Here is a 109,297-nt window from a genome sequence, read left to right on the forward strand (position 1 = left end):
CTCCCGGTCGACGCACCCGCCGCGGGCGACCTCCCCTCGCTTTCGGACCTCGTCGGGACTGGGGCCGCCGAGTCCCCCCGCACCCCCGACGACCGCGGCGTCCTCCCCTTCGACGGCGGTGAGACGGCCGCGTTCGATCGCGTGGAGTCGTACATCTGGACGGGCGACCTCCTCCGCGAGTACAAGGAGACGCGAAACGGACTGCTCGGGGCCGACTACTCCTCGAAGCTCTCACCGTGGCTGAACGAGGGCTGTCTCTCGCCGCGGTACGTCAAGGCCGAGGTGGACCGCTACGAGGACCGACGGGTCGAAAACGACTCGACGTACTGGCTCGTCTTCGAACTCCGCTGGCGCGACTTCTTCCAGTTCCAGTTCGCCAAACACGGGAGCGACTTCTTCCGCCGCGGGGGCATCCGCGAGCGGACCGACATCGACTGGCGGGCGGACGAGACGCAGTTCGAGCGCTGGGCGGCGGGCGAGACGGGTATTCCTTTCGTCGACGCGAACATACGGGAGTTGAACGCGACGGGCTACATGTCGAACCGCGGGCGGCAGAACGCGGCGTCGTTCCTCGCCAACGACCTCCGACTGGACTGGCGACGCGGTGCGGCGTACTTCGAGACGCAGCTCGTCGACTACGACCCCGCGTCGAACTACGGCAACTGGGCCTACATCGCGGGCGTCGGCAACGACTCGCGGGACCGCTCGTTCGACGTGCGCTGGCAGGCGAAGCGCTACGACGAGGACGCCGAGTACGTGAAGACGTGGCTCCCCGAACTCGACGCGTTGCCCGCCGAGTACGCCCACGAACCGTGGGAGCTAAGCGACGAAGAACAGGCGACCTACGGGGTCGAGTTGGGCGTGGACTACCCCGAACCGATGGTCGACCTCGACGGGAGTTAGAGCGGCGACGGCGCTCGGAGTGCGGTCCCGACCGCGGTCACATCCCCCACGCGTCGTCGGCCGACCCGCCGAGGCGGGCGGCGGCGAGCGCGAGGACCGTCACGAGCGCGAACCCGATGAACGCGAGTCGCGGAATGGTCAGGATGCCGCCGAGCATGGGATATTGGATGGACGTACACGGGCCGCCGACGGTACAGGTCGCGCCCGGTGCGACCTGCAGGTACGAGTGGTAGCCCGAGAGGGCGAGCCCTCCCAGCGAGAGGGGAAGCACCGTCTTCCAGACGCCGGGTCGGTCCTCGACCGCAGCGACTCCGAGCACCACGACGAGCGGGTACATCAGGATGCGCTGGTACCAACAGAGGTCGCAGGGCGTGAGTCCGAGACCGAGGCTGAAATAGAGGCTCCCGCTCGTCGCGGCGAGGGCGACGAGCGTTCCGGCGGCGAGCGCGGCGCGCGTCGTGTCCGACACGGTCAGACGCTCCCGAGATCGTTTCTCGCCCGGTTCGGCTTCGGGGCCGACTGTTGTCGCTTCGCGTGCGGTTCGCCACGGTCTCGTCGGGTCGGGTCGCGTATCATCGCTCGGTGGACGTAGAGCCACGATAGACGCCGGCGAACCTCAAGCCATCGGCTTCGCAGTCGAGCCGTCGGCGCGGACGGGGGTGGTCGGACGAATCGGGGTACTCAGACGAGCGCAGTCGCTCGGGAGGGTGGATACGCGGAGTGACCCTCGCCCGTCGGGGGACGACCGACGGGCGAATCTTCGTGGGTCGCTCGGTCACGGGATACGCGCCGAACCAGTGCGATTTGATTGCCGCGGCACGGTGCTATCAATGTTGTGTCGCTGACTGTTGTGTCGGTTCGGTAATTCCGCGTGCGCGTGTCTCCGTGCCGCCCGCCTTACGGGCGAAAGACGACGATAGCGACGCCGGCGACGCCCGCCGCCACGAGGAGCGCGCTCCGCCGGGCGACCGGCCCGAGGAGTTCGCGGTCGACGCTCGCCGCGAGAGCCACCTTGACCGCGATGCTCGCGGCGGTTCCGGCGAGGACGCCGACGACGGCGGTCGTCCCGTCGATGTTGCCGCCGCCGTAGAGCGTGACGGCGGTCGTGACGACCGACCCGCTCGACACCAGTCCGCCGAGGAAGCTCGTTACGACGAACCCGGTCGCGCCGAAGTACTCCTGTGCCGCCGCGGAGGCGAGCAACACGAGGAGGAAGAAGACGCCGAACCGGAGGGCGCTTTCGAGGCTGAACGGCGACTCGAACGCGACGTCGAGGTCGACGCCCCACTCGCGGGAGTGAAGCGCGTAGCCCACCCCAACGAGCGCGACGAGTCCGAGGGGAACCCCCACTTGGACCGCGAGCTCCGGGACGAACACGACGACGAGAGAGAGGTTCCGGAGCGCCATCGCCGCGTCGGCCATCAGAATTGCGCCGGCCGCGAGCGGTCGAATCGACGGATTTCGGCTGGTTCGACCGGCTATCTCGCCGATAACGGCCGTCGAGTTCACCAGCCCGCCGAAAAACCCCGTGATGGCGATGCCGCGCTCGCCGTACCGCCGGATGATGACGTAGTTGACGAAGCCGATTGCGCTCACCGCGACGACGAGCAACCAGACGGTTCGGGGACTGACGGCGTCCCACGGCCCGATTCGCCCCTCGGGGAGCAACGGATAGACGACGAACGCGATGATGGCGAACTCGACGGCGCTTCGAGCCTCGTCGGTCGTCAGCCGCCGGGCGAACCCGTGGAGTTCACGCCGCAGGACCAACAGCAGCGACGACGTGAGCGCGACGACGACGCCCTCGATGACGAAGCCGCTCACGACAGCCGCGCCGACCGCGTAGGCGACCAGAAGCGACGTGGACGTGGTGAGCGAGAGGCTCACGCCGAGGTCGTCCAACCGTGCGGCTCTGGCGTCGTCGAGGCGGGCTTCCCCGGAGTCGGAATCTGAATCGACGTCGAAATCCGCGTCGGAGTCGGGTTGCGGGTCGTCGTGGCTGTCGGTGTCCCGGGCGTCCAACTGGTGCTCGACTAACCCACGGCTCCCGAGCAACACCGCCTGCACAACCACCAGTAACCCGCCGACCGCGAGGAGGATGTCGCTCCCGACCGCAACGGCGACACCACCGAGAAGGCTCGTCAGCGTGAACGTCCGCACGCCGGCGCTCTTTTTCGACCGCTCGCGCTCCAAGCCGAGGAACATCCCCAGCGCCGCCGCGACAAACAGGCGGACGACGACGGGGTCAACCTGCGAGACGAACTCTTCGAGCATCATCGAACTCCCGTCCCGGGACGCTCGTGCTCCATGCTATGTGTCTATTTAATTGCTATCGTTAAAAACGTGTAAGCTAACTACTGTGGGCGCGAGTCGAGTCGGTCGGTGACCAAGAGACGCGGAAGTCTCTCGGAGGGTTGTGTTCGACAGAAGTGCTCGGTCAGGGATTTGAACCCTGGTCCTCGGCTCGAAAGGCCAAGATGATTGGCCGGACTACACCAACCGAGCGTCTGCATTCACGAGTGGTCGTTGGACTATTTTAAGCGTTGCGTTCCATCGTGGGTGAGTGAGAGGAACCCTCCCACGGCTTCGACTTATTCGCCCGTGAACTCGGGGTCGCGGTCGCTCGTGAAGGCGGCGATGCCCTCCATCAGGTCCGAGGTGGTAAACAGCAGGCCGAACGCCTGCGCTTCGACTTCCAGCCCCGAATCGGTGTCTTCCCAGCCGTTGTGCATGGCGCGCTTGGTGTAGCGCTGGGCGACCGGCGGGCCCTGTGCGAACCGCTTCGCGTACTCGAAGGCCCGTTCTTCGAAGCCGTCGTTCTCGACGACCTCGTTGATGAAGCCGTAGTCGGCCATCGTCTCGGCGTCGTAGCGGTCGGCGCTGAAGATAATCTCCTTCGCGCGGCCGGTGCCGACGATGCGCTGGAGACGGACCGTGCCGCCCCAGCCGGGGAGGAGCCCGAGGTTGTGCTCCGGCTGGCCGAGTTCGGAGCGCTCCGTGGCGATGCGGAGGTCGGCGCACATGGCGAGTTCCATCCCGCCGCCGAGACAGAAGCCGTCGATGCCGGCGATGACCGGCTTGTCGAATTCCTCGAGCTTTCCGAACGTCTGTTGGCCCTTCCGGGAGATTTCGACGCCCGAGACGGCGTCGCCGCCGCCCGCGGCGATGCTCGTCACGTCGGCCCCGGCGGAGAACGCGCGGTCGCCGGCCCCCGTGAGGAGCACGGCGCGGACCTCGTCGTCCTCGGCGAAGGCGTCGACTGCCTCGGAGAGTTCGTCCATCAGTTCGATGCTGATGGTGTTGAGTCGGTGCGGGCGGTCGAGGGTGATGTGACCGATGCCGTCGCGCACCTCGATGGAGATGTCGTCGAACGCGGGAGCCTCGTCGGATTCCTCCTCGCCGCCGTAGAAGCCCTCGCCGGACTGGGCGAGGTCGCGGAGGTACTGCACGGCCTCGTAGCGCTCCTCACCGGTTTCGTCGTGGAGGTTGTCGAGCGCGCCGACGAGGGTCGCGATGCCGGCGCTGTCGGCCATCTTCGCCGGGCCGTCGGGGAAGCGTCCGCCGAGTTTGACCGCGCGGTCGATGGCGGCCGGGTCGGCCACGTCGTTGCCGACGAGGCCGGCGACCTCGTTCGCCATGACGCCGAGGAGTCGGTTCTTGACCGCTTCGCTCCCTTTGTCGTGGGGAACTTCTGCGCCCTCGCCGTCCTCGTAGTCGTAGAATCCCGTGCCGGTCTTCTGGCCGAGGTCGCCCTCTTCGACCTTTCCGGAGAGGAGCGGGCACGGCTCGTAGGCGTCGCCGAGCACCTCGTGCATGTATTCGAGGACGTGATAGCCCACGTCGATGCCGACGTAGTCGGCGAGTTCGAAGCTCCCCATCGGGAGGCCCATGTCGTACTTCGTCGTGGAGTCCACTTCGGCCATCGTCGCGTCGCCGGCGTGGACGATCCACGCGGCCTCGTTCATCAGCGGGACGAGGATGCGGTTCACGATGAAGCCGGGGCTGTCCTTGCGGACGCGGACGGGCGTCTTGCCCATCTCTTCGGCGAGGTCCTCGACGAGTTCGAGCGTCTCGTCGGCGGTGTGCGCGCCGGAGATGACCTCGACGAGGTCCATGCGGACCGGCGGGTTGAAAAAGTGCATTCCGCAGAAGCGCTCGGGTCGCTCCGTCACTTCGGAGAGTTCGGTGATGGAGAGACTGGAGGTGTTGGTGGCGAACACCGTGTGGTCGGGAGCGTGTTCCTCCAACTCGGTGTACACCTCCTTTTTGATGGACATCTTCTCGGGGACAGCCTCGATGACCACGTCGGCGTCGACGACGGCCTCGCCGAGGTCCACCGCCGTCGAGACGCGGGCGAGCGCGGCGTCGGCGTCGTCCTGCGACAGTCGGCCCTTCTCGGCGAGTTTGTTCAGCGACCACTCGATCTGGTCGTAGCCCTTCTGGACGAACTCGTCTTTGATGTCGCGCAGTACGACGTCGTAGCCGGCGAGAGCCGCGACCTCCGCGATGCCGTGGCCCATGTTGCCCGCTCCGAGAACGGTGATACTGTTGACGTCATCTACGTTCATGGACGAACGTTATAGTGCGCGGCGGTTTCAACGTTTCCCTCGCGTGAAATGTAAACGTAACAGTCGTTTATTCTCTCGATCGGAGAAGCCACCGCAGTCTGTCGATTATTCGACTCACTCTAGCTTTCCACCCGTTCGAAGTTAGTCCACACACCGCCAGAGATACCGGCTGGCGTAGCTTCGATAGGGGGCCCAGCGCTCGGCGCGCTCGCGCATCTCGCCGCGGGAGACGGCGTCGGGTTCGAACCCGAAGACGCGTTCCATGCCGCGTCGAATCCCGAGGTCCTCGACCGGGAACACGTCCTCGCGGGCGAGCACGAAGATGAGGAACATCTTCGCGGTCCAGTCGCCGACGCCGCGAATCTCGGTGAGCGCCGCGACGACCTCGTCGTCGTCCATCTCCCGGAGGGATTCGGCCGACAGGCCGTCTCGGAACGCGTCGGCGACGTTGCGGACGTAGCCGACCTTCTGATTCGAGAGGCCGCAGTCGCGCAGGACGGCCTCGTCGGCGGCCAGTATCCCCTCGGGTGTGACCTCGACGCGGTCGAACAGGCGGTCCCGAATCGTCGCCGCCGCGGTCGTCGAGAGCTGTTGGTTGACAATCGAGACGACCAGTCGCTCGAAGGGGTCGTCGGCGGGGTCGAGCGAGAGCGGGCCGTGTTCCTCAACCACGTCGCCGAGGTGCGGGTCCGCCCGGAGTTCGCGGTAGGCGTCGTCGCTCATCGGCCAGTGGTTGGGTCGTCGAAGAGAAAAGTGCGCGTGTCTCGGGCGCGGTCGTCGGTCGTCGCGCCGATGGCGAGCGCGCCGATGGCCGTGGCGTGGCGGGCCGACTTACTCTTCGAGGAGTTCCTCTTCCTCGTCGTCGCTGTCGTTGCGGTCGGCGTTGGCGCGGCGGCGCACGTCCACGCGGTAGTGTTCGAGGATGTCGCGGCCGAGCAGCAGCGGGTAGTCCATGTGCGAGCGGTCCTCGACGCTGGCGGTCACGGTGTGCTGGGTGCCGCCGATACCGATGACGAGGTCGACCACGGGGCGGGCCTTCCCGCCCTTGAGGCTCCCGGACTTCACGCGCGTCATGCTCTTGATGGGCCCCGCGCCGATTTCGGCGGCGAGGCTCGTGTCGATGCTCGTCCGGGTCGCCCCGGTGTCGGACTTCGCGAGGGTCTGCTGGGAGCCGCTGGTCCCGTTGACGACGACCTCCTCGATGTAGCCGATGATGGGCGCTTCGCCGTCGATGATGGGCGACTCGTTGGGGGCACACGAGGGGACGGAGTCGTCGAGCGTCGCGGACAGTTCCTCGACGCGTGCCTCGTCGACCTCGCCGCCCGCGCGCTCGATTGCGAGCTTCGCGATGTGCGGTGCGGGGCTCTTGCCCGTCGCCTGATAGAGGCCCTTGAAGCCGGCGGTCGGGTTGGCTTCGAGGACGAACCAGCCGTCTTCGCCCTCGACGAGGTCGACGCCGACGTAGTCCATCTCCATCACTTCGGCCGTGTAGAGCGCAGTTTCCCGCGCTTCCTCGGGCATCTCGTCGGTCGCGTTGAGCACGTCGCCGCCGAGGGCGACGTTGGTCCGCCAGTCGCCCTCCGGGGCGTAGCGGTACATCGCACCGATGATTTCGCCGTCGACGATGTAGACGCGCAGGTCGCGGTGGCGGTCGCCGTCACGGTCGATGAGCTTCTGCAGGAACGCCTGTCGGTTGCCGACCTTCGGGTTCACGGGCTCGGTCAGGTCGACCTTCCACGTCCCGCCGCCGTGGGTGCCGATGGCGGACTTGTAGACGCCGACGTCGCCGAAGCGCTCGCGGCCCTTGTTCAGCCGGTCGTTCGAGAGCGCGAGGAGCGCGTCCGGCACCTTGATATTCCAGTTAGCGAGCGTCGCGGCCGTGGCGAACTTGTGGATGGCCGCGAGGACCGCGTCGGGCTCGTTGAGCATCGGTCGGATGCGGTTGAACGTCGTCGCCAGCCCGAGCAGTTCCGCGGGTTCCTCGGTGTTCGAGAGGAGTAGCCGATTCGCGATGATGTCCACCTCAGGCTCGACCGTCACCTCGCCGTCTTCGATGCTGACCGCCGCGTTCTCCCGACGGAGCCACACCGGCTCGTGACCGAGGTCTTCGACCGCGTTGAGGATTGCCTTCGTCTCCTTGCTGTTGTGCAGAGAAAGCACGCCGACACGCACGGCGTCGTCTGTGGTGGACATACTCAGTTGATACCCTCCCGGTTTCAAAGACATGACGGTCGAGAGCCGGCCGCCCGCGGTTCGCAGCCGCGAGGTCGGCGTCGGGCGGTCCGTCGCGACCGTTTATAACCCCGGCCCTCCCATCGCATCACATGGCCGACAACGAGGCCTTCACCTACAACGGCGGGAAGGTCGAGCCGGGCGAGACACAGGACATCCGGTACGGCATCTCCGAGACGTATCTCGGCGACCCGGTTCGTATCCCCGTCACCATCATCAACGGGGAGCGGTCGGGGCCGACCGTGTTCCTCTCCGCCGCCGCCCACGGCGACGAACTGAACGGTATCGAGGTCGTCCGCGAGGTGGCCTACGAGTGGGACCTCTCGGACCTCGCGGGCACGCTCGTCTGTATGCCGGTGATGAACGTCCCCGCGTTCCTCGCCCAACAGCGGTACCTCCCCATCTACGACCGCGACCTGAACCGGTCGTTCCCGGGCTCCGAGACCTCCACGGGAGCAAAGCGGATGGCCCACCGCATCTACCAGAACTTCATCGCTCCCTGCGACCTCGGCATCGACTTCCACACCTCCACGCGGGGGCGAACTAACATGCTCCACGTCCGGGCGGACATGTCCGACCCCCCGGTTGCGCGCCTCGCCAACGCCTTCGGCTCGCACGTCATCATCGACAGTTCGGGGTCCAGCGGAATGCTCCGAACCGAGTCGTCGGCGAGCGGGACGCCGGCCATCACCGTCGAGATGGGCGAGGCCCACCGCTTCCAGCGCGAACTCATCGACGAGGCGCTCGCGGGCGTCGAGAGCGTCTTCGCCGAGTACGGCCTCCGAGAGACCTCGACGGTCAACTGGCCGGGCTGGCGGACCGTCATCTCGGACGAAAACGAGAAGACGTGGCTCCGCGCCGACGCGGGCGGCATCGTCGACATGCACCACGACCGCGGCGCGCTCGTCCACGAGGGCGACCGCATCTGCACGATTACGAACCCGTTCAAGGACGACAACGTCACCGTCGTCGCCCCCTTTACGGGCCTGCTCGTCGGCGTCCTCGAGAATCCGGTCGTCTACCCCGGGAACCCGCTTTGCCACCTCGTCGAACTGAAGGACAAGGTGCGGCGCGTCGTCGAGCGCGAGCAGTCCGGCACCCCCGAGCCGACGCGCTGAGACCGGCCGCCCCGCCCCGAGATATTCGGGGTCCGGCGACTTTTGCCAACCCTCACGAAACTCCATACACGTAAGTTCTATACCCTCCCCTTCCCGACACTCACAAGAGCATGAGTCAGTCTTACAATCGGGGCCTCATCGAGGACTTCAGCAGATGGCGGGAGTTCTCGGCCGGCATGTGGGCCTGGATATTCCACAAGTTCACCGGCTGGGTGCTTGTGGGTTATCTCTTTACCCACATCGCCGTGTTGTCGACGGCCCTCTCGGGCGCGGCGGCGTACACGAACACGATTCAGGCGCTGGAGAGTCTCTTGGTCGTGCGTATTCTGGAAGTCGGGCTGCTCGCGGTGGCGGTGTTTCACATCCTCAACGGACTGCGGCTGCTGTTCGTCGACCTGGGCGTCGGGCTGGAAGCGCAGGACAAGAGCTTCTACGCGTCGCTCATCCTGACGGGTGTCATCGTCGTTGCGAGCGTTCCCACGTTCCTCTCGGGGGTGAGCATCTAATGGCAGAACGATACACGTCCTTCGAGCCCGGCGGCCGGCGGTGGCTCTGGCAGCGGCTGACCGCCGCCTTCCTCGTCGTGGTGCTGGCGTTCCACTTCTTCCTGCTCCACTTCGTCAACCACGCCGACGAAGTGACGTTCGCCCTCTCGCAGGCGCGCATGGAGCAGTTGACGTACTTCTCGCTGATGATCCTGTTCCTCGTCACCGCGACGTTCCACGGGGTCAACGGCGTCTACAACGCCCTCGTCAACCAGGGCCTCTCTGGCACCCGGAAGACGGCGGTTAAGGCGATTCTCGGTCTCGCGAGCGTCCTGCTCATCGTGCAGGGCGTCCGCACGGCCCTCGCGTGGGCCGGAGGTGTTCCCATCTAATGAGCACGCAAGTTCCCGAATCAGTCGAAGAGGAATCGGCCACGGAGACGGCGTCTGCCGGCAAGCAGAAGCGCGACGCGAAAAAGCGCGAGCGCGCCGAGCGAGTCCAAGAGCAGCGCGAGGCCGAGGCGGCCGAGAAGGCGCGCTCCGCGGACGACACCTTCCACCTCAAGGTCTTCCGCTACGACCCCGAGGTGCCGGAGAAACAGGAGCCCCGCTTCGACGACTTCCACGTCCCGTACAAGCAAGGGATGACGGTCCTCGACGCGCTCATGTGGGCGCGGGACCACTACGACTCTTCTCTCACCTTCCGGCACTCCTGCCGGCAGGCCATCTGCGGATCCGACGCGCTGTTCGTCAACGGGTCGCAGCGACTCGGCTGTAAGACCCAGCTTTCGGACCTCTCGGAGCCGGTTCGGATCGAACCGCTCCCGCACGCCGACGTGGTCAAGGACCTCGTCGTCGACATGGAGCACTTCTACGACCAGATGGAGTCGGTCGAGCCGTACTTCCAGACGAACTCGCTTCCGGACGGCGAACTCGACGAGCAGCGCCAGACGCGCGAGAACCGCGAGAAGGTCAAGATGTCCACCCGCTGCATCTGGTGTAGCGCGTGTATGTCCTCGTGTAACATCGCCGCCGGCGACAACGAGTATCTCGGTCCCGCGGCCATCAACAAGGCCTACCGCTTCGCCATGGACGAACGCGAGGGCGAGGACATGAAGCAGCGCCGCCTCGAAATCCTCGAACAAGAACACGGCGTCTGGCGCTGTCAGACCCAGTTCTCCTGTACCGAGGTGTGCCCGAAGGACATCCCCCTCACGGAGCACATCCAGGAACTCAAGCGCGAGGCGATTAAGAACAACCTGAAGTTCTGGTGAACTTCCCGGTGAAACCGTGAAGTTCGACCAACCCTACGACACACCCAAACACACCATGTACGAACACGACGTTATCGTAGTCGGCGCGGGCGGGGCGGGCCTGCGCGCGGCGATTGCGGCACACGAGGAAGGGGCCGACGTGGCCATCGTGTCGAAGCTCCACCCGGTCCGAAGTCACACGGGCGCGGCGGAGGGCGGCATCAACGCCGCGCTCCGCGAAGGCGACTCGTGGGAGGACCACGCCTACGACACGATGAAGGGCTCGGACTATCTGGCCGACGCGCCGGCGGCCGAGACCCTCTGTAAGGACAGCCCGAAAGAGACCATCAAGCTCGAACACTGGGGGATGGCGTTCTCCCGTGACGACGACGGCCGCGTCAGCCAGCGGCCGTTCGGCGGGCTCTCGTTCCCGCGGACCACCTACGCGGGCGCGGAGACGGGCCACCAGCTGCTCCACACGATGTACGAGCAGCTCGTCAAGCGCGGCATCAAGGTCTACGACGAGTGGCACGTGACCCGACTGGCCGTCTCCGACGAGGAGAAGCCGGAGGACCGGAACTGCCACGGCATCGTCGCCTACGACGTTCAGACCGGACAGGTCGAGGGCTTCCGCGCCCGCAACGGCGTCATCCTCGCCACCGGCGGCCTCGGGCAGGTCTACGACCACACGACCAACGCGGTCGCCAACACCGGCGACGGCGTCGCGATGGCCTACCGCGCCGGCGCGCCGATGGAGGACATGGAGTTCATCCAGTTCCACCCGACGACGCTCCCCTCGACGGGCGTTCTCATCACCGAGGGCGTCCGCGGCGAGGGCGGCATCCTCTACAACGAGAACGGCGAGCGCTTCATGTTCGAGTACGGCTACGCGAACAACCTCGGCGAACTCGCCTCGCGCGACGTGGTCTCCCGAGCCGAACTCACGGAGGTCAACGAGGGCCGCGGCATCGAAGACGAGTACGTCCACCTCGACATGCGCCACCTCGGCGAAGAGCGCATCATCGACCGCCTCGAGAACATCATCCACCTCTCGGAGGACTTCGAGGGCGTCAACCCCCTCGACGCGCCGATGCCGGTCAAGCCCGGCCAGCACTACGCGATGGGCGGCATCGAGACCGACGAGAACGGCGAGACCTGTATCTCCGGTCTCTACGCGGCAGGCGAGTGCGCCTGCGCCTCCGTCCACGGCGGCAACCGCCTCGGCGGCAACGCGCTCCCCGAACTCATCGTCTTCGGCAAGCGCGCCGGCCACCACGCCGCGGGCAAGGACATGGAGGAGGCCAAAATCACGACCGGCAAAGAAGGCGAGTACGAACTCGGCGAGGTCGACTCGCCGGTCGAACTCGGCGAAGCGGGTATCGGTGAGGACGCCGTCGCCGACGGCGGGACGGCGGCGGACGCGGGTGCGACCGTCTCCGGAGCGGACCTCGTCCAGCGCGCCGTCGAAGACGAGCGCGAGACCATCGACACCCTCTTGGAGCGAGAAGACGGCATCCAGCAGGCCGAGATTCGCGAACGCGTCCAGAAGTCGATGACGCGCAACGTGAACGTCTTCCGCGAGGAGTCGGCCCTCAAGGACGCGCTCCGCGACATCCGCGAGGCGCGCGAACTCTACCAGGACGTGTTCGTGGCCGACAAGTCGCGGACGTTCAACACGGACCTGCTCCAGACGCTGGAGACGCGCAACATCCTCGACATCGCCGAGGCCATCACGCTCGGCGCGCTCGCGCGCAACGAGTTCCGCGGTGCCCACTGGCGCAAGGAGTACCAGGAGCGCCGCGACGAGGAGTGGCTCAAGCACACGCTGCTCTCGTGGAACGACGGCCGCCCGGAACTCTGGTACAAGCCGGTCATCCTCGAAGGCGAGGACAAGACGTACGAGCCGAAGGTCCGGAGCTACTGAGCCGACCGCGACTCAAGCGAGTCGCAGACGCCCTTTCTTTCGACGTCGACTCCCGAGCGGTGCCCCGACGCGCCACAGCGCGCCGAACCGCGCGACCGCGACCGGAGCCCACCAACGGCTATTTGCCCGCTCGACCCCTACGCCCGCCCGGAAGGGTGGCTCAGTGGTAGAGCACACCGGCGCGGGCCCTCGCGGTCGGTCCGGTGGTTTTCAATGGCTTCGCGTGGTTCGACTCCCGCCCCTTCCGTCTCGGAACCGCGCGCCGCCGGGCCTCGCCACCCGACGGCCCGCGACCCGTTCCCTTCGACGACAGTCGAAGTCGGCGGCGTCGAACACCGACAATTATCCGATGTACGTTCGTGACGAATACAACGATTCTCTCGAATTCGGGACGTTCGCGGCCTCACCCCCGACCTCGGTTCTTCGACGATTGTTGTAAGAGAGTTTTATTATCGTCGAAGCAAACAGGATGACAACGACCATGCAACAGACGGTTCCGACCATCGAAGTCCCCGGCGAACTCGAATCGCCCTCGGCCAAGCTCGTGTACCTCTATCTCACCACGCACGACGGCGCGTCCATCACCGACCTGCAAAACGGGCTGGAGATGAAGAAGATCGCCCTCTACAGCATCCTCAGTACGCTGTCGAAGCGCGGCTTCGTCCGACAGGACGCCGAACGCTACCACGTCGCTCAGTGACGGCTCGGCGAGTCAGTGATTTCTCGGTGACCGCGCCGCCCGTACCTGTGCGCCGTCGCGGACCATATCCTCGCAGTTCGGGCAGACACGCGGATTCTCCATGCCATCTGGAGTGAAGACTCGGGCGTATGCGGGCGTCACGAACGAACCACAGTTCTGACATTCCGGCATGGTATCTAGTATCCTCCATGAATATCACATAAGTTTTCTCCCTAGACGAGTGCGAGAAGGAGGCCGACGAGGAGGAGCGCGAAGATGAGAAGCGTCACGGCGAACATGAATTGATCGGTCCCGTTCATACCGAACACGACGTTCCGGATAAAGATAAAATCCCGTCTCGACGCCGCGTCCCCGCCGCGTTCGACGGGGTTCTCTGATTTTCGACCGCGATAACGAGGGGGGTAGAACTAAATTCATCGCCCCCGTCGGTCCCGTAACGGTCCTCCAATGGAGTTCGTGTACGCGTTATCTGGGTTGTTCGCCGGGCTCTTTCTCGGAGCGGTGGCTGTCGTCACTGCGCTCACGTACACCCCCTACGGCGCGTCGCTGTTCGACACCGCGATAACGGCGCTGACTGGTGTCACGCTCCAACTGGGAAACCTTCTGTTCATCTCGGCGCTCACCGCCCTCGCGTTCGAGGGGCTCGCGATGAGCGGCATCCGGTATCCGGTCGTCGTCCCCGCGGCGTTCGCGTACGTGCTCACTCACGTCACGGTTTACTACTCGTGCATCCGCATCACCGACCTCCAGTCGGAGCCGCTCGACCCCGACGTTATCATCAAGCATAATCCGTTTCGGGCGCTCGTCCTCGGCGTGCCGGGGTCGCTTCTCCTCATTCGGGTCCGGCCGCCCGCGAGGCGGAACTGAAACCGTATCGACGAACCGCGGGCGCGGCTCCGGCTCGCTGCGACTGAACGCGGGGCCCGCGTGGGCGCAAAAAACGGTCGAACCGGCGAAGGAAGCCAGGAGTGGGATTTGAACCCACGAAGTCTCGATTACAAGTCGAGTGCATGAACCGCCCATGCTCTCCTGGCGCGTCCGTCGATTACCGGTCCTCCTTTGAGTGTGTATCGTTTCGCATCGATTTCTCCAGTTCGACGCGGTGCGGTCGGTAGCCGTGCCGCCGATAAAACCGACGGGCGGCGTCGTTGTCCGCCAGCACGTCCAGCGCGACGGTATCAGCGCCGGCGTCTCCGAGCGCGGTCTCCGCCGCCGCCAGCAGTCGCGCGCCGACCCCGGCGTCTCGGTACGCCGGGCGGACGAACAGGTTCCGAATCATCCCGCGGGTCGCGTCCTGCTCGTACGCCTCCGCCTCGATGTCGAACATGACGAAGCCGACGATATCGCCCGTCTCCGCGCCCTCCGCTTCGTCTCCGTCGTTCCTCTCGGTCCCGTCGGTCCCCTCCTCGCGGGCGACGAGCACGCCGTCGGCGGCGACGTGTCGCGCCAGCGCCTCCCGTATCGGCGTCCGGTTAGCGTCGGCGCGGAGGTGCGACCCGAACGACCGCTGGTCCGCGGCGAGTTCGACCCACAGGTCGGCGAGGTCGTCGAGGTCGGAAAACGCCGCCGAACTGACGCGCATGGGCCCTGTCGGGGCTCTATCCGCTTTTAAGTGTCGGCGATTCGGGCCGAAATCGGGGAATCGCGGCCCTGCGGGGTGCCGAGCGGGGTCAGTAAAGACGACCGATGAAGAAAGATTTATCTATGTTTATCGTCCGCACATATCATGAGGATAGTTATCAATGGGTATTGCCGAAACCTACTCCCGTGGCAGGCAGTTCGCCATCGAGCGTCCGTTCGCGCTCGTCTTGGCGGTCATCGTAGTCGTACTATTCGGTGACTTGCTTCGCGGGTTAGCAACAGGGCAGACGCAGTTTGCCGACATTGGCACGCTGGTCTGGGATGGTCTGATGCGGGGGCTCGTAATCGGCCTCGCGGGCATCGGGTTGTCGATGACGTACAGCATTCTAAACTTCGCTAATTTCTCGCACGGCGACTACATCACAGCCGGGGCCTTCTCGGGGTGGGCAACGACGTACCTCATCGCCGGACTGGGACGCGCCGACATCGGCGCGCTCCTGCTCGTCGGGGCCGGGGGGTCGGTCTACGGCGGGACGCTCGGCATCGGGATGCTCTCGACGCCGCTCGCGGTCGTCGCCGGCATCCTCGTCTCCGGCGCGTTCGCTATCGCGCTGTCGCTCGCGGTCGACCGCACCATCTTCAAACCGATTCGGAACGAGGACGGTATCACCCTCCTCATCACGAGTATCGGCGTCGCGTTCGCGCTGCGCTACCTGATGCAGTTCGTCTTCGGCTCTGACGTGCGCGGCACGACCGCCCAGCCGCCGTCGGTGTCGCTGTACTTCATCGATGGCACGGTCTTCATCAACGCCCACGACATCACGCTTCTCGTGGTCGCCTCGGCCTTGATGCTCGGCGTCCACGTCCTCTTACAGCGGACGAAACTCGGGAAGGCGATGCGCGCGATGGCCGACAACAAGGACCTCGCGCTCATCACCGGTATCTCGACCGAGCGCGTCGTCCGCGCGACGTGGATTATCGGCGGCGGGCTGACCGGCGTCGCGGGGTACATGTTCATCCTCTGGAAAGGGACGCTCGGGTTCAACGACGGGTGGCTCCTCTTGCTTCTCATCTTCGCCGCGGTCATCCTCGGCGGCATCGGCTCCATCTACGGGGCCATCGCCGGCGGCCTCGTCATCGGACTGACGGCGTCGATGTCGGTCCTGTGGATTCCCTCGGCGTTCTCGCGGGCCGCGGCCTTCGTCGTCATGATCGTCATCCTCCTCGTGAAACCGTCCGGGCTGTTCAGCGGGAGGGCGACCGCATGAGCGTCCGCGACGACTTCACCGCCCGCATCCCGGGCGGCGACGCGGGCCTCATCGTACTGGTCCTCCTCGGGACGTACCTCGCGTACGTCCTCGCGGGGGTCGTTCTCGGATACACGCTCCGCGGTCAACTCAACTCCATCGCGACGCTGACGTTCTACATCGGCGTCTTCGCCATGCTGTCGCTCGCGCTCAACCTCCATTGGGGGTACACCGGGCTGTTCAACATCGGCATCGTCGGCTTCATGGCCGTCGGCGTCTACGTCACGGCAATCGTGACGAAGCCGACGTACGTCGCCGGCGGCGCGGCGCAGGTCGGCGGCCTCGGCCTGCCGCTTTGGGTGGGTATCCTCGCCGGCATGACCGCGGCCGCGCTGTTGGGACTCGTGGTCGCGCTTCCGGCGCTTCGGTTGCGGGCCGACTACCTCGCAATCGTCACCATCGCGATGTCGGAAATCGTCCGGTTCAGCTTCCTCTCCGGGGAACTCCAGCAGTTCCAGCTGTTCGGTAACCGCGTCGGATTCGGCGGCGGGTCGGGTCTCATCCTCGACTTCGCCCCGCCGCTGGAGGCGCTGCTTCGTGGCGTCGGCCTCTGGAACGGATACCTCGGCTTCGTCGATGCCTTCCAAGTCCTCGTGCCGAGGAACCCCAAGCCGGTCGTCGACGGTCTCGTCTACGGGCTGTTGCTCCTCGGGTTCGTCGCGGGCTTCTACTGGCTGCTCAAGCGCACCGGCGAATCGCCGTTCGGTCGCGTGCTGAAGGCCATCCGCGAGGACGAGGACGTCGCGAACGCCCTCGGCAAGAACACCGACCGGTTCAAAATCAAGTCGTTCATGCTCGGCTGTGCGCTCATGGGGCTCGCCGGCATCCTCTGGCTCGTTCCACAGGGCGCGGTGACGCCGAACTTCTTCCGGCCGCGCGTGACGTTCTTCATTTGGATCGCGCTCATCATCGGCGGGGCCGGTTCGAACACGGGGAGCGTCCTCGGTGGGGCCGTCTTCGCGGCGGTGCTCTACCAGGGACCGCGGTACTTCCAGAACCTCGTGTCGGCGGTGTTCCCCAACCTCGACTCGCCGTCCGGCTTCGGGCAGGCAATCTCGCCGCTCATCTCGCAGTTCGACCCCGTGCCGTTCCTCCTGTACACGGTCGACAGCATCCGGCAGCTCCAACTGGTCGTGATGGGGCTCGTGCTCATCTGGCTGATGCACAACCGGCCGGAGGGGATGCTCGGCTACCGCAAGGAGACCGCGTCCGTCATCCCGCTGTCGCGGCCGAAGTCGATGGCCGTCGACGGCGGCGACGACGACTCGGTCCGCACCGACGGCGGCGACGACGACTCGGTCCGCACCGACGGCGGCGACGACGACTCGGTCCGCACCNACGACTCGGTCCGCACCGACGGCGGCGACGACGACTCGGTCCGCACCGACGGCGGCGACGACGACTCGGTCCGCACCGACGGCGGCGTCGACGCCGCGGCTCAGGGAGGTGAGACCGATGAGTGACGCCGCGGACCAACCGGTCGAAGACGTGGCGAACAAGGTCGACGAAGGGGCGCTCGGCGCGTTCGCCTCCGGCGTCGACACGTCGGTCGACTACCCGCTCCAAGTCGAAGGTCTGGAGAAGTCCTTCGGCGGCATCACCGCCGTCGACGGGGCGACCTTCGAGGTCGAAGCCGGGTCGCTCACGGGTCTCATCGGCCCGAACGGGGCCGGCAAGTCCACGACGTTCAACCTCATCACGGGCATGCTCAAGCCCGACGCCGGCACGGTCACGTTCAACGGCGAGGATANTCGGCCCGAACGGGGCCGGCAAGTCCACGACGTTCAACCTCATCACGGGCATGCTCAAGCCCGACGCCGGCACGGTCACGTTCAACGGCGAGGATATCACCGGCGAGGAGCCGCACGAAATCGCCAACCGCGGGATGGTTCGGACGTTCCAAATCGCCCGCGAGCTGAGCGAGATGACCGTCCTCGAGAACATGATGCTCGCGCCGAAACACCAGCGCGGCGAGACGCTGTGGCGCTCCGTCATGCCGGGCGTCCGCGACGACGTCCGCGAACAGGAAGAGGAACTCCTCGAACGCGTCTGGGAGGTGCTCGACTTCTTCGACATCGCCCACATCGCAGAGGAGTACGCGGGCAATCTCTCCGGCGGGCAGCGCAAACTCCTCGAGATGGCGCGGGCCCTCCTGACCGACCCCGACATGCTGCTCTTGGACGAGCCGTTCGCCGGGGTCAACCCCACGCTCGAGAAGAAACTGCTCGAACACGTACACGAACTCCGCGAGCAGGGCTACACGTTCCTGCTCGTCGAACACGACATGGACCTCATCATGAACAACTGTGAACACGTCATCGTCCTCCACCAGGGCTCGGTGCTCACGGAGGGGACGCCGGACGAGATTCGGAGCAACGAAGAGGTCATCGAGGCCTACCTCGGGGGTAACGTATGAGCGTCGACGCCAACACCGACGCGACGAGCGGCGCGGGCGTCGAAGGGCGCGACGACGTACTCCTGCGCGTCCGCGACCTCGACGCCGGCTACGGCGACCTCCAGATTCTCACCGACGTCGACATGGACGTGTTCGACGGCGAGTACGTCACCATCGTCGGCCCGAACGGGGCCGGCAAGTCCACGACGNTCCAGATTCTCACCGACGTCGACATGGACGTGTTCGACGGCGAGTACGTCACCATCGTCGGCCCGAACGGGGCCGGCAAGTCCACGACGATGAAGTCCGTCTTCGGCCTGACCGCCCACATGGGTGGGACCGTCCGGTTCAAAGACGAGGACATCACCGGGCGTCGACCCGAGGACATCATCCACGTCGGCATCGGTTACGTCCCGCAGAACGACAACATCTTCCCGACGCTGACGGTCGAAGAGAACCTCGAGATGGGCGCGTACATCCTCGACGAGGTGCCGCAGGACGCCATGGAGGCGGTCTACGAGCGGTTCCCCATCCTCAGAGAGCGGAAAGACCAGAAGGCGGGCACGATGTCCGGCGGGCAACAGCAGATGCTCGCGATGGGTCGCGCGCTCATGCTCGACCCCGACTTGCTGCTTCTCGACGAACCCTCGGCGGGGCTCGCGCCCGACCTCGTCGAGGAGATGTTCGACAAAATCGACGAGATTAACGAGGCCGGCACGGCCGTCCTGATGGTCGAACAGAACGCGAAGGAAGCGCTCCGACGCTGCGACCGCGGTTACGTCTTAGCCAACGGACAGAACCGCTACATGGACACCGGCACGGCGCTCCTCGAAGACGAACAAGTCCGCCAGGACTTCCTCGGCGGGTAGTCCGTCTCGGCGGTCCACGCTCTTTTTCGGCAATCAACTGCAGACGTACTCGAATGACTCGACCGAGAGGTCGCCATCTCCACCGCCGCCTCCGTCGCCGTCGCCTCCGCCGCGACCATTGAGGGTCACCGTCACGTTCGTGTTCCAGCAGTAGCACGCCGCGTAGTCGACCGTTTCGGACCCCGCGGCCGTCTCGATAGTGAGTTCGTACACGTCACCGATGGGAACCTCGAAGCCGACGGTCGATTCGCCGGGCGGGGCAGTCCGGTTCGTCTCCGAGACGTCCGCGCCACCAGAGCCGGTCTCGCCGCCGGCGTCGTCACTAGCGGTGTCCGCGTCGGCGGGTCGAACGAGCGTCAGCGTCAGGTCGCGCTCCGCCTCGCCCTCGTTTTCGACGTGAACCGAGGCCGTCTTGGGCCAGCCAGACCCGACCCGAAGCGAGCCGTCTGCCGCGACGAGCACCGCGAGCGTCGGCCAGCCCCAGTTCTCCGGGATGTCCCACTCGTGGGTCGCGGTGCGGCCGTCTTCGGCCTCCACGACCACCTCGTAGGTCCCGTGGGACGCCACGAGCGCCGGCGTCGAAATCTCGCGGTCGGTCGCCGCGTCGAAGGCGCGTTCGAAAACGCGGCTCCCGTCGTGGTCGATGGCGACGGTGAGCCGAGCGTCGGCGTCGCTCCGATTCCGAATCGTCGCGCCCGGCGGTGCGAAGATGTCTTTCGCACCCGTGACGGTGTACGGGAGATCGGCAGCGTCGAGAGCCGGCCGCACGCGTTGTCGCGGTTCGAGGTCCGCGTCGGACGTGACGACGAGTTCGAGATGGCGCGCCTCGTCGGTGACCGTCCACTCGTAGTCGAGCGTCGCGCCCGCTTCGAGTTCCGCGACGACGCGGACAGTTCTCTCACCGGCGAGGTCGTTCTCGACGCTCCGCCCGCGGCCGGGCCCCGCTCCGATGTCGAGCGACCCGACGAAACGCGTCTCGTCGCCGTCGGTCACACGGACCGACAGCGTGTGCGACTTGTCGTCCTCGTTGACGACCGAGAGGCCGATGCTGGAGTCCGATTCCGACGTGTTCGTCTCGGTCGTCGTCTCGGTCGGCGGGTCGGTCGTCGCCATCGTCGTCTGTGGGTTCACGGGGGTCTCGACCGGTTCGTCCAAGTCGCTGAGACAGCCGGCGGCGAGCCCGAGGGCCGAACCGGCGACCGTCGAGAGGAGGGCGCGGCGCTTCATCGACTCACATCTGTCAGCGGCCGTATGAGTGTCTTGTGTCGGGGAGTCGTGTGCGGCAGTCGAGCGCAACCGCTCGCGTCGGCGGCGACGAAAGAAAAGTCGGGTCTGTCGAGTCGGTCTCAGTTGTCCGGGCCGGAGAGCGCCGTCTCGATGACGGAGGAGTACGACGACTCGCCGATGTTGAACGCGACCTGGTTGTACACTTCGCCGTCGAACGAGTCGCTGAACACGTTCGAGAAGCGCTCCGAGAGCTGCTGGCCGTAGTCGTTGTTGACGTACAGCGTCGAGACCGAACTGACTTCGAGGCGCTCGGCCATGACCTGCGCCATGACGCGGCCCTGCAGGAAGTCGGACGGTGCAGTTCGGAAGATGAAGTCGTTGTCTTCGAGGTTCGAGACGGACAGCGCCGTCGAGGACGGCGAGCACCCGACGATTTCGTTCGGGATGAACGCCTGCTGCGAGACGGGGACGTTCACGCCGGACGACGCGGACCCACAGACGGACGGAACACCCGCGGAGACGAGCGACTGCGCGGCGGAGACACCGGCGTCCGGGGACGTCTGGGTGTCTTCGATTTGGGCGTTGACGGAGAGCCCGGCCGGGTTGGCGTCGTTGACCTGCATGACAGGAATCTGTGCGGCCTGAATCATCGGCGCACCGACGGCAGCGAGGTCGCCGGTTTCGGGCAGCAGGATGCCGACCGACATCTCGCGGTCGGAACCGCCCGGACCGCTGTCCGCGGACGGGCCGTTCCCGTCGGGGTTCTCGCCGGCGAACGACTGCGTCTCGACGCTCGACGTGGCGTTGTTCTCGGCGTCGAACTCCCAGATGGCGTACGCGGCTTCCGCCGGGTCGCCGTTCTCGTCGAAGTTGACGGACGAGGACGCGCCCTGGTAGTCGATGTCTTCACCGTTCGCAGCGGCCTCGATGCCCTCGACGAGGTTGTCCGGTCCGACGGTCATTCCATCGGGGTTCGCCATCCGGCGCATCTGGTCTTTGATGGCCGGGCCGGAGTTCTCCCCGGCGGCGGCGTTCGAGAGCAGTTGAATCGCGACCGAGTCGTAGGTCTGCGACGTGAAGACCCCCGGGGCCGCGCCGTACTCGTCTTCGAACAGTTGGTTGAACGTGTCTTGGTTCGGACCGCCCGCGGCGGGTGCCGTCCCGGTCACGTTCGCCATGTCGTTGCCGACCTGTCCGGGCATCGACCCGGAGCGCATTCCGTCGGGCACGAGTATCTCCTCGCTCCCGTCGGACGCGCTGTAGTAGTCACGGAACAGTTGAATACCACTTTCGGGGTAGCCGATGACGACGAGCCCCTCGGGACCGCCGCCACCGCCGCCGCCACCGATGCATCCGGATAAGCCAGTCAAGCCTGCCGCGCCCGCGGCTCCCACTCCCTTGAGGAAGTCGCGGCGTACGATATCACGTACCATGTGAAAGGCAATGGCAACTCCCGCTTATAAAATTTACTCCCTGCGTTTGAAAAGCCACGATAATTGCGACCGACGGCGGTGCGAGAATCGGCTGTGTGAGAACGTCAGACATCGTGCTTTATATACTCACACGCCGAAGCCGGAGAACCGCTGCGTTCAAACCCGTTCGCGGGCGTCTTTGGGACAATGACTATCCCGTCGTTCGTCATCGGTATCGCGGGGGGGAGCGGTGCCGGCAAGACTACCGTGGCCCGACTCATCACGGAGAACGTCGGCGAGTCCGTGACGCGGATTCCGATTGACAACTACTACAAAGACCAGAGCCACCTCGAGATGACCGAACGCGAGCAGGTGAACTACGACCACCCCTCGGCGTTCGAGTGGGACCTCCTGTACGAACAGCTCTCGGAGCTGCTGGAGGGGAGAGCGGTCGAGATGCCGCAGTACGACTTCGAGATACACAACCGGAAGCCCGAGCGGAACACCGTCGAACCGACCGACGTCATCATCCTCGAGGGGATTCTCGCGCTCTACGACGAGGACGTAAACGAGATGCTCGACCTCCGGCTCTACGTCGAGACCGACGCCGACGTTCGCATCCTCCGGCGCATCCAGCGCGACGCCATCGACCGCGGACGCGACCTTCAGGGCGTCATCGACCAGTACCTCTCGACGGTCAAGCCGATGCACGAGCAGTTCATCGAGCCGACGAAGAAGCACGCGGACCTCATCATTCCCGAGGGGGCCAACAGCGTCGCCGTCACGCTGCTCGAAGAGAAAGTCCAAGCGGAAGTCGAAGGCGACGAGACGCGCACCTGGGAGCGCGACGCTATCGAACGGAAAGTCCAAGAGCGGACCTCGTCCCGCGGCCCCGACAACTAACGCGGCGTCGCGGGTCGAAAACCGGGGCCTCGAAGATTACGCTTTCTTGCCAGTGACGAACTGCGCTGCGCCCTCGTAGAACCAGAAGTCGTTTTCGCGCATCGCCTTGCCGACTGCCTTGTGCAGTTCGACGAAGTCGCCGAACTCCTCGCCTTCGACGTGCTCGAAGATGTCCGCGAGCGAGACGACGCGCTCGTAGTCGAGTCGGATGGGGTGGTCGCCGAACTCCTCGACGAACTCCGCTTTGTTCAGCGGGAAATCCTCGTCTTCGTCGATCTTCTTCGCGATGACCGCCTGGCCGTACTTGCGTCCGCCTTCGCTCCCCTCTTCGCCGTCCGGGTCGTGTGGCCAATCCATACCCGAGTGTTGGCAGGCCGATTCAAAGCCGTTACGCATTTGTGGGAATCTGTCATGCGGAACGCCGCGGTCGAGCTCTGCCCTTCGTGTCGTTTGCTACCGATGAACAAGAAATATACGCGTGGCACGCCATCGTTCTTGGAGTCATGCGAGCGACCGAGCGGCCGACGTTCGAATCCGAGGCCAGCAAGCTGATTTACGAGTACGTCGAGCGGCACGGCACCGCGAAACGGAACGTCCTCCTCGACGTCGCGCCCGTCTCGTCCGACGAGTTCAGAACCGAACTGGAGCGACTGAAATCCCGCGGCTATCTCCAAGAAGACGGCGGCACCCTTCAGTTGGCGCTCGACGTGGGCGCTATCGAGGAACACCAGACTGACGCGGGAATCGTCACCATCCGGCCCGCCCGTCAGCGCGACTTCGAGGGTCTGGTCGACGCCATTCGCGACGTGACGTCCGAAGAGACGTACGTCGTCGCCGAGGCAATCGCCGAACAGCTCCTCTACGACGAGACGGTCACGCGCCACAACCGGGTGGAGTCTCGGGTGTTCTTCGTCGCCACCATCGGCGAGGAGGTCGTCGGCTGGACGCACCTCGACCTCCCGCAGGTGTCGCGCATCCGCGAGACCGCCCAGCAGACCGTCGGCGTCAAGGGAGAGTACCGTGGTTCAGGCATCGGCAGCCTCCTGCTTCGCCGCGGGCTCGACTGGGCCGAAGCCAACGGCTTCCGGAAAGTGTACAACAGCGTTCCGATGACGAACGACCGCGCGCTGGAGTTCCTCGGCGACCACGACTGGGAGACCGAGGCGATTCGCAGGGACCACTACACTATCGGCGACGAGCACGTCGACGAAGTGATGATGGCGTACCGGTTCTGAGCGGGGCGGCGGCAGTGGGTCGGTTTTTGCGGGGTTGTCGGTCGATTCTCTGAGAATGCGGTGGGACTGGGATTTGAACAACGTCGAGACGGTCCCTCGCTCCGCTCGGGCTGCGACTCGTCTCGCTCAAATCCCAGTCCGTCTCCGCGTCACGCGTTCACCGGAGACGCGCAGCTAAACCTGCGCGTCTCGGTTCTCTGAGAATGCGGTGGGACTGGGATTTGAACCCCACTCGCTCCGCTCACACCGTTCGCGTCGCTCCCTGCTTCAAATCCCAGTTGACCGACTCGACGCTCACGCCGGCGAGCACACGCGACGCGGTGCTCGCCGAGTTGTTCGCGTCAGAATGCGGTGGGACTGGGATTTGAACCCAGGATTCCGTGAGGAAACCTGCTTTCAAGGCAGGCGCGTTAGGCCACTCCGCCATCCCACCTTCGCACGACAGTTTTGAGTCGGATACCTAAGTGTTGTCGCTTCGCTCAGTCGCGGACGAGCTCCAACACGCCGTCCGTCGATTCGACCCGAAGCCCCTTTTCGAAGACGAACGTCGTCGTGTGCTCGGGGACGACCCGCTCCGACTCGACCCGCGAGCGGAGCATCGGCACGACCGTGGCGAGGTCCGCGCCCGTTTCGAGGACGGGAAGCATCGGGACGTAGTCGAGGCCGTGGCCCGCGTCGTCGGCGCGCTCGGCGAGCGTTTCGACTTCCGGCTCCGCGTAGGCGTCGGTGAAATCGATGGGGTCGAGGAAGCCCGAGAAGTAGACGCGCCCTTCCGTCGAGGGGCCGAGGACGACGGGCGTGCTCCGGAGCTTCATCGCCGCGCTGTCGATGTGGGTGCGCCCGAGAAGCGGCGCGACCGGGCGGACGATAGCGGCCGAGTGGACCTCCTCCTCGTTGAGGAGATGCGAGACGGTGTTGCCCGCACGGGCGGAGAACGACGAGCCGACCTGCGGTTCGAACCGCACGCCATCGGTGCCGCCGAGGGCGTCGGCGACGACGCTCCGAATCTCGGCTTCCGAGTCGTGGTCCCCGGCGAACTCGTCCGGGAGGTCGTCCTCGGTACGGTAGTTGACGAGGAGGTCGCCGCCGGAGCGCTCGACGGCGATACAGGCGTCTTTGAGCATCGCGGCGTAGAGCTCCGCGGCTTCGGCTTCGGTGAGCGGACTCGTCTCCGCGAGTGCCGAAAGCACCAGCCCCGGCCGCGGCGGTTCGGCGAGTACGGCGATGACCGTCATACCCTCCCCTCGCGCCGGGGAACCCTTGAACCCGCCGCTTGTGGCCCGTCGAATCGGGGGGCCGCGGGGACGGAACGCTCCGCGCGCCGCCCCGTTTCAGCGACTCTGTCGTCCCTTCGTCTGTCGGTAGTCCCGGCCGAACACGGACTCGCGGACGTGTTCGACGAACGCCTCGGCGTCGGCGTCGGTCAATCGCTCCGGCTCCTTCATCGGGACGAGTTCGAAGCCGCGGCCGCGAATGGTCGTCGCGTGCTCCGCGTCGACGTCGAAGCTGTCGGCCGCGCGCGTGGTGTAGTCGAACGCGAGCGCCTCCAGCGCGGCCTGCCCGACGGGGACGATGATGTGCGGGTTTATCATCCGAATCTCCGCGTTCAGGTAGGGCTCGCAGGTCGCGACCTCGTCGTCGGTCGGCCCCCGTTCTGGGTGGCGACAGCGCGTGAGGTACGTGAAAAAGACGTTCTGCACGTCCGGCTCGTCGGCGTCCGGTTCGGACCGGACGAACCCGAGGTCGCCGAGGATGCGCTGGACGCGCGCTCCGGCCTCGTCGCCGGTGAAGGGGACGCCCGTCCGCTCCGCGGCCGCGGTCGGGGCCTCGCCGACGAACAGGAACTCCGCGCCCACGTCGCCGTAGCCGTGGACGACCTGCTCGCGCGTCTCGCAGAGCGCCGAGCAGTTCGTGCAGTCGGTGTCCATCGAGAAGGGGTTCCGGAACTGGCGTTGGTGTGCGTCCACACCCTCGAATTCGGCTCCGGGACCAAAACCCGCCCGGTCCGTGCAGATAGCCGGGCCGTCCCATCCCGCTCCGTCGCTGGCGGGGATCAACCGAGTCGGCGAGTGCGTGGTGAAAGTGAACACGGGGCGAATCGGAGGAGACGCGGGCGAAGACGGCACAGTCGCTCGAATCGCGGCGTCGAGGAAAGCGGAAGTGAACCGAGCGGGGGCGAGCGCGAGTCGGACGGTCGGAGTGATTCGGCGGTCAGAGGTGGTTCAGCGGTCGATGCCGCCCTGCGCCTTGATGTCCATGATGTGGCGGACGTTCAGGTAAATCTCCTCGGGCGAGGTGTCGCCGTCGGGGTCGTAGAGGTCGCTGACGCGGTAGAGGATGGCCGACACCTGCCGGCTCTCGGAGGACTCGCCGTAGATGTCGTCGGCGATGTCGCGGAGGAACGCGACGCGCTCTGGGTCCGCGGGGAAGTCGGCGTCGGAGTCCGGGGCCATCTCCCAGTCGACCTCGTCGGGGTCCGCGTCTGAACTCGCATCCGCATCGGCGTCCCCGCCCGCGTCGGGCCGTCCGTCGTCGCTCATCGCTCGCTGACGGTCCGCCGCTGGACGACGCCGACCATGTCGGCGATGTTCTCGGTCATCACGCGGAACGCGTCGGCGGTCTCGTCGCCGTCTTCGAGGACGATGGGCTTGCCGCCGTCGCCGCCCTCGCGGACGGCCGGGTCGAGCGGGAGCGCCCCGAGGAACGGCAGGTCGTTCGAGGCCGCGAACTCACGGCCGCCGCCCGCGCCGAAGATGTCGTGGCGGTTCCCGCAGTCGGGACACCGGAACGTGCTCATGTTTTCGACGATGCCGAGGACGTTCGTGTCGTGCTTGCCGAACATCCGGAGCCCCTTGTTGGCGTCGTCGAGGGCGACGTTCTGCGGGGTCGTGACGATGACCGCACCCGTGAGCGGGAGCGTCTGAAGGATGGACAGTTGGGTGTCGCCCGTGCCCGGCGGCAGGTCGAGAACGAGGTAGTCGAGGCTGCCCCACTCCACGTCCTCGACGAGCTGCGTGAGAAGCTGGTGGACCATCGGGCCGCGCCAGATGACCGGGTCGTCGTCGCCGACGAGGAACGCCATCGACATGAGCTTCATCCCGTACTTCTCCGGCGGGACGATGGTCTGGTCTTGAGTCGCCTGCGGCGCTTCCTCGGCGGCGACCATCCGCGGGACGTTCGGCCCGTAGATGTCGGCGTCGAACAGGCCAACGCGCGCGCCGAGCTTCGAGAGGCCGGCCGCGAGGTTCACGGCGACCGTCGACTTCCCGACGCCGCCCTTCCCGGAGGCGACGGCGATGATGTTCTTCACGCCGGGGAGGACCTCCTCGTCGGGGTCGCGGTCGCTCGGAATCTTGGCGGTGAGGTCGGCCTCCAGCCCGTCCTCGGCGAGTACCTCGCGGATTCGACGGCCGATGTCCGTCTCCGCCGGAGAGTACGGGGCACCGAGCGCGAGCGAGATGCGGGCGGTGTCGCCGTCGACCTCGACGGCGTTCACCAGCCCGAGCGAGACGATGTCGTCTCCGAGTTCGGGGTCCTCGACCGCACGCAAGCGGTCGCGTACGTCGGCTTCGTCCATGTCCGTCACTCCGGCGGTGCGGCCGATAAGGGTTTTGTAAGGTCCCGTCGCGCAGTGACGGACGCAATTGACGACCCGTCCCACCGCGGGTCGCGCCGGATTCTGGCCGACTGCGGAGCGTCGTCGACCCGTGCGGCTGCGGGGCGTCACTGCCCTGACCGCCACCGGGTTCGGGATGCGGCGGCCGTAACCCAATCCAGTTACGCCGCCCCAGTCATCGACAGCGAATTTATCAACGTACGCTTCCAGGATTCGGTATATGGTGCTGGTGGACGACTTTGGCCGCGAGGTAACCGGCGTTCGAATCTCTCTGACTGACCGGTGTAACTTCGATTGCGTCTACTGCCACAACGAGGGCTTGGGCGACACGCGCGGGCCGATGGACCCCGCCGACGAGGAGATGAGCGCCGACGACGTGGTTCGCTTTCTCGAAGTCGTCGAGGGGTACGGCGTCGAGAAGGTGAAGTTCACCGGGGGCGAGCCGATGCTCCGCTCGGACCTCGAAGAGATTATCCGGCGGACGCCGGACTCGATGGAGACGTCGCTCACCACCAACGGGACGTTCCTCGGCGACCGCGCCGAGGACCTCGTCGCGGCCGGACTCGACCGCGTGAACGTCTCGCAGGACGCTCTCGACCCCGAGGCGTTCGCTCAAATCACGAAGTCCGGCGCGTACGACAAGGTGATGGAGGGCGTCAAAGCCGCGGTCGATGCCGGCCTCACGCCCGTGAAACTCAACATGGTCGTGTTCACGAAGACCGCGGGCCACGTCGAGGAGATGGTCGAGTACGTCGCCGAGAACGAGGGGCTACAGCTCCAACTCATCCAGTACATGCCCGAACTGACGGGCCGCCCGGAGTGGAACATCGACATCGAACGGGTCCACCGCTGGCTGGCCGACCTCGCCGACGAGGTCGAAGTCCGCGACATGCACCACCGCCGCCGCTACTACGTCGGCGAGGGGATGGTCGAAATCGTCGACCCCGTCGAGAACCCCGAGTTCTGCGCCAACTGCCATCGCGTGCGCGTAACACACCAAGGATATCTCAAGGGCTGTCTCAACCGCAACGACGACCTGCGCCCGATGGGCGAGATGACGCGGGAGGAAATCCGCGAGACGTTCGAGGCGGTCGTCGCCAACCGCGTGCCGTACTACGGCGAGTACCTCGTCCGCGACGGCGACGACGGCTGGACCATCAACGAAGAGTACATCGGGGCCTGAGCGGCGACCGTCCCGACGCGCGAGCTTTTCTCCTCCGACGACTTTTCGGAGCCCATGACTGTCACCGTCGAGCGGGTGGTCCTTGCGACGGACGGAAGCGAACCCGCGAGAACGGCCGCGACCCACGCGCTGTTTCTCGCCCGCGTCCTCGACGCGCCGCTCCACGTCGTCTCCGCGACCGGCACGTCGCCGGCCGCCGCCGCCGAGACCGCCGAACCGTCCGTAAGCGCTGCTTTCGAAGCGGAGGAGGCCGTCAGCGCGGTCGTCCGTCGTGCGCTCCTCGCGGACGTCCGAGCGACCTCGGAAGTCGCCGACGGTCCGGCCGCGGCCGTCGTGGAGCGCGCCGTCGGCGAGGGAGACCTGCTCGTCATCGGGCGGCGCGGACAGACCGGTTCCGGTCGGTTTCTCGTCGGGTCGGTCGCGGAGCGGCTTCTCGGCGCGCCGCCGGTCCCGACGCTCGCGGTTCCGGCGGCGGCCACCGACCCGGAGTACCGGACGGTTGCGCTTCTCGCGGACGGCGAGTCGTCGTCGGGGTCGGCTGCGCCGCTTGCCCGCCGCATCGCCGCGGCGACCCGCGCGACGCTCCAACCGCTCAGCATCGTTGACGGCCGCGATGCCGCAGTCGGGTCGCGGGAGACTCTCCGAGCGCTCGAAGCCGAGGCGCGAGCCCGACTGAACGACGTCGTCGCCGCGGCCGCGAGAGACGCCGTCGAATCCGGTGGAACCGTCCGAATCGGCGAGCCCGCGGCCGAACTGCTGGCGCACGTCGAACGGGTGGGAGCCGACGTGGTCGTCGTCGGCGTTGAGAGGTCCGGCCGCGAAATCCGACGATTCCGGCGCACGGAACACCGCGCCGACGGGGTCGTCGCCAGTCGAGTCGTCCGCCACGCGGGAGTTCCGGTCCTCGTCGCCCCGAGCGTGAGAGACAGTGTAAAACGCTGAACTAGTTTTTAGAAGTTCCATTCAATTTATACGTTCCCACTACTCAGGGTAGCGTGTTGATTGTACGTTCAGTCAGCCGGCGTTCGGCGTGGACGTACGACCGCGTTCGTCTCTCCCCCACCCCCACCGGCGGACGCGATTCAACATCCGAACCCCACCACCCCTCTACACTCCATGAAACTCTCACGTGCACTCGTGGTCTTGCTGGTCGTCTTGGTCGCCGTACCGAGCCCAGCGATGGCCGGTATCGTCGGCGAACCGAATCTTCAGGCGTACGCGCCGAGCAACAAACTCGTTCCCGGGCAGGAGACCTCCCTGAACGTCGTCGTGACTAACTACGGCGGCGACAGCGAGTACCGGAAGTTCTCCTCGTCGGAGAGTTCGGGAACGCTGAGCGACCAACAGCGCTCGGCGCTCGAAGCCCAGGTCAAATCGACGCGGAACGTCAGACTCACACTCGAATCCGGTGACGCGCCGGTCGAGGTGAACACCGCGACGCTCCCGGTCGGCGACATCCCGCACGCGACCCAGCGGGACGCCTCGTTCTCCGTCTCAGTCAAGGAGAACGCCACGCCGGGGACCTACGAGATGACGCTCGTCGCGAAGTACGAACACGACTCGTCCGTCCGCGACGACGGTGACGTGAAGAACGAAGAGGAAAAGACCGAGGAGATTCCCGTGACCGTCGTCGTCGAGCAGGCCCCGCGCTTCGAGGTCGTCTCCGTGAACACGACCGCGCAGGTCGGCGGTAGTGGGACCACCACCGTCACGATGCGCAACATCGGGACGCTCCCCGCGTTCGACTCGTCCGTCACCGCGACCTCGCAGAACCCCTCGATAACGTTCGGTCAGTCTGCTTCCGCGACCCGGTACGCCGGCTCGTGGGGCATCAACGAGACGCGCCAGCTCGAATACGAGACGAGCGTCGCGTCCTCCGCCGCCGTCCAGCAGTACGCCCTCTCGCTCGGCGTGAGCTACGAAGACGAAGACGGCGTCGCCAAGCAGTCGAAGAACATCGCCACTGGCGTGAGGCCGGTGGCCGAACAGGAGTTCTCCATCGACGCCGAGCAGTCGACGCTCCGCGTCGGCCGCGAGACCACCGTCAGCGGGACGCTCACGAACGACGGCCCGCAGACGGCCCGTGACGCCGTGCTCACTATCTCCTCGAAGTCGCCGAACACGAACATCAAGGAGACCGAGTACGCGCTCGGTTCCCTCGACGTCGGCGAGTCTTCGGACTTCTCGTTCTCGGTGGAAGTCACCGACTCCGCGGACGCCGGCCAGCGGCAATTGAGCTACACGGTCGAGTACCGCAACTCCGAGGGCGACACCCAGCAGTCGAAGGCCCTCTTGATGAACGCCGAGGTGAAACCCAAGCAGAATCTCTTCGGCGTGACCGCGAAGAACGGGAGCATCGAGGCGGGCGGCTCGCAGACCGTCACGCTCGTCGTGACCAACAACGGCGACGAGACCTACCGCAACATCGACGCGAAGGCCTTCGCCGACAGCCCGCTGACGCTTAACGACGACACCGCGTTCATCCAGGAGCTCGGTCCCGGCGAGTCGACCGAGATTCCCCTCGAACTGAGCGTCGGTTCCTCGGCCAACCCGAAGGCCTACTCCTTCGACATCGACTTCCAGTACGAAAACGAGGACGGCGAACGCAAGCTCTCCGACCAGTATCCGGTCGCCATCGACGTCACCGAAGCGAGTGGCGGCGGCGGCCTCTCGATGCCCCTCGTCGGCGGTCTCATCGTCGTCGGACTCGGCGTCGTCGGCTTCCTCTGGTACCGCCGCTAACCGCCCCACTTTCCCCCCACAATGATAGACTACGAAGTGTACGTCGACCGCCTCGGCGGGTTCATCGTCGAGAACCCCGGGAGAGTCGTGGCGCTGTTCTTCGTGCTGACGCTCGTCTTCGGAGCCGGACTCGGAAACATCTCGACCGACTCCGGCACCTCGCAGTTCACCGAGGACTCGCCCGCACAGGAAGCGCTCGACGACGTCAACCGGGAGTTCTCACCCGCGTTCGAGACGAGTTCGGGGAGCACCCAACTCATCCAACGGGACGACAACGTCCTCTCCAAACCGGCGATGCTCGACATGTTGCGGCTCCAAGAACGCGTCTTGAGCCGGCCCGACCTCCGGGCGACCTCCGCGTCGAGCGTCGCGTCCACGGTCGCCCAGACGCTCGACCCGTCGGCGACGACCATCGACGAACAGATAGGCGCGCTCGAATCGGCCTCGCCGAGCGAGGTCCGCGCCGCGGCCAAGCAGGCGACCGCGAGCCCGCAGGTCTCGTCGCTCCTGAGCGACGACTTCAACCGCCAGTCCGTCGAGGCCTCCGCGACCATCGGCGTCGTCAGCCACGAGGTCCCCGGCCTCTCGTCGAGCGCCGGTACCTCCGGAACCAGCCCGATGACGGGCATCCAAGAGGAAATTCAGACGATGACCGCCGTCTCGAACAGCGATATCCGCGTGTTCGGGAGCGGCATCATCTCCGGCGAGTTAGGCAACGTCATCGCCGACTCGCTCCTGCTCGTGGTTCCGGCGGCGGTGCTCCTCATCTTCGGGTTCCTCGTCGTCGCCTACCGCGACCCCATCGACCTGCTACTCGGCGTCGTCTCGCTCGTCATCGCCGTCGTGTGGACGTTCGGGTTCATGGGCCTCGCGAACATCGCGTTCAGCCAGATGCTCATCGCGGTGCCGCCGCTGTTGCTCGCGGTCGGTATCGACTTCGGGCTCCACGCGGTGAACCGCTACCGCGAAGAGCGCGTCAAAGACCTCGCGCCGGTCCCCTCGATGCGGACCACTATCAAACAGCTCTCGGTCGCGTTCTTCATCGTCACCGGCACGACGGTCCTCGGGTTCCTCGCGAACGCCACGAGCGACCTCGCGCCCATCCGCGACTTCGGTCTCGTCGCGGCAGTCGGTATCATCTTCACGTTCCTCGTCTTCGGGGTGTTCCTTCCGGCGGCGAAGCTCTACGCCGACGAACTCCGCGAGAAGTACAACGTGCCCGAGTTCGCCTCCGAACCCCTCGGGAGCGAGGGTGGCATGCTCGCTCGCGTCCTGTCGGGCGGCGTCGTCATCGGTCGGAAAGCCCCGCGAGCGTTCCTCGTGGTCATCCTGCTCACGACGGTCGTCGCGGGCGCGTACGGGACCGGCGTCGACACGACGTTCTCCCAGGAGGACTTCCTCCCGCCGGAGGACCAACCCGCCTACCTCCAACAGCTTCCCGAGCCGTTCAAGCCCGGCGTCTACACCGTCACGAAGGACCTGAACTACCTCGAAGACAACTTCGAGAGCACGCAGGGTGACAGCGTGACGATATACGTCGAGGGACAGTTACGACAGGACTCGTCCCTCGAGATGATTCACCGCAACGGCGAGGACCCGCCGGAGTCGTTCGTGACGGACGACCGCCGCGCGGAGGCGACGAGCATCGTCACGGTCATCCGGAACTACGCGGAACAGGACCCCGAGTTCGCCGCGCTCGTCGACCGGAACGACGCCAACGGTAACGGCGTCCCCGACGACAACCTCGAGACGATATACGACGAACTCCTCAGTTCGCCGGCCTCCGACCAGGCGTCGTCGTACATCACGGAAGACTACCGGCAGACGCGCATCGTCTACACCGTCGAGGGCGACGCCACCCAAGACGCCATCGTCGCAGACGGGAAACTCGTCGCCGAGCGCCTCCGCATGGACGCCACGGCGACCGGAAGCACCGTCGTGTTCAAAGGCGTCTCCGACACCATCTTGCTGTCGGCCATCGAGAGCCTCACCGTCGCGCTCGCCGCGACCGCGCTGTTCTTGGTGGTCATCTACCAGGTCCTCGAAGGTCAATGGACGCTCGGCGTGGTGAACCTCGTGCCCATCGTCGTCTCCATCGCGCTCCTCGCCGGGACGATGCGCTATCTCGGCATCCCGCTGAACGCGCTGACGGCGACGATTCTCTCCATCGCCATCGGGCTGGGCATCGACTACTCGGCCCACGTGGTCCACCGGTTCGCCGACGAGTACAACGCCGAAGGTCACGACCTCGACGAGGCGCTTCGGCTGACCGTCGGCGGGACCGGTGGCGCGCTCACCGGGAGTATGCTCACCACGACCACGGGCCTCGGCGTCCTCGCCATCGCCATCACGCCCGTCCTCGGACAGTTCGGGGTCGTGACCGCGCTGAGTATCTTCTACTCGTATCTCACCGCGCTCCTCGTCACGCCCTCGGCAATCGTCCTCTGGGAGCGGTTGACCCAGCAGGACACCGCCACCGCGGCACCGACATCCCCCTGACGCATCGCCTTCCCAAATTCAGTTTGCCCCTGCCCCGGCCCCCACGCCCGTATCGCTCGCAGACCAGCCCACACGGACGAACCGCACGCCAAACAGCCCGCGAGGAACCGCGCGTCGAACAGCCCGCGACCCGCCCACGACTCCCACGACACACCACGAACGGAACCCTCATGAGCGAGAATCAATCGAATCCACGTATGTCCGCACTCACGAAGCTCCGTCCCTGGCTCGCCGCGATACTCGGACTGATATTCACCGGGTTCGGCCACATCTACCTGCGTCGCTGGCGACGGGCCGCCATGTGGGTGCTCCTCGTTCTCGCGGTGGCCGCGCTGTTCGTTCCTTCGGGGACGCTCGAGGCGTTGGACGCCGCCGAGACGATGTCTCCCTCGGAGTTCACCTCGGTTCTCACGGAGCTGTTGCCCCTCCTCGCGGTGAGCTTTGCGAGCGTCCTCGACGCGTTCGTCATCGGCCTCCGGCAGGCCGCCGAGGCGCAGGCGGCGCGCTCCGCCGTCGACGACGCCGACGACTCGGTGGCTGCCGTTTCCGACCCCGATTCGGACGCCGTCACGTGCCCCGAATGCGGCCGCGAGGTCGACGCCGACCTCGACTTCTGTCACTGGTGTACCACCCGCCTCGACGAACCAACTGACGACTGAGAATCCCAACGAGACACATCATGGACGACGACCGAATCGACACCGGCCGAAGCGAGACCGAGCAGGCGATTATGGACGCCACGCTCCGGGCGCTCGCGAAACACGGCTACGCTGATCTCTCGATAAAGAACATCGGCACGGAGTTCGAAAAGAGCACCTCGCTTCTGTACTACCACTACGAGAACAAAGACGAGCTGCTCCTCGCGTTCCTCGACTACATCATCGACCTGTTCGTCGAGACCATCGACCCGGAGGCCGACGACCCCGACGCCGAGCTTCGCAACTTCGTCGAGTACGTCCTCCCCCCGGAGGGCGACCTTTCGACCTGTGAGTCGGTCCCTCCCGGCGTTCCGGAGCCGGTCGCGGACAGCGGCAGCGTTGACCCGTTCCAGCGGGCCATCTTCGAACTCCGCACGCAGACCGTCCACGACGAGCAGTACCGAAAGAAGTTCCGGCGCATGGAGACCCACATGGTCGAGACGGTCGCGACGCTCATCGCTCGGGAGATGGAGTCGGGCCACTACCGCGAGATGAACGCCGAGATGATGGCCGAGAATCTGATGGCCTTCCTCTTTCGGAGCCTGGACGTGCGCGTCACCGGGACGCGGCTCGAATCGGCGTACGCGATGCGCGACTCGGTGTACTTCCTCCTCGACAACGTGATGCCGAAAGGGAGCCATCCGGGCGAGGCCGCCGCACGCGACGCCGACGGTAATGACGCGGATTACGACGGGTAACCCGCGTCGCCACCGTGCCGAACGGACTCCTTATCGCTCGTCGTTCTCGACGAAGTCGACGACCGCCTGCGCGCCCTGAAACCCGTCGGCGAGGCGGTCGACGAGTTCGCCGTCCTCGAACAGGAGGAGCGTCGGGACGCTCCGAATCGTGTACCGTTCCGCGACCGACATGTCCGTCTGCGGATTTATCATCGCGACGACCACGTCGGTCGCCTTCGCGACGTTGCCCAGCACCGGCTCGATGCTCTGACACAGCGTGCAGCCCTTGGTGTAGATGTCGAGGAGGACGCGGTCGTGTTCGGCCACGAGGGCGTCGAGCTCTTCGGCGGTCTCGATTCGGACCGGCTTCGTCGCCTCGGTAGCGGACTCTGTCGAACTCATTGAGCGGAATACGTAACCGTAGTTATTATGATTTTGGTGAGATTGTGTAACACCCCACAGTTCGACGGCGAGCGACGGTGACTCGGGCTCTCACGCGAGGCCCCTTTCGTGATGTTTAAGTAATGCCCCCGTCTCGTAACGGATGCAATCGATGTAGGGGAATGTCGTCCCCGAGTCCGGAAGGGCGAAACTAACACGACCGAAGTGTTGCGGTAGCCAAGCCTGGCCCAAGGCGCTGGGTTGCTAACTCAGTGGCGTCAAGCCCCCGGGGTTCGAATCCCCGCCGCAACGCTCACAACACGACTTCCAAAGTCATGAGTGCAGAAGAACCACAGGACGGCTCTCCGGAGGAGGAAGAGGACCTCCGTTACTTCATCCGAATTGGTCAGACCGACCTTGACGGAACGAAGACGGTAGAGCGCAGTCTGTCGGACATGAAGGGTATCGGCAAGCGCACAGCGCGCATCATCGCCGACGCCGCGGAAGTGGACCGAACGGCGCTGTTCGGTAAGCTTCCCGAAGACGAGATCGACGCCGTTGTCGATGTCGTCGAGAACTTTGAGGACCACGCCCCCGAGTGGATGGCAAACCGACGGAAGGACTTCTTCTCCGGTGAGACCGACCACATTACGGGTTCGGACCTCGAAGAAAAGCGGCGGCATGATATCAACCGCATGAAGATGATCAGCTCCTACAAGGGCGTTCGACACCAGCGCGGCCAGAAGGTTCGCGGCCAGCGGACGAAGTCCACTGGACGTACCGAAGGCACCATCGGTGTCAACGTCGAGGAGATCAAGGAGGCGCAGGCTGAAGAATGACGACGGGTAACAACACCAAGTTCTACGAGACCCCGAACCACCCGTTCCAGGGCGAGCGTATCGCGCAGGAATCGGACCTCCTCTCTCGGTACGGTCTCAAGAACAAGGAAGAACTCTGGCGCGCGCAGTCCGAACTGCGCAACCTCCGCCGCGAGGCGCGACGCCTCCTCGGCGAGGCCCAGGGTGACGTCGAAGAGGCCGAGTCGCTCGGTGCCGAGTTCATGGCGCGCATGCGCCGCTACGGCATCCTCTCTGCGGAGGACGACATCTCCCAGACGCTGCGTCTCGACGTGACCGACATCCTCGAACGTCGGTTCCAGACGGTCGCCTACCGCAAGGGGCTCGCACAGACGCCCCAGCAGGCCCGTCAGTTCATCGTCCACGGTCACGTGACCGTCGGCGGTGCTCGGACGACCGTCCCCTCCCGAAAGGTCGAGGTCGACGAAGAGGACACCGTGGCGTTCGACGAGACGTCGAAGCTCGCGGACGAACTGCACCCTGAGCGCGCGGAGGCCCAAGAATGAGCGAATCCGAAACCGGTGACAAGTGGGGAATCGCCCACGTCCACGCATCGTTCAACAACACGCTCATCACGGTGACTGACATCACGGGCGCCGAGACGATCGTCAAGTCGTCCGGCGGTTCCGTCGTCAAGCAGAACCGTGACGAGGCATCTCCGTACGCGGCCATGCAGATGGCAGAGAGCGTCGCCGACCAGATCAAGGCGGCCGGTATCGCCGGTCTGCACGTCCGTGTCCGCGGTCCCGGTGGCAACCGTAACAAGAGCCCCGGACCCGGCGCACAGGCAACGATTCGCGCCCTCGCTCGCGCCGGTCTCGAGATCGGTCGCATCGAGGACGTGACGCCGATTCCGCACGACGGAACTCGCGCGCCGAAAAACAGCCGACTCTAACACACCATGGTAAACGACTTCCAGGTCGAGTTCATCGAACGCGAAGACCGACGCGCCCGTTTCGTCGCGCGCGGTCTGACCCCGGCGCTAGCCAACGGCATTCGCCGGGCGATGGTCGCCGACGTGCCGACGTTCTCCATCGACACCGTTCGGTTCGTGGAGAACACCTCGGTCATGTTCGACGAGATGATCGGGCTTCGTCTCGGTCTGGTTCCGTTGACCACGCCTCTCGGCGACTTCGAACCCGGTGACACCGTCACCGTCGCGCTCGAAGTCGACGGGCCGGCAACCGCCTACTCCGGGGACATCGAATCCGCGGACGACATGGTCGTCCCGGCGGACGAGAACATCCCCATCATCGAGCTGAAGGAGGGCCAGCGCCTCGAGTTCGAGGCCGACGCCGTCCTCGGCTACGGAAAGGACCACGCCAAGAACCAAGGCGGGGTCGCCGTCGGCTATCGACACCTCCAGCGCGTGGAGGTCGTCGGCGACGCCGGCGAGTTCGATGAACAGGAGCCGAACATCCTCCGCGGCGTCATCGAAGAGGCCGCGGCGGAGCACGCCGAGGGGGACGCCGAAGACGGCGACCTCGTCGCAACCGAAACGTTCGGCAACGACCTGACGGAGCGGTACCCCGGTAAAGAGGTCGAAGTACACGACGTGCCCGGAGCGTTCGTCTTCAGTGTGGAGACGGACGGTTCGTTCGACGTCGACGAGCTCGTGACTCGCGCTGTCGCCTCCTTGGGCGACCGCGCGGCCGAGCTCGAAGAGAAGGTCGCACTGTAAGATGAATACTGCCCCGTCTCAACACCGACGTTCGCCCGCCCCGCGAGGGGTCACGACCACCGATAGCGTGGCGTGTGACTCGCTCACGGCGGCGGGTCGGACCGAAGGTGTTTTTACGGGGCATGAAGTACAGCGGAATGCTTGCAGGGATAGCCAAGTCTGGCCAACGGCGCAGCGTTCAGGGCGCTGTCTCATAGGAGTCCGCAGGTTCAAATCCTGCTCCCTGCACTCCGCTTTCTCTCTGGAGGTAGACAATGAGTAAGACGAACCCGAGACTCAACAGTCTCATCGCCGAGCTGAAGGCGGTCTCGCGTGAGTCCGGTGCCAACGTCTGGCAGGATGTCGCGGACCGTCTCGAAAAGCCACGGCGCACCCACGCGGAAGTCAACCTTGGTCGTATCGAACGATACGCTCAGGAAGACGAGACCGTCGTCGTGCCCGGCAAGGTGCTGGGTAGCGGTGTGCTGCAGAAGAACGTCACAGTCGCGGCCGTGGACTTCTCGTCCACCGCTCGAAAGAAGATCGAGCAGGTCGGCGACACCGTGACGCTAGAACAACTCGCTGAACAGAACCCCGACGGGTCCAACGTACGGGTGATCCGATGAGCCTCGCAGAATTCGACGCAGACGTCGTTGTCGACGCTCGAAACTGCATCGTCGGCCGCGTCGCCTCGGAGGTCGCACAGCGCGCCCTCGCAGGGGAGACGGTCGCCGTCGTCAACGCTGAAGACGCCGTCATCACGGGCTCGGAACAGGACGTGATGGCCAAGTACAGAAAGCGCGTCGAAGTCGGTTCGGACCAGGGTCCGTACTACCCGAAGCGTCCCGACCGCATCTTCAAGCGTGCCATCCGCGGCATGCTTCCGTACAAGAAGCCCCGCGGCCGCGAGGCGCTCTCGAACGTCCGCGTCTACGTCGGCAATCCGTACGACGAAGACGGCGAGATGCTCGAAGACACCTCGCTGGACCGACTTTCGAACATCAAGTTCATCTCGCTCGGAGAGGTCTCCGAGAAGCTGGGTGCTAACGTCACATGGTAACGAACACGTCCGGTAAGAAGAAGACCGCAATCGCCCGCGCCACCGTGCGCGAGGGCGAAGGTCGAGTCCGAATCAACTCCCAGCCGGTCGAGCTGGTCGAGCCGGAGATGGCCCGCCTCAAGATGCTGGAACCGTTCCGCATCGCAGGCGAGGACCTCCGCTCGCAGGTCGACATCGACGTGCGCGTCAACGGCGGCGGCGTGGCCGGTCAGGCCGACGCAGTCCGCACCGCGCTCGCTCGTGGCCTGGTGCAGTACCTGAACGACGCGGAGCTTCGCGACGCGTACATGGAGTTCGACCGCTCGCTTCTGGTCAACGACGTCCGCCAGTCCGAACCCAAGAAGTGGGGCGGACCGGGCGCGCGCGCTCGTTACCAGAAGTCCTACCGCTGAGGTGATCTAACCATGATGATTCCCGTCCGGTGTTTCACCTGCGGCACAGTGATCGGCGAACACTGGGACGAGTTCAAAGCCCGTGCTCGCGAGGGAGACGAGGACCCCGCTGACGTCCTCGACGACCTCGGAGTCACGCGTGCCTGCTGCCGGCGGATGATGGTGTCGCACAAGGACCTCGTGGACGTCGTATCTCCCTACCAATGATTCAACGGTACAACCGATACGAGAAGGCACGAATCCTCGGCGCACGAGCGCTGCAGGTCTCCTACGGTGCACCCGTTCTCGTCGATTCGGAACAGACCGAACCGATATTAATCGCCGCTGAGGAGTACGACGCAGGTGTACTTCCGTTCACCGTCAAACGAGAGGGTAAGTGACAACATGACTCGAATCACATCCGTAGCTCTGCGCCGCGTGCTCGACTCCCGTGGGAACCCGACGGTCGAAGCCGACGTGCTCACCGAATCCGGTGGGTTCGGTCGCGCTGCGGCCCCGAGCGGGGCCTCCACCGGCGAGTACGAGGCAATCGAACTGCCGCCGACCGAAGCAATCGCCGCCGCGCGGCGACACGCCGTTCCCCGACTCGTGGACGAGGTCCACGCGGGCAACCAGCGTGAGGTCGACGCGACGCTCCGCGCCGCAGACGGCTCCGAGAACTTCTCGGAAATCGGCGCGAACAGTGCGGTCGCCATCTCGATGGCGGCCGCCAAGGCCGGTGCCGACGTGCTCGGTGCACCCCTGTACCAGCACCTCGGCGGCGCGTTCCGCGGCGACAACTTCCCGACGCCGCTCGGGAACGTCATCGGTGGCGGTGAACACGCCAAAGAAGCGACGAACATTCAGGAGTTCCTCGCCGCGCCGGTCGGCGCGCCGAGCGTCTCCGAAGCCGTCTTCGCCAACGCGAAGGTCCACGCCCGCGCGTCCGAGATTCTCGACGAGCGCGGCGTGCCCGCCGCGAAGGGCGACGAGGGTGCGTGGGCACCGCCGGTATCCGACGCCGACGCGTTCGAAATCATGGGCGAAGCGGTATCCGACGTCGAGGACGAACTCGGCTTCGAGATTCGCTTCGGTCTCGACATCGCGGCCTCGGAGATGTTCGAAGATGGCGTCTACCACTACGGTGACGAGACGAAGACGACCGACGAGCAGATCGACTACGTCGCCGAGATGGTCGACGAGTACGACCTCGTCTACGTCGAAGACCCCCTCGACGAGAACGACTACGAGGGCTTCGCGGAACTCACAGAGCGCGTGGGCGACCGCACGCTCATCTGCGGTGACGACCTGTTCGTCACCAACGTCGACCGTCTGCAGGACGGCATCGACGTGGGCGCCGCGAACTCCATCCTCATCAAGCCGAACCAGATCGGGACGCTGACCGACGCGTTCGACGCTGTCGAACTGGCCTCCCGAAACGGAATGGACGCCGTCATCTCTCACCGCTCCGGTGAGACGGAAGACGCGACCATCGCACACCTCGCCGTCGCAACCGACGCGCCGTTCATCAAGACTGGCACGGTGCAGGGCGAGCGAACCGCCAAACTGAACGAACTCATCCGCATCGCGGACGACGCAGTATGAGCGACAACGAAAACGACGCGGTGGAGGTCGCCGACGAGGAACCCGAGACGGAGACCGAAGCGGTCGCCGAGACGGAACCCGCCGAGGCCGCCACCGAAGACGAGACAGCAGAGACCGCCGAGGCGGCCGACGAAGCCGCCGAAGCCGAAGAAGCAGAGCCGGAACCGGCCTTCGACGAGGACGTTATGCCCGACGAAGACGCCGACCTGCTCATCCCGGTCGAGGACTACCTGGCCGCCGGTGTCCACATCGGTACCCAGCAGAAGACCAAGGACATGGTCCGGTTCATCCACCGTGTCCGCGACGACGGGCTCTACGTGCTCGACGTCAGCCAGACGGACTCGCGAATCCGCACCGCCGCGGACTTCCTCGCGAACTACAGTCCGGAGCAGATTCTGGTCACGTCCTCCCGCCAGTACGGTCGCTTCCCGGCCGAGAAGTTCGCCGACGCCGTCGGCGCTCGCGCCCGCACGGGCCGCTTCATCCCGGGAACCCTGACGAACCCCGACTACGCCGGCTACATCGAACCCGACGTGGTCGTCGTCACCGACCCGATTGGTGACGCGCAGGCCGTCAAGGAGGCCATCACGGTCGGCATCCCGGTCATCGCGATGTGCGACTCCAACAACCAGACGTCGAACGTCGACCTCGTCGTCCCGACGAACAACAAGGGTCGGCGCGCGCTGTCGGTCGTCTACTGGCTCCTCGCCAACGAGACGCTCGACCGCCGCGGCTCCGACACGGTCTACGCCCTCGAAGACTTCGAGGCCGAACTGTAGTTCGGGACGACATTTCGACTCGACTTTTCTGACGCCCGCCCGGTGAGCGGCGGCGCGTTCTCTCGGTTCGATAGCGGTACAGCGACGCCGACCCGAGAGCCGTGCGCATCGCGCCCGCCGCAAACGGTTTTGTGCGTCGTTCCCATAGCTAACCACATGAGTAAACTCCTCCACCAGCTCACCGTGGGCGAACTCGCTGACCGGGTAGACGCGGGCGACTCGTTCACCGTGGTCGACACGCGACCGCCCGAGAGCTTCGAGTCGTGGCATATCGAGGGCTCGGTTAACGTTCCCTTCCACCCCGTCGACGGACTCGGCGGCGACTGGGATTGGGATCGCGTCGACGACCTCGCCGAGGAAGGACCGGTCGTCGCCATCTGCGGGAAGGGGCTGTCCTCTACGTCGTTCGGGTTCGAACTCGCGGCGCGGGGCTACGACGAGGTTGAGGTCGTCAAAGGCGGCATGGAGGACTGGAGCAAGCTGTACGAGGTGGTCGAACTCGACACCGGCGACGACGACCTGTTCGTCGCGCAGGTCCAGCGGCGCGCGAAGGGCTGTCTCGGCTACGTCGTCGGCTCGCGGTCGGCCCGCGAGGCGGTCGTCGTGGACGCGACCCGGCAGGTCCACGAGTTCGAACTCGTCGCCGCCGACGCCGGCATGACGGTCTCGGGTGTGCTCGACACGCACGTCCACGCCGACCACGTCTCGGGCGGTCGGACCCTCGCCGACCGACTCGGCGTACCGTACTACCTCGGTTCGGAGGCGGCGGACCGCGACGTTGCATACGAGTTCACCGCGCTCGACGACGGCGAGACGCTGAGCGTCGGTGACTACGACATCGAGGCGATTCACGCGCCGGGCCACACCTCGGACATGACGAACTACCTCGTCGACGGTCGGCTCCTCCTCACCGGCGACACGCTGTTCGTCGAGTCGGTCGGCCGGACGGAGCTCCAGTTCGGCGACGCCGACGCGGCGACGGGCGCGGAACTCCTCTACGAGACGCTCCACGACACGCTGTTGTCGCTTCCCGACGAGACGCGCGTCCTCCCCGGGCACGTCTCAGTCGGGGCGGACGGGCGCTACGGCGTCGCCGCGCCGGGCAAACTCGTGAGCGCGACGCTCGGCGACCTGCGCGGGGAACTCGACTTGCTGTCGATGGACGAGTCGGCGTTCGTCGACCGGGTGGCCGGAGATACGCCCGAAAAGCCCGCGAACTACGAGCGCGTCATCGCCATCAACACCGGGCGGGCCTCGGTCGGCGACGAGGAGGAGGCGACCGAACTCGAACTCGGACCGAACAACTGCGCCGCCTGAGCCGACCGTCAGACCTCGACTCGCGATTCAGGGCGATTCGGGCCGATTCAGGGGAGTTCCACCACGCCCAGTCGCCCCTCGAACAGGTCGTGGTCGAACCACGCCATGTGGCGGTCGCTGTAGCGAATCTCGGGGCCGAGCGACAGCGAGTTCCGCGCCCGGTCGAGGTCGGTGACGCCGACGAGAAACGCGCACGGTCCCTCGCCGACCTCGTCGATGCGCGCTTCGAGCGCGCCGCCGCCGGGTTCGCACAGGGCGAGCGGCGTGCCGGGAAGGACGGCGAACTCGGAGAACGGCCCGTTGATGTCGACCGGCGAAGGGTAGCGGTGCCGCCGGGCGAACAGCGCCGCGGTCGCCTCGCGGTCGCGGGTGGCGACGACGACGGTGTGGAGTCCGCGGACGGCGGCGTTTCGCGCGGCTTTCGGGACGCGGTAGCTCCGAGGGGTGCGGTCGCGGATGAAGAAGGGGAGTCGCTGGTCCGCACCCTCGAAGCTCATGTCCCACTCGACGAGGCGGCCGTCCGGCCGAGCGCGAGAGGCCTCGTGCGGGCCATCGACGGGGAGGCCGGCGTCGATGGCGCTTTTGGCGGTGGCGGCGGCGTCGTCGGTCTCCAGACACCACGATGCGGGGCCGGCGTCGGCCGCGAGGTGGGCTGGCCAGAATCCGGCGTCCGCCGCGTCGGTTCCGAGCGTCGGCGCGATGAGTTCGAGGTACGACCCGTCGGGGAACGGAACGACGGCCATGTGAGTCGTTCCGGTCCCGTGTTCGCCGCCGTAGGTTGGGGTGAGGCCGACTTCGTTCGCGGCCGCTCGGAGTTCGTACAGCTCGGTACCACCGAACGCGACGTGGTCGATGGTTCGGTCCATACGCTCCCCACGTCAGACTCGGTATAGTGTTTAGGGGCGTTCTGTCTGGGAGTCTGAGGGTTCGTTTCCCCGACCGAAGCGTTTTGCGTCCGGCCCGCCACGATACCGTATGAACCTCTTTCGGAGCGTCAAAGCGGTCGCGGACGCTTCGGCGACCGGCTCCGGCACCATCGACTGGGACGCCGTCGCCGAGGCCGCGAAAGCCGCGACCGACCCCGGCTCGCTCGACCTCTCGGAGGCGGAGCGAGCGGGGTACGCCGCGGACGTTCGCGACGCGCGCGACCGCCTTTCGACCGTCGCCGAGGTGGAGTTCGACGTGCCCGAAGTCGTCGAAGTCCAGAACCGACACCACTGGATAGACGCGAACGTGGCGACGTTCCGACGGGTGATGGTCCCGTTCGAGGAACACGGCCCGGCGCTCCTTCCCGGTGTCACCCGCGCCGTCAACACCGGCTCGTTCGCCTTCGTCCTCTCGTTCCTCGGGAACAACGTCCTCGGGCAGTACGACCCGCTGCTCCTCGCCGAGGGCGACGACGACCACGGCCTGTACTTCGTCCACCCGAACATCCGCCGGGTCGCCGACAGCCTCGACGTGGACTACCCGCGGTTCCGCCGCTGGATCGCCTTCCACGAGGTGTCCCACGCCGCGGAGTTCGGCGCGGCCCCGTGGCTCTCGACGCACCTCGAATCGCGGATGCAACGCGGCGTCGACGCGCTCGTCGAAGGCGACATCGACCGCAACGCGTTCCGCGAACTCGACACGGCGATGACCGCCGTCGAGGGCTACGCGGAACTGCTGATGGACCGGGCGTTCGACGACGACTACGAGGACCTCCGCCGGAAGCTCGACGAGCGACGACAGGGCGGCGGTCCCGTCGCGAAGCTCGCGCGTCGGCTCCTCGGACTCGGCCTCAAGCGCCGGCAGTACGAACGCGGCGCTCGGTTCTTCGAGCACGTCGCCGACGAACGCGGCGTCGCGGCCGCTTCGCGAGTGTGGGACCATCCGGAGAACTTACCGACCGACGCCGAATTGGACGCGCCCGAGCGATGGATCGCGCGGGTGTCGCCCTGAAGAGACTGCAACTCCATCGGCATGCGTACCCGATGCCCGAGCCGTGCTCGGGTCGCGCACGTACCTTGGGTAGGTCGCCGTGTTGCATCAGAGGCCCAATTCCGGTGCCCCACAGCGCTATCCGGTGAATAACCAGGTCATTGCCCCTGCCCTGGTTACCGGCAAGAATCTGTCCTCAGAGGACAGGTATATACTCTGCGATTCGATGCCACACGTTTAATCTGAAATATGTGTTTGTGTTCGAATTTCACAACAGACGATACGTCTAGCGTCGGTTCACCGCGGTGAACTCCTTGGCCCAGCGGCCCAGATACCACGTGAGGACCCCGCCGACGGCCAGGCCGGCGAGGAGCGCGATTGCGCTCTGAACGAGCGTCGCTCCGGCTTGGACGGCGACGAGCCCGGCCGACACGCCGACCAACAGAACGAATCCGATTTTGATTCGGTTGTTGGCGAGCCGCGTCTCCTCGTCGCTCATGCTGGAACCGACCATCGTTCCTCCGAAATCGCGCCGTGGGGCGGTTTTCGCGGCCGCGCGCGGAATCTATCGTCCATAGCAGTCCATTGGGTTGGGAGGGTTTGAAACCGGTGTCTCACTGGAACCCGCGGTCGACGCCGTCGGACTCGATGAGGTCGTCGAGGTCCGTGGACAGCAGTTCGTCAGCGTCGGCGAACTCGTCTGCGAGGTCGTCGAGGCGGTCGGGCCGGGCGTCGAACTCGTAGTCCATCGGGCCGAACGCCGGGCTTTCGAGCGCCTCCATCACGTCGGTGAAGAAGTCGTCGGCGGTGGTTGGCGTGTCGGCGTGGACTCTCACGGTCTCTTCGAGTCGCCGCGCCATCGATTCAGCCTGCGACTCGTCTTCGGGCGGTTGCTGGACGGCGAACCGGCCGGCGTCGTTCTCGCCGTCGTCGCCGCGCCGGCGCGGGAACAGCGGGTCGAGGTCGTCGTCGATGCGACGGGCGACGCGAGCGCCGACGCCGCGGACCTCGTAGGGGTTCTTCGCGTACGTCTTCAGTTGGTAGACACCGGCGTTCGGGTGGGCGAGAAAGAGGTCCTCACCGAGGCTCCGTCGCCGGGTGCCCGCGACGGCCCGCCACGCGTCGGGGTCGCGGCCACGGCCGTCTTCGACGACCTCCGAGAGGATGTCCTGCCAATCTCTGACGCGCATGGGTGGGCGTACCATGCGGGAGAGAAAGAACGTGACGGTCGGGGAGAGTCACGCACGCGAACCGCCGCGGGGCTCACACCCCACCGACGGCTATTTGGCCGCGCCTCACCGACGGTTCGGACGTGAACCTTCGCGGTCCGCTCGTCGAGGTCGGCGAGCCGCGTGACGTCGAAACGAAGTACGGCGAGCGCTCGCTGGCGGAGGTGACGCTCCGCCCCGAGCGCGGGACCGGAGACCCCGTGACCGTCACCCTCTGGGGGAAGTGGACCCACGCCGCCGAACACGCCGAACCGGGGATGGACCTGCTCGTCACCGACGCCGAGGAGTCCGAGTACCGCGGCGAGACGACCTATTCGACCGGCTCGGAGTCGTTCGTCGTCGTCGAACCCGACTTCCTCGTCGACGTGACCGACATCCGCTCGTGGGTGCAGTGCTCGCGGATGTACTACCTGAACAAGCTCTCGGGTATCCCGCTGAACTACCCGGTGGTGAAAGGGACCATCGTCCACGACGTGTTCGGCGACCTGCTCCGCGGCCGCGACCTCGACTCGTCCATCGACGAGCGCATCGACGAGCGCGGCCTCGAACTCGGCTTGCTCGGCCGCGAGGTCGACGAGGTCGCGGACGAGGTCCGCCGCAACGCCGCCGCCATCGAGGGCTGGCTCTCGCAGGGCGTCCTCACCGACGAAGACGAGTGGCGCTCCGAGTACACGCTCATCTCGCCGACGTTCGGCATCAAGGGCCGCGCCGACGCCCTCCGCCGGGGGTCGCCCGTCGAACTCAAGACCGGCAAGAACCTCAACCGCGACCCGCGGTTTCAGGACAAGATTCAGGCCGCCTCCTACGCGCTCATCCTCGAAGAGCGGGGCGTCCCGGTCGACACGGGGACGCTCCTCTACACCAAGAACACGACGCTCGACCGCACCGAGGAGTCTGGCGACCTCTCGCCGGCGAAGGACTTCTCCATCGGCCGCGGCCTCCTCGAGTTCGTCGTCCGCACCCGCAACGAAATCGCGGCGATGGAACACGACGCGTCGGTGCCGACCGGCTACGAGGTGAACTCGAAGTGCGAGTACTGCTTCGAGAAGGACACCTGCATGGTCGTCTCCGGCAGACTCGACCAGGAGTCGAAAGCCGGCGCAATCGGGAACCCGGTCCCCGAGGACGAACGCGACTACTTCGACCGCTTCTACCGCGCCGTCGAAGAAGAGCGCCGGGCGGTCCACAACGAATACCGAAAGCTCTGGGACCAGAGCGCCGAGGAGCGCGCCGACGACGACCGGGCGCTCATCGGCCTCGAACCCACCGGCCAGACCGAGCGCCCCGACGGCACGTGGGAACTCCGGGCGAAGCAGACCGACGACGCGGTGTCGAAGCTCCGCGCCGGCGACGTGGCGCTCGCCAGCGACGGCCACCCCGTCGAGGGGCACGCCGAACTCGCGCGCATCGTCGAACTCGGCGACGAGGTGGTCGTCACGACCGACGAACCCGTCCCGCTCCGCCGCCTCGACGTGTACCCCTCCGAACTCACCGTCGACCGCCTGCTCACCGCGCTCCACGACGCGGTGCTCAAGGGGTCGCCCGCCCGGAAAGACGTGCTGTTCGGCCGCCGCGACCCCGGGTTCTCGGACCGGTCTGTCGGCCGCACGTTCATCGACAACAACGACGCGCAGGACGACGCGGTGCGCCTCGCGGTCGACGCCGACGACCTCGCGCTCATCCACGGGCCGCCGGGGACGGGCAAGACCTACACCATCGCCCGGACCATCCGCGCGCTCGTCGAGGACGGCAACCGCGTCTTGCTTTCGGCCTTTACGAACCGCGCGGTTGACAACGCCCTCGAAGCTCTGCGCGACCAGGGGTTCGAGGATATTGTTCGTGTCGGAACCGAATCGGGCGTCCGCGAGGACATGCAGGACGTTCGGCTCTCGCGGAGCGGCGACCCGAACGCGCTCGCCGCCGCTCTCCACGACGCGCCGGTCGTCGCCGCGACCACCGCCTCCTGCGGGTCGCGCGTGATGCGCGAGCAGTCGTTCGACGCGGCGCTCGTCGACGAGGCGTCACAGATAACCGAACCGGGGACGCTCGCCGCCGTCAACCTCGCCGACCGGTTCGTCCTCGTCGGCGACCACAAACAGCTTCCGCCGGTCGTCCGCGCCGAAAACGACCTCCAGAAATCGCTGTTCCAGCGACTCATCGAGACGTATCCCGACGCCTCGGTCATGCTCGACCGGCAGTACCGCATGTCCCAGCGGATTCAGGCCTTTGCCTCCAAGGAGTTCTACGACGGCGCGCTCCGCCCGGCCACGGGCGCTGTCGCGTCTCAGCACCTCCGCGACCTCGGCGTCGACACCGCGGACCTCCCCGCCGAACTCGCGGACCAAGTCGCCTTCGTCGACCCCGACGGCCGGCGCGTCGGCAACACGAATCCCATCGAAGCCGACCGCGTGGCCGAGGTCGTCGCCGCCTACGAGGCCGCCGGCGTCGATACCGACGACATTGGCGTCATCGCGCCGTTCCGGGCGCAGGTCGCAGAAATCTCCCGGAGAACCGACGCGACCGTCGACACGGTCGACCGGTTCCAGGGCTCCTCGAAGGAGGTCATCGTCGTCTCCTTCGTCGCCACCGGCGACTTGGACGGCCCGCTGTTCGAGGACCACCGCCGCATCAACGTCGCGCTGACGCGGGCGAAAAAGGCGCTGTGTCTCGTCGGCGACGCCGACGCGCTCGAATCCGACCCGTTCTACGACCGGATGCTCGCGTGGGCGCGGCGGTAGGACGCTCGCCCGCGACCCCGGTCTCTGCCCCGGCCCCGGCCTCGTACCCGGACCCCGTCAGTCCACGTCGATGCCGAGGTCCGCCTCGTCGTCGCCGATTTCGGCCTTGACGCGCTCGTGGAACTCCCGGAGCGCCGCGCTCTCGTCTTCGGCGAGGACCACGTCGCTCGCGGTCAGCGTGGCGAGGCCGAACGCCCGGGGCGTCGGCGACGAGACCTGGTGGCCGACCACGTCTACGTCGCCCGCCCGAATCGCCGCAACCGCGTCCTCGATGGCGGCGAGGTTCAGTTTGTCTTCGAGAAGCTCGCGGTAGGTCTCTTCCATCACGGCGAACTCGTCGAGGTCCTGCGCGAACGACAGCAGCATCTCCGAGGAGACCTGCTGTTGGGCGGCGGACTTCTCGTAGCCCTTGTAGCGCTTGAGAATCATGAGCGAGCGCGTCGCGTTGATTCGGAAGTAGCGTTTCAGGAGGTCGGTCCCGTCGAGAGCGGCCCGCAGGTCGTCCTCGACTTCCTCGGGCGTCAGGTCGCGGAGGACGCCCGCAAGGTCGACTTTGCGGTTGAGCGGCATCGAGAGCGAAAAGCCGTTGTCGGCGACCGCGACCTGCACGTTCGCGTTCGTCCGGCGGGCCGCGTGGTACGCGAGGAGCCGCGAGAGGCCGTCGTTGAACCGCCGGCCGTAGGTGCAGTGGACGTAGAAGTGCCGGCGGTAGGTGTCGCGGTCGAGTTCGGTCTCGACGACGAATCTGTCGGGGGTCGCCACGCTCTCGGGACCGGCGTATCTGACCTGCTCGTCGAACATCCGCGTGACGGCGCGGACGCTGTTCTCGTCGAGCGGGAACTCCCGGAGCCACGACCTGACGGCGGGCGCGCCGCCGGCGTCGAGTCGGTCCACGAGGTCGGCCTGAAACGCGGCGAGTTCGCGGCCGAGGTCGTACGAAAGCGGCAGGCGTTCGGAGAACCACGAGGGGACCGTCGGGCGCTGTGCGGTGCGGTCGACGTACACCTTCGACCCGCGGCGGTAGCGGTACGCGAAGTGGTCGCCGCCGAGGACGAACACGTCGCCTTTCTCCAGCGTGTCGAGGTAGCCCTCGTCGAGCGTGCCGACCCACTGGTCGGCCCCGCGGACCAACACGTCGCAGGTAAAGGAGTCCGGAATCGTGCCGATGTTGGTCATGTAGATGACGCGGGCCATCCGACCGCGTTTGCCGATGAGGTGCTCGCCGACGGGGTACTCCTCGTAGTGGTGCTCGCCGTCCGGCGGGTCGTTGGTGTCGCGCCAGATTTTCGCGTAGACGTTCTTGTCTTCGAGGCCGTCGTAGTCGGCGGTGAGATAGCGGAACAGGCGCTCGAAGTCGTCGTCCGAGAAGTTCCGATACGGGTAGGCCCGCCGGAGCGTCTCGCGCAGTTCCGACTCGGGGCGAATCGCGTTGATGGCCATCCCGTACACCTGCTGGGCGGCCACGTCGAAGGCGTTCTCGGGGATGAACCCCCGGTCGACGAAGCCCGACTCGGCCTTCGAGAGCATCACCGCGCACTCGACGAGTTCGTCCCTGTCGAGAGCGATGACGCGACCCTCGACCGTCTGGCCGAGCTGGTGGCCCGCGCGGCCGACCCGCTGGAGGAGCGCGGCGACGGATTTGGGAGAGCCGACCTGTACCACGAGGTCGATGTGGGGCATGTCGATGCCGAGTTCGAGGCTCGTGGAGGTGGTGACCACGCGCAGCTCGCCGGCCTTTAGCTTCGACTCTATCTCCTGTCTGCGCTCTTTCGAGAGGCTCCCGTGGTGACAACCCGAGTTCGATTCGTCGATGTCGTCGAATCCCTCGCGGAGGTTGTGGAGGACGCGCTCCGCGCCCGACCGCGTGTTGGTGAACACGAGCGTGTTCGTGTGCGAGGCGACGAGGTCGTGCAGGCGGTCGTAAAATCGGCTCTGGACCTCGCTTCGGGGCGTCCGAATCAGGTCGTCGGTCGGACACTCCAGTTGCACGTCGAAGTCGCGGACGAACCGCGTGTCGACGAGTTCGTAGTCGCGGGGCTCGCCGTTCTCGCCGTCCTCGCGGCCGACGAGGAACTCCGCGACCGTGTCGAGGGGCTCGACGGTGGCCGAACAGCCGATGCGCGTCGGCGACGACTCGGCCAGGTCCTCCAGTCGCTCTAACGACACCGACAGATGGGTGCCGCGTTTGTTCTCCGCGAGGCTGTGAATCTCGTCGACGACGACGTACTCGACGGTTCGGAGCTTCTCTTTGAACTTCGGCGAGTTGAGCAGAATTGCCAGCGTCTCGGGCGTCGTGTTGAGTATGTGCGGCGTCTCCGAGAGCATCTTCTGGCGGTCCGCCGAGGAGGTGTCGCCGTGGCGGATGGCGTGTCTGATATCCACCGTCTCCCCGCGGTCGGCGACGATGTCGGCGATACCCTCTAACGGCTCGGTCAGATTCCGGTGGATGTCGTTGGCGAGCGACTTCAGCGGCGAGACGTAGAGGCAGTACACCGAGTTGTCGAGGCCGTCAGGCGACTCGCGCTCCCGGCGGAACAGCTCGTTGATGATGGCCGTGAAGGAGGCGAGCGTCTTTCCCGACCCCGTCGGCGCGCAGATGAGGGCGTTGTCGCCGTCGTGGATGCGCGGGATGGCCCCGCGCTGGGGCGGAGTGAAAAAGCCGCCGTTGCCGGGGACGAACTCCCCGAACCGGTCGACCCACCACTCCTGGACGGCGGGCTCCAACAGGTCGAGTACGTCCTCGTCGGCGACCGTCACCGACTCGGGGTCGAACTCGTAGTCGCCGCCTCTCGACGCGAGAAGCGAGCGGCCGCGCCGGGTCATTACCTCGGGGTTAGCCTGCGCGGGTATGAGGGTTGTGCCCGCGGCCGAGCCAGCGGGCGCAAGGACTAACGCCGCCGCCGTGGTATCTCGGCGCATGCGCGTCACGTTCCTCGGCACCGGTAGTGCGATGCCCGTCACCGGCCGCGCCCAGACCGGGCTCCTCCTCGAATCGGACAGCAACGCCCTCCTCGTGGACTGCGGGTCGGGCGTCCTCGCCCGACTCGCGGAGACGGAGGTCGGCTACGAGGGCGTCTCGTCTGTCCTCCTCACGCACCACCACCTCGACCACGTGTCGGACCTGATGGCGCTCGTAAAGGCCCGGTGGCTCGCCGGACAGGACCGCCTCGAAATCGTCGGCCCGGAAGGGACCGAGGACCTCGTCGAGGGGCTGTTCGACGTTCACGACTACCTAAAGGGACGCCTCGACGTGCAGATTCGGGAGGTCGGGCCGACCGAGTTCGGCGTCGCCGGCTTCGACGTGATGGGGTTCGAGGTCCGCCACTCGATGCCGACGCTCGCCTACCGCTTCAGCAACGAGCGGGGCGAGGCTGACTTCGTCTTCTCGGGGGACACCGAGGCGTTCTCCGCCCTCGGCGACTTCGCCGACGGCGCGAGCGTCCTCGCGCACGACTGCTCGTTCCCCGACGACGTGGACGTGTCGAACCATCCGACGCCGTCGCAGGTTGGCGAGGCGCTCGCCGGCTGTGACATCGATTCGGTCTACCTGACGCACCTCTACCCGCACGCCGACCGCGTCACCGACGACCTCCGGGCGAGCGTGAGCGAACAGTTCGACGGCGAGGTCCGGGTCGCAAAAGACGGCTTGGTCGTCGAACTCTGAGTTCGAGTCCGATTACTCTCCGCGGATGACGGTCCCGGGCGACTCGCCGGCGACGAACGCCGACAGCCCCTCGGGGCCGAAGACGTGCGCCGGCGCGCCGAGCGCGAGCAGTTTTCTGACCTTCGCGGCCATCCCGCCGGTCACGTCGGTCGACTCCGACCCGCCGAGCGCGTCGGCCGCGTCCGCGAACGCCGTAATCTCGGGAATCACGTCGCCGTCGGCGTCGAGGACGCCGGGGACGGTCGAACAGAGTCCGACGCGGTCCGCGCCGAGTCCGGACGCGAGCGACACCACGAGGTCGTCGCCGCTGACGATAGTCGCGCCCTTGCCCGCGTGCGCGATGACATCACCGTGGAGGACCGGGACGAAGCCCTCGTCGAGCATCGTCTCGGTCGCCGCGAGGGGAAGCGATAGCGAGCCGTCGGCCTCGCGCGCGCCGACCGAAAGCGGGTGGACCGGCAGGGCCGAGACGCCGCGGTCGGCGAGGGCGTCGAGGACGGCGTCGTTGAGTCGCTTCATCGCGTCGTGGATGGCGCGCACGCCGCGGGCGTCGTGGCTTCCGGACTCCGAGGAGACGCCGTGTTCGGCGGCGTGGTGGTGGCCGAAGCTCCCGCCGCCGTGGACGACGACGACGCGGCCCGACTCGGCGAGGGTCGCGACTGCGTCCGCCGCGGCCGCCAGCCCCGCCTCGTCCACCGTCTCCGGTTCGTCCTTGTCGGTGACGACGCTCCCACCGAGTTTGAGGACGACGAGGCTCACGCCGAGTCCTCCCCGTCTCCGTCGCGCTCGGCGTCCGCTTCGGGCGAGACCTCGACTCTGACGCCCTCGGTGGCGAGTTCGGCGCGGAAGGCGTCCTCGCAACCGGGGGTGAATCGGAGCGCGGTCTGGGTCTCGGGCGTCGGGTCGAGAGAGACGATACAGCCGCCGCCACCCGCGCCGGTCAGTTTCGCGCCGTACGCGCCGGCCTCGCGGGCGGCCCACACCATCGAGTCGAGCGAGCGCGAGGAGACGCCGAGGGCTTCGAGCAGGCCGTGGTTGAAGTTCATGAAGCGGCCGAGCTCCGAGAGGAGCTCCTCGGGCGGTTCGTCGGCGTCGGGGTCCGACTCGGCCAGCAGTTCCTCGCCCCGGCGGACGATGTCGCCGACGGTCGAGACCGTGTCGGCGGCGAAGTCGTACTCCTCGCGGAGCGCGCGGACGCCGGAGACGAGCGCACCGGTGTCGCCCGCACCGCCGTCGAAGCCGATGACGAACGGGAGCGGCGGCGCGTCGATGGTTCGGCAGTCGTCGCCCTCGACGCGGACGGCCCCGCCCATCGCGGAACAGAAGGTATCGGCGCGGGAGGCCTGTCCGTCCTGGACCTCGTGTTCGGCGTGGTAGGCGCGTTCTGCGATTTCGCGGGGTTCGAGTTCGACGCCGAGTTCGCGGGTCGCAGCGTCGATGCCGGCGACGACGACCGCCGCGGAGGAGCCGAGGCCGGCCCCGAGCGGGATATCGCTTTCGACGGTGATGTCGAAGCCGGCGTCGGGCGCGTCGGCGGCCTCGCGGGCCTGGTCGACCGCGGCGTCGATGTAGCCCATCGCGGCCTCCACGAGCGGTGCTGGAACGTCCACGTCGGGCCGGTCGCCGGTCGAGCCGCGGTACTCGACGGTGAAGCCGTTGAGACTCAGGTCCTCGGCGCGGACGCGGACGTGGTCGTCGTCGCGGGCGGCGACGGTGACGGTCGCCCGGCGCTCGACCGCGCAGGGGACCGCCGGTTCGCCGTAGACGACTGCGTGCTCCCCGAACAGGTACACCTTGCCGGGAGCGCTCGAAACGGTCATACCCCGGAGTTGCTACGGGATTCGCTTAAGGGTATCCGACCGCGGTCGAACCCGGCGGTGGTCGTCGGTGGGAACGGTCGCGGAAAAAGGTGTTCGGAGCCGCCGGCTCAGGCGTCGATTTCGACTTCGTCGCGCTCCTCGTCGTCGAGGTCGGCCAGTTCGTCGAGGTCGCCGCCGCCGCCGCGGATGTAGCGAACCGCCGCGGCGATGCCGACGAGGAGGACGAACCCGACGAGCAGCGCCATACCGGGGCCGCCGCTCGACTCGGATTCGTCGGTCTCGTCGGCGTCGAGTTCCGCGTCGTAGTCGTCGTACGATTCGTCCTCGGCTTCGAGTGCCGCCGCCTCGTCGCCGCCGCGCTTGGAGAGGAGTGGCGCGCTGTTGGTCGGGCTGAACTCGAAGCCGTCGTGCAGGTGGACCTCGAAGAGGGTGAAGTCGGCCATACCCATCAGTACGCTCACAAGATGGATATGCCTTGTGGCGACGGGACGACGCGGGTCGCCGTGAGACGCGAGGACCTCGACCCGCGGTGACTCCCGGTGGGGTGTGCTTGATTCGCTGTGTTCTTGTTTCGCCGCTCGTCAACGTCTCGTATGGACGACGACCGACGCGCCTTCCTCGAAGACCTGCTCACCACACCCAGTCCGTCCGGCTACGAAGTCGCCGGCCAGCGCGTGTGGGTGGACTACGTCTCGCAGTTCGCCGACGACGTGACGGTCGACGACTACGGCAACGCCGTCGCGGTCCACGAAGGCACCGGCGAGGGCCCCGAAATCGCCTTCACCGGCCACGCGGACCAAATCGGCTACATCGTCCGCGACATCGACGACGACGGCTTCGTCCGCATCGGTCCCATCGGCGGCGCGGACCGCACCGTCTCGAAGGGCCAGCACGTGACGGTCCACGGCGACGACGGCGACGTGGCCGGCGTCATCGGCCAGACCGCCATCCACCTCCGCGACGTGGGAAGCGAGGAGTACGACGACCTCGAAGAGCAGTTCGTCGACATCGGCGCGACGAGCAAGGGCGACGCGAAAGACCACGTCGAGGTCGGCGACCCAGTGACGGTCGAAGCGCGGGTCCGCGACCTCGCGGGCGACCGCGTCGCCGCCAACGGGATGGACAACCGCGTCGGTACGTGGTCGGCCGCGGAGGGCCTCCGCGCCGCCGTCGAGGCCGACGTGGACGCGACGGTGTACGCCGTCAGCACGGTTCAGGAGGAAGTCGGCGTGCAGGGCGCGAAGATGGTCGGCTACGACCTCGACCCCGACGCGATGGTCGCCGTCGACGTGACCCACGCGACGGACAACCCCGACGTGCCCGGCAAGCGCAAGGGCCCGGTCGAACTCGGCGAGGGGCCGGTCGTCTCCCGCGGGAGCGCGAACCACCCCACCGTCGTCTCACTCGCCCGCGACGCGGCCAAAGACGCCGACATCGGCGTGCAGTTACAGGCCGCCGGCATCCGCACGGGCACCGACGCCGACGCCTTCTACACGAGTCGCTCCGGCATCCCGTCGCTCAACATCGGCATCCCGAACCGCTACATGCACACGCCCGTCGAAGTGGTCTCCACGAGCGACCTCGACGACGTGGCCGAACTGCTCGGGTCGATGGCCGCGCTCGCGGGCGACGTGGACTCGTTCGGCGTCGAACTGTAGACGGGCGCACGTCGGCCCCGCGCGCTGTGCGTAGTTGTCGCACACGTCTCCGGGCGAAAGAAAACCGTTAAAAGTCGCCACACGGTGTTTCCACGTATGGCTGGAACTATCGAAGTACTCGTTCCCGGCGGGAAGGCGAACCCCGGTCCGCCGCTCGGCCCGGAACTCGGCCCGACCCCTGTCGACGTCCAGGACGTCGTCAACGACATCAACGACCAGACGGCTGCCTTCGACGGCATGGAAGTCCCCGTCACCGTCGAGTACGACGACGACGGCTCGTTCAGCATCGAAGTCGGCGTCCCGCCGACGGCGGCGCTCATCAAGGACGAAGTCGGATTCGACACCGGCAGCGGCGAACCCCAGGAGAACTTCGTCGCCGACATGTCCATCGAACAGCTGAAGAAGGTCGCAGAGCAGAAGTCCTCTGACCTGCTCTCGTACGACCTCAAGAACGCCTCGAAGGAAGTCGCCGGGACGTGTGCGTCCCTCGGCGTCACCATCGAGGGCGAAGACGCCCGCACGTTCAAGCAGCGCATCGACGGCGGCGACTTCGACGACCACTTCGACGACGAGTAATCGTCTCGGAACCGTCTCGGCGGTTCGAACCGCCCTTTCCGTCGGGCCGAGTCGACTCGGCCCGCTTTCTTCTCTCCACAGACCCGACTCGGCCCGGAGCGGCCCGACCGTCGATGACCTCGCATCGCCCGCGTGCTCGCCAGCCCGCATGTGTGGCTGTGGCACGCGAAACCCCCGAATTCGGGGGTTTCGGCTCCCGTAGTTCGACGGACTTAAGTTGAGCCTACTCGTCCTGCCGGACGAGGCAGGCAGTAGCCTGTTTCACTGACCCGTAGGAGCAATCCTGCGTACTACGGAGGTGAATAATGGCAGACACAATAGTTGACGCAGTCTCTCGCGCACTCGACGAGGCACCTGGGCGGAACTTCCGCGAAACGGTTGACCTCGCCGTGAACTTGCGAGACTTAGATCTTAACGACCCGTCGAAGCGTGTCGACGAGAGCATCGTGCTCCCGTCTGGCACCGGCCAGGACACCCAGATTGTGGTGTTCGCGACCGGTGAAACCGCGCTCCGCGCAGAGGATGCCGCCGACGAAGTTCTCGGGCCCGATGAGCTCGAAGACTTCGGCGACGACACCGATGCGGCGAAAGACCTTGCCGACGAGACCGACTTCTTCGTTGCCGAGGCTGGACTGATGCAGGACATCGGTCGCTACCTCGGTACCGTGCTCGGTCCCCGTGGTAAGATGCCGACCCCGCTTCAGCCCGACGACGACGTCGTCGAGACGGTGAACCGGATGAAGAACACGGTGCAGCTCCGCTCGCGCGACCGTCGCACGTTCCACACGCGCGTCGGCGCAGACGACATGACGCCCGACGAAATCGCGGAGAACATCGACGTCATCGTCCGTCGTCTCGAAGCGACGCTCGAAAAGGGCCCGCTCAACATCGACTCCGTCTACGTGAAGACGACGATGGGGCCGTCCGTGGAGGTGCCCGAATGAGCGAGTCCGAGGTGCGGCAGACCGAGGTCATCCCGCAGTGGAAGCGTGAAGAGGTCGACGAGCTCGTCGACTTCATCGAATCCTACGAATCCGTCGGCGTCGTCGGCGTCGCGGGCATCCCGAGCCGCCAGCTCCAGGCCATGCGCCGCGAGCTTCACGGCTCGGCCGCGGTGCGCATGAGCCGCAACACGCTCGTGAACCGCGCGCTCGACGAAGTCGACGACGGCTTCGAGGACCTCAAGGAGTACATCGCCGGGCAGGTCGCCCTCATCGGCACGAACGACAACCCGTTCGCCCTGTTCAAGGAGCTCGAGGCGTCGAAGACGCCCGCGCCCATCAACGCCGGTGAAGTCGCCCCGAACGACATCGTCATCCCCGAGGGTGACACCGGTGTCGACCCGGGTCCGTTCGTCGGCGAACTCCAGCAGGTCGGGGCGTCCGCCCGCATCATGGACGGCTCGATCAAGGTGACCGAAGACTCCAACGTCCTCTCTGAGGGCGAGGAAGTCTCCGAGGAACTCGCAAACGTCCTGGCGGAGCTCGGCATCGAACCCAAGGAGGTCGGTCTCGACCTCCGCGGCGTCTTCTCCGAAGGCGTCCTGTTCGAGCCCGACGAACTCGCCATCGACGTGGACGAGTACCGCGCCGACATCCAGTCGGCCGTCTCCGCCGCGACGAACCTCTCTGTCAACGCGGTCTACCCGACCGCCCAGACCGCGCCGACGCTCATCGCCAAGGCGACGAGCGAGGCCAAGGCAGTCGGTCTGTTCGCCAACATCGAGAGCCCGGACTTCATGCCCGAGCTCATCTCGAAGGCGGACGCCCAGCTTCGGGCGCTCGCGGCGAACATCGACGACGAAGAGGCGCTCCCCGAGGAACTCCGCGGCGTGTCCGCGGCTGACACGGGTGCCGCCGAGGAAGAAGAATCGACTGACGAAGAAGCAGCGGACGCCGACGAGGCAGACGCCGACGAAGACGCCGCCGAAGACGACGGCGACGACGAAGACGCTGGCGACGCCCTCGGCTCCCTGTTCTAACAACACACAAGGTACACAACAATGGAATACGTCTACGCTGCGCTCATCCTGAACGAGTCGGACGAAGAGGTCAACGAAGAGAACATCACCGCGGTCCTCGAGGCCGCCGGTGTCGATGTCGAAGAGTCCCGCGTCAAGGCGCTCGTCGCCGCGCTCGAGGACGTCGACATCGAAGAGGCCATCGAGACGGCCGCCGCTGCCCCCGCGCCCGCCGCGGGCGGTTCCGCCGGTGGCGAGGTCGAGGCCGCTGACGACGACGACGAGGAAGACGCCGAAGAAGAGGCCGCTGACGAAGGCGGCGACGACGACGACGACGACGAAGAAGCCGACGGCGAGGGCCTCGGCGCGCTCTTCGGCTAACTCCCGCGAGACTCAGCCGCATCCGCGGCGACGCTCGCTTCGAAACTCCGATTTCTTTCGACGCAACTCACCAGCGGCAGTTCTGGTCGCGTGTTCGCCGGTTCGGACGCGGGCCGCGCCACCGTCACGCCGGTGCCGAGCGCGTAGCTTCATATCGAAAGCCGAAGCCACTCCGGCGCGATGTTCCTCACCGGCGGGGCAGTCGTCCCCCTGTTCGCTCGAGCGGTGGCGCTCGCGTCGCCCGTCGCGACCGACCCGACGACCGCCGCCCTCCTCGGCGTGGTCGTCGGCGTCTGCCTCGGGACCTGCTCGGGCCTCATTCCCGGCCTTCACGCGAACGCGTTCGCGCTGCTCCTCGCCGGCGTCGCGTCCGAGTTCCCCGGCCCGCCGGTCGCCGTCGCGGCCGCCGTCCTCGCCGCGTCGACCGTCCACACCTTCCTCGACGTGGTGCCGGCGCTGACGCTCGGCGTACCCGACGCCGCGCTCGCGCCGGGCGCACTGCCGGCGCACAAACTCGTCCTCGGCGGGAGGGGGCGCGAGGCGCTTCGGCTGTCGGCGCTCGGTAGCGGCGCGGCGCTCTGTCTGGCGGTGCCGGTCGCGGTGCCGCTCACCGAGGTACTGGTCGAGGGCTATCCCGTCGTCCGGGACCACCTGTGGGTGGTGCTCGCCGCCGTCGCTGCCGCGCTCGTCTGGACCGAACCGAGTCGGCGGGCCAAACTGGCGGCCTGCGTGACCATCGTCGCCTCGACCGGGCTGGGCCTCGCGGTCCTCGACCGGCCGTTCGGGGGGCCGCTTCCGGTCGGTGGCGTCTTGGCCCCGCTCTTGGCCGGCCTGTTCGGCGTCCCGGTCCTCTTGGCGGCGCGACGCGGCGCGGGTGTCCCGCCGCAGGGCGATGCCGCGCTCGCAACGTCGCCGCTGGCGGTCGCTCGGAGCGTCGCCGCGGGGACCGGCGGGGGCGCGTTCGTCGGCTACCTCCCGGGCGTCTCCGCCGGCGTCGCCGGGACGCTCGCGCTGGCCGCGCTCCCCGGCCGCGACCCCGACGAATCGACGCGGGCCTACGTCACGGCGACGAGCGCCGCCACGACGGCGACGACGGTGTTCGCGCTGTTCGCACTCGCCGGGTTGGGGACGCCCAGAACGGGCGCACTCGTCGCGCTCACGGAGGCGGAACTCCCGACCGGACTCGGTCTCGCGGTGCCGGTGACGGTCGTCTCGGGGCTCTGCGGGGCGGTGTTGGTGCCGGTCGTCGGCGACCGGGCGCTCGCAGTCGTCGGGAGACTCGACCAGCGCCGACTCGTCACCGCCGTCTGCGCCCTCCTCGTCGCGCTCTCGTGGGCGTTCGCCGGAGTCGGCGGCGTCGTCGTCCTCGCCGTCGCCGGGGCTGTCGGCCATCTCCCCGTTCGGTTCGGCTGTCGGCGCGTCCACCTGATGTGCGTCCTCATGGGGCCGCTGATAATCGGATGAGTCGTGTCCACGCGGGGCACGGATTTCCCCCAGCAGAACCCGGAAAGACAACGGTTAAAAGTCGCGCGCCGGTTTATGAGCGTATGAGCGAGTCCGAACAGCGACACGCGCACCAGTGTGTGTCCTGTGGCATCAACATCGCCGGCATGAGCGCGGCGACGTTCAAGTGCCCCGACTGTGGCCAGGAGATTTCGCGTTGTTCCAAGTGCCGCAAGCAGAGCAACCTCTACGAGTGCCCCGACTGCGGATTCATGGGTCCATAATCATGGGAAAAGTAGCTGCTAAAATCAAGGTCATGCCGAACAGCCCCGAGCTCGACCTCGACAACCTCGAGGACGCGCTCGAAGACTCCCTGCCCGAGGGTGCGAAAATCAAGGGCTTCGAACGCGACGACGTCGCGTTCGGACTCGTCGCCCTCCTGCCGACGGTCATCGTCCCCGACGACGCCGGTGGCACCGAGGCCGTCGAAGAGGCGTTCATCGAAGTCGAAGGCGTCGAGAGCGTCTCCGTCGAGAACGTCGGCCGTATCTGAACTGACGACCGACCTTTTTCGAAGTCCCGTCCCCGGAGCGACCGCGTTCGACCGCCGTCAGCGGCGCTCCATGAAGTAGACGCCGAGGACGACGCCGAACGTGAGCCCGAGCATCACGCCGATGGCCAGGGAGTCGCCGATGACGCCCGCGACGCCGCCGAGAAGGAAGCCGATGGCCAGCCCGATACCGAACTGCTCGGCGCTGTGGCTCGACCCCTCGTGGTCGTCGGAATCGACCATCACACGGTCGGTCGGTTCGGCGTAGCTCTGTCGCTGTACGGACTCCGCGCTCAGGGTGACTGACTCCTGGGACATACCTCATTATTCATCGTGCTATTCAATAACCCTTACTCGCGTTCTCAACTTTCGACAACGGCCGGTGCGCGAGGGCGCTCGAGAGCGCGTGAAGACGAGTCGAAGCGGACTTCGACGCCTCAGAACGCCGCGTCGAACGCCCGCTGCAGGTCGGTCTTCATGTCGTCGATGTGCTCGATGCCGACGGAGACGCGGACGAGGCCGTCGGTGAGACCCGCTTCGAGTCGCTCCTCGCGGGGGATGGCCGCGTGGGTCATCGCCGCGGGCTGTTCGATGAGGCTCTCGACGCCACCGAGGCTCTCGGCGAGCGTGAACACTTCGGTCTCCTCGACGACGGTCGAGGCCTGTTCGAGCGAGCCGTCGAGTTCGAACGAGAGCATCCCACCGAAGTCGTCCATCTGCTCGGCCGCGAGGTCGTGCTGCGGGTGCGAGTCGAGACCGGGGTAGAACACCTCGGAGACCGCCTCGTGGTCGTCGAGCCACGCGGCGAGTTCGCGGGCGTTGTCGCAGTGGCGGTCCATTCGAACCGGGAGCGTCTTCGTCCCGCGGAGGACGAGGAAGCAGTCGAACGGCGAGGGCGTCGCGCCGACGGAGTTCTGGTAGAACGCTATCTCCTCGTCTAACTCCGCGTCGTCGGTGACGAGCGCGCCGCCGACGACGTCGGAGTGACCCCCGAGGTACTTCGTCAACGAGTGCGAGACGATGTCCGCGCCGTGGTCGAGCGGGCGCTGGAGATACGGCGTGGCGAAGGTGTTGTCGACGGCGCACAGCGCGTCGACCTCGTGGGCGATGTCAGCGAGCGCCTCGATGTCGTTGACGCGCATGAGCGGGTTCGTCGGCGTCTCGACCCACACGAGTTCGGTCCCGTCGCGGACGGTGTCGCGGACGGCGTCGTGGTCGGTGGTGTCGACGAAGTCGAACTCGAGGTCGTACTTCTCGTAGACCTGCGTGAAGATGCGGTGGGTGCCGCCGTAGACGTCGTTGCCGGCGACGACGTGGTCGCCCGCTTCGAGGAGGTTGAGAACGGTGTTTATCGCGCCCATCCCCGAGGAGAAGGCGCGGCCGTGCGAGCCGTGTTCGAGCGCCGCGAGGTTCGATTCGAGGTCGGTTCGTGTCGGGTTCCCCGTGCGGGAGTACTCGTATCCGCGGTGGTCACCCGGCCCGTCTTGGGCGTACGTCGAGTTCGCGTAGATGGGCGTCATGAGCGCCCCCGTCTCCTCGTCGGGCTCCTGTCCCGCGTGGATGGCGCGCGTCTCGATGCGTCGCTCGTCTTCGGACATACGAGAAGCGCCGCGCCGACTCGGGTTAAGTCCGTCCCTCCCGCACGACCACGCGGGGGACACACACGCGCGGTTCGTAACGTGCAATTTATAATGGCGACGCAAGTATTCGTTCTCACGACTATGCCGAGCTCCAACGGTCCGATGAAGGGGACGCGAGGAAAGCTCTCGAACAAGCCGCGCGAGCGCGGCACTTCGCCGCCGCAGCGCGCTATCGCGGAATTCGAGGAGGGCCAGAAGGTCCACCTCAACATCGACCCGAGCGTTCGCGAGGGTCGTTTCCACCCGCGCTTCAACGGTCTCACCGGTGAAGTCACCGGGAAGCAGGGCCGCGCGTTCAAGGTCCAGATCAACGACGGCGGCAAAGAGAAGACGGTCATCGTCCGTCCCGCTCACCTGCGCGCCCAGCAGTAAGCGATGACCATCTTCAAAGAAAAGCTCGACGAGGAGTATCTGACGACCTCCGAGGTCAAGGAACTGCTCGCCGAGGTTGAGGCGGAACGCGCCGCCGACGAAGAGCGCGAGATGCGCTACGAACTGGCCCGTGCGATAGAACACGTCAACCGGTTCGCCCACCTCGACCCCGAGGAATCTCGCGAACTCGTCGAGGAGCTCGCCGAGCTCGAGAAGGTCGACGGTCCGACCGCCATCAAAATCGCGGACCTCCTCCCGCAGTCGCGCGACGAACTTCGCGCGGTGTTCGCCCAGCAGCGCTACGCGCTCTCGGGCGACGAACTCGACGAAATCCTCAACGTCGTCGCGAAGTACGTCTGACCGCGTGACAGCGCGGCCAACTATTTAAATATCGGCTCGCCGTAACTACTGGCATGACACGTACGGAGAGCGGTGACGCCGACGCCACGACCGAGTACGTCGTCGTACTCGACGTACTCCGCCACGGGCGTCAAGGAGACGACCGACGGCGCTTCGACGCGGCACCCATCGCGTACGCGCTCAGAGAGTCCGATTTCCGTCTCCTCGAGTTGACCCTCGTCGAAGACGCCGACGTGAGCATCGGCGACCGGCTCGTCGTCTCACCGGTCGCCGACCGCGAGCTGATTCAGTCCGTCGAAGAACTCTCGTACGGCGACCTCTCGAACACGGCGACGGCCGAAGTCGACTACGTCGTCGAGGACATCGTCGAGGCCGACGAACGGCGGTTCGTGGACTTCTACAACGACGCACAGCCCATCACACTGCGGCTCCACCAGCTCAACTTGCTTCCCGGCATCGGGAAGAAGCTCCGCGACAAGATTCTCGAATCGCGTAAGCGGCAGGGACCGTTCGAGTCGTTCGAAGACCTCGAAGAACGAGTCTCCGGGCTTCACCGCCCGAAGGAGGTCATCGTCGAGCGCATCCTCGACGAACTCCGCGACAACGACGTGAAGTACAAGACGTTCGTCGGACGCGACGGGCGGTAGCGGAACGGGACTTTTACCCGCTCCCGCACGATACCTCTCCCAATGACGAGCGACGGCAGCGAACAGGTCCGCGGGGCCGGCGCGCGCGACCCGGACGCCCTCATCCGGCGGGCGGGCGCTCGCGGGAACCCGGACCACGACCAGCACTTCCTCGTCGACGACCGCGTCGTCGACCGCATCCCGACGTACCTCCCCGAGGACGCGGACCGCTCGCACGTCCTCGAAATCGGCGGCGGACCGGGCGTCCTCACGGACCGACTGCTCGGCGTCGCCGACCGCGTGACCGTCGTCGAACAGGACCGGACGTTCGCCGAGCACCTGCGCCGCGAGTTCGCCGACGAGGTCGAAGCGGGACGGCTCACCGTCGTCGAGGGCGACGCGCTCGAGGTCGACCTGCCCGAGTTCACCGCGTGCGTCTCGAACCTCCCGTACGGCATCTCCTCGGAGATTTCGTTCCGGTTGCTCCCCCGCGGGAAGCCGCTGGTGTTGATGTTCCAAAAGGAGTTCGGCGAGCGGATGGCCGCCGAGTCGGGCACCTCGGAGTACGGCCGCCTCTCGGTGAGCACCCAGCACTACGGCGACGTCGAGGTCTGCGAGCACGTCCCCCGCGAGGCGTTCGACCCCAAGCCGGCGGTCCAGAGCGTCGTCGTCCGCATCACGCCGCGCGACCCAGAGTACGAGGTCGAAGACGAGGCGTTCTTCCTCGACTTCGTGAAGGCGCTGTTCACCCAGCGACGGAAGACCATCAGAAACGGCATCCGAAACACGGCGCACATCTCCGGGCTGTCGGACCCCGAAGCGGTCGTCGAGGCGGCCGACGAGGACGTGCTCCGAAAGCGCGCCGGCAACATGGCTCCCGCGGAGTTCGCCGAACTCGCGGAACTCGCCGCGTCGGTCGGCCGGTAACCTAACTCCATGATACGCCCCGCGCTCGCCGTGACCCTCTCTCGTCTCGCTTCCACCGGCACGCCCCTCCAGAGCGACACGGTTCTCGACATCGCGTCGCTGTTCCCGACGTTCGAACTCCGCGTCGCCGCGAGCCTCCTCGTGACCGTCGCCGTCGTCGCCGTCTGGCGGCTCGGCGCGCGGCTCCACGACAAGGAGGTCGACGCCGTCTCGATGCCAGTGTGGCACCTCTCGGTGACGGTGCTCCGACTCGTCGTCGTCGCCGGCGGCGGGGCGTTCGTCTTCGCGGTCTGGTCGCTGTCGGGCGACATCGGCACGATTTCGACGCAGTACGACCTCAACAGGCAGACGTTCGTCCGCATCGCGCTGTCGGCGGCGTTCGTCGTCGGCGCGTACGTCCTCACGAGCGTCCTCGGTCGGTTCATCGGCGAGATTGCGAGCACGCGCCCGGAGATTTCCGACCACCAGCGCGAAATCATCTACCGCATCGCGCAGGTGACGACCTACCTCGCCACGCTCGCGGTCATTCTCGGTATCTGGCGGGCCGACCTCGGCGGCTTCCTCGTCGGCGCTGGCTTCCTCGGTATCGTGGTCGGGATGGCCGCGAGACAGACTCTCGGCGCGCTCATCGCGGGCTTCGTCATCATGTTCTCCCGGCCGTTCGAAATCGGCGACTGGGTCGAAGTCGGCGACCACGAGGGCATCGTCACCGAAATCACGGTCGTGAACACGCGCATCCAGACGTTCGACGGCGAGTTCGTGATGATTCCGAACGACGTGGTGAGTTCAGAGAGCCTCGTCAACCGGAGCCGAAAGGGTCGACTCCGCCTCGACGTCGAGGTCGGCGTCGACTACGAGACCGACATCGACCACGCCGCGGACGTGGCGCAGGCGGCGGTGGAGGACCTCGACGAGGTGCTCTCGGTGCCGAAGCCGCAGGTCGTCGCCAAGCGGTTCGACGACTCCGCGGTCGTCCTCGGGGTTCGCCCGTGGATAGACCGCCCGAGCGCCCGCCGGTGGTGGCGCGCCCGCACGGCGACCATCTCGGCCGTCCACGAGGCGTTCGCGGAGGAAGATATCACCATCCCGTTCCCGCAGCGCGCGCTGTCCGAGCGCGACCCCTCGGGGCCGATTCCCCTCACCGATACGCGGCCCGAAGCGAGCCCCGAAGCCGACGGCGGCGTCGAGGGCGGCGATGGCGGCGCCTCGACTGGTTCCAAGGAGGCCGACGAATGACCGACCTCGCCGAGCGCCGCGGGATGAACACCTCGGTCTATCAGCCCGCGGAGGACTCTGGACTGCTCGCGCAGGCCGCGGTCGGGCGCGTCTCGGGACGCGTCCTCGAAGTCGGCACCGGCTCGGGCTGGGTCGCAGAACAACTCGCGACGAAGACCGACGCCGACGTGGTCGCGAGCGACCTCAACCCCCACGCCTGCCGGCAGGCGGCCGAGCGGGCCGCAGCCATCCGCGCCGAGGGCGGCCGCGGCTTCGAGGTCGTTCGCGGGAGCCTCGTCGAACCGTTCCGCGACGACGCCTTCGACGCGGTGGCGTTCAACCCGCCGTACCTTCCCGAGGATCTCGAAGCCGCGCGCGACGACTGGATGGAAGTCGCGCTCACCGGCGGCGAGGACGGCCGCGAAATCATCGACCCATTCCTCGACACGGTCGGCCGGATCCTCAAGCCCGGCGGGACCGTCTTCCTCCTCGTGAGTAGCTTCACCGGCTACGACGAGGTGCTCGCCCGCGCCGAGGCGAACGGCTTCGGCCACGAGGTCGTCGTCCAGGAGTCGTACCCCTACGAGACGCTCACGGTGCTCGCGTTGGAATAACCAATGCGCATATGTTGATACAGGAAATATTATAGTCCGTCATTTCTTAGCCAGGAGTGATGACTGAACTCGTCTCGACGACACCGGGACTGTATCCCCTCCCGGATTGGGCGAAACAGGAGCTTTCCGACCTCAAGGGCCACCAGAAACACGACCTCATCTCCGGTAACGAGGGCGCAGATATCGTGAGCGCGTACGACCGCGCTCGCGAGGAAGTCGTCTCCGAACAGACTGACGCCGGCCTCGACCGCGTCGTCGAGGGGCAACTCCGCTGGGACGACATGCTCGCACACCCGCTTACGGTCCACGAGAACGTCGAGACCGGCGGTATCGTCCGCTACTACGACAACAACAACTTCTACCGCGACCCGCAGGTCCGCGGCGAACTCACCTTCTCCGGCGACGTCGCGGCCGAACTCGACGCCACCGCCGACCTCCTCGGCGACGAGTCGCTGCAGGCGGTCCTCCCCGGCCCGTACTCGCTTTCGGACCTCGCGACCGACGAGTACTACGGCGACGAGGCCGACTTCCTCGACGCTGTGAGCGAGTTCCTCGCCGGCGAGGTAGACGCCTTCCCGGAACACGAGACGCTGTTCCTCCTCGAACCCTCGCTCGTGTTCTCGCCGCCGGGCGAAGACGTCGACGACCGCGTCCCCGAGGCCATCTCCGCCGTCTCCGACGCGACCGACGCCGACGTAGTCGTCCACACCTACTGGGGCGCGCTCGACGAGAAGGTCTACGCGCACCTCATGGACGCCGACGTGGACGCCATTGGCTTCGACTTCGTCGCCGGCGACCGCGACCAGACGCTCTACAACATCAACGAGTACGGTACGAAAGACGACATCGCCCTGGGTCTCGTCGACGGCCAGAACACGCTGGTCGAAGACCCCGAGACGGTCCGCGAGCGCGTCGAGTGGACCCTCGACCAGGTCCAGAGCCAGACGTTCGACACCGCCTACGTGACCTCCAACACCGAACTGTTCTACCTGCCCGAGAACCGCGCGACGGAGAAACTCGCCGCCCTCGCGGCCGCCACCGAGGACGAACTGGAGGTGGAAGCATGAGCCGCGACGCCGAGAACCGCGAGCAGTTCCGCCCCGAGGCCCACGACAACGAGCACTTCCTGCTCACCACCGTCGTCGGCTCCTACCCGAAGCCCAAGTGGCTCAACCGCGCCAACGACCTCGCGGAGGACCCCGACTCCAAGTTCACCCAGGAGCACCTCCACGAGGCCCACGACGACGCCTGCCGCGTCATCACCAACGAGCACGAGCGCTCCGGCCTCGACACCGTCGTCGACGGCGAGATGCGCCGCGAGGAGATGGTCGAGTACTTCGCCCACCGCATCCCCGGCTACGAGTTCAACGGCCCGGTGAAGGTGTGGGGTCACAACTACTTCGACAAGCCCTCTGTCGTCGGCGAGGTCGAGTACGACGAGCCGTGGCTGGTCGACGAGTTCGAGTTCACGAGCGACGTGGCCTCCAAGCCCGTCAAGGTGCCCATCACGGGCCCGTACACGCTGGCTAGCTGGTCGTTCAACGAGCACTACGACTCCGAGGCCGACCTCGCGTACGCGCTGGCCGACCTCGTCAACGAGGAGATCGAACAACTCGTCGAGGCGGGCGCGACCTACATCCAGATCGACGAGCCCGCGCTGGCGACGACGCCGGACGACCACGCCATCGTCGGCGAGTGTCTCGAACGCATCGTCGCGGGCGTCCCCGACGAGGTCCGTATCGGCCTCCACGTCTGTTACGGCGACTACTCCCGTATCTACCCCGAACTCAACGACTACCCCATCGACGAGTTCGACGTGGAACTCTGCAACGGCGGTTACGAGCAGATAGACGTGTTCACCGACCCCGAGTTCGAGCCGGACCTCGCGCTCGGCGTCGTCGACGTTCACACCGCCGAAGTCGAGACTGTCGAGGAGATTAAGGAGAACATCAAGCAGGGTCTGAAGGTCGTCCCGCCGGAGAAACTCACCGTCTCCCCCGACTGCGGCGTGAAGCTCCTCCCCCGCGAGGTCGCCTACCAGAAGATGGAGAACATGGTCAAAGCCGCCCGCGAGGTCGAAGCCGAACTCGACGCCGGCGAAATCGACCTCGACGCGTCCGTCCCGCAGGCCGACTGAGCGGCTGAGTGTCCGAGCGACCGAACAACTCACGGCTCGTCTTTTTTGTCCGTATCGAACTCCAGAGTCGCAGACTCCCATCGCGTTCTCGCCGTCGTGAGTGTCTCCCCGTTCTGTACGTGAAATAAATGTTAACATACATCATAGCGTATCGCTCGGTATGGGCACCGAATCAGTCGCACCGGAACGGACGAACGTCGAACTGTGCCGCCGATACATCGAGGAGTTCGTCAACGAGGGGGACGCGGCGGCGGCAGAGGAGTTGGTCCACGAGGACGTCGTCACTCACCAGTTGGGCGTCGACGTCGACAGAGTGGGAAGAGACGCGCTGGTCGACCAGATACTCGGCTTCCGCGGGGCGGTCCCCGACTGGCACCTCGCTGTCGAAGACGCGGTCGGCGAGGGCGACCGGGTGATGATGCGGCTCACGGCGCGGGGAACGCCGCAGGAGCCGTGGGGTAACCTCGTCCCGACCGGGAAGTCGTTCGAGCAACCGGCGTTCTTCGTCTTCCGGCTCGAAGACGGCCGCATCGCCGAGCAGTGGAACCTGGTGAACCTGATGGGAATCGCGCGCCAACTCGGGTTGCTTCCGCCGGGGCCGCGGGTCGTCGCCAAACTGGCGGCCCGGCGGATTCGGTCGCGCCTCGGCGGCGGGCGACGACGACGCGCCTGACAACCCGCCAGTACTGGTCGCGCGAATTAGACGCGCTCGGTCTCGAACGAGCGTTCCCGAGTCGCGTCGTCTCCAACGTCGGCACCACCGAACCCGCGGTTGCCCTCACTCCCGATTCGCCACCCACCGTCGGCACCGCGGACTAACGGAAGCTCCGTCCCAACGGCGTCTGAAATCTCTTCGGGTGGCACGTCGCACGCCGCGGCGATGCGTTCGAACCGCGAGCCGCCGGTCAGGGCCTCGGGAACCGGCACCCAGACCGTCGCGGTCCGGTCGTCGGGCGTCGCGAGCGCGAGGTCGAGCCGCACGCCGTCCCGGCGAGAGAATCGGGCGAGGCCGCTCGCTCCGCGCCGCCGCTCGGGGACTACGTTCGTGACGACGCCCGAATCGACGTGGTCGAGCGCGCGCAGGCCGGCAACCCGGAGTTCGACGTCGCGGATGTCGGTCGGCCCGAGGACGACCGGACGCACGAGCGTCGAGAGCGTCGCCGCCAGTCGCGCGGTCGTCCACGCCGCCACCGCGGTCGCGCCGAGCATCGCCACCGCGCCGACGACGAACAGCGCCGCGAGCGCGAGGAGTACGAGTTCAACTTCGACCATATGACACGTTTCGCCGGGCGACGAGAAAACCGTTGTTCGCCGCGCGGTGGACGGTCAGGTCGCGGTGACGGTCGTCGCCGACCGTGGATGTCCAATGATAGTGTCCCGCACACAGTACCCCCGAGGGGCCCGCTCGGGAGGTAGAGCGCGGACGAGAGGGGAGACGTGGCCGTCGCTCCTCTCGGCAGAAAACGTGAGAACCGCGAGACGAGACTTACTCGTAGAGCCAGGTCTCGTCGATGCGCTCGTAGTCGACGAGTTCGTCCTCGTCGAAGAAGAGCGCGATTTCGCGCTCGTTCGCGCCCTCGTCCTCGTGGTCGGAGCCGTGGATGACGTTCCGGCCGAGGTCGAGACCGTAGTCGCCGCGGATGGTACCGGGAGCGGACTCTGCGGGGTCCGTCTCGCCCATCATGCCGCGAACCTGTCGCGTCGCGTCCTGTCCTTCCCAGACCATCGCGAAGACGGGACCGGACGTGATGAAGTCGACGAGACCCTCGAAGAAGGGCTTGCCCTCGTGCTCACCGTAGTGGTCGTGAGCGAGCTCCTCGTCGATCTGCATGAACTTGCCGGCGACCATCTTCAGACCGCGGTCCTCGAAGCGGGAGACGATGTCTCCGATGAGGCCGCGCTGGACGCCGTCGGGCTTGACCATCACGAAGGTGCGCTCTGCGTCGGACATCAGTTGTCCTCCGACTTGCCGCTCGCGCGGCGGCCGGCCTCCGTCCACTCGAGGTCGCGGGCCTCGCGGCCGAGGAAGTAGTTCTTCTCGGCCTTCGAGTCCTTGAAGTGGAGGATGGTGCCGTCGGTCTTGACGTACATCGTGCCCGTGCCGGGCTCGATTTCCTCACCACTGTAGTCGCACGTGCGCTTTTCGACCATTGTTACTGCCCTCCGATGGAGTCGGCGTCACGCTGAGTCTCGCGGAGCTGGAGGATGTCGCCCTCGCGGACGGGACCCAGCACGTTTCGCGTGATGATACGGCCCTGGTTGGAGCCTTCGCGGATGCGGCACTTGACCTGCATGGCCTCGCCGTGCATCCCAGTCTTTCCAACGACTTCGATGACTTCGGCAGGCGTCGAGTCGCTGGCTTGTTCGTCCGCGCTCATGGTCGGTTATCGAAGGTCCTCGACCTTAGTCGCGATGTCCTCGACATCGTCGGACGCGTCGCCGGCGTCGACGATGGCGGCCGCGGCACTGCCGACTTCGAGGCCGGCGGCGTGGCCGATGTCGTCCTGCGTCTCGACGAAGATGAACGGAATGCCCTTCTCGTCGGCGAGTTCGGGCAGGTGCATGACGATCTCCTCGGGGGAGACGTCTTCCGCGATGAGGACGAGCTGGGCGTTGCCCCGCTCGATGGACTTGGTCGTTTCGTTGGTTCCTTTCTTCACGATACCAGTATCTCGGGCGACCTCGAGCGCCTCGACGGCGCTGTCAGCGAGGTCGGCCGGTACGTCGAAGTCTACGTAGACAGCCATTGTTGTTCACCTATATCCTGCTCGCGGGCTCGACTCCCTCGCCGGTATCACACCGGTCGGTCGGTCGCGACCGGTCAACGATTTCCCTACGGCGAGGAGGTTCATCAACCCCGGACAGGCTGTAACCACTCTTTGCTTCGGCCCCCATAAAAGCGCTTTCAAAATCGTACCGCCGTGCGACGCGTCCGCACGACCCGCGAACACCCGATTTCTCGCCGACCGAAGCGCCCCGGATTCTCGTGTCAATTGCTCACACGAAACGCCCGTGGCGGGGTGTGACACCCCACCGAAACCGCTGGCTGAACCGACTGGGGACGAGCGCGCTCGCACCCGACCGAAGAATGTGAATAGTCGCGCCGGCGTATCACCCCCATGACCGAACTCGGCGACGACCCCGACGTCGAGGCGCTCGCCGCCGCCCGCCGTGCGGAGGCACTGGCGACGAACCAGCGACGCCTCCTCGTCCTCGCCGGCGACCGGGACGCCGGCATCGACGCCGCCTTCGACGCGGTCCGCGGGGCCGACGTCCCCGACGACGAGGTGACGTTCGTCACCGCCCGCGAGGGCTTTCGCTTCCACCGCGTCGAACCGAAGCGCGCCTCGTCGCTGCTCGGGACGACCCGGACGCTCGTCGTCCTCGACGCCCACGAGGACTTCTCGGCGAACGCGCTCGGCCGCGTCGCCGGCGCAGTCGACGGCGGCGGCCTGCTCGTCCTGCTCACGCCACCCCTCGACGAGTGGCCCGCCCGCCGCGATTCCTTCGACGAGCGGTTGGCGGTCCCGCCGTTCTCCGTCGCGGACGTGACCGGGCGCTTCCGCGGCCGACTCGTCTCGACGCTCCGGGACCACCCCGGCGTCGCCCTCGTCGACCTCGATTCGGGGACCGTCGAGCGCGACGGCGCGTACCGACAGGGAATCAGTTTCGACGCCGCCCCGCCGCGGATACCGAGAGAGAAGAACCGACGGTTCCCGCGGCGCGCCTACGAGAACTGTCTCACCGCCGACCAGTCCGCCGCGCTCGAAGCGCTCGAAGCGCTGGCCGACCCTGGAAACGCCATCGTCGTGGAGGCCGACCGCGGCCGCGGGAAGTCGAGCGCGGCGGGCCTCGCCGCCGGGAGTCTCGCCGCGGAGGGCGCGGACGTGGTCGTGACCGCGCCCGGAAAGCGAAACGCCGCCGAGGTGTTCGCCCGCGCGGAGCGACTTCTCTCCGAACTCGGCGCGCTCCGAGGCGGCGGCGCGGACGACTTCGACCTCGCGGCCGAGAGCGGCGGTCGCGTCCGCTACGTCCCGCCCACGGAAGCCGGCGCGGCGGCGGCCGACGCCGACGCGCTCGTCGTGGACGAGGCGGCCGCCCTGCCCGTCAGGCTCCTCGAATCGTTCCTCGCCGCGCCCGCGGTCGCCTTCTGTACGACCGTCCGGGGCTACGAGGGCGCGGGCCGCGGCTTCGCCGTCCGCTTCCGCGACCGCCTCGACGACGCGGACCGCGAGGTGACCGACGCGCGCCTCGACGACCCGATTCGCTACGCCGCCGGCGACCCCGTCGAGTCGTGGACGTTCCGCGCGCTCCTCCTCGACGCTCGGCCGCCGGTCGACCAGCTCGTCGCTGACGCGACGCCCGATACCGTCTCCTACCGGACGCTTTCGCCCGACGACCTGCTGGCTGACGAACACCTGCTCCGCGAAGCGTTCGGCCTGCTCGTCCTCGCGCACTACCGGACCGAACCGGACGACCTCGCCCGACTTCTCGACGCTCCGAACCTGACGCTCCGGGCGCTCACCCACGAGGGGCGAGTCGTCTCGGTCGCGCTCCTCGCCCGCGAGGGCGGCCTCGACGCCGACACCCGCCGGCACATGTACGACGGCGGCCGCATCCGCGGGAACATGCTCCCCGACGTGTTCACGAGCCAACTCCGGGACGAAGCGGCCGGCGTCCCCGTCGGCTACCGCGTGATGCGCATCGCCACCCACCACGCGGTCCGGTCGTCCGGGCTCGGCTCGCGGCTCCTCTCGGAGATACGCGACGAGTTCGCGGGCGACGCGGACTACCTCGGCGTCGGCTTCGGCGCGACGCCCGAACTCCTCTCGTTCTGGCGCGACAACGGTTACGGGACGGTCCACCTCTCGACCACCAGAAACGACACCAGCGGCGAGTACTCGGCGCTCATGATGCACCCCCTGTCGCCCGCCGGCCGCGACCTCCGCGACCGCCACGCGGCGTGGTTCCTCGGCCGCGTCGGCGACGTGCTCGGCGACGCCCTCTCGGACCTCGACGCCGACGTGGCACGGGCGGCCCTCGCCGCCGTCGACACCGCGTTCTCACCGGACCTCTCCGAGTACGAGTGGCGCGTCGTCGTGGGCGCGTCCTACGGCCCGGGGCTCTACACGACCGCGCCCGGCGCGTTCCGTCGCCTCGGCCTCGCGCACCTCACGACCCCCGAGCGGGCCTCGCTCACGCCTCGGGAGGAGCGACTGCTGGTCCGCAAGGTCCTCCAGACCCGGCCGTGGAACGCCGTCGCCGACGAACTCGACTTCCACTCGACCGCGGGAGCCATGCGCGCGCTCGGCGACGCCTACGAACCGCTCGTGGACGAGTACGGCACCGACGCGGCCCACGAGGAACGCGAGCGATTCCGGTGAGCGCGAGGCGCGCGGCGGGCGGAGAGACGGCTGGGCCGCGACTCGCCGACACACCGATAGTCGTCGGCGCCGACGCTCCCCGTATGGCCGACTGTAGCGAACCCGACTGCGAGAACGTCGCGGCGGTCAGGCTCTACGTGCCGTGGGACGCCGACAGAGACGTCTGTACGGCCCACGCGAGGGCGCTCGTTCAGCAGGACGGCGTCGTCGCCGAACCCCTCGACGGGGCCGAAGACGACTGGGCGTAGCACGGTCGGTCGCGAGCGGGGCAGTCGCACCCCGACGCGTCGCTGGCCGGAGAAGACAGCGCGCAGAAATTCAGGGTCGGAGTGGGGCCGGTCTGCGCTCACCGGAGCGAGACGGCCATCATCACTTCGTCGACGTAGTCGCCGTCTATCTTGTAGTGGGCGTCGCGGACGGCTTCGGTCTCCCAGCCGTGGCCTTCGAGGAACGCGATTGCCTCCTCGTTGGTCGCCGGAACGCTGTTGTAGAGCTTCTCGAAGCCGCGCTCCCGAGCCCAGTCGACGCCGCGGTCGAGGAGCTTGCTCCCGATGCCGTGGCCGCGGAACTCCGGCCGCGTGCCGACCGTCAGGACGGCGGTGTGGCTCAGCTTCTCCGCCTCGGGCAGGTCGAGGTGAACCCAGCCGGCGAGTTCGTCGCCGACGGTGGCGACGAACACCATCCGAGAACTGACCTCGTTGTGTCGGAGGACGACCTCCTCGTGGTCGAGTAGGTCGGCGACCGTCTCGGCCTCGATGTACCGGCCCTCGTCGGCGACCTCGTGAATGGCGTCGACGAGGCTCTCCAAGTCGACGTTCTGGGCCATCCGAATCGTCACGTCGAGGTCGCCGAGTTCGACCGTCTCCGCCTCGCCGGGCGCGTAGGCCACCTCCACGTGGTTGCCGACCTTCCGGATGTAGCCGTCCCGTCGCAGAACCGTCAGGTGCGCCCCCAGCGCCGCCGGTTCGAAGTTGAGCGCCCGCCGAACCTCGTCCTCGCGGACGGTCCCGTGCCGCTCGATGTACTCGTAGATGTCCTTGCGGTCTTTGTGTCCGAAGTTGAGACTGTCAGTTACTTCCATGGTACACAATCACACTCATGATTTATAATTGTTGTTCGTGCCAGACCCGGCGACAGTCGGTGGAGCCGACGGGTGAATCGGGGTCCGTGCGCCGACTTCAGCGCCTCTCGGGGACACAGGTCAGCAGTTGGGCGGTGTCGAGCACGTCGTGGGTCCGCAGCAGGACTTCGGCTGCTTCGCGGACCGTGAAGTCCGCGTCGAGGTCGACCCCGTAGCACCGGGCGTACATGTCGAGCCAGTCGTTCATCGCCCGGTGGAGGAGTTCGAACTCCTCGCCGGTGAAGGAGACTTGCCGGTCGCCCGTCCGCGCGCTGACGTAGAGCGAGACCGCCGGGCCGACGCCGTCGCGGGCGCATTCGAGCGCGCGTTGGTCCGCGGCCGACGGCGGCGGCGGGTCGAACGACTCCCGCGCTTCTCGCGCCTCGGCGGCGAGGGCTCTGGCGCGCTCCCCGAACCGGACGTCTTCGGGGTGTCGCTCCTCGGCACCGCGACCGTCGGCGACGGCGCGGGACTTCGATTGAGCCACGTCGCGACTCATCGTCTCACCCCCGTCACCCCCACTTGAACTCGACGCCCTTGTCGCCGCGTGGGTGGGTCCACTCGGTGTCGGCGACGACGGCGCAGGTGCCGCACTCGACGCAGGGCTGGGTGTCGAGGCTGACGACGCGCTCCTCCGAGCCGTTGGTTCGGACGACTTCCTCACGGTAACAGCCGCCGCCGAAGTCGACCGCCGAGACGGGACAGGCCGCCACCGCAGCCCCGCTGGCCTCGTAGGACTCGTCGCGGAGCGTGATGTGCGGGTTGCCGATGTCGGTGTCGTAGGTCAACCCGCCGATGCGGGCTTCGAGGTCCGGCGGCGTCACCGAGCTCTGGTCACGGACCCGCGTCCCCAACTCCTCGGCGATGACCGTCGGGAGCGTGACGTAGGGCGTCCGCGTGTCCGGCATCAGCGCCGACAGCGTCGGGACGTTGTAGAGGCGTTCGAGCCGCCCCGAGAGCGCGCGGATGCCGGCGCGCCCGACCGCCGAGGTGAGCACGGTGTCGACCACGTCGGTCACGCCGTCGTCCTCGGCGACGCCGCGGAGCAGTTCGTAGCCGCGGGGCCGGAGCTTCTTCATCACGCCCTCGCTCCGGAGCTTGCGGGCGTAGCGAGTCCCCGCTTTTTCGGGCTCGTTGCGCGATTTAGCCTGCGCGTACGACTCCGCGGCGAGCGCCCCGGCGGTGACGGCGTGGTTCATGCCCTTGATTATCGGCCCCTGCGCCTGCATCTGGCCGGCCGCGTCGCCGACGAGGAGCAGGCGGCCGAAGTGCGGTTCGCGCAGGGCGACCTTCTTCGAGTCGGGTACGAGTTTCGCACTGTACTCCAGTTCCGTGTAGTCGTCGCCGAGCCACTGCGCGAGAAGCGGGTGAGTCAGGAGGGCGTCGAGGAGCTGGTGCGGTTCGGCCTCCTCCGCGACGAGGCTGTCGAGATGGAACACCGTCCCGAGCGACAGCGTGTCGCGGTTTGTGTAGAGGAAGCCGCCGCCTCGGACGCCCTCGAAGAGGTCGCCAGAAAACAGGTGTGCCGCGCCCTCGTCGTCCGCCACGTCGAACCGGTCGGCGATGGCGTCTTCCGGCATGTCGACGACGGCCTTGACGCCCTGGAACCACTCGTCGGGCTCGTCCCAGTCCATCAGGCCCGCGTCGCGGGCGAGTTCGGAGTTCACCCCGTCGGCCGCGACGATGATGTCGGCGGTTATCGGGTCGAGTTCGTCCAGCGTGACGCCGACGATGCGGCCCTCCTCGCGGAGCAGGCCGTTGACGTGGACGCCCGTCAGGAGGCCGCCGCCCGTCTCGCGGGTCCGTTCGTGGACGCGGTCTTCGAGCCACGAGTCCATCTTTCGCCGGAGGACGGAGTCGGACCACTCGGTGTCGTGCTCGTGGAGGTCCGTGAGGTCGAACGACTCGACCTTGTCGCCGGCGATGTTGTGGATGCGGTACTTCGTGATGGGCCGCTCGGCGGCCGCCTCTCGGAACCCCGGAAAGAGGTCGTCGATAGTGTACGGCGCGGACTCCTCGGCGTAGATGAGCCCGCCCGAGACGTTCTTCGACCCGGCCTCGACGCCGCGTTCGAGGACGAGCGTCTCGATGCCGTAGTTGGCGAACGTCGCGGCCGCCGCCGCGCCGCCGGGTCCGGCCCCGACGACGAGCGCTTCGTAGTGTTCGTAGTCGCTCATCGTGACTCACCTCGGTCGTCCGCTACCGAACCGCTGTCGGGCGTTTCGCCCGACGTAGCCGATGTCGTGTTCCCTCCGTCGCTCGCCACCGCCGCCTCGAACCGGCCCTCCTTGAGCGCCGTCGTCAGCCGCGGCAGCACCTCGAAGAGGTCGCCCTCGATGAAGTAGTCCGAGAAGTCGCGGATGCGGGCGTCGGGGTCGGTGTTGACCGCGACGATGGTGTCGGACTCGTCCATGCCGACCTTGTGCTGGATCGCGCCGGAGATGCCCGCCGCGACGTAGAGCTTCGGCGCGACGACCTGTCCGGTCTCGCCGATCTGTCTGTCCTCGTGGGTGTACTGCTCGACGTGGCCGTCGAAGTTGAACGACCCCGTGACGATGCCGCGGGTGACGCCAACCTCGGCGTCCTCGAACTGGTCGGCGAGGTCCAAGGCGAGTTCGATGCCCTTCGTCGGGTCGTCGCCGATGCCGCGGCCGACCGCGACGACGACGTCGTGGCCGGTCAGGTCGATACCCTCGTCGAGCTGGTCGAAGTCGGTGACGGTGACGCGGAACCAGTCGTCGTCGAGCGGGGCGTCGTGTTCGACCACGAGGCCCTCGCGCTCGGCGTCGGGTTCGGGCAGGTCGAAGCTCCCCGGGATGACCGACGCGCCCTGCGGGTGAAACTCCCGCGTCGGGTTGTCGATACAGAGAATCGTCGAGTACTCGAAGCCGGAGAAGTCCGGGCGCTTCATGTGCAGGACGCGCTGGAACTCCTTTTTCTCGCCGGCGACGCCGGTCTTGACCGGGTTCGAGATGACCTCCTCCGTGATGTAGAGCCCCGAGCAGTCGCTGGCGAGGCCGGAGTCGAGTTCGGCCTGCACGAGCGCCGAGAGGTCCCGACCGTTGTTCGTCGCCGGGAACAGCACGTACCGCGGCTTGTCGTAGTCGCGCCACGGCTCGTCGCGGCCGCCTTCGACCTCGAAGTTATCGTGGGTGGCCCCCGCGCGGGCCATGTCGCAGAATATCTCGGTGTACGGCTTGTGCTGGAAGCGTTCGAGCCGGGCGTCCTCGCGGACGACGACCACGTCCGCGCCGTAGGCGATGACGTCCTCGACGTGCTTCGACACGTCGGAGCCGATGAGGACCGCGACGACCCGCTCGTCGGTCGTGTAGTCGTCGTTGTAGGTGTCCATTAGGTCGCGGGCCTTGCCGAGCATCTCCTTGGACACGTCCACGAGTTCGCCCGCCTGCGTCTCGCAGTAGACCCACATGTCGCGGTAGGTCCCCCCGTGGAGCGACCGGACGTGCCGCTTGTCCCGGGTCGGATGGTCGAGGTCCGGGTGGCGCTCCTCGGGCGTCCGGTCATCCACCTCGATTTCCGTGTCCTCCTCGTCGCTTCCCTTCACGGAGTCGATGCGGCTTCTGATGAGCCGCTTCACCGGGTCGCGGTCCTCGCCGGCTTCCTCGCGTTCGAGGAGGGATTCGAGGTCCGAGACCTCCTCGACGCTCTGGAGGGCGTTTCCGACCTCCGCGGTGCTCATCGACGCGAGGTCCATCTCGTCGGCGTCGGCCGGTTCTTCGTCGTCCTCGGAGAACTTCTCGATGCGGCTCTCGATGAGGGCGATGGCCGGCGCGCGGTTCTGTCCGCGGTGTTCCACCTGTAGAATCTCCTCTAACTCGCCGAGGTCGTCGATGTCCTTGATGGCCGGGCCGAGCTCCGAAATCTCGTAGTCGCCGGGGTCGAAGTCGGTCACGTTCAGTCACCCCCCGCGGCCGCGGCGTCGCCGGCGTCGTCGCCGACCGCCGACTGCATCGCGCCCAGTACGTCCTGCATGGCTCCCGTATCCTCCGGGTCGACCATCGTCGCCTCCCGCTCCGCCGGGGCCTTCGGAATCGGGTCGACCGACGAGACGATGGTCGGCGAGCCGTCGAGGCCGATGTAGTCCGGGTCGACGTTGATGTCGGCGTGGTCCCGCACCGTCAGGTGCTCCTCGTAGTTCTCGGCGCGTGCTCGGGTCTCCTCGCGCAGGTCCTTCAGCGTCAGGCGCTCGCCCGCCGTCCGATACGACGGCTCGAACTCGGGGTCCGCGACGACGAACGCCGGAAGCTCCGTCTCGACGGTCTCTATCTCCTCGATATCGCCTTCGACCAGCCGCTTGGCGCGCAGCGTCCCCTCCGCTTCGTCGATGTCGAGGGAGATGACGTGCGTGACGAGCGGCATGTCGAGACACCAGTTCGTCTGCGGGCCGGTGTGGCCCGTCTCCCCATCTGCGGTCTTGAACCCGGCGAACACCACGTCCGGCTCGCCGAGCGTCTCGATGCCCGCGCTGAGCGTGATGGCCGTCGCCCACGTGTCGGCGGCCGCCATCTCGCGGTCCGAGACGAGGTGGAGGTCGTCGGCGTACACCGTCTCCATCGCCTCGCGTAACACCTCCTTGTACCCCGGCGGCCCCATGCTCATTACGCTCACTCGCCCGCCGTGTCGAATCCGCGTCTGGAGCGCCGCCTCCAGCGCGAAGCGGTCGTTCGGATTCATCACTGTGGGCGTCTTCCCCCGTTCGAGGTGCCCGTCCTCGTCGAACGATACCTGGCCCTCCCGGAAGTCGGGCACGCCTTTTGTAAGTACCACCATGTGCATTGAGAACACTCTCCAGTTAATGCTAGCTCATATTCATAATAATCTTTTGTACTAGGTGACCGGAATGTCCGCGCCGCGTATCGACGTCGCTGTCGGCGGTGTCGCCCGCAAAAAATCGGGGTTTCTTCCCTCAGATGCGTCCCGCTCGCCCGGGGTCGACGTCGATGGCGTCGACCGGGCAGACGTCGACACAGAGCATGCAGTCGATGCACTGGTCTTCGTGGGTCGGTTCGGCCTTGATGTCGGACTCCGGGTGCCCCGGCGTGTCGACCCACGTGAACACGTCCACGGGGCAGTCTTCCAGACACGCTCCGTCGGCGAGACAGATGTCGAAGTCCACCGCGACGTGCGTGCCGTGGATGCCGTGTTTCTCCGGCGGGTCGACCGGTCCCCAGACGGCCACGCCGTTTTCCTCTCCGACCTTCTCCCTGTTTGTCTCGAACTGCGGGTCGATAGCCATGACTCTTAGTGACATATTTCGGTAGAGGCAATAAACTATCCCCCGAACGGGCGGAACCCGGGCGACGTGGCGCGCGAGTTAGAACCCGGTCACACCCGCCGTCCTTCCGCCGCGGCCTCGACGCGCCCACTCGGTGGGGTGAATAGCCCCCGGCCCGAACCACCCCGGTATGGACGTGTTCCTCTGGGTCGCGCTCGCCCTCTTGGTCCTCGGCGTCGTCGGGAGCGTGCTTCCGCTCCTCCCCGGCGCGCTCCTCTCCGTGCTCGGCGTGGTCGTCTACTGGGTATCGACCGGCTTTTCGGACCCCGGGCCCATCGCGTTCGTCGGTCTCACCCTCGTCGGCCTCGTCGCGCTCGTCACCGACTACGCGGGCGGGATGGTCGCCGCGCGGTTCGGCGGCGCGTCGACCCGAACGTCGATTGTCGCCGGAGTCGCCGGCTTCCTGCTCATGTTCCTCATCGGCCCGCTCGGCATCTTCGTCGGCGTCGCTGGCACGGTCTTCGCCCTCGAATACCTCGAACACCAAGACGCGGAAGAGAGCGGTCGGCGAGCCCTCGTCGCCACGGTCGGCGTCCTCGCCACAGCGGCGGTGCAGGCGCTGTTGACCTTCTCGATGCTCGTCGGCTTCGTCCTCGTCGTGGTGCTCTAACGCCGGCCGACTTCGCTTCGCTCCCGAGTTACCGCTCGTCTCGACGCCGAATCAGTCCCGTCTCCGCGTCGGCGACGACCCGAGCGGGCGCGCCGTCGGCGTCCACGCGCAGCGGCATGACGTACAAGTCGAACGTCCGGTCGGTCGGCAGCGCGTCCAACCCGCGGAGGTTCTCGACGACGAGCAGTCCCGCCCCGAGAATCGCATGGTGCGCCGGGACGCCGTCGCCGCCGGTCGGGTCCGGGCTGAGCGCGTCGATGCCGACAGAGAGCCCCCGTTCTGCGCAGCCCCGAGCCGTCTCGGGCGCGAGCGCCGGGTGGTCGGGCATACGCTCCGTACCCCACTCGTCCTCCCAGCCGGTTCGGAACACGAGGAAGTCCACGCGCGGTTCGAGGTGTTCCGGAATCGCGTCCGGCCCGATTCGACCGCGGGGGCCCGCGTCTCGGCAGTCGGCGACCCGAGCGGTGAACCGGAGTTCCTCGACCGGGAAGTCGTCGAGGGTCGCGCCGTCCGGTTCGGTGTGTGCGGGCGCGTCGACGTGCGTTCCGGCGTGAGTCCCGAGTTCGAGCCGCGAGACGCGGTAGCCGTCGGCCTCGAAGTCGGCGTGCGACTCGACTGCGACGGGCGGGTCGCCGGGGTACGTCGGCATCCCGGTCTCGACGCGTCGGGTGAGGTCGAGGAGGGTCATACCGCCCCTTAGGCGGGGGTGGGTAAAACGAGTGTTCGTGTCGAGAGCGACTGTCCGTCGCTCAGTTCACTTGTGCGCGAAGTAGACGACAGTCTCGTCGTCGCCGCGGTCGTCCACGCGGACGAAGCCGACGCGCTCGAACTGGACGAGTTCGTCCGCCGGTACGTCGCCGAAGTCGGGTTCAGCGACGCCCGTCACGTCGCCGTCCATGGTGCGCATGCGGACCGGGACGCCGTCGGTCGGTGCCCAGTGAATCACGGCCACGTCACCCTCGCGGACCACGTCGAGGTCGTCGCCGGTGGCGACGAGCGAGTCGCCCTCGCGGCGGACCGCACCGAAGCCCTTCAGCCAGACGCGCTCGCCCTCGGCGGGCACGTCGCCCGATTCGAGGAGGACGCTGTCGCCGACGGGGATGTCGCGGGTGCCGCGCTCCTCGAAGCTCGGGTGGAGCGGCGGGTGGGCGCTGTCGGAGCCGCCCTCGACGGCGAACTCCGTCCCATCGCGGACGAGGAAGTAGCGGTCCGTGTCGTCGTCGACGAGGTCGCGGTTGTTCGCGTAGACCGTCGACATCGAGAGGTCGACGTTCGAGGTGGAGGTGCCGAGACCGACCATCGCGTCTACGATAGCCTGTCCGCGGATGCCGCGGCGGCGGAGGCTCTTGATGGTCGGCACGCGCGGGTCGTCCCAGCCTTCGACTTCGCCCGAGTCGATGAGTTCCTTGATGCTCGACGTCGACATCTTCACGTCGTAGGCGTCGACCTGCACGTGGCCCCAGTGGACGACCTCGGGGTAGTCCCAGCCGAAGTAGTCGTAGACGAACTGCTGGCGCTTCGCGGAGTCCTGCAGGTCGATGCCGCGGATGATGTGGGTGACGCCCGTGAGGTGGTCGTCGACGCCGGACTGGAAGTCGAGCATCGGCCACGCGCGGTAGTCAGCCGCCTCCTCGCGGGGATGCGGCGTGTCTATCATGCGGAAGGCGACCCAGTCGCGCAGCGCGGGGTTCTTGTGTTCGATGTCGGTCTTGACGCGGAGGACCATCTCGCCCGAACTGTACTCGCCTTCGACCATGTCCTCGAACTCCTCGCGGGTCGTCTCAGGGTCCTTGTCGCGGTGCGGACACGGCTTCCCGTCGTTCTTCAGGTTCGAGAACTCCTCGCCCGAACACGAACAGGTGTACGCGCCGCCCATCTCGATGAGTTCGCGGGCGTAGTCGTAGTACGTCTTCACCCGGTCGGAGGCGCGAATCACGTCGTCGGGCTCGAACCCGAGGTAGTCGATGTCGTCGAGGATGGCGTCGTAGGCCGTCAGGTCCGGCCGCTTCGTCTCCGGGTCGGTGTCGTCGAACCGGACGATGAAGGAGCCGTCGTACATCTCCTTGTACGTCCCGATGACCGCGGGCATGCGGGCGTGGCCGAGGTGCCACGGACCGTTGGGGTTCGGCGCGGCGCGCATTCGGACCTCGTCGTCCGCCTCGACGTTGGGGAGGTCGGGGAGGAGCGAGTCGTCCGCTTCCTCCTCGGCTTCCATCTCGGCGAGTTCCTCGGGCGCGAGGTCTTCGAGTCGGTCGCGCTTTTCGCCCGCAGACAGCCGGTTGACCTCGGCGACGACGGGGCCGATGAGCCCCGGAATCTCGCCGCCGTGCTGTCGGAAGTCGGGGTTCTCGCCCATCAGCGGGCCCATAATCGCGCCCACGTCGGCGTCGCTGTCGTGTTTGACCGCGTTGAGAAGCGCGTGCTTTTCGGCCTCTCGCTCGATGCGCTCTCGAAGCTCGTCGTCCATTACCGTTGGCTTCCGCGGCGCGCCTAAAAACAGGCCCGGATTGCGGGGAAGGGACCTCGCGCGGGCAGGGGTACGTGGGATGTTAGCACTCCAGATCAGATATGCGTTACGGCGGCGGGGCTCGGGAGACGGACGGACCGAAGAGAAATCCTCGTGGCCGCGGTTCGCGGGCGCGTCGCGCTCTCAGTAGCCGCGGGTGATGAGGTAGTCCGCGATGTCGCAGAGCAGCTCGCGGGCCTCGTTGTCCGGAAGGACGTCGAGCCGCGACTTGGCCTGTTCGGTGAGGTCTTCGGCCATCTCGCGGGCGTAGTCGATGCTGCCCGCTTCGTTCAGCTCGGTGACGGCGGCCTCGACGGCCTCCTCGGTGAGCTCCTCGGCCGTCTCGGCGTCGACGAGGTCGTCTACGTCGATACCTTGCTGGCGCGCGTGGAGGGAGATGATGGTCTCTTTGTTCTCCACGAGGTCGGAGCCGCGCTGTTTGCCGAGCTGCTCCGACGGCACGGTCAGGTCGAGCACGTCGTCCTGAATCTGGAACGCGCTGCCGGACTCGATGCCGTACTGGTAGAGCGCCTCCACGACGTCGTCGTCTGCGCCCATGACGACCGCCGGAACGGCGGCCGCGGTCCCGTAGAGGACTGCCGTCTTCAGTTCGACCATCTGGAGGTACTCGTCGGGGAGCACCTCGGTGCGGCGCTCGAACTCGATGTCGAGCGCCTGCCCCTCGCAGATCTGCGTGCAGGTGGTCGCGAGTCGGCGGACGGCTTCGAGGCCGTCGGCCGGGTCAGCGCCGGTCTTCGTCAGGAGTTCGAACGCCTTGGCGTACAGCGTGTCGCCGGCGAGGATGGCGGTCGAGTTGTCGTACTCCTTGTGGACCGCCGGGACGCCGCGACGGAGGTCGTCGTCGTCCATGATGTCGTCGTGGATGAGCGTGAACGACTGGATGACCTCGATGCTCACGGCCGCGACCATCACGTCGATGGCGTCGCCCGCGAGCGTCGGGAACGCCCGGTAGTCCTCGGACATCGGTTCGACGTCCGCGAGCGACTCCGCGGTCAGGAGTGAGACGGTCGGCCGGAGACGCTTGCCGCCGGCTTTCAGGAGGTACCGGGAGGCCTCGTAGAGCCGTTCGGGCTCGGCCATCGGTACGTCCTCGTCGAGCGCGTCGTTGACGAGTTCGCGCCGCTCGCGAATCGCCTCGAGCACCCGCTTTTCCGTCGCGTCGGGAGTCATCACTCCACCAGCTGAATCATGTTGCCGTTCCGCGTGACGTGGACGTCGCGACCGAGGGCGTAGCCCTGACTCTCCGCGAGGTCCACGTACGGAGCGAAGCCTTTCAGGTTCTGGTGAGCCGGGATGACGTGCTGGGGCTGGAGCGCCTGCAGCATCTCGTAGTGCCCCTCCTCGCGGAGGTGGCCCGAGACGTGAATCTCGTCGTAGATGCGCGCGCCCTGCATGCGCAGGAGGCGCTCGGACTGGTAGCGCTGGCCCTCGTTCGTCGGCTCCGGGATGACCCGCGCCGAGAAGATGACCTTGTCGCCGTCCTCAATCTCGTACGGCGTCTCGCCGCGGCCCATGCGGGTGAGCATCGCGCGGGGCTCGCCCTGGTGGCCCGTGACGATGGGCAGGTAGTTCTCCTTGCCCTCCTTCATGATTCGCTTGAAGGTGCGGTCGACGGACTTGCGGTGGCCGTACATCCCGAGGTCGTCGGGGAGGTCGACGAAGCCGAGGCGCTCGGCGGTGCCGGAGTACTTCTCCATCGAGCGACCGAGGAGGACCGGCTGGCGGCCGATGTCCTTGGCGAACTCGACGAGCGAGGAGACCCGGGAGATGTGCGACGAGAACGTCGTCGCCACGATGCCGCCGTCGTAGTCCTCGACGGAGGTCATCACGTCTTTGAGGTGGCGGCGCGCGACGGACTCGGAGGGCGTGCGGCCCTTCCGGCCGGCGTTCGTACAGTCTTCGATGTACGCGAGCACGCCGTTGCCCTCGCGACCGATTTCGCGGAAGCGCTTCATGTCGATGGGGTCTTCGAGAACCGGCGAGTGGTCCATGCGCTTGTCGAGACCGTAGACGACGGCACCCTCGGGCGTGTGGACGACCGGGTTGATGGCGTCGATGATGGAGTGAGTGACGTGGACGAATTCGAGTTCCACGTTGCCGGAGTCGCCGATGGACATCGTCTCGCCGGCTTCCATCTTGACGAGGTCGTTGTTGACGTTGAACTTGTTCTCGCCTTCGATCTGCTGTTTCACCAGTTCGATGGTGAAGGGCGTCGCGACGACGGGGGCGTCGTAGCGGTGGGCGAGCTTGGAGATGGCACCGATGTGGTCGAGGTGACCGTGCGTGGGGACGATGGCCTGCACGTCTCCTTCGAGGTCGCTCATGACCCGGTCGTCCGGGATAGCGCCCATGTCGATGAGGTCGAGGCTGTGCATCTTTTCGGTCTCGACGTTGTCGTGGATGAGGACCTGCGACAGGTTGAGACCCATGTCGAAGACGACGACGTCGTCTCCGGCACGGACAGCCGTCATCTGACGGCCGACTTCTTCGTATCCGCCTATGGTTGCGATTTCGATTTCCATGGTTTGTGTCTCGATATTCCGAGCATCGAAAGCCACGATGTGGCGAAGGTGCTCACGGAAAGACGGGTGTCTGGGGGCCACCGGCCCCGGCGTCTTGCAGCTCGTCGGTCGAATGACCCCGCGTACGAGACGGCCCGAACCGGTCGAACTGGGCGCGCCCGCACTTACCCGCGGGTTTCTGGTACTGAGTTCTACTCACGGGGGTACTAAAAACTACGTGGGTTCACCGCGCCCGCACGCCCGGGATCGTGAGAGAAAGTCTCACGTGAACCGGGTTTTTCCTCCGTTCGACGACGATTTCGACCCGGACGATCGGATTCGAGGGCCATCTCGCACTGTCGGTCCGGCACATTTAAGATAACTACGAGACGGGTTTGATGCATGAGCGGCCGACCCCTCGACGTCCTCGAAGCGTCACTCGACGAGCCGGTGACGGTTCTCCTCAAGGATGGAAACGCGTACTTCGGCGTCCTCGCTGGTTACGACCAGCACATGAACGTCGTACTCGAAGAAGCGCTGGACGAAGACACCGTGCCCGGGGATATCGAACTCGAGCAAGTCCAAGACACAACCATTATACGCGGCGATAACGTCGTCACCATCAAAGCATGACGGGTGCAGGAACCCCTAGCCAAGGAAAGAAGAACAAGACGACGCACGTCAAGTGCCGTCGCTGCGGCGAGAAGTCCTACCACGTGAAGAAGAAGGTCTGCTCGTCTTGCGGCTTCGGTAAGTCGAAGAAGCGTCGGAGCTACGCCTGGCAGTCGAAGTCCGGCGACAACTAACGACTCTCGACGGTCTCAGACCGTCTCTGTCTTCTCTCTCGCCGTCTGCGGCGAGAACGAACCCGCGTTCCTGACTCCCGGTTTGTCCCCGCGCCCGTGACACTCGCTAGCACCGAGTACGGCGTCGCTCCCCGCCCGTCCCACCCGAGTTCCTTCCTCGTGTTTTCCGGTTTCCCGAACTGTCACTTCATCTCGTCACCGCTCTCGGCTGGGTTGGTTTACCTCCGTTTTCAGCCCTCGCCGTCCATGCAGCGCATCTCCCGCTCTCGTCGAATTCCCGCCCCACCGAGCGGTCACCACCGCGTCCGAGATATGCACCCATGTGTATATTTGCCGGTTCCTGAACCCGTCGTTACTGCATAAGGACGGGTTTTTTACCCCCTCGACTCTCTATCATCTTCCATGGTAACTGGGCGGGACGACTCCCACCACCACATCGGCGGACCGACCGAGAAGTGCGGTGTCGTCGGCGTCGCACTCGGCGGTCGAGACGCCGCACGGCCCCTGTACTACTCGCTGTACGCCCTCCAGCACCGGGGCCAAGAGTCCGCAGGCATCGTCACCCACGACGGGTTCCAACAGCACAGTCACGTCCAGATGGGTCTCGTCGGCGACGCGTTCGGTGCCGACGACCTCGACGGCCTGAAGGGCGAGGCGGGCATCGGCCACGTCCGCTACCCCACCGCCGGCGACGTGTCGAAGTCGTGCGCCCAGCCGTTCGCCGTCTCGTTCAAGTCGGGGTCGCTCGGGCTCGCGCACAACGGTAACCTCGTCAACGCCAACGAACTCCGCGACGAACTGGAGAACTTCGGTCACGCCTTCACCTCGACGGGCGACACCGAGGTCATCGCCCACGACCTCGCGCGCAATCTCCTCGAAGAGGACCTCGTCCGTGCCGTCAAGCGGACTATGGAGCGCATTCACGGCTCGTACGCGCTCACCATCATGCACGACGAGACGGTCCTCGGCGTGCGTGACCCCGAAGGAAATCGTCCGCTCTGTATCGGCAAACTCGACGACGGCTACGTGCTCGCCTCCGAGTCGGCAGCCATCGACACGCTCGACGGCGAACTCGTCCGCGACGTGAAACCGGGCGAACTCGTCGTCCTCAACCCCGACGGAAGCGGCTTCGACTCGTATCAACTGGTCGAACGCGACAACACGGCCCACTGCTTTTTCGAACACATCTACTTCGCCCGCCCGGACTCCGTGATGAACGACACGCTCGTCTACGAGGTCCGCCGCGGGCTCGGCCGGAAGCTCTGGGAGGAAAACGGCGTCGACACCGACGTGGTCATGCCCGTTCCCGACTCGGGCCGCGCGTTCGCCTCCGGCTACGCGGAGGCCGCCCAAGAGGACGACGCGACCGTCGAGTTCGCCGAGGGACTGATGAAGAATCGCTACGTCGGCCGGACGTTCATCATGCCGACTCAGGACGAGCGCGAGCGCGCCGTCCGCCTCAAGCTCAACCCCATCAAGAGCACCGTCGAGGGCAAGTCCGTGACGCTCATCGACGACAGCATCGTCCGCGGGACGACCTCGAACCAGCTCGTCCAACTGCTGTACGACGCCGGTGCGACCGAGGTCCACATGCGCATCGGCGCGCCGCCCATCGTCGCGCCCTGTTACATGGGCATCAACATGGCCACCCGCGAGGAACTCATCGCCTCGGACAAGTCCGTCGAGGAGGTCCGCGACACCATCGACGCCGACAGTCTCGGCTACCTCTCTATCGACGCCGTCGCCGAAGTGCTCGAAAAGTCCCGCGCCGACCTCTGTCTCGGCTGTGTCACCGGCGAGTACCCGTACGACATCGACGGCGAGGAGACCGACCGCGACGTGAGTCGCCCCGTCGTCGGTGCCGAAGTGCCGCTGAGCGACTGAGTCTCACCCGTCTCGTCCCCCCGACCCCCGACCTATCGCTCCGTCTGACAGTCACCGGGAGCCTCGATAGCATAATCAACGCGGCCTTTCTTTTCTCTCGCGCCCGTGGTTCGAACTGTACTCCGACTCGCCGAGGACCGGGTTGCGAGCGGAGTACGGAGTGCGAATCGACGGGGCGGTGGAACGCCGCGGGAGGGCCCGCACGCCCCGTCTCTGTGACCTGCCGGTCGCACCACGTACTACCGCCCGTCCGAACCAACGGCCCTCGGGCCGCGCCCCGCCGCGGGCGTCGGACGGGTACTCCCTTTGAACGCCGGAGCGGCGGCGCTCGCCGACTCCCGGCTCAGTAGACGACGTAGAGGAGGGTGTAGACGACGTTTCCGAGGACGAACGAGACGAGCCACAGCGAGGCCGCGACGCGGCCGAACCGGGCGTGTTCCGTCCCGAAGACCTCGGTTATCGGTCGCGTCAGCGCCAACAGCAGAGCGTAGTAGACGACGGGGACACAGACGACGGCCAAGAGGATGTGAACCGCCAGCGTCGGGAGGTAGACGAACTGGTAGACCACGTCGGGGCCGGGGAACTCCGCGGTTCCCTGGACGACGACCTTGTAGAGATAGAGGACGAGAAACGTCGCAAAGAGGAGGAACGAGGCGAGCATCATACGCCGGTGGCGCTCGATTTCGCCGCGGCGGACGAACCGGACGCCGGCGAGGATGGTGACGATGGCGACGGTGCTGATGACCGCGTTCACGTGCGGGATCGCGTTCAGCACGGCCTCGGGAGCAGTCGGAATCGCGGCGCGAGGAATCGCGCCGAGCGCCGCCCCGAAGACGAGCGCGAGCGACAGCACCGAGAGAATCGCAGTCAGTCCGCGGACGTGGTCGCGTGCTCGGAACTCCATAGGCGTATCCCGGTGCTGCGAGGCCAAAATCGTTCTGTCGCCCGCCCGCGGCACGGCGCCTGCAAACGCCCGACATTGCCGAGTCGAAAGGAAAGTCATTTAAATTACCGCGGGGTAAACGAGAGTGCAGCAAGACACAGCGAGCGTGGGTAGCCAAGCCAGGCCAACGGCGCAGCGTTGAGGGCGCTGTCCTGTAGAGGTCCGCCGGTTCAAATCCGGTCCCACGCATCGCAAGATGCAGGTGACGTCCCTACACGGACATCACCCACGCACAATCCTTCCACGAAACTACATCCCTGAGAGATTCCTCTCTGGGTTTCTCTGCCCTGCTCCTCGCTGAGGAACACCTCTCTGAACGTCTCGTTATTCACCGGCCAGCGACCGTGCCGCCGCCGACTTCGACCATCGACCGCCGTCCCGTGCCGCGAGTTTAAAAGGGTCGAACGAGTAACACGCGGCATGGCCAAGTACTCGACGAACCGGGGCGGTGGCGGCGGCGACGGCGACAGTTGCGAACTCTGCGGTCGCAGCACCGCGAAGCTCCGGCGCGCGAACGTGGCCGGCGCGGACCTGTTGGTCTGTCCGGACTGCGCGCCGCACGGCGAGAACCGCCACGCGGACCGAAAAAACGAGTCGACCGACGCCTCGCGCGACGGCTCCGAGCGGAACCGCAAGAAGCGCGCCGCCCAGCGCACCGCCAAGATGTACGACAGCGCGAAGGGAGACTCCAAACACTGGGAGGAAAAGGGGACGAACTACGAGAAAGACCGGCTCCCCTACCTCGTCTCCGGTTACGGCGGCGTCGTCGAGTCCGCCCGGCAGGACGCCGGCCTCCAACTCTCCGACCTCGCCGACGAACTCGAACTCGACGAGAAGCAACTGCTCGCCATCGAACAGGGCCGGGCCACGCGGGCGAACATCGGCGGCTCGGCCATCCGCGCGCTCGAAGAGCGCCTCGGCGTGACCCTCGTCGACGAGTAGCACGATTTTTCTCGGTCGGGCGTCTCGACGCGCATATGTCCGACTCACTCGCACCCGAGTCCCCGACGGTCCGGGCGTTCGACGCGACGGTGACGCGCGTCGACGGTCGGTCGGTCGTCCTCGACGAGACGTACTTCTACCCCGAAGGCGGCGGTCAGCCCGCCGACCGCGGTGTTCTCGGCGGCGTCGCCGTCGAACACGTCCGAAGCGAAGCCGACGGAACGATCGTCCACGACCTCGCGGCCGACCCCGACTTCGGCGTCGGCGACGAGGTGACCGGCGTCGTCGACGACGACTTCCGGACGTACTGTATGCGGGCGCACACCGCGAGTCACGTCCTCTACGGCGCGGGTCGCCGCATCTTCGACGACCTCGGCTACGGCGGCTTCGACATCTCCGCGGAGAAGGTCCGCGTCGATTTCGAGACCTCGACCGAGGTCGACGACGACGCGCTCGTCGAACTGGAGCGTCTCGTCAATCGAGCGGTGTGGGACAGCCGCGAGGTGTCGTGGGAGGAGATTCCCGTCTCGGAGGCCCGCGAGCGCGAGGAAATCGCGTTCAACGTCAAGACCGAGGAGGGCGTCTTTGCCGAGTCCGAAACCGTCCGGGTCGTCTCCATCGACGGCTGGGACTGGGCGGCCTGCGGCGGGACGCACGTCTCGAACACCGTCGAAATCGGGTCGGTCGAGGTGCTCGGTCGGTCGAACCCCGGCGAGGGACTCACCCGCGTCGAGTTCGCGGTCGGTGCCTCAGCTATCGACCGCCGTGCCGCAGTTCGAACGTCCGCCTACGAGGCCGCCCGAGCGCTCGGAACGAACCTCGACGGTCTCGGAGAGTCAGCCGCCACTGTCGCGGCCGCGCGCGAAGAACTGGAATCCGAACTCGCCGACCTGAAGTCCGAGGTACTGCGCTCCCGACTTGCGGACTTCGAGACGGTCGAACGCGACGGACTGACGTGGCGGGTCGGTGCGGTCTCCGGCTTCGACGCGAACGAGGTCGGCGACGCGGCCAAGGAGGCCCGCGACGGTGCGGACGTGGTCGTCGCCGTCGGCGAGTCCGACACGCCGTTCGTCGTCGTCGCTAGCGCCGGCGACGCGGCCGCCGGCGACGTCGTCGCCGAGGTGACAGGCGAGTTCGGCGGCGGCGGCGGCGGCGGGCCGACCTTCGCGCAGGGCGGCGGTCTCGGCGCGCCGGCCGACGAGGTGCTGGCGTACTTACGCGACTGAGTTGACTCTGACCACCGATACTGTGGCGTGCTGACGCCCGACGGACGACCGGCGGTTCAATCATCTTTTTCAATGATGGTCCGTACTCATCACCATGGAAACCGTAGGGTCTGCCACGGGTCTGACCGACGAGCAACGGGCCATCCGCGACGTGGTCCACGAGTTCGCCGTCGAGGAGATTCGCCCGACCGCGCGCGAGGCCGACGAGACGGAGACGTTCCCGGAGGACGTGTGGGACGGCCTCGCCGAACTCGACCTGACCGGTCTGACCGTCCCCGAGGAGTACGGTGGGTTCGGCGCCGACCGCGCCACCTACGCCGTCGTCAACGAGGAGGTCGCCTACGGCCAACTCGCCGTTGCGACCGCGCTCTCCGTGCACTGTCTCGCGACCGAGTGCATCGCCGAGTTCGCTACCGAGGAACAGAAGGAAACGTGGCTCCCCGAGATGGCTCGCGGCCGGCCGGTCGGCATGTTCGGACTCTCCGAACCGGACGCCGGGTCGAACCCCGCGGAGATGTCGACGGTCGCCCGACGAGAGGGCGACGAGTACGTCATCAACGGCAAAAAGCAGTGGATAACGAACGGCCAGCGCGGCGGCGTCTGCATCCTCTTCGCCAAGACCGACCCCGACGACCCGTCGTCGGTCACGCAGTTCCTCGTCCCGAAGGAGGCCGGCTACGAGGTCGGCAAGAAAGAGGAAAAACTCGGCCTCCGCGCCTCCGACACGACGGCGCTCCTCTTCGACGACGTTCGCATCCCTGCGGAAAACCGACTCACCGAGGAGGGCAAGGGACTCTCCGCCGCCTTCCGCATTCTGACCGGCGGCCGAATCGGCATCGCCTCGCAGGCCGTGGGACTCGCGCAGGCCGCGCTCGACGACGCCATCGACTACGCGAACGAGCGCGAGCAGTTCGACAACCCCATCTCGAAGATTCAGGCGATTCGCCACAAAATCGCCGACATGGGCACGCAGGTCCACGCCTCGCGGATGCTCGTCCGCGAGGCCGCTCGCGTCGCCGACGCCGGCGACGACCCGCGGACCGCGGCGTCCATCGCGAAGTACTTCGCCAGCGAGGCCGCGGTCGACGTGACGAACGAGGCGGTGCAGGTCCACGGCGGCTACGGCTACACCACCGACTTCGACGTGGAACGCTACTACCGCGACTCGAAGATTACGACCATCTACGAGGGGACCAGCGAGATTCAAAAGGAGATTATCGCGCGGTCGCTCCTCGACTGAAGGGGCGAGCCAGCCCGCTTTTTCACCCGGTCGGGTCGCTCACGGACTCCGGGCGAGCGTCGGCAGTCCCCGCTCGCGGACGACGTCGACCGCGGCGACGCCCGCGAGGAAGATACATCCGACGAGCGTCACCCACGCGCCCGCCGCCGAGACGAACGTCTCGTCCCACAGTTGGATGAACCGCAGGACTGCGACGGTCCCGACGACGCCGACGACGAGTTCCGCGCGGCGGGACCGCCGTCCGGCGAGCGCGGCCACGGAGAGCAGGACGACTGTCGGGAGGAGGACGATGCCGTGGACGAGCTCCAGACCGTTTCCCATGCCGCCGTAGTAGACGGAGATAACCGGACCTTCGTGGGCTGGGTCGACCTGTATCCACGGGAGGAAGACGCCGGCCGCGACGACGAGCGACGGGAGGACTGGGGCGAGGCGTTCGCGGAGCGGAGATGCCATATCGGAGGCGACGCCGGTTTTCCGTATAGGCCTTCTCCCGAAGCGTCTTTTCCCCGCGGTTCCCTACTGCGGGCAATGACGCTCCCCGACCTCTCGGCGTTCGACGCCGTCGTCTACGACCTCGACGGCACGCTCGTTAACCTCCGCGTCGACTGGGACGACGCCGCCAGCGACGCCGCAGCCGTCCTGCGCGACGCTGGCGTCGACGCCGACTCGCTGGACCTCTGGAAGATGCTCGACGCGGCCGACGAGGCCGGCGTCCGCGACGAACTGGAGCGGGAGCTCGCGGCGCACGAGCGAGAGGGCGCGTGGGTCTCCGACCGTCTCCCGCTCGCGGACTACCTCGCTGACGACGGCGTCCCCTCCGGCGTCTGCTCGCTCAACGCCGAGGACGCCTGCCGGGTCGCGCTCGACGTGCACGACCTCACGGGGCACGTCGACGCCGTCGTCGGCCGCGACACCGTGGCGACCCGCAAGCCCGACCCGGAGCCGTTGCTCGCGACGCTCGAACGGATGGCGGTCGACCCCGACTCGGCCGTGTTCGTCGGCGATTCCGGTCGCGACGAGGTGACCGCCGACCGCGCGGGCGTCGCCTTCAGATACGTCGACGGCGGCCCGTCGGGCGTCTGAGACGAGGCTCTGAGGAAGCAGAAATCGAGAGATGCAGGGCGAACAGGCGGCACGTTCGCTCCGCCGGACGGCGTGCCGCGCTCCCGCGTCTCGCCCGGCGGCGATGCTCAACGCACGGGGGCGCTGGCCGCGGAATCGGTGATAAACCTCCGCTCCGGCGCGGCCGTTAAGCCCGCCGAGTCCTACGGTCACGCATGGGATTTCCGGTCTCGTACTACTGTCCGCACTGCGGCGCGGTCGTCGAACTCGAACGCGACGGCTACCTGGCCGACAAGTCGGTGACGCCGTACCCGCTCGAAGGCTGGTCGTACGCCGACCCGACCGACGACTTCGAAGACGCCGAGGGCGTCCGGTTCGCCTGCGGCGAGAGCGACGCCCCCGGCCTGTCGTGGACCGGTGACGTGGTCGATGCCGACGACGTGGAGAACCCCACGCTGGCGTCGCCGTGCGGCCGCGAGTTCTACCTCTCGTTCGTCAGATACGAGAATGGCCGCGAGGTCGAAGCCGTCCCCGAGAGCGACTACGTCGTCATCGGCGGGGGAGGCCCGTCCGGTCCGTCGGGCCCACGAGGTCCGGACGCGGGGCCGCGCGGTCCCGACGGGTTCTGAGTCTTCGGGAGCCTCCGCGCCCGCGACGTACGTCCGAGTCGTGCGAACGCGCGTCACTCCGTATTCAATAGCTCACGCGTCGACTATCTATCATGGTTCCCATTCAGTCCACGTTCGGTCTCGGTGACGCGCTGTTCTTCGTCCCGTTCGTCGTCATCGCCGTCGTCATCTTCGCGTTCGCCGGCGCGGTGGTCTACCTCGAACACAGAAAGGAGATGGCGCTCATCGAGAGCGGCCACTACGACGAGGTCGGCCGCGACTCGCGGGCGTGGATTCTCGGCGGCGGCCTGCTCGTCCTCGCGCTCGGCCTCGGAAGCGTCGTCTCGGCGCTCCTCTCCGGCGGCGCGGTCGGCGACGGCGTGACCGCGGTCTTCGTCGGTCTCGCGGCGCTCGCGTACTACTTCTACAAGCGCCGCACGGTCGGAACGACCGCCGCCTGAGCCGCGAACACGGGTCGGGAGCTCAGCCCTTGATGTTGCAGACGGGGAACGTCCGCGCGACCTTGTCGCCGATGCCCAGTTCGTCCGAGACGCGGACGACCTCGTCCACGTCCTTGTAGACGCCGGGCGCTTCTTCTGCGACCGTCGCGCCCGACTGGGCCTTCACGTATATCTTCTCCTGCTCGCGGAGTTCGTCCTGCACCGTCTCTCCCCAGTACTCCTGTTTCGCTTTGGTTCGGCTCATAAGTCGGCCCGCGCCGTGGGCCGTCGAGCCGAAGGTGAGGTCGAGCGACTGGTCGCCGCCCCGGAGGACGTAGCTCCCCGCGCCCATGCTGCCGGGGATGATGACCGGCTGACCCACCTCGGCGTAGGCGGGCGGCAGTTCGGGTCGCCCCGCGGGGAACGCCCGCGTCGCCCCCTTTCGGTGGACGTAGAGTTCGCGCTCCTCGCGCTCGACGGCGTCGCTGTCTCGCACAGGTCGCCCCTCCGGGTCGACCCCGACTTCATGGACTTCCTTCTTGGCGATGTTGTGCGCGACGTCGTACAGAAGGCGCATCTCCATGTCGCGCCAGTCGCGGTCGAACACGTCGGCGAACACCTCGCGCGTGCGGTGCATGATGAGCTGTCGGTTCACCCACGCGAAGTTGATGGCGGCGCACATCGCGCCGTAGTACTCTTCTGCGAGCGCGGAGCCGGCGGGCGCGGCCGCGAGCTCCTTGTCCGGGAGGTCGTCGAGCAGGTCCTTGTGTTCCTTCTCGATGCGTCGGAGGTAGTCGGTGCAGGTCTGGTGGCCGAGGCCGCGGGAGCCGCAGTGGATGAGCACGACGATTTGGTCGGCTTCGAGGCCGAACGACTCGGCCACGTCCTCGCGGTAGATGTCCGTGACGCGCTGGACTTCGAGGAAGTGGTTCCCGGAGCCGAGACTGCCGATTTGGTTACGGCCGCGGTCCTTCGCCTTCTGCGAGACGAACTCGGGGCGGGCGTCGTCGCGGAAGCCCTCGTCTTCGCAGTGGGCGAGGTCGTCGTCCGTGGCGTAGCCGGCGTCGACCGCCCAGCGCATCCCGCGGGCGAGGATGTCCTCGATGGTCTCGGCGTCGCCCGTGACGACGCCGCCGCCGCCGAGGCCCGAGGGTACCGCCTCGAACAGGGCGTCGACGAGTTCCTCCTCGTGTCCCTGGAGGTCCTCGTAGGTGAGGTTCGTCGTCATCATCCGGACGCCGCAGTTGATGTCGTAGCCGACCGCGCCGGGCGAGAGACAGCCGTCCGTGGCGTCGGTCGCGCCGACGCCGCCGACCGGGAACCCGTAGCCCTGGTGGCCGTCGGGCATGCAGATGGCGTGTTTGGTGATACCCGGCAGGTGCGTCGCGTTCCGCAGCTGTTCGAGCGTCTTGTCGTCGCCGATGTGGTCGAGCAGCGCCTCGGAGGCCAGCACCCGCGCGGGGGCGTTCATCTCGCCCTCCCGCGGAATCTCCCAGACGTGCTCGCGAACCTGTCGCAGTTCGATGTCGCCGAACTCGCGCGTTTCCATATCCGGACAATCGACGCGGCGACTCAATAGGATTCCGTCACGCGCCGGCGGACCGCCCAGACGCGTCGCCGTCGCTCTCGGCGTCGCCCGCGCCGCGGTCGGAGAGCGCGCGGTCGACGGACAGCGGCCCGCCGCCGGTCACGAGCAGCGCCGACACGAGACCGAAAAGCGAGATGTGCGCCAGCACGGGGTCGTCCGGCAGGCCGAACAGCGTCGTCGTGAACAGCAGGAAGGCGACGCCGGAGGCCGCTCTGGTGAACGCGCCGGCGACGAGCAGGACGCCGACGAGCGCCTCAGTCAGCCCCGCGCCGACGACCCACAGTTCTGGTGCGACCGGGACGACCGCGGTGAGGTCGTACTTGGCGACGACCGCAAGCGCGTCGCCCGGCTCCATGAGCTTCTGAGCGACGCCGAGGTAGACGAACGTGAGGCCGAGGCCGACCCGGAGAACCGCGGGCACGTAGGCTTCGAGGTGGCGAGTCCGCTCGACGAACGGGAGGGCGACCCGACGATAGAACGGGTCGATGCGGGAGTAGAACGTCCGGTCGTCGGCGGCCATCGAGGCGACGACGTGGTCAGCGCTGGGGCGGCCGCCGCCGACGAGTGCGATGGCGAGGAAGCCCGGCACGTACTCGAACGCGAGGACTAACGCCGGCTCGACCGCCAGTCCGACGAGGTAGGTTCCGAGGCCGACCGCGGCGACGAGGCGCGTCCCGAACCCGAACAGCAGGAGGAACCCGACCGTGATGCCGAACAGTCGGACGAAGACGGGCGACGAGGACTGGACTGCGGGCGAGAAGAAGTAGCCCGAAAACCCCGCGCCGACGAGCGGGAGCCCAACCGCGAGGCGGAGGAGCCACGGGAGAAGCGACTCGTAGGACGCCATCGTTCGGCGGAACGCCCGAACGTCGTTCGGGAGCGGTCGGAACCGAAGGTAGGCCGCACCGGCGACCGCGACACCGACGCCGCCCGCGCCGAGGACGGCGAGATTGAACGGGTCGGTCAGCGCAGCCGACAGAAACGCCGCCACTTCGACGGGGTCGCTCCCCGGCGTCACGTACTTGACGTGCGCGCTCGCGCTCCCCGCCCCCGCCGCGAGGAGCGCGACGAGGCCGGCGAGTCGGGTCGCCCCGCGGACGTGCTGTGTCATGTCCCGGGTTACGACCGAACGAACATAACGGCGCGGGATGAATACAGCCGAAACCGGGCGAGAGAAGGTATGAAACGATTGAATCGGAACGTCACACGTCGAAGACGACGTACGCCTCCCACCCGGCGTCGGTCTCCGCCAGTCGCATCTCGGAGTAGGTGACAGCCTTCACGTCGCGGGCGTCCACGTCGGCGAAGGGGACGCCGCGTGCGGACGCCTCGACGACCCACTCGTCGCCCTCCAGCCGGACGGTTGCCTCGTGGGCCGCGGGGAGGACGCCGCGCACGTCGCGCTCGTAGATGAGTTGGTCGAGGTAGTCGAACAACAGCGCCTCGCGGCCCTCAGCGCGGACGGCGAACGAAAAGCGGTCGCCCGTCTCGGCGGGGTCGTCGCACATCGCGGCGGTGAGCCCGTCGGCGACGGCGGCGAAGACGGCACCGAGGCTCTCGCCGTCGGCCTCGACGGCCACGTCGGCGGTGTGGTCGCGGAGCGTGAATCCCATACCGGAGGGAGGGACGCCGCCGACCCTCGTCCTTTCGGTCGGCGACGGGTTCGCGTCCCGGACCCCCCGCGTTCGCGCGTCGTTCGTGTCGGTGAGCTATCCGGTTTGCCGACGGCGGCTTCGGTCGGACCTGCAAACGGACGGTGGAATTATATTCTCGCTCCGGCTACGACGGGACGTGAGCGTCAACGTGGAGATGCGGGTCGACGCCCCCGGCCAGCGCGAGTACGCCGAGGAGGCGTGGGACCTGAAAGAGCGGATTCGGGTCGAGGAGGGGCTCCTGAAACAGCGCCGGGGCTTCTTCATGGACGCCTACCGCCGGTCGAACACGTATCTCCTCTACGAGAACGACGCGCTCGTCGCGTTCGCCTCCACGCGGCGCGACGGCTACATCCTCTTTCTCGCGGTCTCGCCCGACGCCCGCGGCGAGGGCTACGGCAAGCGACTCGTCGCCGAGGTCGCGAGGGAGCATCCGGTCGTGACCTGTCACGCCCGGACGACGAACACGAACGCCCTCGACTTCTACGAGCGGATGGGCTTCGAGGTCCGCCGCCGCATCGACAACTACTACGAGGACGGCGGGGCCGCCTTCTACCTCCGACTCGGCGAGGAAGCCGGCCTCAGAGAGAAGCTCTCGGAGTTCCTCCGCCGGTAATCGCCTGACAGAACCGTATTCGACGCCGATTCGGAGAGCCGCTGCGCCGCCGTCGACCCGGTTGCGTGTATCCTTAATTTTTATTCACTTCCTAGTATATGTGGTTGATATGTACATCGGAGTGCTCACCGTCCCGCTCGGAGACGAACCCCTCGACGACGCGCTCGACTACCTGTCCGGTATCGGCGTCGACGGCGTCGAACTCGCCGTCGGCGGCTGGCCCGGCGAGGACCACGTCGACCGAAGCGCCGTCCTCGCGGACGACGACGCGCAGGCCGACCTCCTCGACTCGGTCGAGAGCCGAGACCTGCAAATCAGCGCGCTCGCGACGCACAACAACCCGCTTCACCCCGTCGAGGAGACGGCCGCCGAGGCCGACACCGAACTCCGCGAGGCCATCGAACTCGCGGACGCCCTCGACGTGAACACCGTCACCTGTTTCTCGGGACTCCCCGCCGGCGGCCCGAACGACGAGGTACCGAACTGGATTACCGCGCCGTGGCCGACCGAGCACGCCGACGCCCACGACTACCAGTGGGAGGTCGCCGTCGACTACTGGTCGGACCTCGCCGCGTTCGCCGACGACCACGGCGTGGACATCGCCATCGAGATGCACCCGAACATGCTCGTCTACGAGCCCACGGGCATGCTGAAGCTCCGCGAGGCGACGAACGAGCGCATCGGCGCGAACTTCGACCCCTCGCACCTCTACTGGCAGGACATCTCCATCACCGACGCGATTCGGTTCCTCGGCGAGGAGGACGCCATCCACCACTTCCACGCGAAGGACACGAAGGTCTACGAGTCCGAGTCGCGCATCAAGGGCGTCCTCGACACGACCTCCTACGCGGACACCGCCGACCGCTCGTGGCTGTTCCGCTCTATCGGCTACGGCCACGACGAAGGCCACTGGAAGGACGTGGTCTCGACGCTCCGGATGGTCGGCTACGAGGGCGCGCTCTCCATCGAACACGAGGACGCGCTCACGTCGTCCAAGGAGGGCCTCGAAAAGGCCGTCGACGTGCTCTCGCGGGCCGTCTTCGAGACGCAACCCGGCGAAGCCTACTGGGCGGAATAACTCATGTCTGAACCCCTCAAAATCGGCGTTCTCGGCTACCGCTTCAGGCCCACCTTTTTGCGGTTCGGGGCCGCTTCGCGACCCGCTCACCCCAAAAATCTGGACCAAAAAGTGCCGCGAGACTCGGCCTCCGGCCTCGCCCGCGGTACCGCATCGGGCACGGAGGTGGCGCAATGACTGAACCGCTCTCAGTCGGCGTCCTCGGCTACCGCTTCATGGGGAAGGCCCACTCCAACGCGCTCGCCCGCCTGCCGATGTTCTTCCCCGACGCGCCCGACGTGGAGCGCTCCGTCATCGTCGGCCGCAACGAGGAGGCGCTCGCCGACGCCGCAGACCGATTCGGCTTCGAATCGACCGCGACCGACTGGCGCGACGTGGTCGACGACGTGGACGTGTTCTACAACCTCGGCCCGAACCACCTCCACGCCGAACCCTCCGTCGCCGCGCTCGAAGCCGGTGCTAGCGTCTTCTGCGAGAAGCCGCTCGCGCCGACGCTCGACGAGGCCAAGGCGATGCGCGACGCCGCCCGCGCGGCCGACGGCGTCGCCGGCTGCGCGTTCAACTACCGCTTCGTCCCCGCCATCCGGTACGCGAAGGGACTCATCGAAGACGGCGAACTCGGCGAGATTCGGCACGTCCGCGGGCGTTACCTGCAGGACTGGCTCGTCGACCCCGAAGCGCCGTGGTCGTGGCGGAACGATGAGGAACTCGCCGGCTCCGGCGCGCTCGGCGACCTCGGCGCGCACACGGTCGACCTCGCGCGCTTCCTCGTCCGCGACGCCGCGGGCGACATCGAACGCATCTCCGGGCACCTCCAGACGTTCGTCGACGAGCGGCCCGTGCCCGGCGCGGACGAGTACAAGCCCGTGACCGTCGACGACGCCTACACCGCGCAGGCGGAGTTCGGAAACGGCGCGGTCGGGAACTTCGAGGCTTCGCGGTTCGCCGACGGCCACAAGAACGACCACACCATCGAGATTCACGGCTCCGAGGGGAGCCTGCAGTTCTCGCTCGAACGCCTCAACGAACTGGAGGTGAAGACCGGCGACGCCCGCGGCTACGAGACGGTGCTGGTCACCGACGAGGACGACCCCTACCTCGACCACTGGTGGCCGCCGGGCCACGTCCTCGGCTGGGAACACACCTTCGTCCACGAGAACTACGAGTTCCTGTCGGCGGTCGCCGACGGCGGCGACTTCTCGCCCTCGTTCGAGGACGCCTACGAGGTTCAAGAAGTGCTCGACGCCATCGAGCGCTCCGACGAGACCGGCGAGTGGGTCAGCCTCGGCTGACGGCGTCGAAGCGACGAAACCCGAACGAACCGCGGGCGAGTCGCCGCCCGCTCAGAACTCGATGACGCCCTCGTCGGTGATGACCTCGTCGATGAGTTCGACCGGTGTGGCGTCGTAGGCGGGGTTCTCCAGCTCGATGCCCTCGACGGGTTCGAGCATGACCTCGCTGGGCGAGCGAATCTCGTTTTCGAAGCGGAAGCCGCCGTCGACGACCTTCGCGCCCGAGCCGACGACCGTGACCGGCACGCCGACCTCGTTGGCGGCGGCGACGAGCGGGAACGTCCCGATGCGGTTGTAGAGCGTCTCCTCGACGATACAGTCCATGCCGATGATGACGCGGTCGCACTTCGGGAGGAACATCCCCGACGCGCCGTCGACCATCAGGTGCGGCTCGACGTCCTCGATGGCGGCGAGTTCGCGCGCGAACTTCCGGCCGAGGAAGCGCGGGCGGGCCTCGGTCACGTAGGCGGTGAGTTCCGCGCCGTCGGCGACGGCGAGTTCGACGGCCTCCATGACCGTCGAGGAGTAGTCGTGAGTGAGGAACGTCTGGCCGTCCTCGATGGTCGCGGCCGCCTGCTGGGCGGCGTGGCGCTTGCCCGTCTCGACGTTCTCGACCACGCGGTCGATAGTCGCCAAGGTGAGGTCCCGCGCCTCGTCGAGGTCGTCGACCTCGCCTTGGATGCTGTGAAGCACGTCCTGTAAGGCGTTGTACAACGACGCGTGCGACGGGTTCGCCCGCTTGAGCGCGCCGACGTTGCGCTCGAGGTCGCGTTCGAACTCCTCGACGGTCGCGTAGTCGCGCTCCGTCAACTCCGCGAGCGCCCGCGTGGCCTTGACGGCGACGACCGAGGAGCTGTGCGTCTGCATCTCGCGAATCTCCTCGATGGTCTCGTCTATCATACGAGAACGTCGCCGTATCGTGTGAAAGAGTTTCCGGGAGCGAGCGCCGTCGCGGTCGCGGGGGGCGTCCCCGGTCGCCGCGTTCGCGCCGGCCTCAGTCCTCCGCGTCGATGTCGGTGTCTAACTCCGCCTCGGGGGACGTCCCGCCGTCGCCCGCGTTGGTCCGCTTGGCGTAGACGAACAGGACGACGGCGGTCACGAACCAGATGACCGCGCCGACGCGAATCGCGAACTCGGCGCGCGCGCCCCACGTCTGGAGCCCCGCGTTCACGGAGAGGACCGCGACGATGGGCGACCCGACGAGAATCGTCGTGACGAAGGTCATCTGCATGACCCACCCGTAATCGACGCCGTCCGGATTCGAGCGCTCGACTGGTTGCACGGGTAGCAGTATCACGGGGACGGCTAATGCGTGCCGGTTCGCGCTCGCGACCCGCGGTGCCGGCGTTCCGGTGTGCCCCGTCGCTCAGCAGGCGGCGCTTTTGGAGGTCGGCTCGGTCGGAATCTCGTAGTCGACGAGGATACTCGACGACCCGTCTTCGTGTTCGATGACGACCCGGTAGCGCTGGCCCGCCTCGCAAATGGGCTTCAGCGCGCTGTCGGAGCCAGCACCGTCGATGTGGGCGTACTCGCCCGCGGGACCGACCGTCTCGCCGCCGGTCCACACGTCTTCCCACGCGATGCGGTTGTTGGCGTCGTCGACGACGAACACCCGACTGCCGTCTTCGAGACTGCCGAACTCGTGGGTGATGTTGATGTACGCGCCGTTCGCGCCGTTATCCGGGCCGTCGGGGTGGTAGTCCACGTCGAACGACACCTGCGGTTGAGGCTCGGAGAGCACGTCCTCGAACCCCATCACCATCACGCCGACCGTGGCGGCGAGGAGGACGACGATGACGACGAGGAGCGAGACGCCGACGACCGGCGAGAGGCCGCGGGCGGAGCGGTCGTTGGAGGGCGACGAGGCGGGCATGCGTCGTTCGCACAGGCGCGTTCCGCCGAGTAAAGTGTTCCCTCGGTCGCAGGTTCGGGTGAGCGGGCGCAACGAGCGAACCTCGCGCGGCGCGCTGGAGTTGGCTGATAAGGCTGATAACCCGGACGCGCGAACGGCACGCATGGTCACGGTACGGTCCATTCGAGCGAAGGCTGGTAGCGAGCCCATCACGATGCTCACGGCGTACGACGCGCCGACCGCGAGCGTCGTCGACGAGGCGGGAATCGACATCATCCTCGTCGGCGACAGCATGGGCAACACGGCGCTCGGCTACGACTCGACGCTGCCGGTGACCGTCGAGGACGTAGCAAGCCGGACCGCCGCGGTGGCGCGCGCGGCCGACGACGCCCTCGTCGTCGCCGACATGCCGTTCCTCTCGTTCGGCGTGGACGAGGCGTCGAGCGTCGAACACTGCGGTCGGATGCTCAAGGAGGCCGACGCCGACGCGGTCAAACTGGAGTGCGGACCCCACACCGTCGAGCTGACAGAACACCTCGTCCGGCTCGGTATTCCCGTGATGGCCCACCTCGGCTTGACCCCCCAGCGCGTCAAGGAAGTCGGCTACGGCAGGCAGGGGACGGACCGCGACGACGCACAGGTGATTCTCGACCTCGCGAAGGCCCACGCCGACGCGGGCGCGTTCTCGCTCGTCCTCGAACACGTCCCGGCGAACCTCGCAAAACAGGTCACGGAGGCCATCGACATCCCGACGATTGGCATCGGCGCAGGCCCCGACTGCGACGGGCAGGTGCTCGTCGTCGACGACGTGGTCGGGATGAGCGACCGCACGCCGCCGTTTGCGGCCCAGTTCGGCGACGTGAAATCCGAGATGGAGACGGCGGTCGGCGCGTACAGGGACGCCGTCGAGGCCGGCGAGTTCCCGGCCGACGAACACAGCCACGTCGAGGACGACCTCGACGAACTGTACTGAGGAGGCTCGCGTCCGCGCGGCTTCAACTCACGCGATGCGGCTGTCGAGGAACGTTTTCACGGCCTCGTTGAACGCTGCCGGCTGTTCGAGCATCGCAAGGTGCGCGGCGTCTTCGACCGTCTCGAGTTCGCAGTCGGGCATCGTCTCGGCGAGGTACTCGTGGTACGACGGCGGCGTCAGCCGGTCGTACTCGCCGACGAGCGCGAGCGTCGGAACCGAAATCCCCTCGATTTCGTCGCGCACATCGAAGGTGTGACACGACCGGAAATCGCGGCGGGTGACGGCCTGTCCCGCGTCGTACATCGCTTCTTTGGAGCCCTCGACGAGTCGCTCGTCGTCGGTGTGGAACAGTTTGTCTTCCCCGTGAAGGAACGAGACGGCGCGGTCGAAGTCGTCGTCGAGCCAGTTCAGCAGGTCCGAGAGCACGGCGAGTTTCGCGCCCGTGCCGGCGAGGACCAGCGCGTCGAGGTCGAGGTCGCGTTCGAGCGCCAGCGTCAGGACGACCGCGCCGCCGAGCGAGTTGCCGACGAGGACGCTCGCGTCGGTTTCCTCGACCACGGCGACCACGTCGTCGACGTAGGCCGAGAGCGTCTCGTAGCCGACGTCGGCGTTCACGTCGTCGCTGTCGCCGTGGCCGCTCAGGTCCAGTGCGGCGACCGGGTAGTCGCTCGCGAGGCGGAACTGACCGCGCCAGACGCCGTGTGCGCCGCCGCTCCCGTGGACACAGAGAACCGTCGGTCCTTCTCCGCCCGCGTCGCGGTATCGATAGGCTGTCTCTCGTCCGTGGTGGTCCGCCGAGGCCGTCTCCATACCTCGAAACTGGTCGCCGCGAGCCAATAAACCCCCACGCCGGCACCGGGTTTCGGCGGCGGTCCGTCCCGCCTCGGCCGTGCGGGCGACTGCCGTGGCCACTAGTTTGAGGTTACTCCGCCGCGAATAGCACGGTGAGGCGTGACGACTGTGAACCGCAATTCAACCGAAATGCGGCATATCGGTGTCGTCACCCGATCCGTCAGAGAAAGATTTATATATTCAAAACGCTAACCTTGGGTTAGACTTACCATGAGCATGCAACAGTTCGCCGGCGGGAACGAGCGGTTCATTCGCCGGTACGAATACGAAGACTGCTGGGTCATCGCGGCCGACGTGGGCCTCTCGGAAGACGAGGTCGACGTGGACATCGTCGGGTCGACGGCCATCGTCGTGGCCGACCTCGGCGACCGCGTGACCGAGACGGAGTTCGAACTCCCCGCCGGCGGCGACGCCGACGTGGCGGTTCGAAACGGCGTGCTCACCATCACCCTCACCAAGTAAATGAAACTCATCGTCAAACCCCTCAAACAGAAGGACGCCGGTCGCGGACTCGCCGCTATCGACCGAGCCGCGGCCGCGGAACTCGACCTCGAAGGCGGAGATTTCATCCGCATCGACGGTCCGAACGACGGGACCGCCATCGCCCGCGTCTGGCCCGGTTACCCCGAAGACCAGGGAACCGGCATCATCCGCATCGACGGTCGTCTCCGCCAGCAGGCCGGCGTCGGCATCGACGAGCGCGTGGACGTGGAGAAAGCCGACGTGAAGCCCGCAAAGCGCGTCACTATCGCGCTCCCGCAGAACCTCCGCATCGGCGGTAACATCGGGACTTACATCCGCGACAAGCTCTCCGGTCAGCCGGTCGCGCAGGGCCAGAGCGTCCAGCTTCCGCTCGGCTTCGGCTTCATGAGCGCGTCGAACCAGTCGGTGCCAATCAAAATCGCGTCGACCGACCCGGACGGCACCGTCGTCGTCACCGACAACACCGAATTCCAGGTGAGCCAGAAGCCCGCCGAGCAGATCAAGGACTCCGCGCCGGGCGACGACGGCGGTCCCTCCGTCACCTACGAGGACATCGGCGGCCTCGACAAGGAGCTCGAACAGGTCCGTGAGATGATCGAACTCCCGATGCGCCACCCCGAGCTGTTCAAGCGCCTCGGTATCGAGCCGCCGAAGGGCGTTCTCCTGCACGGCCCGCCGGGCACGGGGAAGACCCTCATCGCGAAGGCCGTCGCCAACGAAATCGACGCCTCGTTCCACACCATCTCCGGCCCGGAGATCATGTCGAAATACTACGGGGAGTCCGAAGAGCAACTCCGCGAAATCTTCGAGGAGGCCACGGAGAACTCGCCCGCCATCGTCTTCATCGACGAGATAGACTCCATCGCGCCCAAGCGCAGCGAGGCCGGCGGTGACGTGGAACGCCGCGTCGTCGCCCAACTGCTGTCGCTCATGGACGGCCTCGACGAGCGCGGCGAAGTCGTCGTCATCGGCGCGACCAACCGCGTGGACGCCATCGACAACGCGCTCCGCCGCGGCGGGCGCTTCGACCGCGAAATCGAAATCGGCGTGCCGGACCGCGACGGACGCAAGGAAATCATGCAGGTCCACACGCGGAACATGCCGCTGACCGACGACGTGGACCTCGACGCCTACGCCGACAGCACTCACGGCTTCGTCGGGGCGGACCTCGAATCGCTGGCCAAGGAGTCGGCGATGCACGCCCTGCGGCGCATCCGGCCGCAACTCGACCTCGACGCCGAGGAGATAGACGCCGAGGTGCTCGAAGGCCTCAAGGTCACGGAAGACGATTTCAGACAGGCGCTCAAGAGCATCGAGCCCTCGGCGCTCCGCGAGGTGTTCGTCGAGGTTCCCGACGTGACGTGGGAGGACGTGGGCGGACTCGAACCCACGAAAGAGCGCCTCCGCGAGACCATCCAGTGGCCCCTCGAATACCCCGAGGTGTTCCAGCAGATGGACATGGACGCCGCCAAGGGCGTCCTGATGTACGGCCCGCCGGGGACGGGGAAGACCCTGCTGGCGAAGGCCGTCGCCAACGAGGCGGAGTCGAACTTCATCTCCATCAAGGGCCCCGAACTCCTGAACAAGTTCGTCGGGGAGTCCGAAAAGGGCGTCCGCGAGGTGTTCAAGAAGGCCCGCGAGAACGCCCCGACGGTGGTGTTCTTCGACGAAATCGACTCCATCGCGACCGAGCGCGGTCGCGACTCGTCGAGTTCGGGCGTCACCGAGCGCGTCGTCTCCCAACTGCTCACCGAACTCGACGGCCTCGAAGCGCTCGAAGACGTGGTCGTCATCGCGACGACCAACCGGCCGGACCTCATCGACTCGGCGCTCCTGCGCCCCGGCCGCCTCGACCGCCACGTCCACGTGCCCGTCCCCGACGAGGACGCCCGCCGCGCCATCCTCGACGTGCACACCCGCGAAAAGCCGTTGGCTGACGACGTCGACCTCGATAAAATCGCGTCGAAGACCGACGGCTACGTCGGTGCCGACCTCGAAGCGCTCGCCCGCGAGGCGTCGATGAACGCCTCCCGCGAGTTCATCCGGAGCGTCGAGAAGGAGGACATCGGCGAGAGCGTCGGTAACGTCCGCGTGACGATGGAACACTTCGAGAACGCCCTCGACGAAATCGGCGCGAGCGTCACCGACGACGTGCGCCGCCGCTACGAGGAGATCGAAGAGCGCTTCCAGAAGAGCGAGGTCGAACGCGACCGCGAGACCGAAGTCGGCCGCACCTTCCAGTAAGCGGCCCGCGGCCGTCGCGCGAACTCCCACGTGACCCCGACGACCCTCGCGATTCCGACGATTTTTCGAACTCGACCGCCGAGCGACGGCACCGTCGGCCGCGGACCGACCGGGCGGTTCGCGGTCGCGTTCATCCGACCTACCACCCGACGGGCCACCGCGACCGTCACGTTCATATCACTCCCATCTGCTACGTAGTGGTACGCGGTTCTCGGGATACGCAATAATCAACGAGTTCTACGTTTATTTCACCGGAAATGCGGTGTGTCTCCCGTCGTTTGTAAAGAATGTACTCGGTCAGTAGTTGTCGGTTCGACGCGAGACGGAAACCGGACGGTCCGCCGGGGCGGGGCAGTCGCCCGGTCGAGGCGGCGTCCCCGTTCAGCCGTCCAGTTCGTCGAGATCGGCGAGGATTTCGTCGGCGTGGCCGTCGGGCGAGACGCCCTCGTAGACCCGCTCGATGGTCCCGTCGGGGCCGACGAGATACGAGTTGCGGAAGACGCCGTCGAACGTCTTGCCGAACATGTTCTTTTCGCCGTACGAGCCGTACGCCGAGGAGACGCTGCCGTCTTCGTCCGACAGGAGCGTGAAGGGAAGGTCGTACTTCTCGGCGAACGAGTCGAGGTCCGAAACGGGGTCGTCGCTGATGCCGAGAACCGTCGCGTCGCGTTCCTCGAACTCGTCCCACGAGTCGC

General features: G+C 66.9%; 118 protein-coding genes, 7 tRNA genes and 1 pseudogene (1 of these 126 cut by a window edge). 74 read left to right on the forward strand and 52 right to left on the reverse strand.

What is annotated here, in order from left to right; genetic code table 11:
• The coding region (locus C457_RS11765; RefSeq protein ID WP_008094894.1) for a DASH family cryptochrome at nt 1–903 on the forward strand (903 nt) is incomplete at its 5' end.
• Nucleotides 904–940: 37 nt separating this feature from the next.
• On the opposite strand, the gene C457_RS11770 is transcribed toward C457_RS11765, so the two are convergent.
• The 6 genes from C457_RS11770 to C457_RS11795 all read right to left on the reverse strand — a co-directional run bounded on the left by C457_RS11770 (nt 941) and on the right by C457_RS11795 (nt 7,664).
• Nucleotides 941–1,372 carry a disulfide bond formation protein B gene (locus C457_RS11770; RefSeq protein ID WP_008094895.1) on the reverse strand — a complete coding sequence of 144 codons (432 nt, stop codon included), beginning with the start codon at nt 1,370–1,372 and terminating at the stop codon, nt 941–943.
• A 428-nt stretch (nt 1,373–1,800) separates the two neighbouring features.
• On the reverse strand, nt 1,801–3,177 hold the full coding sequence (locus C457_RS11775; RefSeq protein WP_049913601.1) for an MgtC/SapB family protein: 1,377 nt from the start codon (nt 3,175–3,177) through the stop codon (nt 1,801–1,803).
• 156 nt (nt 3,178–3,333) lie between these two features.
• A tRNA-Glu gene (locus C457_RS11780) sits at nt 3,334–3,408 on the reverse strand.
• A gap of 86 nt (nt 3,409–3,494) precedes the next feature.
• The gene (locus C457_RS11785; RefSeq protein ID WP_008094898.1) at nt 3,495–5,471 is read right to left on the reverse strand and encodes a 3-hydroxyacyl-CoA dehydrogenase/enoyl-CoA hydratase family protein; all 1,977 of its coding nucleotides are present in this window, start codon (nt 5,469–5,471) and stop codon (nt 3,495–3,497) included.
• A gap of 141 nt (nt 5,472–5,612) precedes the next feature.
• Complete coding sequence (locus tag C457_RS11790; protein ID WP_008094899.1) at nt 5,613–6,194, reverse strand: DNA-3-methyladenine glycosylase family protein; 582 nt, start codon at nt 6,192–6,194, stop codon at nt 5,613–5,615.
• Nucleotides 6,195–6,302: 108 nt separating this feature from the next.
• On the reverse strand, nt 6,303–7,664 hold the full coding sequence (locus C457_RS11795; protein WP_008094901.1) for a putative ATP-dependent zinc protease: 1,362 nt from the start codon (nt 7,662–7,664) through the stop codon (nt 6,303–6,305).
• 131 nt (nt 7,665–7,795) lie between these two features.
• Between C457_RS11795 and C457_RS11800 the strand changes: the two genes are divergently transcribed.
• The 7 genes from C457_RS11800 (at nt 7,796) to C457_RS11825 (ending at nt 13,182) form a co-directional block, all read left to right on the forward strand.
• Nucleotides 7,796–8,821 carry a succinylglutamate desuccinylase/aspartoacylase family protein gene (locus C457_RS11800; protein ID WP_008094903.1) on the forward strand — a complete coding sequence of 342 codons (1,026 nt, stop codon included), beginning with the start codon at nt 7,796–7,798 and terminating at the stop codon, nt 8,819–8,821.
• Between the two features lie 110 nt (nt 8,822–8,931).
• Nucleotides 8,932–9,327 carry a succinate dehydrogenase, cytochrome b556 subunit gene (sdhC, locus tag C457_RS11805; protein WP_004974453.1) on the forward strand — a complete coding sequence of 132 codons (396 nt, stop codon included), beginning with the start codon at nt 8,932–8,934 and terminating at the stop codon, nt 9,325–9,327.
• Nucleotides 9,327–9,698, forward strand: coding sequence for a succinate dehydrogenase hydrophobic membrane anchor subunit (locus C457_RS11810; RefSeq protein WP_008094908.1), 372 nt, complete (start codon nt 9,327–9,329; stop codon nt 9,696–9,698). The genes sdhC and C457_RS11810 overlap by 1 nt, the downstream gene beginning before the upstream one ends.
• The gene (locus tag C457_RS11815; protein ID WP_008094909.1) at nt 9,698–10,579 is read left to right on the forward strand and encodes a succinate dehydrogenase/fumarate reductase iron-sulfur subunit; all 882 of its coding nucleotides are present in this window, start codon (nt 9,698–9,700) and stop codon (nt 10,577–10,579) included. Before C457_RS11810 ends, C457_RS11815 begins: the two co-directional genes overlap by 1 nt.
• Before the next feature lie 55 nt (nt 10,580–10,634).
• A complete protein-coding gene (locus C457_RS11820) occupies nt 10,635–12,482 on the forward strand; it encodes an FAD-binding protein (protein WP_008094911.1) in 1,848 nt (615 codons plus the stop codon).
• A 149-nt stretch (nt 12,483–12,631) separates the two neighbouring features.
• A tRNA-Ala gene (locus tag C457_RS20090) sits at nt 12,632–12,729 on the forward strand.
• Nucleotides 12,730–12,963: 234 nt separating this feature from the next.
• Complete coding sequence (locus tag C457_RS11825) at nt 12,964–13,182, forward strand: helix-turn-helix domain-containing protein (RefSeq protein ID WP_008094913.1); 219 nt, start codon at nt 12,964–12,966, stop codon at nt 13,180–13,182.
• Between the two features lie 12 nt (nt 13,183–13,194).
• Here C457_RS11825 and C457_RS21245 read toward each other — a convergent pair whose 3' ends face one another.
• Nucleotides 13,195–13,353: a DUF7563 family protein gene (locus tag C457_RS21245; RefSeq protein ID WP_013035319.1), complete on the reverse strand. Its 159-nt coding sequence runs from the start codon at nt 13,351–13,353 to the stop codon at nt 13,195–13,197.
• 276 nt (nt 13,354–13,629) lie between these two features.
• On the opposite strand from C457_RS21245, the gene C457_RS11830 reads away from it, so the two are divergent.
• Nucleotides 13,630–14,049, forward strand: coding sequence for a hypothetical protein (locus C457_RS11830; protein ID WP_004974462.1), 420 nt, complete (start codon nt 13,630–13,632; stop codon nt 14,047–14,049).
• Nucleotides 14,050–14,142: 93 nt separating this feature from the next.
• Here the strand turns inward: C457_RS11830 and C457_RS11835 are convergent.
• Together C457_RS11835 and C457_RS11840 are read right to left on the reverse strand one after the other, a co-directional pair.
• A tRNA-Thr gene (locus C457_RS11835) sits at nt 14,143–14,216 on the reverse strand.
• 11 nt (nt 14,217–14,227) lie between these two features.
• Nucleotides 14,228–14,764, reverse strand: a complete 537-nt coding sequence (locus C457_RS11840; protein WP_008094916.1) for a GNAT family N-acetyltransferase — start codon at nt 14,762–14,764, stop codon at nt 14,228–14,230.
• 328 nt (nt 14,765–15,092) lie between these two features.
• Between C457_RS11840 and C457_RS11845 the strand changes: the two genes are divergently transcribed.
• The 4 genes and pseudogenes from C457_RS11845 (at nt 15,093) to C457_RS11860 (ending at nt 19,334) form a co-directional block, all read left to right on the forward strand.
• Nucleotides 15,093–16,031 (forward strand): branched-chain amino acid ABC transporter permease, encoded by a 939-nt coding sequence (locus C457_RS11845; protein ID WP_008094919.1) that lies wholly within the window; start codon nt 15,093–15,095, stop codon nt 16,029–16,031.
• Complete coding sequence (locus tag C457_RS11850; protein ID WP_008094920.1) at nt 16,028–17,533, forward strand: branched-chain amino acid ABC transporter permease; 1,506 nt, start codon at nt 16,028–16,030, stop codon at nt 17,531–17,533. The genes C457_RS11845 and C457_RS11850 overlap by 4 nt, the downstream gene beginning before the upstream one ends.
• Nucleotides 17,526–18,486, forward strand: a pseudogene (locus C457_RS11855) (ABC transporter ATP-binding protein). The gene C457_RS11850 and the pseudogene C457_RS11855 overlap by 8 nt, the downstream one beginning before the upstream one ends.
• Complete coding sequence (locus C457_RS11860) at nt 18,483–19,334, forward strand: ABC transporter ATP-binding protein (RefSeq protein ID WP_008094921.1); 852 nt, start codon at nt 18,483–18,485, stop codon at nt 19,332–19,334. Before C457_RS11855 ends, C457_RS11860 begins: the two are co-directional and overlap by 4 nt.
• Nucleotides 19,335–19,367: 33 nt before the next feature.
• Here the strand turns inward: C457_RS11860 and C457_RS11865 are convergent, their stop codons facing one another.
• Nucleotides 19,368–20,561 (reverse strand): hypothetical protein, encoded by a 1,194-nt coding sequence (locus C457_RS11865; protein ID WP_008094922.1) that lies wholly within the window; start codon nt 20,559–20,561, stop codon nt 19,368–19,370.
• Between the two features lie 119 nt (nt 20,562–20,680).
• On the reverse strand, nt 20,681–21,994 hold the full coding sequence (locus tag C457_RS11870; protein WP_049913567.1) for an ABC transporter substrate-binding protein: 1,314 nt from the start codon (nt 21,992–21,994) through the stop codon (nt 20,681–20,683).
• A gap of 186 nt (nt 21,995–22,180) precedes the next feature.
• Between C457_RS11870 and udk the strand changes: the two genes are divergently transcribed.
• Entirely contained in the window at nt 22,181–22,876 is a 696-nt protein-coding gene (gene udk, locus C457_RS11875; RefSeq protein WP_008094926.1) for a uridine kinase, read from the forward strand.
• Between the two features lie 36 nt (nt 22,877–22,912).
• Here the strand turns inward: udk and C457_RS11880 are convergent, their stop codons facing one another.
• A complete protein-coding gene (locus tag C457_RS11880; RefSeq protein ID WP_008094928.1) occupies nt 22,913–23,233 on the reverse strand; it encodes a DUF5785 family protein in 321 nt (106 codons plus the stop codon).
• Between the two features lie 146 nt (nt 23,234–23,379).
• On the opposite strand from C457_RS11880, the gene C457_RS11885 reads away from it, so the two are divergent.
• Nucleotides 23,380–24,111, forward strand: coding sequence for a GNAT family N-acetyltransferase (locus C457_RS11885; RefSeq protein WP_008094930.1), 732 nt, complete (start codon nt 23,380–23,382; stop codon nt 24,109–24,111).
• Nucleotides 24,112–24,460: 349 nt separating this feature from the next.
• Here the strand turns inward: C457_RS11885 and C457_RS11890 are convergent.
• The 5 genes from C457_RS11890 to C457_RS11910 form a co-directional block, all read right to left on the reverse strand.
• Nucleotides 24,461–24,544: transfer RNA gene (locus C457_RS11890), tRNA-Ser, on the reverse strand.
• Nucleotides 24,545–24,590: 46 nt separating this feature from the next.
• Nucleotides 24,591–25,346 carry a hypothetical protein gene (locus C457_RS11895; RefSeq protein WP_008094931.1) on the reverse strand — a complete coding sequence of 252 codons (756 nt, stop codon included), beginning with the start codon at nt 25,344–25,346 and terminating at the stop codon, nt 24,591–24,593.
• Between the two features lie 96 nt (nt 25,347–25,442).
• The gene (locus C457_RS11900; RefSeq protein WP_008094933.1) at nt 25,443–26,078 is read right to left on the reverse strand and encodes a uracil-DNA glycosylase; all 636 of its coding nucleotides are present in this window, start codon (nt 26,076–26,078) and stop codon (nt 25,443–25,445) included.
• Nucleotides 26,079–26,333: 255 nt separating this feature from the next.
• Nucleotides 26,334–26,651: a hypothetical protein gene (locus C457_RS11905; protein WP_008094935.1), complete on the reverse strand. Its 318-nt coding sequence runs from the start codon at nt 26,649–26,651 to the stop codon at nt 26,334–26,336.
• The gene (locus C457_RS11910) at nt 26,648–27,688 is read right to left on the reverse strand and encodes an Mrp/NBP35 family ATP-binding protein (protein ID WP_004974495.1); all 1,041 of its coding nucleotides are present in this window, start codon (nt 27,686–27,688) and stop codon (nt 26,648–26,650) included. The genes C457_RS11905 and C457_RS11910 overlap by 4 nt, the downstream gene beginning before the upstream one ends.
• A gap of 259 nt (nt 27,689–27,947) precedes the next feature.
• Between C457_RS11910 and moaA the strand changes: the two genes are divergently transcribed.
• The 6 genes from moaA (at nt 27,948) to C457_RS11940 (ending at nt 35,547) form a co-directional block, all read left to right on the forward strand.
• Entirely contained in the window at nt 27,948–28,910 is a 963-nt protein-coding gene (gene moaA, locus C457_RS11915) for a GTP 3',8-cyclase MoaA (RefSeq protein ID WP_008094938.1), read from the forward strand.
• 54 nt (nt 28,911–28,964) lie between these two features.
• Nucleotides 28,965–29,852 (forward strand): universal stress protein, encoded by an 888-nt coding sequence (locus C457_RS11920; RefSeq protein ID WP_008094940.1) that lies wholly within the window; start codon nt 28,965–28,967, stop codon nt 29,850–29,852.
• A gap of 174 nt (nt 29,853–30,026) precedes the next feature.
• Nucleotides 30,027–31,652, forward strand: a complete 1,626-nt coding sequence (locus tag C457_RS11925; protein WP_049913568.1) for a COG1361 S-layer family protein — start codon at nt 30,027–30,029, stop codon at nt 31,650–31,652.
• A gap of 21 nt (nt 31,653–31,673) precedes the next feature.
• Entirely contained in the window at nt 31,674–34,151 is a 2,478-nt protein-coding gene (locus C457_RS11930; protein WP_008094944.1) for an efflux RND transporter permease subunit, read from the forward strand.
• Nucleotides 34,152–34,348: 197 nt separating this feature from the next.
• A complete protein-coding gene (locus tag C457_RS11935) occupies nt 34,349–34,810 on the forward strand; it encodes a zinc ribbon domain-containing protein (protein WP_008094945.1) in 462 nt (153 codons plus the stop codon).
• A 20-nt stretch (nt 34,811–34,830) separates the two neighbouring features.
• Complete coding sequence (locus C457_RS11940; RefSeq protein WP_008094946.1) at nt 34,831–35,547, forward strand: TetR/AcrR family transcriptional regulator; 717 nt, start codon at nt 34,831–34,833, stop codon at nt 35,545–35,547.
• Nucleotides 35,548–35,577: 30 nt separating this feature from the next.
• On the opposite strand, the gene C457_RS11945 is transcribed toward C457_RS11940, so the two are convergent.
• On the reverse strand, nt 35,578–35,928 hold the full coding sequence (locus C457_RS11945) for a thioredoxin family protein (RefSeq protein ID WP_008094947.1): 351 nt from the start codon (nt 35,926–35,928) through the stop codon (nt 35,578–35,580).
• A gap of 206 nt (nt 35,929–36,134) precedes the next feature.
• Here C457_RS11945 and C457_RS11950 point away from each other — a divergent pair.
• The 14 genes from C457_RS11950 to C457_RS12015 all read left to right on the forward strand — a co-directional run bounded on the left by C457_RS11950 (nt 36,135) and on the right by C457_RS12015 (nt 43,556).
• A tRNA-Ser gene (locus tag C457_RS11950) sits at nt 36,135–36,219 on the forward strand.
• A gap of 23 nt (nt 36,220–36,242) precedes the next feature.
• Nucleotides 36,243–36,746, forward strand: coding sequence for a 30S ribosomal protein S13 (locus tag C457_RS11955; RefSeq protein ID WP_008094948.1), 504 nt, complete (start codon nt 36,243–36,245; stop codon nt 36,744–36,746).
• The gene (locus tag C457_RS11960; RefSeq protein ID WP_008094949.1) at nt 36,743–37,270 is read left to right on the forward strand and encodes a 30S ribosomal protein S4; all 528 of its coding nucleotides are present in this window, start codon (nt 36,743–36,745) and stop codon (nt 37,268–37,270) included. The genes C457_RS11955 and C457_RS11960 overlap by 4 nt, the downstream gene beginning before the upstream one ends.
• Nucleotides 37,267–37,659: a 30S ribosomal protein S11 gene (locus tag C457_RS11965; RefSeq protein WP_008094950.1), complete on the forward strand. Its 393-nt coding sequence runs from the start codon at nt 37,267–37,269 to the stop codon at nt 37,657–37,659. The genes C457_RS11960 and C457_RS11965 overlap by 4 nt, the downstream gene beginning before the upstream one ends.
• A 6-nt stretch (nt 37,660–37,665) precedes the next feature.
• Nucleotides 37,666–38,445, forward strand: coding sequence for a DNA-directed RNA polymerase subunit D (locus C457_RS11970; protein WP_008094951.1), 780 nt, complete (start codon nt 37,666–37,668; stop codon nt 38,443–38,445).
• Nucleotides 38,446–38,588: 143 nt separating this feature from the next.
• Nucleotides 38,589–38,673: transfer RNA gene (locus C457_RS11975), tRNA-Leu, on the forward strand.
• Between the two features lie 26 nt (nt 38,674–38,699).
• A complete protein-coding gene (locus C457_RS11980; protein ID WP_004043025.1) occupies nt 38,700–39,050 on the forward strand; it encodes a 50S ribosomal protein L18e in 351 nt (116 codons plus the stop codon).
• Nucleotides 39,047–39,484 carry a 50S ribosomal protein L13 gene (locus C457_RS11985; RefSeq protein WP_004974520.1) on the forward strand — a complete coding sequence of 146 codons (438 nt, stop codon included), beginning with the start codon at nt 39,047–39,049 and terminating at the stop codon, nt 39,482–39,484. The genes C457_RS11980 and C457_RS11985 overlap by 4 nt, the downstream gene beginning before the upstream one ends.
• Nucleotides 39,478–39,876, forward strand: a complete 399-nt coding sequence (locus C457_RS11990; RefSeq protein WP_004043023.1) for a 30S ribosomal protein S9 — start codon at nt 39,478–39,480, stop codon at nt 39,874–39,876. Before C457_RS11985 ends, C457_RS11990 begins: the two co-directional genes overlap by 7 nt.
• A gap of 12 nt (nt 39,877–39,888) precedes the next feature.
• Nucleotides 39,889–40,083, forward strand: a complete 195-nt coding sequence (locus C457_RS11995) for a DNA-directed RNA polymerase subunit N (RefSeq protein WP_004061330.1) — start codon at nt 39,889–39,891, stop codon at nt 40,081–40,083.
• Nucleotides 40,080–40,256 carry a DNA-directed RNA polymerase subunit K gene (locus C457_RS12000; protein WP_008094957.1) on the forward strand — a complete coding sequence of 59 codons (177 nt, stop codon included), beginning with the start codon at nt 40,080–40,082 and terminating at the stop codon, nt 40,254–40,256. Before C457_RS11995 ends, C457_RS12000 begins: the two co-directional genes overlap by 4 nt.
• A 4-nt stretch (nt 40,257–40,260) precedes the next feature.
• Nucleotides 40,261–41,460, forward strand: coding sequence for a phosphopyruvate hydratase (gene eno, locus C457_RS12005; protein WP_008094958.1), 1,200 nt, complete (start codon nt 40,261–40,263; stop codon nt 41,458–41,460).
• Complete coding sequence (rpsB, locus tag C457_RS12010; protein WP_004974538.1) at nt 41,457–42,239, forward strand: 30S ribosomal protein S2; 783 nt, start codon at nt 41,457–41,459, stop codon at nt 42,237–42,239. Before eno ends, rpsB begins: the two co-directional genes overlap by 4 nt.
• A 156-nt stretch (nt 42,240–42,395) precedes the next feature.
• Nucleotides 42,396–43,556: an MBL fold metallo-hydrolase gene (locus tag C457_RS12015; RefSeq protein WP_008094959.1), complete on the forward strand. Its 1,161-nt coding sequence runs from the start codon at nt 42,396–42,398 to the stop codon at nt 43,554–43,556.
• 47 nt (nt 43,557–43,603) lie between these two features.
• On the opposite strand, the gene C457_RS12020 is transcribed toward C457_RS12015, so the two are convergent.
• A complete protein-coding gene (locus C457_RS12020; protein ID WP_008094960.1) occupies nt 43,604–44,422 on the reverse strand; it encodes a VOC family protein in 819 nt (272 codons plus the stop codon).
• 109 nt (nt 44,423–44,531) lie between these two features.
• Between C457_RS12020 and C457_RS12025 the strand changes: the two genes are divergently transcribed.
• Complete coding sequence (locus C457_RS12025) at nt 44,532–45,494, forward strand: zinc-dependent metalloprotease (protein WP_008094961.1); 963 nt, start codon at nt 44,532–44,534, stop codon at nt 45,492–45,494.
• A 265-nt stretch (nt 45,495–45,759) separates the two neighbouring features.
• On the opposite strand, the gene C457_RS12030 is transcribed toward C457_RS12025, so the two are convergent.
• Together C457_RS12030 and C457_RS12035 are read right to left on the reverse strand one after the other, a co-directional pair.
• Complete coding sequence (locus C457_RS12030) at nt 45,760–45,987, reverse strand: hypothetical protein (RefSeq protein WP_008094962.1); 228 nt, start codon at nt 45,985–45,987, stop codon at nt 45,760–45,762.
• A gap of 100 nt (nt 45,988–46,087) precedes the next feature.
• Nucleotides 46,088–46,663 (reverse strand): hypothetical protein, encoded by a 576-nt coding sequence (locus C457_RS12035; RefSeq protein ID WP_008094963.1) that lies wholly within the window; start codon nt 46,661–46,663, stop codon nt 46,088–46,090.
• Nucleotides 46,664–46,785: 122 nt separating this feature from the next.
• On the opposite strand from C457_RS12035, the gene C457_RS12040 reads away from it, so the two are divergent.
• Nucleotides 46,786–49,440, forward strand: a complete 2,655-nt coding sequence (locus C457_RS12040; protein ID WP_008094964.1) for an AAA domain-containing protein — start codon at nt 46,786–46,788, stop codon at nt 49,438–49,440.
• A 57-nt stretch (nt 49,441–49,497) separates the two neighbouring features.
• On the opposite strand, the gene C457_RS12045 is transcribed toward C457_RS12040, so the two are convergent.
• Nucleotides 49,498–52,263 (reverse strand): ATP-dependent helicase, encoded by a 2,766-nt coding sequence (locus tag C457_RS12045; RefSeq protein WP_008094965.1) that lies wholly within the window; start codon nt 52,261–52,263, stop codon nt 49,498–49,500.
• Between the two features lie 94 nt (nt 52,264–52,357).
• On the opposite strand from C457_RS12045, the gene C457_RS12050 reads away from it, so the two are divergent.
• Entirely contained in the window at nt 52,358–53,104 is a 747-nt protein-coding gene (locus tag C457_RS12050; RefSeq protein ID WP_008094966.1) for an MBL fold metallo-hydrolase, read from the forward strand.
• A 12-nt stretch (nt 53,105–53,116) separates the two neighbouring features.
• On the opposite strand, the gene C457_RS12055 is transcribed toward C457_RS12050, so the two are convergent.
• The 3 genes from C457_RS12055 to C457_RS12065 form a co-directional block, all read right to left on the reverse strand.
• The gene (locus C457_RS12055) at nt 53,117–53,863 is read right to left on the reverse strand and encodes an isopentenyl phosphate kinase (RefSeq protein ID WP_008094968.1); all 747 of its coding nucleotides are present in this window, start codon (nt 53,861–53,863) and stop codon (nt 53,117–53,119) included.
• Complete coding sequence (gene mvk, locus C457_RS12060; RefSeq protein ID WP_008094970.1) at nt 53,860–54,924, reverse strand: mevalonate kinase; 1,065 nt, start codon at nt 54,922–54,924, stop codon at nt 53,860–53,862. The genes C457_RS12055 and mvk overlap by 4 nt, the downstream gene beginning before the upstream one ends.
• A 107-nt stretch (nt 54,925–55,031) precedes the next feature.
• Entirely contained in the window at nt 55,032–55,367 is a 336-nt protein-coding gene (locus tag C457_RS12065; protein WP_049913569.1) for a hypothetical protein, read from the reverse strand.
• 150 nt (nt 55,368–55,517) lie between these two features.
• Between C457_RS12065 and C457_RS12070 the strand changes: the two genes are divergently transcribed.
• The 8 genes from C457_RS12070 (at nt 55,518) to C457_RS12105 (ending at nt 61,495) form a co-directional block, all read left to right on the forward strand.
• Entirely contained in the window at nt 55,518–56,582 is a 1,065-nt protein-coding gene (locus tag C457_RS12070) for a M42 family peptidase (RefSeq protein WP_008094975.1), read from the forward strand.
• Between the two features lie 96 nt (nt 56,583–56,678).
• Entirely contained in the window at nt 56,679–57,158 is a 480-nt protein-coding gene (locus C457_RS12075) for a 50S ribosomal protein L11 (RefSeq protein WP_008094977.1), read from the forward strand.
• Nucleotides 57,159–57,463: 305 nt separating this feature from the next.
• Nucleotides 57,464–58,102 (forward strand): 50S ribosomal protein L1, encoded by a 639-nt coding sequence (locus C457_RS12080; protein WP_008094979.1) that lies wholly within the window; start codon nt 57,464–57,466, stop codon nt 58,100–58,102.
• Nucleotides 58,099–59,139: a 50S ribosomal protein L10 gene (locus C457_RS12085; protein ID WP_008094981.1), complete on the forward strand. Its 1,041-nt coding sequence runs from the start codon at nt 58,099–58,101 to the stop codon at nt 59,137–59,139. Before C457_RS12080 ends, C457_RS12085 begins: the two co-directional genes overlap by 4 nt.
• A 21-nt stretch (nt 59,140–59,160) precedes the next feature.
• Nucleotides 59,161–59,499: a 50S ribosomal protein P1 gene (rpl12p, locus tag C457_RS12090; protein ID WP_004974573.1), complete on the forward strand. Its 339-nt coding sequence runs from the start codon at nt 59,161–59,163 to the stop codon at nt 59,497–59,499.
• A 180-nt stretch (nt 59,500–59,679) separates the two neighbouring features.
• Nucleotides 59,680–60,963, forward strand: a complete 1,284-nt coding sequence (locus C457_RS12095; protein WP_008094983.1) for a tripartite tricarboxylate transporter permease — start codon at nt 59,680–59,682, stop codon at nt 60,961–60,963.
• 83 nt (nt 60,964–61,046) lie between these two features.
• Nucleotides 61,047–61,226 carry an HVO_2753 family zinc finger protein gene (locus tag C457_RS12100; RefSeq protein ID WP_004042997.1) on the forward strand — a complete coding sequence of 60 codons (180 nt, stop codon included), beginning with the start codon at nt 61,047–61,049 and terminating at the stop codon, nt 61,224–61,226.
• Nucleotides 61,227–61,228: 2 nt separating this feature from the next.
• Complete coding sequence (locus tag C457_RS12105) at nt 61,229–61,495, forward strand: elongation factor 1-beta (RefSeq protein WP_004969379.1); 267 nt, start codon at nt 61,229–61,231, stop codon at nt 61,493–61,495.
• A 57-nt stretch (nt 61,496–61,552) separates the two neighbouring features.
• Here the strand turns inward: C457_RS12105 and C457_RS12110 are convergent, their stop codons facing one another.
• Nucleotides 61,553–61,810: a hypothetical protein gene (locus tag C457_RS12110; RefSeq protein ID WP_004974577.1), complete on the reverse strand. Its 258-nt coding sequence runs from the start codon at nt 61,808–61,810 to the stop codon at nt 61,553–61,555.
• A gap of 119 nt (nt 61,811–61,929) precedes the next feature.
• Nucleotides 61,930–63,090, reverse strand: a complete 1,161-nt coding sequence (locus C457_RS12115) for a cystathionine gamma-synthase (protein ID WP_008094991.1) — start codon at nt 63,088–63,090, stop codon at nt 61,930–61,932.
• A gap of 123 nt (nt 63,091–63,213) precedes the next feature.
• On the opposite strand from C457_RS12115, the gene C457_RS12120 reads away from it, so the two are divergent.
• From C457_RS12120 to C457_RS12160, 9 genes are all read left to right on the forward strand, one after another.
• On the forward strand, nt 63,214–63,504 hold the full coding sequence (locus C457_RS12120) for a 50S ribosomal protein L21e (protein ID WP_004061361.1): 291 nt from the start codon (nt 63,214–63,216) through the stop codon (nt 63,502–63,504).
• Nucleotides 63,505–63,507: 3 nt separating this feature from the next.
• A complete protein-coding gene (locus C457_RS12125) occupies nt 63,508–63,864 on the forward strand; it encodes an RNA polymerase Rpb4 family protein (protein WP_004042989.1) in 357 nt (118 codons plus the stop codon).
• Between the two features lie 53 nt (nt 63,865–63,917).
• The gene (locus C457_RS12130) at nt 63,918–64,511 is read left to right on the forward strand and encodes a DUF655 domain-containing protein (protein WP_008094995.1); all 594 of its coding nucleotides are present in this window, start codon (nt 63,918–63,920) and stop codon (nt 64,509–64,511) included.
• Between the two features lie 42 nt (nt 64,512–64,553).
• Nucleotides 64,554–65,417 carry a 16S ribosomal RNA methyltransferase A gene (locus C457_RS12135; protein WP_008094997.1) on the forward strand — a complete coding sequence of 288 codons (864 nt, stop codon included), beginning with the start codon at nt 64,554–64,556 and terminating at the stop codon, nt 65,415–65,417.
• A 9-nt stretch (nt 65,418–65,426) separates the two neighbouring features.
• Nucleotides 65,427–66,653, forward strand: a complete 1,227-nt coding sequence (locus C457_RS12140) for a mechanosensitive ion channel family protein (RefSeq protein WP_008094999.1) — start codon at nt 65,427–65,429, stop codon at nt 66,651–66,653.
• A complete protein-coding gene (locus C457_RS12145) occupies nt 66,650–67,246 on the forward strand; it encodes a HemK2/MTQ2 family protein methyltransferase (protein ID WP_008095001.1) in 597 nt (198 codons plus the stop codon). Before C457_RS12140 ends, C457_RS12145 begins: the two co-directional genes overlap by 4 nt.
• Before the next feature lie 59 nt (nt 67,247–67,305).
• Nucleotides 67,306–68,313, forward strand: a complete 1,008-nt coding sequence (locus tag C457_RS12150; RefSeq protein WP_008095003.1) for a vitamin-B12 independent methionine synthase — start codon at nt 67,306–67,308, stop codon at nt 68,311–68,313.
• Nucleotides 68,310–69,383: a methionine synthase gene (locus C457_RS12155; protein WP_008095006.1), complete on the forward strand. Its 1,074-nt coding sequence runs from the start codon at nt 68,310–68,312 to the stop codon at nt 69,381–69,383. Before C457_RS12150 ends, C457_RS12155 begins: the two co-directional genes overlap by 4 nt.
• Nucleotides 69,384–69,543: 160 nt before the next feature.
• Entirely contained in the window at nt 69,544–70,056 is a 513-nt protein-coding gene (locus tag C457_RS12160) for an ester cyclase (RefSeq protein WP_008095008.1), read from the forward strand.
• 26 nt (nt 70,057–70,082) lie between these two features.
• On the opposite strand, the gene C457_RS12165 is transcribed toward C457_RS12160, so the two are convergent.
• The 5 genes from C457_RS12165 to rpl7ae form a co-directional block, all read right to left on the reverse strand.
• Entirely contained in the window at nt 70,083–70,655 is a 573-nt protein-coding gene (locus C457_RS12165; protein WP_008095010.1) for a hypothetical protein, read from the reverse strand.
• Nucleotides 70,656–70,869: 214 nt separating this feature from the next.
• Complete coding sequence (ndk, locus tag C457_RS12170) at nt 70,870–71,334, reverse strand: nucleoside-diphosphate kinase (RefSeq protein ID WP_008095011.1); 465 nt, start codon at nt 71,332–71,334, stop codon at nt 70,870–70,872.
• The gene (locus tag C457_RS12175; RefSeq protein ID WP_004974594.1) at nt 71,334–71,534 is read right to left on the reverse strand and encodes a 50S ribosomal protein L24e; all 201 of its coding nucleotides are present in this window, start codon (nt 71,532–71,534) and stop codon (nt 71,334–71,336) included. Before C457_RS12175 ends, ndk begins: the two co-directional genes overlap by 1 nt.
• 2 nt (nt 71,535–71,536) lie before the next feature.
• Nucleotides 71,537–71,761: a 30S ribosomal protein S28e gene (locus tag C457_RS12180; RefSeq protein WP_004042966.1), complete on the reverse strand. Its 225-nt coding sequence runs from the start codon at nt 71,759–71,761 to the stop codon at nt 71,537–71,539.
• 6 nt (nt 71,762–71,767) lie between these two features.
• Nucleotides 71,768–72,130 (reverse strand): 50S ribosomal protein L7Ae, encoded by a 363-nt coding sequence (rpl7ae, locus tag C457_RS12185; RefSeq protein ID WP_004042964.1) that lies wholly within the window; start codon nt 72,128–72,130, stop codon nt 71,768–71,770.
• Nucleotides 72,131–72,502: 372 nt separating this feature from the next.
• Between rpl7ae and tmcA the strand changes: the two genes are divergently transcribed.
• The gene (tmcA, locus tag C457_RS12190; RefSeq protein WP_008095017.1) at nt 72,503–74,767 is read left to right on the forward strand and encodes a tRNA(Met) cytidine acetyltransferase TmcA; all 2,265 of its coding nucleotides are present in this window, start codon (nt 72,503–72,505) and stop codon (nt 74,765–74,767) included.
• Between the two features lie 83 nt (nt 74,768–74,850).
• Entirely contained in the window at nt 74,851–75,015 is a 165-nt protein-coding gene (locus tag C457_RS20645) for a hypothetical protein (protein WP_008095019.1), read from the forward strand.
• Nucleotides 75,016–75,113: 98 nt separating this feature from the next.
• Here C457_RS20645 and C457_RS12195 read toward each other — a convergent pair whose 3' ends face one another.
• The 6 genes from C457_RS12195 to C457_RS12220 form a co-directional block, all read right to left on the reverse strand.
• Nucleotides 75,114–75,848 carry a GNAT family N-acetyltransferase gene (locus C457_RS12195; protein ID WP_008095021.1) on the reverse strand — a complete coding sequence of 245 codons (735 nt, stop codon included), beginning with the start codon at nt 75,846–75,848 and terminating at the stop codon, nt 75,114–75,116.
• Between the two features lie 97 nt (nt 75,849–75,945).
• On the reverse strand, nt 75,946–76,386 hold the full coding sequence (locus C457_RS12200; RefSeq protein ID WP_008095023.1) for a hypothetical protein: 441 nt from the start codon (nt 76,384–76,386) through the stop codon (nt 75,946–75,948).
• A gap of 13 nt (nt 76,387–76,399) precedes the next feature.
• Nucleotides 76,400–78,064, reverse strand: a complete 1,665-nt coding sequence (locus C457_RS12205; RefSeq protein ID WP_008095024.1) for an FAD-dependent monooxygenase — start codon at nt 78,062–78,064, stop codon at nt 76,400–76,402.
• Nucleotides 78,061–79,800 carry an electron transfer flavoprotein subunit alpha/FixB family protein gene (locus C457_RS12210; RefSeq protein ID WP_008095025.1) on the reverse strand — a complete coding sequence of 580 codons (1,740 nt, stop codon included), beginning with the start codon at nt 79,798–79,800 and terminating at the stop codon, nt 78,061–78,063. The genes C457_RS12205 and C457_RS12210 overlap by 4 nt, the downstream gene beginning before the upstream one ends.
• Before the next feature lie 2 nt (nt 79,801–79,802).
• Nucleotides 79,803–80,684: an electron transfer flavoprotein subunit beta/FixA family protein gene (locus C457_RS12215; protein ID WP_049913602.1), complete on the reverse strand. Its 882-nt coding sequence runs from the start codon at nt 80,682–80,684 to the stop codon at nt 79,803–79,805.
• 130 nt (nt 80,685–80,814) lie between these two features.
• Nucleotides 80,815–81,144, reverse strand: coding sequence for a 4Fe-4S dicluster domain-containing protein (locus tag C457_RS12220; RefSeq protein WP_004974610.1), 330 nt, complete (start codon nt 81,142–81,144; stop codon nt 80,815–80,817).
• A gap of 169 nt (nt 81,145–81,313) precedes the next feature.
• Here C457_RS12220 and C457_RS12225 point away from each other — a divergent pair, with 169 nt between their 5' ends.
• Nucleotides 81,314–81,793, forward strand: coding sequence for a DUF456 domain-containing protein (locus tag C457_RS12225; protein ID WP_004974612.1), 480 nt, complete (start codon nt 81,314–81,316; stop codon nt 81,791–81,793).
• Between the two features lie 28 nt (nt 81,794–81,821).
• On the opposite strand, the gene C457_RS12230 is transcribed toward C457_RS12225, so the two are convergent.
• The 4 genes from C457_RS12230 to C457_RS12245 form a co-directional block, all read right to left on the reverse strand.
• Nucleotides 81,822–82,481 carry a cyclase family protein gene (locus tag C457_RS12230; RefSeq protein WP_008095027.1) on the reverse strand — a complete coding sequence of 220 codons (660 nt, stop codon included), beginning with the start codon at nt 82,479–82,481 and terminating at the stop codon, nt 81,822–81,824.
• A gap of 66 nt (nt 82,482–82,547) precedes the next feature.
• Nucleotides 82,548–84,260, reverse strand: a complete 1,713-nt coding sequence (locus C457_RS12235) for a glutamate--tRNA ligase (RefSeq protein WP_008095028.1) — start codon at nt 84,258–84,260, stop codon at nt 82,548–82,550.
• 183 nt (nt 84,261–84,443) lie between these two features.
• A complete protein-coding gene (gene idsA3 / locus C457_RS12240) occupies nt 84,444–85,490 on the reverse strand; it encodes a geranylfarnesyl diphosphate synthase (RefSeq protein WP_008095029.1) in 1,047 nt (348 codons plus the stop codon).
• On the reverse strand, nt 85,490–86,842 hold the full coding sequence (locus C457_RS12245) for a ribonuclease J (protein WP_008095031.1): 1,353 nt from the start codon (nt 86,840–86,842) through the stop codon (nt 85,490–85,492). Before C457_RS12245 ends, idsA3 begins: the two co-directional genes overlap by 1 nt.
• Nucleotides 86,843–87,223: 381 nt before the next feature.
• Here C457_RS12245 and C457_RS12250 point away from each other — a divergent pair, with 381 nt between their 5' ends.
• The 3 genes from C457_RS12250 to purF all read left to right on the forward strand — a co-directional run bounded on the left by C457_RS12250 (nt 87,224) and on the right by purF (nt 89,511).
• Nucleotides 87,224–87,454, forward strand: a complete 231-nt coding sequence (locus C457_RS12250; protein WP_004042938.1) for an LSM domain-containing protein — start codon at nt 87,224–87,226, stop codon at nt 87,452–87,454.
• A complete protein-coding gene (locus tag C457_RS19720) occupies nt 87,451–87,627 on the forward strand; it encodes a 50S ribosomal protein L37e (protein WP_004042936.1) in 177 nt (58 codons plus the stop codon). Before C457_RS12250 ends, C457_RS19720 begins: the two co-directional genes overlap by 4 nt.
• Before the next feature lie 402 nt (nt 87,628–88,029).
• Nucleotides 88,030–89,511 (forward strand): amidophosphoribosyltransferase, encoded by a 1,482-nt coding sequence (gene purF, locus C457_RS12255; protein ID WP_008095037.1) that lies wholly within the window; start codon nt 88,030–88,032, stop codon nt 89,509–89,511.
• A gap of 343 nt (nt 89,512–89,854) precedes the next feature.
• Here the strand turns inward: purF and C457_RS12260 are convergent, their stop codons facing one another.
• Nucleotides 89,855–90,415 carry a DUF420 domain-containing protein gene (locus tag C457_RS12260; RefSeq protein ID WP_008095039.1) on the reverse strand — a complete coding sequence of 187 codons (561 nt, stop codon included), beginning with the start codon at nt 90,413–90,415 and terminating at the stop codon, nt 89,855–89,857.
• Between the two features lie 143 nt (nt 90,416–90,558).
• Between C457_RS12260 and C457_RS12265 the strand changes: the two genes are divergently transcribed.
• The 4 genes from C457_RS12265 (at nt 90,559) to C457_RS12280 (ending at nt 93,862) form a co-directional block, all read left to right on the forward strand.
• Nucleotides 90,559–90,643, forward strand: a tRNA-Leu gene (locus C457_RS12265).
• A gap of 231 nt (nt 90,644–90,874) precedes the next feature.
• Complete coding sequence (locus C457_RS12270) at nt 90,875–91,396, forward strand: helix-turn-helix domain-containing protein (RefSeq protein WP_008095041.1); 522 nt, start codon at nt 90,875–90,877, stop codon at nt 91,394–91,396.
• Between the two features lie 35 nt (nt 91,397–91,431).
• Nucleotides 91,432–92,622, forward strand: a complete 1,191-nt coding sequence (locus C457_RS12275) for an alanyl-tRNA editing protein (protein WP_008095043.1) — start codon at nt 91,432–91,434, stop codon at nt 92,620–92,622.
• A gap of 94 nt (nt 92,623–92,716) precedes the next feature.
• Entirely contained in the window at nt 92,717–93,862 is a 1,146-nt protein-coding gene (locus tag C457_RS12280; RefSeq protein WP_008095045.1) for an acyl-CoA dehydrogenase family protein, read from the forward strand.
• Nucleotides 93,863–93,901: 39 nt separating this feature from the next.
• Here the strand turns inward: C457_RS12280 and C457_RS12285 are convergent, their stop codons facing one another.
• Nucleotides 93,902–94,315 (reverse strand): hypothetical protein, encoded by a 414-nt coding sequence (locus C457_RS12285; protein WP_008095048.1) that lies wholly within the window; start codon nt 94,313–94,315, stop codon nt 93,902–93,904.
• Nucleotides 94,316–94,390: 75 nt separating this feature from the next.
• Here C457_RS12285 and C457_RS12290 point away from each other — a divergent pair, with 75 nt between their 5' ends.
• The 3 genes from C457_RS12290 to C457_RS12300 all read left to right on the forward strand — a co-directional run bounded on the left by C457_RS12290 (nt 94,391) and on the right by C457_RS12300 (nt 95,993).
• Complete coding sequence (locus C457_RS12290; protein ID WP_008095050.1) at nt 94,391–94,945, forward strand: HAD family hydrolase; 555 nt, start codon at nt 94,391–94,393, stop codon at nt 94,943–94,945.
• A 194-nt stretch (nt 94,946–95,139) separates the two neighbouring features.
• Nucleotides 95,140–95,553: a hypothetical protein gene (locus tag C457_RS12295; RefSeq protein WP_008095052.1), complete on the forward strand. Its 414-nt coding sequence runs from the start codon at nt 95,140–95,142 to the stop codon at nt 95,551–95,553.
• A gap of 92 nt (nt 95,554–95,645) precedes the next feature.
• Complete coding sequence (locus C457_RS12300) at nt 95,646–95,993, forward strand: hypothetical protein (protein WP_008095054.1); 348 nt, start codon at nt 95,646–95,648, stop codon at nt 95,991–95,993.
• A 22-nt stretch (nt 95,994–96,015) separates the two neighbouring features.
• Here C457_RS12300 and C457_RS12305 read toward each other — a convergent pair whose 3' ends face one another.
• The 3 genes from C457_RS12305 to C457_RS12315 all read right to left on the reverse strand — a co-directional run bounded on the left by C457_RS12305 (nt 96,016) and on the right by C457_RS12315 (nt 99,173).
• Entirely contained in the window at nt 96,016–97,521 is a 1,506-nt protein-coding gene (locus C457_RS12305; protein ID WP_008095056.1) for an RtcB family protein, read from the reverse strand.
• A gap of 37 nt (nt 97,522–97,558) precedes the next feature.
• Complete coding sequence (locus C457_RS12310) at nt 97,559–98,671, reverse strand: DoxX family protein (protein ID WP_008095057.1); 1,113 nt, start codon at nt 98,669–98,671, stop codon at nt 97,559–97,561.
• Nucleotides 98,672–98,762: 91 nt separating this feature from the next.
• Nucleotides 98,763–99,173: an archease gene (locus C457_RS12315; protein WP_004042904.1), complete on the reverse strand. Its 411-nt coding sequence runs from the start codon at nt 99,171–99,173 to the stop codon at nt 98,763–98,765.
• Between the two features lie 178 nt (nt 99,174–99,351).
• Between C457_RS12315 and C457_RS12320 the strand changes: the two genes are divergently transcribed.
• The 3 genes from C457_RS12320 to C457_RS12330 all read left to right on the forward strand — a co-directional run bounded on the left by C457_RS12320 (nt 99,352) and on the right by C457_RS12330 (nt 102,198).
• Nucleotides 99,352–99,828, forward strand: a complete 477-nt coding sequence (locus C457_RS12320; protein ID WP_004969418.1) for a GNAT family N-acetyltransferase — start codon at nt 99,352–99,354, stop codon at nt 99,826–99,828.
• Between the two features lie 109 nt (nt 99,829–99,937).
• Complete coding sequence (locus C457_RS12325; RefSeq protein WP_004974649.1) at nt 99,938–100,906, forward strand: sugar phosphate isomerase/epimerase family protein; 969 nt, start codon at nt 99,938–99,940, stop codon at nt 100,904–100,906.
• Nucleotides 100,907–101,079: 173 nt separating this feature from the next.
• A complete protein-coding gene (locus C457_RS12330) occupies nt 101,080–102,198 on the forward strand; it encodes a Gfo/Idh/MocA family protein (RefSeq protein ID WP_008095062.1) in 1,119 nt (372 codons plus the stop codon).
• A gap of 51 nt (nt 102,199–102,249) precedes the next feature.
• On the opposite strand, the gene C457_RS12335 is transcribed toward C457_RS12330, so the two are convergent.
• The 3 genes from C457_RS12335 to C457_RS12345 all read right to left on the reverse strand — a co-directional run bounded on the left by C457_RS12335 (nt 102,250) and on the right by C457_RS12345 (nt 104,071).
• The gene (locus C457_RS12335; RefSeq protein WP_008095064.1) at nt 102,250–103,098 is read right to left on the reverse strand and encodes a translation initiation factor eIF-2B; all 849 of its coding nucleotides are present in this window, start codon (nt 103,096–103,098) and stop codon (nt 102,250–102,252) included.
• Between the two features lie 94 nt (nt 103,099–103,192).
• Entirely contained in the window at nt 103,193–103,429 is a 237-nt protein-coding gene (locus C457_RS21055) for a DUF5822 domain-containing protein (RefSeq protein ID WP_008095065.1), read from the reverse strand.
• 135 nt (nt 103,430–103,564) lie between these two features.
• The gene (locus C457_RS12345; RefSeq protein WP_008095068.1) at nt 103,565–104,071 is read right to left on the reverse strand and encodes a type IV pilin; all 507 of its coding nucleotides are present in this window, start codon (nt 104,069–104,071) and stop codon (nt 103,565–103,567) included.
• A gap of 142 nt (nt 104,072–104,213) precedes the next feature.
• On the opposite strand from C457_RS12345, the gene panB reads away from it, so the two are divergent.
• Nucleotides 104,214–105,023: a 3-methyl-2-oxobutanoate hydroxymethyltransferase gene (panB, locus tag C457_RS12350; RefSeq protein ID WP_008095070.1), complete on the forward strand. Its 810-nt coding sequence runs from the start codon at nt 104,214–104,216 to the stop codon at nt 105,021–105,023.
• 27 nt (nt 105,024–105,050) lie between these two features.
• Here panB and C457_RS12355 read toward each other — a convergent pair whose 3' ends face one another.
• Nucleotides 105,051–105,833 (reverse strand): alpha/beta fold hydrolase, encoded by a 783-nt coding sequence (locus tag C457_RS12355; RefSeq protein WP_008095072.1) that lies wholly within the window; start codon nt 105,831–105,833, stop codon nt 105,051–105,053.
• Between the two features lie 252 nt (nt 105,834–106,085).
• Here C457_RS12355 and C457_RS12360 point away from each other — a divergent pair, with 252 nt between their 5' ends.
• Together C457_RS12360 and C457_RS12365 are read left to right on the forward strand one after the other, a co-directional pair.
• Nucleotides 106,086–106,337, forward strand: a complete 252-nt coding sequence (locus C457_RS12360; RefSeq protein ID WP_008095074.1) for an Hsp20/alpha crystallin family protein — start codon at nt 106,086–106,088, stop codon at nt 106,335–106,337.
• Complete coding sequence (locus tag C457_RS12365; RefSeq protein WP_008095076.1) at nt 106,338–108,602, forward strand: CDC48 family AAA ATPase; 2,265 nt, start codon at nt 106,338–106,340, stop codon at nt 108,600–108,602. It begins immediately after the preceding gene.
• 381 nt (nt 108,603–108,983) lie between these two features.
• Here C457_RS12365 and bcp read toward each other — a convergent pair whose 3' ends face one another.
• Nucleotides 108,984–109,297, reverse strand: the 3' portion of a protein-coding gene (gene bcp / locus C457_RS12370; RefSeq protein ID WP_008095077.1) for a thioredoxin-dependent thiol peroxidase. 154 nt of this gene lie beyond the right edge of the window; 314 of the gene's 468 nt are visible here — the last part of the coding sequence; its start codon lies beyond the right edge, outside the window; the stop codon is at nt 108,984–108,986.

The organism is Haloferax prahovense DSM 18310, from assembly GCF_000336815.1.
Classification (GTDB): domain Archaea; phylum Halobacteriota; class Halobacteria; order Halobacteriales; family Haloferacaceae; genus Haloferax; species Haloferax prahovense.

Excerpts from the sequence above, each read along its gene's own strand:
- C457_RS11775 (WP_049913601.1), bottom strand. The coding sequence starts at position 3,177 with ATGCTCGAAGAGTTCGTCTCGCAGGTTGACCCCGTCGTCGTCCGCCTG.
- C457_RS11785 (WP_008094898.1), bottom strand. The coding sequence starts at position 5,471 with ATGAACGTAGATGACGTCAACAGTATCACCGTTCTCGGAGCGGGCAAC.
- C457_RS11790 (WP_008094899.1), bottom strand. The coding sequence starts at position 6,194 with ATGAGCGACGACGCCTACCGCGAACTCCGGGCGGACCCGCACCTCGGC.
- C457_RS11795 (WP_008094901.1), bottom strand. The coding sequence starts at position 7,664 with ATGTCCACCACAGACGACGCCGTGCGTGTCGGCGTGCTTTCTCTGCAC.
- C457_RS11800 (WP_008094903.1), top strand. The coding sequence starts at position 7,796 with ATGGCCGACAACGAGGCCTTCACCTACAACGGCGGGAAGGTCGAGCCG.
- sdhC (WP_004974453.1), top strand. The coding sequence starts at position 8,932 with ATGAGTCAGTCTTACAATCGGGGCCTCATCGAGGACTTCAGCAGATGG.
- C457_RS11810 (WP_008094908.1), top strand. The coding sequence starts at position 9,327 with ATGGCAGAACGATACACGTCCTTCGAGCCCGGCGGCCGGCGGTGGCTC.
- C457_RS11815 (WP_008094909.1), top strand. The coding sequence starts at position 9,698 with ATGAGCACGCAAGTTCCCGAATCAGTCGAAGAGGAATCGGCCACGGAG.
- C457_RS11820 (WP_008094911.1), top strand. The coding sequence starts at position 10,635 with ATGTACGAACACGACGTTATCGTAGTCGGCGCGGGCGGGGCGGGCCTG.
- C457_RS11825 (WP_008094913.1), top strand. The coding sequence starts at position 12,964 with ATGCAACAGACGGTTCCGACCATCGAAGTCCCCGGCGAACTCGAATCG.
- C457_RS21245 (WP_013035319.1), bottom strand. The coding sequence starts at position 13,353 with ATGCCGGAATGTCAGAACTGTGGTTCGTTCGTGACGCCCGCATACGCC.
- C457_RS11830 (WP_004974462.1), top strand. The coding sequence starts at position 13,630 with ATGGAGTTCGTGTACGCGTTATCTGGGTTGTTCGCCGGGCTCTTTCTC.
- C457_RS11840 (WP_008094916.1), bottom strand. The coding sequence starts at position 14,764 with ATGCGCGTCAGTTCGGCGGCGTTTTCCGACCTCGACGACCTCGCCGAC.
- C457_RS11845 (WP_008094919.1), top strand. The coding sequence starts at position 15,093 with ATGCGGGGGCTCGTAATCGGCCTCGCGGGCATCGGGTTGTCGATGACG.
- C457_RS11865 (WP_008094922.1), bottom strand. The coding sequence starts at position 20,561 with ATGAAGCGCCGCGCCCTCCTCTCGACGGTCGCCGGTTCGGCCCTCGGG.
- C457_RS11870 (WP_049913567.1), bottom strand. The coding sequence starts at position 21,994 with ATGGTACGTGATATCGTACGCCGCGACTTCCTCAAGGGAGTGGGAGCC.
- udk (WP_008094926.1), top strand. The coding sequence starts at position 22,181 with ATGACTATCCCGTCGTTCGTCATCGGTATCGCGGGGGGGAGCGGTGCC.
- C457_RS11880 (WP_008094928.1), bottom strand. The coding sequence starts at position 23,233 with ATGGATTGGCCACACGACCCGGACGGCGAAGAGGGGAGCGAAGGCGGA.
- C457_RS11885 (WP_008094930.1), top strand. The coding sequence starts at position 23,380 with ATGCGAGCGACCGAGCGGCCGACGTTCGAATCCGAGGCCAGCAAGCTG.
- C457_RS11895 (WP_008094931.1), bottom strand. The coding sequence starts at position 25,346 with ATGACGGTCATCGCCGTACTCGCCGAACCGCCGCGGCCGGGGCTGGTG.
- C457_RS11905 (WP_008094935.1), bottom strand. The coding sequence starts at position 26,651 with ATGAGCGACGACGGACGGCCCGACGCGGGCGGGGACGCCGATGCGGAT.
- C457_RS11910 (WP_004974495.1), bottom strand. The coding sequence starts at position 27,688 with ATGGACGAAGCCGACGTACGCGACCGCTTGCGTGCGGTCGAGGACCCC.
- moaA (WP_008094938.1), top strand. The coding sequence starts at position 27,948 with ATGGTGCTGGTGGACGACTTTGGCCGCGAGGTAACCGGCGTTCGAATC.
- C457_RS11920 (WP_008094940.1), top strand. The coding sequence starts at position 28,965 with ATGACTGTCACCGTCGAGCGGGTGGTCCTTGCGACGGACGGAAGCGAA.
- C457_RS11925 (WP_049913568.1), top strand. The coding sequence starts at position 30,027 with ATGAAACTCTCACGTGCACTCGTGGTCTTGCTGGTCGTCTTGGTCGCC.
- C457_RS11930 (WP_008094944.1), top strand. The coding sequence starts at position 31,674 with ATGATAGACTACGAAGTGTACGTCGACCGCCTCGGCGGGTTCATCGTC.
- C457_RS11935 (WP_008094945.1), top strand. The coding sequence starts at position 34,349 with ATGTCCGCACTCACGAAGCTCCGTCCCTGGCTCGCCGCGATACTCGGA.
- C457_RS11940 (WP_008094946.1), top strand. The coding sequence starts at position 34,831 with ATGGACGACGACCGAATCGACACCGGCCGAAGCGAGACCGAGCAGGCG.
- C457_RS11945 (WP_008094947.1), bottom strand. The coding sequence starts at position 35,928 with ATGAGTTCGACAGAGTCCGCTACCGAGGCGACGAAGCCGGTCCGAATC.
- C457_RS11955 (WP_008094948.1), top strand. The coding sequence starts at position 36,243 with ATGAGTGCAGAAGAACCACAGGACGGCTCTCCGGAGGAGGAAGAGGAC.
- C457_RS11960 (WP_008094949.1), top strand. The coding sequence starts at position 36,743 with ATGACGACGGGTAACAACACCAAGTTCTACGAGACCCCGAACCACCCG.
- C457_RS11965 (WP_008094950.1), top strand. The coding sequence starts at position 37,267 with ATGAGCGAATCCGAAACCGGTGACAAGTGGGGAATCGCCCACGTCCAC.
- C457_RS11970 (WP_008094951.1), top strand. The coding sequence starts at position 37,666 with ATGGTAAACGACTTCCAGGTCGAGTTCATCGAACGCGAAGACCGACGC.
- C457_RS11980 (WP_004043025.1), top strand. The coding sequence starts at position 38,700 with ATGAGTAAGACGAACCCGAGACTCAACAGTCTCATCGCCGAGCTGAAG.
- C457_RS11985 (WP_004974520.1), top strand. The coding sequence starts at position 39,047 with ATGAGCCTCGCAGAATTCGACGCAGACGTCGTTGTCGACGCTCGAAAC.
- C457_RS11990 (WP_004043023.1), top strand. The coding sequence starts at position 39,478 with ATGGTAACGAACACGTCCGGTAAGAAGAAGACCGCAATCGCCCGCGCC.
- C457_RS11995 (WP_004061330.1), top strand. The coding sequence starts at position 39,889 with ATGATGATTCCCGTCCGGTGTTTCACCTGCGGCACAGTGATCGGCGAA.
- C457_RS12000 (WP_008094957.1), top strand. The coding sequence starts at position 40,080 with ATGATTCAACGGTACAACCGATACGAGAAGGCACGAATCCTCGGCGCA.
- eno (WP_008094958.1), top strand. The coding sequence starts at position 40,261 with ATGACTCGAATCACATCCGTAGCTCTGCGCCGCGTGCTCGACTCCCGT.
- rpsB (WP_004974538.1), top strand. The coding sequence starts at position 41,457 with ATGAGCGACAACGAAAACGACGCGGTGGAGGTCGCCGACGAGGAACCC.
- C457_RS12015 (WP_008094959.1), top strand. The coding sequence starts at position 42,396 with ATGAGTAAACTCCTCCACCAGCTCACCGTGGGCGAACTCGCTGACCGG.
- C457_RS12020 (WP_008094960.1), bottom strand. The coding sequence starts at position 44,422 with ATGGACCGAACCATCGACCACGTCGCGTTCGGTGGTACCGAGCTGTAC.
- C457_RS12025 (WP_008094961.1), top strand. The coding sequence starts at position 44,532 with ATGAACCTCTTTCGGAGCGTCAAAGCGGTCGCGGACGCTTCGGCGACC.
- C457_RS12030 (WP_008094962.1), bottom strand. The coding sequence starts at position 45,987 with ATGGTCGGTTCCAGCATGAGCGACGAGGAGACGCGGCTCGCCAACAAC.
- C457_RS12035 (WP_008094963.1), bottom strand. The coding sequence starts at position 46,663 with ATGCGCGTCAGAGATTGGCAGGACATCCTCTCGGAGGTCGTCGAAGAC.
- C457_RS12045 (WP_008094965.1), bottom strand. The coding sequence starts at position 52,263 with ATGACCCGGCGCGGCCGCTCGCTTCTCGCGTCGAGAGGCGGCGACTAC.
- C457_RS12050 (WP_008094966.1), top strand. The coding sequence starts at position 52,358 with ATGCGCGTCACGTTCCTCGGCACCGGTAGTGCGATGCCCGTCACCGGC.
- mvk (WP_008094970.1), bottom strand. The coding sequence starts at position 54,924 with ATGACCGTTTCGAGCGCTCCCGGCAAGGTGTACCTGTTCGGGGAGCAC.
- C457_RS12065 (WP_049913569.1), bottom strand. The coding sequence starts at position 55,367 with ATGGCCGACTTCACCCTCTTCGAGGTCCACCTGCACGACGGCTTCGAG.
- C457_RS12070 (WP_008094975.1), top strand. The coding sequence starts at position 55,518 with ATGGACGACGACCGACGCGCCTTCCTCGAAGACCTGCTCACCACACCC.
- C457_RS12075 (WP_008094977.1), top strand. The coding sequence starts at position 56,679 with ATGGCTGGAACTATCGAAGTACTCGTTCCCGGCGGGAAGGCGAACCCC.
- C457_RS12080 (WP_008094979.1), top strand. The coding sequence starts at position 57,464 with ATGGCAGACACAATAGTTGACGCAGTCTCTCGCGCACTCGACGAGGCA.
- C457_RS12085 (WP_008094981.1), top strand. The coding sequence starts at position 58,099 with ATGAGCGAGTCCGAGGTGCGGCAGACCGAGGTCATCCCGCAGTGGAAG.
- rpl12p (WP_004974573.1), top strand. The coding sequence starts at position 59,161 with ATGGAATACGTCTACGCTGCGCTCATCCTGAACGAGTCGGACGAAGAG.
- C457_RS12095 (WP_008094983.1), top strand. The coding sequence starts at position 59,680 with ATGTTCCTCACCGGCGGGGCAGTCGTCCCCCTGTTCGCTCGAGCGGTG.
- C457_RS12100 (WP_004042997.1), top strand. The coding sequence starts at position 61,047 with ATGAGCGAGTCCGAACAGCGACACGCGCACCAGTGTGTGTCCTGTGGC.
- C457_RS12105 (WP_004969379.1), top strand. The coding sequence starts at position 61,229 with ATGGGAAAAGTAGCTGCTAAAATCAAGGTCATGCCGAACAGCCCCGAG.
- C457_RS12110 (WP_004974577.1), bottom strand. The coding sequence starts at position 61,810 with ATGTCCCAGGAGTCAGTCACCCTGAGCGCGGAGTCCGTACAGCGACAG.
- C457_RS12115 (WP_008094991.1), bottom strand. The coding sequence starts at position 63,090 with ATGTCCGAAGACGAGCGACGCATCGAGACGCGCGCCATCCACGCGGGA.
- C457_RS12120 (WP_004061361.1), top strand. The coding sequence starts at position 63,214 with ATGCCGAGCTCCAACGGTCCGATGAAGGGGACGCGAGGAAAGCTCTCG.
- C457_RS12125 (WP_004042989.1), top strand. The coding sequence starts at position 63,508 with ATGACCATCTTCAAAGAAAAGCTCGACGAGGAGTATCTGACGACCTCC.
- C457_RS12130 (WP_008094995.1), top strand. The coding sequence starts at position 63,918 with ATGACACGTACGGAGAGCGGTGACGCCGACGCCACGACCGAGTACGTC.
- C457_RS12135 (WP_008094997.1), top strand. The coding sequence starts at position 64,554 with ATGACGAGCGACGGCAGCGAACAGGTCCGCGGGGCCGGCGCGCGCGAC.
- C457_RS12140 (WP_008094999.1), top strand. The coding sequence starts at position 65,427 with ATGATACGCCCCGCGCTCGCCGTGACCCTCTCTCGTCTCGCTTCCACC.
- C457_RS12145 (WP_008095001.1), top strand. The coding sequence starts at position 66,650 with ATGACCGACCTCGCCGAGCGCCGCGGGATGAACACCTCGGTCTATCAG.
- C457_RS12150 (WP_008095003.1), top strand. The coding sequence starts at position 67,306 with ATGACTGAACTCGTCTCGACGACACCGGGACTGTATCCCCTCCCGGAT.
- C457_RS12155 (WP_008095006.1), top strand. The coding sequence starts at position 68,310 with ATGAGCCGCGACGCCGAGAACCGCGAGCAGTTCCGCCCCGAGGCCCAC.
- C457_RS12160 (WP_008095008.1), top strand. The coding sequence starts at position 69,544 with ATGGGCACCGAATCAGTCGCACCGGAACGGACGAACGTCGAACTGTGC.
- C457_RS12165 (WP_008095010.1), bottom strand. The coding sequence starts at position 70,655 with ATGGTCGAAGTTGAACTCGTACTCCTCGCGCTCGCGGCGCTGTTCGTC.
- ndk (WP_008095011.1), bottom strand. The coding sequence starts at position 71,334 with ATGTCCGACGCAGAGCGCACCTTCGTGATGGTCAAGCCCGACGGCGTC.
- C457_RS12175 (WP_004974594.1), bottom strand. The coding sequence starts at position 71,534 with ATGGTCGAAAAGCGCACGTGCGACTACAGTGGTGAGGAAATCGAGCCC.
- C457_RS12180 (WP_004042966.1), bottom strand. The coding sequence starts at position 71,761 with ATGAGCGCGGACGAACAAGCCAGCGACTCGACGCCTGCCGAAGTCATC.
- rpl7ae (WP_004042964.1), bottom strand. The coding sequence starts at position 72,130 with ATGGCTGTCTACGTAGACTTCGACGTACCGGCCGACCTCGCTGACAGC.
- tmcA (WP_008095017.1), top strand. The coding sequence starts at position 72,503 with ATGACCGAACTCGGCGACGACCCCGACGTCGAGGCGCTCGCCGCCGCC.
- C457_RS20645 (WP_008095019.1), top strand. The coding sequence starts at position 74,851 with ATGGCCGACTGTAGCGAACCCGACTGCGAGAACGTCGCGGCGGTCAGG.
- C457_RS12195 (WP_008095021.1), bottom strand. The coding sequence starts at position 75,848 with ATGGAAGTAACTGACAGTCTCAACTTCGGACACAAAGACCGCAAGGAC.
- C457_RS12200 (WP_008095023.1), bottom strand. The coding sequence starts at position 76,386 with ATGAGTCGCGACGTGGCTCAATCGAAGTCCCGCGCCGTCGCCGACGGT.
- C457_RS12205 (WP_008095024.1), bottom strand. The coding sequence starts at position 78,064 with ATGAGCGACTACGAACACTACGAAGCGCTCGTCGTCGGGGCCGGACCC.
- C457_RS12215 (WP_049913602.1), bottom strand. The coding sequence starts at position 80,684 with ATGCACATGGTGGTACTTACAAAAGGCGTGCCCGACTTCCGGGAGGGC.
- C457_RS12220 (WP_004974610.1), bottom strand. The coding sequence starts at position 81,144 with ATGGCTATCGACCCGCAGTTCGAGACAAACAGGGAGAAGGTCGGAGAG.
- C457_RS12225 (WP_004974612.1), top strand. The coding sequence starts at position 81,314 with ATGGACGTGTTCCTCTGGGTCGCGCTCGCCCTCTTGGTCCTCGGCGTC.
- C457_RS12230 (WP_008095027.1), bottom strand. The coding sequence starts at position 82,481 with ATGACCCTCCTCGACCTCACCCGACGCGTCGAGACCGGGATGCCGACG.
- C457_RS12235 (WP_008095028.1), bottom strand. The coding sequence starts at position 84,260 with ATGGACGACGAGCTTCGAGAGCGCATCGAGCGAGAGGCCGAAAAGCAC.
- idsA3 (WP_008095029.1), bottom strand. The coding sequence starts at position 85,490 with ATGACTCCCGACGCGACGGAAAAGCGGGTGCTCGAGGCGATTCGCGAG.
- C457_RS12245 (WP_008095031.1), bottom strand. The coding sequence starts at position 86,842 with ATGGAAATCGAAATCGCAACCATAGGCGGATACGAAGAAGTCGGCCGT.
- C457_RS12250 (WP_004042938.1), top strand. The coding sequence starts at position 87,224 with ATGAGCGGCCGACCCCTCGACGTCCTCGAAGCGTCACTCGACGAGCCG.
- C457_RS19720 (WP_004042936.1), top strand. The coding sequence starts at position 87,451 with ATGACGGGTGCAGGAACCCCTAGCCAAGGAAAGAAGAACAAGACGACG.
- purF (WP_008095037.1), top strand. The coding sequence starts at position 88,030 with ATGGTAACTGGGCGGGACGACTCCCACCACCACATCGGCGGACCGACC.
- C457_RS12260 (WP_008095039.1), bottom strand. The coding sequence starts at position 90,415 with ATGGAGTTCCGAGCACGCGACCACGTCCGCGGACTGACTGCGATTCTC.
- C457_RS12270 (WP_008095041.1), top strand. The coding sequence starts at position 90,875 with ATGGCCAAGTACTCGACGAACCGGGGCGGTGGCGGCGGCGACGGCGAC.
- C457_RS12275 (WP_008095043.1), top strand. The coding sequence starts at position 91,432 with ATGTCCGACTCACTCGCACCCGAGTCCCCGACGGTCCGGGCGTTCGAC.
- C457_RS12280 (WP_008095045.1), top strand. The coding sequence starts at position 92,717 with ATGGAAACCGTAGGGTCTGCCACGGGTCTGACCGACGAGCAACGGGCC.
- C457_RS12285 (WP_008095048.1), bottom strand. The coding sequence starts at position 94,315 with ATGGCATCTCCGCTCCGCGAACGCCTCGCCCCAGTCCTCCCGTCGCTC.
- C457_RS12290 (WP_008095050.1), top strand. The coding sequence starts at position 94,391 with ATGACGCTCCCCGACCTCTCGGCGTTCGACGCCGTCGTCTACGACCTC.
- C457_RS12295 (WP_008095052.1), top strand. The coding sequence starts at position 95,140 with ATGGGATTTCCGGTCTCGTACTACTGTCCGCACTGCGGCGCGGTCGTC.
- C457_RS12300 (WP_008095054.1), top strand. The coding sequence starts at position 95,646 with ATGGTTCCCATTCAGTCCACGTTCGGTCTCGGTGACGCGCTGTTCTTC.
- C457_RS12305 (WP_008095056.1), bottom strand. The coding sequence starts at position 97,521 with ATGGAAACGCGCGAGTTCGGCGACATCGAACTGCGACAGGTTCGCGAG.
- C457_RS12310 (WP_008095057.1), bottom strand. The coding sequence starts at position 98,671 with ATGACACAGCACGTCCGCGGGGCGACCCGACTCGCCGGCCTCGTCGCG.
- C457_RS12315 (WP_004042904.1), bottom strand. The coding sequence starts at position 99,173 with ATGGGATTCACGCTCCGCGACCACACCGCCGACGTGGCCGTCGAGGCC.
- C457_RS12325 (WP_004974649.1), top strand. The coding sequence starts at position 99,938 with ATGTACATCGGAGTGCTCACCGTCCCGCTCGGAGACGAACCCCTCGAC.
- C457_RS12330 (WP_008095062.1), top strand. The coding sequence starts at position 101,080 with ATGACTGAACCGCTCTCAGTCGGCGTCCTCGGCTACCGCTTCATGGGG.
- C457_RS12335 (WP_008095064.1), bottom strand. The coding sequence starts at position 103,098 with ATGATAGACGAGACCATCGAGGAGATTCGCGAGATGCAGACGCACAGC.
- C457_RS21055 (WP_008095065.1), bottom strand. The coding sequence starts at position 103,429 with ATGCAGATGACCTTCGTCACGACGATTCTCGTCGGGTCGCCCATCGTC.
- C457_RS12345 (WP_008095068.1), bottom strand. The coding sequence starts at position 104,071 with ATGCCCGCCTCGTCGCCCTCCAACGACCGCTCCGCCCGCGGCCTCTCG.
- panB (WP_008095070.1), top strand. The coding sequence starts at position 104,214 with ATGGTCACGGTACGGTCCATTCGAGCGAAGGCTGGTAGCGAGCCCATC.
- C457_RS12355 (WP_008095072.1), bottom strand. The coding sequence starts at position 105,833 with ATGGAGACGGCCTCGGCGGACCACCACGGACGAGAGACAGCCTATCGA.
- C457_RS12360 (WP_008095074.1), top strand. The coding sequence starts at position 106,086 with ATGAGCATGCAACAGTTCGCCGGCGGGAACGAGCGGTTCATTCGCCGG.
- C457_RS12365 (WP_008095076.1), top strand. The coding sequence starts at position 106,338 with ATGAAACTCATCGTCAAACCCCTCAAACAGAAGGACGCCGGTCGCGGA.